This window comes from Mesorhizobium sp. M0136 (genome assembly GCF_040322515.1).
Taxonomy (GTDB): domain Bacteria; phylum Pseudomonadota; class Alphaproteobacteria; order Rhizobiales; family Rhizobiaceae; genus Mesorhizobium.
On the sequence record NZ_JAMYTP010000003.1, the window covers coordinates 167,352 to 282,694 of the forward strand.

At 63.3% G+C, this 115,343-nt stretch carries 100 protein-coding genes, 2 pseudogenes and 1 riboswitch (2 of these 103 cut by a window edge); of the genes and pseudogenes, 42 read left to right on the plus strand and 60 right to left on the minus strand.

Features of this window, described 5'->3' with window-relative positions:
• The 5 genes in view from NKJ35_RS04590 to NKJ35_RS04610 are tightly spaced (each overlapping or abutting the next) and all read right to left on the minus strand, a layout consistent with a single transcriptional unit that may run on beyond the window.
• Positions 1-1,141 carry the 5' portion of an NAD(P)/FAD-dependent oxidoreductase gene (locus NKJ35_RS04590; protein WP_352645296.1) on the minus strand. Its footprint begins 152 nt before the window's first position, so only the first 1,141 of its 1,293 coding nucleotides appear in the window; it begins with the start codon at positions 1,139-1,141; the stop codon falls past the left edge of the window.
• Positions 1,138-2,121: a branched-chain amino acid ABC transporter permease gene (locus tag NKJ35_RS04595; protein WP_352645504.1), complete on the minus strand. Its 984-nt coding sequence runs from the start codon at positions 2,119-2,121 to the stop codon at positions 1,138-1,140. The genes NKJ35_RS04590 and NKJ35_RS04595 overlap by 4 nt, the downstream gene beginning before the upstream one ends.
• Positions 2,118-3,026, minus strand: a complete 909-nt coding sequence (locus tag NKJ35_RS04600) for a branched-chain amino acid ABC transporter permease (RefSeq protein WP_352645298.1) — start codon at positions 3,024-3,026, stop codon at positions 2,118-2,120. Before NKJ35_RS04600 ends, NKJ35_RS04595 begins: the two co-directional genes overlap by 4 nt.
• Entirely contained in the window at positions 3,023-3,772 is a 750-nt protein-coding gene (locus tag NKJ35_RS04605) for a branched-chain amino acid ABC transporter ATP-binding protein (protein WP_352645300.1), read from the minus strand. The genes NKJ35_RS04600 and NKJ35_RS04605 overlap by 4 nt, the downstream gene beginning before the upstream one ends.
• Positions 3,769-4,566 (minus strand): ABC transporter ATP-binding protein, encoded by a 798-nt coding sequence (locus NKJ35_RS04610; RefSeq protein WP_254818756.1) that lies wholly within the window; start codon positions 4,564-4,566, stop codon positions 3,769-3,771. Before NKJ35_RS04610 ends, NKJ35_RS04605 begins: the two co-directional genes overlap by 4 nt.
• Before the next feature lie 125 nt (positions 4,567-4,691).
• Between NKJ35_RS04610 and NKJ35_RS04615 the strand changes: the two genes are divergently transcribed.
• The 6 genes from NKJ35_RS04615 to NKJ35_RS04640 are packed head-to-tail and all read left to right on the plus strand — an operon-like array spanning position 4,692 to position 9,077.
• Positions 4,692-5,435 (plus strand): GntR family transcriptional regulator, encoded by a 744-nt coding sequence (locus tag NKJ35_RS04615; protein WP_352645302.1) that lies wholly within the window; start codon positions 4,692-4,694, stop codon positions 5,433-5,435.
• Positions 5,432-5,920, plus strand: a complete 489-nt coding sequence (locus tag NKJ35_RS04620; RefSeq protein ID WP_254818754.1) for a DUF3830 family protein — start codon at positions 5,432-5,434, stop codon at positions 5,918-5,920. Before NKJ35_RS04615 ends, NKJ35_RS04620 begins: the two co-directional genes overlap by 4 nt.
• Positions 5,921-6,280, plus strand: a complete 360-nt coding sequence (locus NKJ35_RS04625; protein WP_352645303.1) for a TIGR04076 family protein — start codon at positions 5,921-5,923, stop codon at positions 6,278-6,280.
• On the plus strand, positions 6,277-7,332 hold the full coding sequence (locus tag NKJ35_RS04630; protein ID WP_352645304.1) for an aldo/keto reductase: 1,056 nt from the start codon (positions 6,277-6,279) through the stop codon (positions 7,330-7,332). The genes NKJ35_RS04625 and NKJ35_RS04630 overlap by 4 nt, the downstream gene beginning before the upstream one ends.
• Before the next feature lie 8 nt (positions 7,333-7,340).
• Positions 7,341-7,769, plus strand: coding sequence for a DUF4440 domain-containing protein (locus tag NKJ35_RS04635; protein WP_352645305.1), 429 nt, complete (start codon positions 7,341-7,343; stop codon positions 7,767-7,769).
• 48 nt (positions 7,770-7,817) lie between these two features.
• Positions 7,818-9,077 carry an ABC transporter substrate-binding protein gene (locus NKJ35_RS04640; RefSeq protein WP_352645307.1) on the plus strand — a complete coding sequence of 420 codons (1,260 nt, stop codon included), beginning with the start codon at positions 7,818-7,820 and terminating at the stop codon, positions 9,075-9,077.
• A 75-nt stretch (positions 9,078-9,152) separates the two neighbouring features.
• Here NKJ35_RS04640 and NKJ35_RS04645 read toward each other — a convergent pair whose 3' ends face one another.
• The 3 genes from NKJ35_RS04645 to NKJ35_RS04655 form a co-directional block, all read right to left on the minus strand.
• Positions 9,153-10,070 (minus strand): sigma-70 family RNA polymerase sigma factor, encoded by a 918-nt coding sequence (locus NKJ35_RS04645; protein ID WP_352645308.1) that lies wholly within the window; start codon positions 10,068-10,070, stop codon positions 9,153-9,155.
• Positions 10,071-10,092: 22 nt separating this feature from the next.
• A complete protein-coding gene (locus NKJ35_RS04650; RefSeq protein WP_352645309.1) occupies positions 10,093-10,632 on the minus strand; it encodes a dihydrofolate reductase family protein in 540 nt (179 codons plus the stop codon).
• Positions 10,633-10,771: 139 nt separating this feature from the next.
• On the minus strand, positions 10,772-11,311 hold the full coding sequence (locus NKJ35_RS04655) for an Lrp/AsnC family transcriptional regulator (protein ID WP_352452390.1): 540 nt from the start codon (positions 11,309-11,311) through the stop codon (positions 10,772-10,774).
• Positions 11,312-11,359: 48 nt separating this feature from the next.
• On the opposite strand from NKJ35_RS04655, the gene NKJ35_RS04660 reads away from it, so the two are divergent.
• Together NKJ35_RS04660 and NKJ35_RS04665 are read left to right on the plus strand one after the other, a co-directional pair.
• Positions 11,360-12,535 carry an MFS transporter gene (locus NKJ35_RS04660; RefSeq protein ID WP_352645311.1) on the plus strand — a complete coding sequence of 392 codons (1,176 nt, stop codon included), beginning with the start codon at positions 11,360-11,362 and terminating at the stop codon, positions 12,533-12,535.
• Between the two features lie 49 nt (positions 12,536-12,584).
• Positions 12,585-13,016, plus strand: coding sequence for a GNAT family N-acetyltransferase (locus NKJ35_RS04665; protein WP_254818745.1), 432 nt, complete (start codon positions 12,585-12,587; stop codon positions 13,014-13,016).
• On the opposite strand, the gene NKJ35_RS04670 is transcribed toward NKJ35_RS04665, so the two are convergent.
• From NKJ35_RS04670 to murA, 9 genes are all read right to left on the minus strand, one after another.
• Entirely contained in the window at positions 13,013-14,143 is a 1,131-nt protein-coding gene (locus tag NKJ35_RS04670) for an anhydro-N-acetylmuramic acid kinase (RefSeq protein ID WP_352645313.1), read from the minus strand. The two genes, NKJ35_RS04665 and NKJ35_RS04670, sit on opposite strands and share 4 nt — an antisense overlap.
• 6 nt (positions 14,144-14,149) lie before the next feature.
• A complete protein-coding gene (locus tag NKJ35_RS04675) occupies positions 14,150-15,151 on the minus strand; it encodes a serine hydrolase domain-containing protein (protein WP_352645315.1) in 1,002 nt (333 codons plus the stop codon).
• A 70-nt stretch (positions 15,152-15,221) separates the two neighbouring features.
• Positions 15,222-16,970: an ABC transporter ATP-binding protein gene (locus NKJ35_RS04680; RefSeq protein ID WP_352645316.1), complete on the minus strand. Its 1,749-nt coding sequence runs from the start codon at positions 16,968-16,970 to the stop codon at positions 15,222-15,224.
• Positions 16,967-17,806 (minus strand): ABC transporter permease, encoded by an 840-nt coding sequence (locus NKJ35_RS04685; protein ID WP_352645317.1) that lies wholly within the window; start codon positions 17,804-17,806, stop codon positions 16,967-16,969. The genes NKJ35_RS04680 and NKJ35_RS04685 overlap by 4 nt, the downstream gene beginning before the upstream one ends.
• Positions 17,806-18,765, minus strand: coding sequence for an ABC transporter permease (locus tag NKJ35_RS04690; protein WP_352645318.1), 960 nt, complete (start codon positions 18,763-18,765; stop codon positions 17,806-17,808). The genes NKJ35_RS04685 and NKJ35_RS04690 overlap by 1 nt, the downstream gene beginning before the upstream one ends.
• 34 nt (positions 18,766-18,799) lie before the next feature.
• The gene (locus tag NKJ35_RS04695) at positions 18,800-20,320 is read right to left on the minus strand and encodes an ABC transporter substrate-binding protein (RefSeq protein ID WP_352645319.1); all 1,521 of its coding nucleotides are present in this window, start codon (positions 20,318-20,320) and stop codon (positions 18,800-18,802) included.
• 98 nt (positions 20,321-20,418) lie between these two features.
• Entirely contained in the window at positions 20,419-21,324 is a 906-nt protein-coding gene (gene murQ, locus NKJ35_RS04700; RefSeq protein ID WP_502904608.1) for an N-acetylmuramic acid 6-phosphate etherase, read from the minus strand.
• A 169-nt stretch (positions 21,325-21,493) separates the two neighbouring features.
• Positions 21,494-22,384: a glucosamine kinase nucleotide-binding domain-containing protein gene (locus tag NKJ35_RS04705; protein ID WP_352645322.1), complete on the minus strand. Its 891-nt coding sequence runs from the start codon at positions 22,382-22,384 to the stop codon at positions 21,494-21,496.
• Positions 22,381-23,637 carry a UDP-N-acetylglucosamine 1-carboxyvinyltransferase gene (murA, locus tag NKJ35_RS04710; RefSeq protein WP_352645323.1) on the minus strand — a complete coding sequence of 419 codons (1,257 nt, stop codon included), beginning with the start codon at positions 23,635-23,637 and terminating at the stop codon, positions 22,381-22,383. The genes NKJ35_RS04705 and murA overlap by 4 nt, the downstream gene beginning before the upstream one ends.
• 186 nt (positions 23,638-23,823) lie before the next feature.
• Between murA and NKJ35_RS04715 the strand changes: the two genes are divergently transcribed.
• The 3 genes and pseudogenes from NKJ35_RS04715 to NKJ35_RS04725 all read left to right on the plus strand — a co-directional run bounded on the left by NKJ35_RS04715 (position 23,824) and on the right by NKJ35_RS04725 (position 26,909).
• Positions 23,824-24,672 (plus strand): MurR/RpiR family transcriptional regulator, encoded by an 849-nt coding sequence (locus NKJ35_RS04715; RefSeq protein ID WP_352645325.1) that lies wholly within the window; start codon positions 23,824-23,826, stop codon positions 24,670-24,672.
• 186 nt (positions 24,673-24,858) lie between these two features.
• Positions 24,859-25,967, plus strand: a pseudogene (locus NKJ35_RS04720) (carbohydrate kinase).
• A gap of 12 nt (positions 25,968-25,979) precedes the next feature.
• A complete protein-coding gene (locus tag NKJ35_RS04725; RefSeq protein WP_352645326.1) occupies positions 25,980-26,909 on the plus strand; it encodes a pseudouridine-5'-phosphate glycosidase in 930 nt (309 codons plus the stop codon).
• A 35-nt stretch (positions 26,910-26,944) separates the two neighbouring features.
• On the opposite strand, the gene NKJ35_RS04730 is transcribed toward NKJ35_RS04725, so the two are convergent.
• The 12 genes from NKJ35_RS04730 to NKJ35_RS04785 form a co-directional block, all read right to left on the minus strand.
• Entirely contained in the window at positions 26,945-28,336 is a 1,392-nt protein-coding gene (locus tag NKJ35_RS04730; RefSeq protein ID WP_352645327.1) for an FAD-binding oxidoreductase, read from the minus strand.
• 252 nt (positions 28,337-28,588) lie between these two features.
• Positions 28,589-29,827, minus strand: coding sequence for a VWA domain-containing protein (locus NKJ35_RS04735; protein WP_352645328.1), 1,239 nt, complete (start codon positions 29,825-29,827; stop codon positions 28,589-28,591).
• Between the two features lie 2 nt (positions 29,828-29,829).
• Positions 29,830-32,079 (minus strand): DUF5682 family protein, encoded by a 2,250-nt coding sequence (locus NKJ35_RS04740; protein ID WP_352645330.1) that lies wholly within the window; start codon positions 32,077-32,079, stop codon positions 29,830-29,832.
• A 4-nt stretch (positions 32,080-32,083) separates the two neighbouring features.
• The gene (locus tag NKJ35_RS04745) at positions 32,084-33,163 is read right to left on the minus strand and encodes an ATP-binding protein (protein WP_352645331.1); all 1,080 of its coding nucleotides are present in this window, start codon (positions 33,161-33,163) and stop codon (positions 32,084-32,086) included.
• A gap of 18 nt (positions 33,164-33,181) precedes the next feature.
• Positions 33,182-34,624, minus strand: coding sequence for a DUF5691 domain-containing protein (locus NKJ35_RS04750; protein WP_352645333.1), 1,443 nt, complete (start codon positions 34,622-34,624; stop codon positions 33,182-33,184).
• On the minus strand, positions 34,621-36,024 hold the full coding sequence (locus NKJ35_RS04755) for an SWIM zinc finger family protein (RefSeq protein ID WP_352645334.1): 1,404 nt from the start codon (positions 36,022-36,024) through the stop codon (positions 34,621-34,623). The genes NKJ35_RS04750 and NKJ35_RS04755 overlap by 4 nt, the downstream gene beginning before the upstream one ends.
• 191 nt (positions 36,025-36,215) lie before the next feature.
• Entirely contained in the window at positions 36,216-37,496 is a 1,281-nt protein-coding gene (locus NKJ35_RS04760) for an amylo-alpha-1,6-glucosidase (protein ID WP_352645335.1), read from the minus strand.
• Positions 37,497-37,530: 34 nt separating this feature from the next.
• The gene (locus tag NKJ35_RS04765; protein WP_352645336.1) at positions 37,531-38,571 is read right to left on the minus strand and encodes an ABC transporter ATP-binding protein; all 1,041 of its coding nucleotides are present in this window, start codon (positions 38,569-38,571) and stop codon (positions 37,531-37,533) included.
• Positions 38,572-38,592: 21 nt separating this feature from the next.
• A complete protein-coding gene (locus tag NKJ35_RS04770) occupies positions 38,593-39,435 on the minus strand; it encodes a carbohydrate ABC transporter permease (protein WP_352645338.1) in 843 nt (280 codons plus the stop codon).
• Positions 39,432-40,277, minus strand: a complete 846-nt coding sequence (locus tag NKJ35_RS04775; RefSeq protein ID WP_352645339.1) for a carbohydrate ABC transporter permease — start codon at positions 40,275-40,277, stop codon at positions 39,432-39,434. Before NKJ35_RS04775 ends, NKJ35_RS04770 begins: the two co-directional genes overlap by 4 nt.
• 76 nt (positions 40,278-40,353) lie before the next feature.
• Positions 40,354-41,628 (minus strand): ABC transporter substrate-binding protein, encoded by a 1,275-nt coding sequence (locus tag NKJ35_RS04780; protein WP_352645340.1) that lies wholly within the window; start codon positions 41,626-41,628, stop codon positions 40,354-40,356.
• Between the two features lie 30 nt (positions 41,629-41,658).
• Complete coding sequence (locus NKJ35_RS04785; RefSeq protein ID WP_352645342.1) at positions 41,659-42,702, minus strand: LacI family DNA-binding transcriptional regulator; 1,044 nt, start codon at positions 42,700-42,702, stop codon at positions 41,659-41,661.
• A gap of 226 nt (positions 42,703-42,928) precedes the next feature.
• On the opposite strand from NKJ35_RS04785, the gene NKJ35_RS04790 reads away from it, so the two are divergent.
• The 10 genes from NKJ35_RS04790 (at position 42,929) to NKJ35_RS04835 (ending at position 54,663) form a co-directional block, all read left to right on the plus strand.
• Positions 42,929-43,903 (plus strand): sugar-binding transcriptional regulator, encoded by a 975-nt coding sequence (locus NKJ35_RS04790; RefSeq protein WP_352645343.1) that lies wholly within the window; start codon positions 42,929-42,931, stop codon positions 43,901-43,903.
• Between the two features lie 44 nt (positions 43,904-43,947).
• Positions 43,948-45,393 (plus strand): ABC transporter substrate-binding protein, encoded by a 1,446-nt coding sequence (locus tag NKJ35_RS04795; RefSeq protein ID WP_352645344.1) that lies wholly within the window; start codon positions 43,948-43,950, stop codon positions 45,391-45,393.
• Between the two features lie 150 nt (positions 45,394-45,543).
• On the plus strand, positions 45,544-46,467 hold the full coding sequence (locus NKJ35_RS04800) for a carbohydrate ABC transporter permease (RefSeq protein ID WP_254818724.1): 924 nt from the start codon (positions 45,544-45,546) through the stop codon (positions 46,465-46,467).
• 9 nt (positions 46,468-46,476) lie between these two features.
• On the plus strand, positions 46,477-47,334 hold the full coding sequence (locus tag NKJ35_RS04805) for a carbohydrate ABC transporter permease (RefSeq protein WP_023676025.1): 858 nt from the start codon (positions 46,477-46,479) through the stop codon (positions 47,332-47,334).
• Positions 47,335-47,338: 4 nt separating this feature from the next.
• Positions 47,339-48,457, plus strand: coding sequence for an ABC transporter ATP-binding protein (locus tag NKJ35_RS04810; protein ID WP_352645345.1), 1,119 nt, complete (start codon positions 47,339-47,341; stop codon positions 48,455-48,457).
• Positions 48,454-49,578 (plus strand): ABC transporter ATP-binding protein, encoded by a 1,125-nt coding sequence (locus NKJ35_RS04815; protein ID WP_352645347.1) that lies wholly within the window; start codon positions 48,454-48,456, stop codon positions 49,576-49,578. The genes NKJ35_RS04810 and NKJ35_RS04815 overlap by 4 nt, the downstream gene beginning before the upstream one ends.
• Positions 49,578-51,140: an FGGY-family carbohydrate kinase gene (locus tag NKJ35_RS04820; RefSeq protein WP_352645348.1), complete on the plus strand. Its 1,563-nt coding sequence runs from the start codon at positions 49,578-49,580 to the stop codon at positions 51,138-51,140. Before NKJ35_RS04815 ends, NKJ35_RS04820 begins: the two co-directional genes overlap by 1 nt.
• Positions 51,141-51,147: 7 nt before the next feature.
• Positions 51,148-52,188 carry a 2-hydroxyacid dehydrogenase gene (locus NKJ35_RS04825; protein WP_352645349.1) on the plus strand — a complete coding sequence of 347 codons (1,041 nt, stop codon included), beginning with the start codon at positions 51,148-51,150 and terminating at the stop codon, positions 52,186-52,188.
• Between the two features lie 19 nt (positions 52,189-52,207).
• On the plus strand, positions 52,208-53,725 hold the full coding sequence (locus tag NKJ35_RS04830; protein WP_352645350.1) for a glycerol-3-phosphate dehydrogenase: 1,518 nt from the start codon (positions 52,208-52,210) through the stop codon (positions 53,723-53,725).
• Positions 53,725-54,663 (plus strand): sugar phosphate isomerase/epimerase family protein, encoded by a 939-nt coding sequence (locus NKJ35_RS04835; protein ID WP_352645506.1) that lies wholly within the window; start codon positions 53,725-53,727, stop codon positions 54,661-54,663. Before NKJ35_RS04830 ends, NKJ35_RS04835 begins: the two co-directional genes overlap by 1 nt.
• Before the next feature lie 42 nt (positions 54,664-54,705).
• On the opposite strand, the gene fba is transcribed toward NKJ35_RS04835, so the two are convergent.
• Positions 54,706-55,770: a class II fructose-bisphosphate aldolase gene (fba, locus tag NKJ35_RS04840; protein WP_352476544.1), complete on the minus strand. Its 1,065-nt coding sequence runs from the start codon at positions 55,768-55,770 to the stop codon at positions 54,706-54,708.
• Positions 55,771-56,025: 255 nt separating this feature from the next.
• On the opposite strand from fba, the gene NKJ35_RS04845 reads away from it, so the two are divergent.
• Genes NKJ35_RS04845 through derI form a run of 3 tightly spaced genes read left to right on the plus strand, consistent with a single transcriptional unit; the run spans position 56,026 to position 58,029 of the window.
• Positions 56,026-56,790: a DeoR/GlpR family DNA-binding transcription regulator gene (locus tag NKJ35_RS04845; protein WP_352505332.1), complete on the plus strand. Its 765-nt coding sequence runs from the start codon at positions 56,026-56,028 to the stop codon at positions 56,788-56,790.
• 10 nt (positions 56,791-56,800) lie between these two features.
• Positions 56,801-57,559 (plus strand): triose-phosphate isomerase, encoded by a 759-nt coding sequence (locus tag NKJ35_RS04850; protein ID WP_352645352.1) that lies wholly within the window; start codon positions 56,801-56,803, stop codon positions 57,557-57,559.
• A gap of 26 nt (positions 57,560-57,585) precedes the next feature.
• The gene (derI, locus tag NKJ35_RS04855) at positions 57,586-58,029 is read left to right on the plus strand and encodes a D-erythrulose-4-phosphate isomerase (protein ID WP_352505330.1); all 444 of its coding nucleotides are present in this window, start codon (positions 57,586-57,588) and stop codon (positions 58,027-58,029) included.
• On the opposite strand, the gene dhaL is transcribed toward derI, so the two are convergent.
• From dhaL to mtnK, 9 genes and pseudogenes are all read right to left on the minus strand, one after another.
• Positions 58,026-58,661 (minus strand): dihydroxyacetone kinase subunit DhaL, encoded by a 636-nt coding sequence (gene dhaL, locus NKJ35_RS04860; RefSeq protein WP_352645353.1) that lies wholly within the window; start codon positions 58,659-58,661, stop codon positions 58,026-58,028. The two genes, derI and dhaL, sit on opposite strands and share 4 nt — an antisense overlap.
• A 9-nt stretch (positions 58,662-58,670) precedes the next feature.
• A complete protein-coding gene (locus NKJ35_RS04865; RefSeq protein ID WP_352645355.1) occupies positions 58,671-59,678 on the minus strand; it encodes a dihydroxyacetone kinase subunit DhaK in 1,008 nt (335 codons plus the stop codon).
• A gap of 68 nt (positions 59,679-59,746) precedes the next feature.
• Complete coding sequence (locus NKJ35_RS04870) at positions 59,747-60,220, minus strand: 6,7-dimethyl-8-ribityllumazine synthase (protein ID WP_352645356.1); 474 nt, start codon at positions 60,218-60,220, stop codon at positions 59,747-59,749.
• A gap of 76 nt (positions 60,221-60,296) precedes the next feature.
• A riboswitch (FMN riboswitch) is annotated at positions 60,297-60,444 on the minus strand.
• 91 nt (positions 60,445-60,535) lie between these two features.
• Positions 60,536-62,822 (minus strand): annotated as a pseudogene (locus NKJ35_RS04875) (xanthine dehydrogenase family protein molybdopterin-binding subunit).
• Positions 62,823-62,831: 9 nt separating this feature from the next.
• A complete protein-coding gene (locus NKJ35_RS04880) occupies positions 62,832-63,818 on the minus strand; it encodes an FAD binding domain-containing protein (RefSeq protein WP_352645357.1) in 987 nt (328 codons plus the stop codon).
• 3 nt (positions 63,819-63,821) lie between these two features.
• Complete coding sequence (locus NKJ35_RS04885) at positions 63,822-64,481, minus strand: 2Fe-2S iron-sulfur cluster-binding protein (protein WP_352645359.1); 660 nt, start codon at positions 64,479-64,481, stop codon at positions 63,822-63,824.
• A gap of 129 nt (positions 64,482-64,610) precedes the next feature.
• A complete protein-coding gene (locus NKJ35_RS04890) occupies positions 64,611-65,495 on the minus strand; it encodes a helix-turn-helix domain-containing protein (protein WP_352645508.1) in 885 nt (294 codons plus the stop codon).
• A 180-nt stretch (positions 65,496-65,675) separates the two neighbouring features.
• Complete coding sequence (gene mtnA, locus NKJ35_RS04895) at positions 65,676-66,770, minus strand: S-methyl-5-thioribose-1-phosphate isomerase (RefSeq protein ID WP_352645361.1); 1,095 nt, start codon at positions 66,768-66,770, stop codon at positions 65,676-65,678.
• Positions 66,767-68,038, minus strand: a complete 1,272-nt coding sequence (gene mtnK, locus NKJ35_RS04900) for an S-methyl-5-thioribose kinase (RefSeq protein WP_352645362.1) — start codon at positions 68,036-68,038, stop codon at positions 66,767-66,769. The genes mtnA and mtnK overlap by 4 nt, the downstream gene beginning before the upstream one ends.
• A 135-nt stretch (positions 68,039-68,173) precedes the next feature.
• Between mtnK and NKJ35_RS04905 the strand changes: the two genes are divergently transcribed.
• The 3 genes from NKJ35_RS04905 to NKJ35_RS04915 all read left to right on the plus strand — a co-directional run bounded on the left by NKJ35_RS04905 (position 68,174) and on the right by NKJ35_RS04915 (position 71,865).
• On the plus strand, positions 68,174-69,685 hold the full coding sequence (locus NKJ35_RS04905) for a sugar ABC transporter ATP-binding protein (RefSeq protein WP_352645363.1): 1,512 nt from the start codon (positions 68,174-68,176) through the stop codon (positions 69,683-69,685).
• Positions 69,686-69,768: 83 nt separating this feature from the next.
• Positions 69,769-70,764 carry an ABC transporter permease gene (locus tag NKJ35_RS04910; RefSeq protein ID WP_352645364.1) on the plus strand — a complete coding sequence of 332 codons (996 nt, stop codon included), beginning with the start codon at positions 69,769-69,771 and terminating at the stop codon, positions 70,762-70,764.
• 45 nt (positions 70,765-70,809) lie between these two features.
• The gene (locus NKJ35_RS04915; RefSeq protein WP_352645365.1) at positions 70,810-71,865 is read left to right on the plus strand and encodes a substrate-binding domain-containing protein; all 1,056 of its coding nucleotides are present in this window, start codon (positions 70,810-70,812) and stop codon (positions 71,863-71,865) included.
• 71 nt (positions 71,866-71,936) lie between these two features.
• Here the strand turns inward: NKJ35_RS04915 and NKJ35_RS04920 are convergent, their stop codons facing one another.
• Both NKJ35_RS04920 and NKJ35_RS04925 read right to left on the minus strand, forming a co-directional pair.
• Positions 71,937-73,991 (minus strand): bifunctional aldolase/short-chain dehydrogenase, encoded by a 2,055-nt coding sequence (locus NKJ35_RS04920; protein ID WP_352645366.1) that lies wholly within the window; start codon positions 73,989-73,991, stop codon positions 71,937-71,939.
• 84 nt (positions 73,992-74,075) lie between these two features.
• A complete protein-coding gene (locus NKJ35_RS04925; protein ID WP_254818705.1) occupies positions 74,076-75,041 on the minus strand; it encodes a sugar-binding transcriptional regulator in 966 nt (321 codons plus the stop codon).
• 185 nt (positions 75,042-75,226) lie between these two features.
• On the opposite strand from NKJ35_RS04925, the gene NKJ35_RS04930 reads away from it, so the two are divergent.
• The 5 genes from NKJ35_RS04930 (at position 75,227) to NKJ35_RS04950 (ending at position 83,834) form a co-directional block, all read left to right on the plus strand.
• Positions 75,227-76,867: an acyl-CoA synthetase gene (locus NKJ35_RS04930; RefSeq protein WP_352645367.1), complete on the plus strand. Its 1,641-nt coding sequence runs from the start codon at positions 75,227-75,229 to the stop codon at positions 76,865-76,867.
• A 238-nt stretch (positions 76,868-77,105) separates the two neighbouring features.
• The gene (locus NKJ35_RS04935; RefSeq protein WP_352645368.1) at positions 77,106-77,714 is read left to right on the plus strand and encodes a TetR/AcrR family transcriptional regulator; all 609 of its coding nucleotides are present in this window, start codon (positions 77,106-77,108) and stop codon (positions 77,712-77,714) included.
• A 62-nt stretch (positions 77,715-77,776) separates the two neighbouring features.
• Positions 77,777-78,928: an efflux RND transporter periplasmic adaptor subunit gene (locus NKJ35_RS04940; protein ID WP_352645370.1), complete on the plus strand. Its 1,152-nt coding sequence runs from the start codon at positions 77,777-77,779 to the stop codon at positions 78,926-78,928.
• A 208-nt stretch (positions 78,929-79,136) separates the two neighbouring features.
• Positions 79,137-82,271 carry an efflux RND transporter permease subunit gene (locus tag NKJ35_RS04945; protein ID WP_352645372.1) on the plus strand — a complete coding sequence of 1,045 codons (3,135 nt, stop codon included), beginning with the start codon at positions 79,137-79,139 and terminating at the stop codon, positions 82,269-82,271.
• 69 nt (positions 82,272-82,340) lie between these two features.
• Positions 82,341-83,834 (plus strand): aldehyde dehydrogenase family protein, encoded by a 1,494-nt coding sequence (locus tag NKJ35_RS04950; protein WP_352645373.1) that lies wholly within the window; start codon positions 82,341-82,343, stop codon positions 83,832-83,834.
• Between the two features lie 209 nt (positions 83,835-84,043).
• On the opposite strand, the gene NKJ35_RS04955 is transcribed toward NKJ35_RS04950, so the two are convergent.
• From NKJ35_RS04955 to NKJ35_RS05030, 16 genes are all read right to left on the minus strand, one after another.
• On the minus strand, positions 84,044-85,753 hold the full coding sequence (locus tag NKJ35_RS04955; protein WP_352645374.1) for a trimethylamine N-oxide permease: 1,710 nt from the start codon (positions 85,751-85,753) through the stop codon (positions 84,044-84,046).
• A gap of 277 nt (positions 85,754-86,030) precedes the next feature.
• The gene (locus NKJ35_RS04960; protein ID WP_352645376.1) at positions 86,031-88,400 is read right to left on the minus strand and encodes a trimethylamine N-oxide demethylase; all 2,370 of its coding nucleotides are present in this window, start codon (positions 88,398-88,400) and stop codon (positions 86,031-86,033) included.
• Positions 88,401-88,668: 268 nt separating this feature from the next.
• Positions 88,669-89,298, minus strand: a complete 630-nt coding sequence (locus NKJ35_RS04965) for a sarcosine oxidase subunit gamma (protein WP_352645378.1) — start codon at positions 89,296-89,298, stop codon at positions 88,669-88,671.
• Entirely contained in the window at positions 89,291-92,272 is a 2,982-nt protein-coding gene (locus NKJ35_RS04970; RefSeq protein WP_352645379.1) for a sarcosine oxidase subunit alpha, read from the minus strand. Before NKJ35_RS04970 ends, NKJ35_RS04965 begins: the two co-directional genes overlap by 8 nt.
• Before the next feature lie 52 nt (positions 92,273-92,324).
• The gene (locus NKJ35_RS04975; protein WP_352645381.1) at positions 92,325-92,600 is read right to left on the minus strand and encodes a sarcosine oxidase subunit delta; all 276 of its coding nucleotides are present in this window, start codon (positions 92,598-92,600) and stop codon (positions 92,325-92,327) included.
• A 17-nt stretch (positions 92,601-92,617) separates the two neighbouring features.
• Positions 92,618-93,871 carry a sarcosine oxidase subunit beta family protein gene (locus NKJ35_RS04980; protein WP_352645382.1) on the minus strand — a complete coding sequence of 418 codons (1,254 nt, stop codon included), beginning with the start codon at positions 93,869-93,871 and terminating at the stop codon, positions 92,618-92,620.
• A gap of 35 nt (positions 93,872-93,906) precedes the next feature.
• Complete coding sequence (glnT, locus tag NKJ35_RS04985; protein ID WP_352645384.1) at positions 93,907-95,214, minus strand: type III glutamate--ammonia ligase; 1,308 nt, start codon at positions 95,212-95,214, stop codon at positions 93,907-93,909.
• 33 nt (positions 95,215-95,247) lie between these two features.
• Positions 95,248-96,576: an FMN-binding glutamate synthase family protein gene (locus NKJ35_RS04990; protein WP_254818691.1), complete on the minus strand. Its 1,329-nt coding sequence runs from the start codon at positions 96,574-96,576 to the stop codon at positions 95,248-95,250.
• 6 nt (positions 96,577-96,582) lie between these two features.
• Positions 96,583-97,317, minus strand: coding sequence for a GltB/FmdC/FwdC-like GXGXG domain-containing protein (locus NKJ35_RS04995; protein WP_352645385.1), 735 nt, complete (start codon positions 97,315-97,317; stop codon positions 96,583-96,585).
• A 4-nt stretch (positions 97,318-97,321) separates the two neighbouring features.
• The gene (locus NKJ35_RS05000) at positions 97,322-98,215 is read right to left on the minus strand and encodes a class II glutamine amidotransferase (protein WP_352645386.1); all 894 of its coding nucleotides are present in this window, start codon (positions 98,213-98,215) and stop codon (positions 97,322-97,324) included.
• Positions 98,216-98,298: 83 nt separating this feature from the next.
• Positions 98,299-98,631: a hypothetical protein gene (locus NKJ35_RS05005; protein ID WP_254818688.1), complete on the minus strand. Its 333-nt coding sequence runs from the start codon at positions 98,629-98,631 to the stop codon at positions 98,299-98,301.
• Positions 98,628-99,308 carry a hypothetical protein gene (locus tag NKJ35_RS05010; protein ID WP_352645388.1) on the minus strand — a complete coding sequence of 227 codons (681 nt, stop codon included), beginning with the start codon at positions 99,306-99,308 and terminating at the stop codon, positions 98,628-98,630. Before NKJ35_RS05010 ends, NKJ35_RS05005 begins: the two co-directional genes overlap by 4 nt.
• Positions 99,309-99,353: 45 nt before the next feature.
• Positions 99,354-100,754, minus strand: coding sequence for an APC family permease (locus NKJ35_RS05015; protein ID WP_352645390.1), 1,401 nt, complete (start codon positions 100,752-100,754; stop codon positions 99,354-99,356).
• Positions 100,755-100,769: 15 nt separating this feature from the next.
• Positions 100,770-100,931, minus strand: coding sequence for a hypothetical protein (locus NKJ35_RS05020; RefSeq protein ID WP_023673991.1), 162 nt, complete (start codon positions 100,929-100,931; stop codon positions 100,770-100,772).
• Positions 100,932-100,947: 16 nt separating this feature from the next.
• A complete protein-coding gene (locus NKJ35_RS05025; RefSeq protein WP_023673992.1) occupies positions 100,948-101,325 on the minus strand; it encodes a hypothetical protein in 378 nt (125 codons plus the stop codon).
• Positions 101,326-101,336: 11 nt separating this feature from the next.
• On the minus strand, positions 101,337-101,624 hold the full coding sequence (locus NKJ35_RS05030) for a hypothetical protein (protein WP_023716771.1): 288 nt from the start codon (positions 101,622-101,624) through the stop codon (positions 101,337-101,339).
• 254 nt (positions 101,625-101,878) lie between these two features.
• On the opposite strand from NKJ35_RS05030, the gene NKJ35_RS05035 reads away from it, so the two are divergent.
• Genes NKJ35_RS05035 through NKJ35_RS05050 form a run of 4 tightly spaced genes read left to right on the plus strand, consistent with a single transcriptional unit; the run spans position 101,879 to position 105,635 of the window.
• Positions 101,879-103,012 carry an aminomethyl transferase family protein gene (locus NKJ35_RS05035; RefSeq protein WP_352645391.1) on the plus strand — a complete coding sequence of 378 codons (1,134 nt, stop codon included), beginning with the start codon at positions 101,879-101,881 and terminating at the stop codon, positions 103,010-103,012.
• 14 nt (positions 103,013-103,026) lie between these two features.
• The gene (locus NKJ35_RS05040; RefSeq protein ID WP_352505300.1) at positions 103,027-103,623 is read left to right on the plus strand and encodes a dimethylamine monooxygenase subunit DmmA family protein; all 597 of its coding nucleotides are present in this window, start codon (positions 103,027-103,029) and stop codon (positions 103,621-103,623) included.
• Positions 103,620-104,585: a PDR/VanB family oxidoreductase gene (locus tag NKJ35_RS05045; RefSeq protein ID WP_352505299.1), complete on the plus strand. Its 966-nt coding sequence runs from the start codon at positions 103,620-103,622 to the stop codon at positions 104,583-104,585. Before NKJ35_RS05040 ends, NKJ35_RS05045 begins: the two co-directional genes overlap by 4 nt.
• Positions 104,586-104,594: 9 nt before the next feature.
• Positions 104,595-105,635 carry a heme-dependent oxidative N-demethylase family protein gene (locus NKJ35_RS05050; RefSeq protein ID WP_254818682.1) on the plus strand — a complete coding sequence of 347 codons (1,041 nt, stop codon included), beginning with the start codon at positions 104,595-104,597 and terminating at the stop codon, positions 105,633-105,635.
• Positions 105,636-105,686: 51 nt separating this feature from the next.
• Here NKJ35_RS05050 and NKJ35_RS05055 read toward each other — a convergent pair whose 3' ends face one another.
• Complete coding sequence (locus tag NKJ35_RS05055; RefSeq protein ID WP_352645392.1) at positions 105,687-106,400, minus strand: helix-turn-helix domain-containing protein; 714 nt, start codon at positions 106,398-106,400, stop codon at positions 105,687-105,689.
• 250 nt (positions 106,401-106,650) lie between these two features.
• Here NKJ35_RS05055 and NKJ35_RS05060 point away from each other — a divergent pair, with 250 nt between their 5' ends.
• Positions 106,651-108,009 (plus strand): trimethylamine monooxygenase, encoded by a 1,359-nt coding sequence (locus NKJ35_RS05060; RefSeq protein WP_352645394.1) that lies wholly within the window; start codon positions 106,651-106,653, stop codon positions 108,007-108,009.
• A 180-nt stretch (positions 108,010-108,189) separates the two neighbouring features.
• Here NKJ35_RS05060 and NKJ35_RS05065 read toward each other — a convergent pair whose 3' ends face one another.
• Positions 108,190-109,269, minus strand: coding sequence for a hypothetical protein (locus NKJ35_RS05065; protein ID WP_352645395.1), 1,080 nt, complete (start codon positions 109,267-109,269; stop codon positions 108,190-108,192).
• Positions 109,270-109,561: 292 nt separating this feature from the next.
• Positions 109,562-110,905, minus strand: coding sequence for an aminotransferase-like domain-containing protein (locus tag NKJ35_RS05070; protein ID WP_352645397.1), 1,344 nt, complete (start codon positions 110,903-110,905; stop codon positions 109,562-109,564).
• Positions 110,906-111,008: 103 nt separating this feature from the next.
• On the opposite strand from NKJ35_RS05070, the gene NKJ35_RS05075 reads away from it, so the two are divergent.
• From NKJ35_RS05075 to NKJ35_RS05095, 5 genes are all read left to right on the plus strand, one after another.
• The gene (locus NKJ35_RS05075) at positions 111,009-111,977 is read left to right on the plus strand and encodes a substrate-binding domain-containing protein (RefSeq protein WP_352645399.1); all 969 of its coding nucleotides are present in this window, start codon (positions 111,009-111,011) and stop codon (positions 111,975-111,977) included.
• Positions 111,978-112,047: 70 nt separating this feature from the next.
• Positions 112,048-112,878, plus strand: coding sequence for an ABC transporter substrate-binding protein (locus tag NKJ35_RS05080; RefSeq protein WP_502904612.1), 831 nt, complete (start codon positions 112,048-112,050; stop codon positions 112,876-112,878).
• A gap of 8 nt (positions 112,879-112,886) precedes the next feature.
• Positions 112,887-113,807, plus strand: a complete 921-nt coding sequence (locus NKJ35_RS05085; protein ID WP_352645401.1) for an amino acid ABC transporter permease — start codon at positions 112,887-112,889, stop codon at positions 113,805-113,807.
• Positions 113,794-114,567 (plus strand): amino acid ABC transporter ATP-binding protein, encoded by a 774-nt coding sequence (locus NKJ35_RS05090; RefSeq protein WP_352645403.1) that lies wholly within the window; start codon positions 113,794-113,796, stop codon positions 114,565-114,567. The genes NKJ35_RS05085 and NKJ35_RS05090 overlap by 14 nt, the downstream gene beginning before the upstream one ends.
• A 42-nt stretch (positions 114,568-114,609) precedes the next feature.
• Positions 114,610-115,343, plus strand: partial view of a M20 aminoacylase family protein gene (locus tag NKJ35_RS05095; RefSeq protein ID WP_352645404.1) — the 5' portion only. 448 nt of this gene lie beyond the right edge of the window; only the first 734 of its 1,182 coding nucleotides appear in the window; the start codon lies at positions 114,610-114,612; its stop codon lies beyond the right edge, outside the window.

The following is a 115,343-nucleotide window of genomic DNA, read 5'->3' on the forward strand; positions in this document are numbered from 1 at the left end:
TGCCCATGCTCGTCGTCATGGCGATGCCGCGTCCGTTGCAGGCAAAGCCCGCGATCAGGCCGGGGCCGAGATCGACGAGGCGCGGCAGGAAGTCGGGCTCGACGGCAGCCATCCCCGACCAGCTATATTCAAGCGGCGGGATCTCCGGGAGGTCGAGGTGTTTTGCCAGGCGCCGCCAGATCGCCCGCGGCACCCGCGTGTCAGCACCGGGGCCAAAAACATGCATGCCGCCGGTGATCAGCCTGTTTTCGCCGTCGAAGCGGAAGGTGAAGAGATTGCGTCTTGTGTCGCCGACGCCTTGCCCGCCAGGAAGCAGGCGAGTGCGTATTTCGCACGGCAGCGGCGCTGTCGCGATCTGGAAGATTTTCAACGGGAAATAGGTTCGCCGCAGCGCGCCATCCAGCGGCCCGCCATAGGCGTTGGTGGCGACCAGCACCTTTCCTGCGCGTACCGAGCCGGAGGCCGTCTTCAAAGCCCAACCATCGCCTATGTGATCGATCGACGCGACACGCGTATGTTCGAAAATGCGCGCGCCGGCCTTTTCCGCCGCATCGGCGAGGCCGCGCGCATATTCGACCGGACTGAGGACGCCACCCGACCGATCCATCCAGCCGCCGAGATAGCCGCGAACGCCGGTCAGCTCCTCGACCGCCGGTCTATCCAGCGCAACAGTCGGTCTTCCGCGCCGTGCCCATTGTTCGACACGCGATCTGGTCTTTTGCAAAGCGGTCGGTGAATGGGCTGGTTGTATCCAGCCGCTCTGGACGGCATCGCATTCTATGCCGTGCCGCTTGATCAGGTCGAAGACGAGGTCGGCGCTGCCGGCGGCGAACCCGACAAGGTGTTCGCCGCGTTCGGGTCCGAGCTGGGCAATGATATCGTCGGGGTCTCTTTTCGCGAAATTCGGCACGACGAAACCGGCGTTCCTGCCGGTCGCCCCCCAGGCGATGATTTCGGCTTCGAGGACGGCGACCGAGATGCCTTTTTCGGCGGTGTGCAGCGCGGTTGAAAGACCCGAAAATCCGCCGCCTACAATCGCCAGATCGACCTCGAGTGCACCTTCGAGCGAAGGCCGGTCGCGGCGGTTACGGCCGACGCCGTGCCATAGCGAAAGGCCGCGTGGCACGGCAACGTTGCTCATGACCTTGCAGCGCTCTCGTCCGGAGCCGCTTTCGCGCCCTTGCCGAACCTTGCGCGCCGCGGCCTGTCGCCGAACAGGCCGTTCGGCCTGACCAGCAGGATGACGCACAGCATCACGCCGATGGCGACGATCTGCAGGGAGGCGGCACGAGCCTGCTGCTCCGGCGAGAACAACACGCTGGTCAAGGCTCCCGATCCGGCCCATATCGCCCAGACCAGGATGCTGCCGATGACGGCGCCGATGTTGCTGCCGGCGCCACCGACGATCAGCATCACCCAGACCTGGAAAGTCAGCGCCGGCATATAATTGTCCGGAGCGATGAAGCCGGTGAAATGGGCTTGCAGCGCACCGGCCAGCGCCATGATGGCGCCGCCGACGCCAAAGGCCTGGACGCGGTAGAACCGCGCGCTTTTACCCAGAGATATCGCGGCCCGCTCATCCTCGCGAAGCGCCTTCAACACGCGCCCCCACGGGCTACGCGACAGATGCTCCAGCGCGAGATAGACGATCAGCGTCACCACCGAGACGATCGCAAGGTTCGAAAGGTTGAACAGCAACGGCGTTTCGGCAAGACCGCCGAGCGGACGCGGAATGAAGCCGATGCCGAATGGGCCGCCGGTCAGCTTCTGGGCATTGAGCGCTACCAGTTGCACGACGACGGCGACGCCGAAAGTAGTGATCGCCAGATAGTCCGATCTCAGGCGCAGCGTGGCGATGCCGGTGATGGCGGCCGCGACGCCGCCCACCAGCATGGCGCCGAGCCAGCCGACAAGGATCGGCAGATCGAAGCCGCCGAGCCGCGCGGCATCGTCGGGCGTGGTCAGCAGTGCCGAGGTGTAGGCGCCGATTGCAACGAAGCCGGCGACCCCGACATTGAAAAGCCCGGTCAGCCCCCATTGCAAATTGAGCCCGAGCGTGACGAGCGAAAAAATCAGCGCGGTGGTCAGGAAGAAAGCGCCGTAGCCGAGCAGATCCATCAGCGTTCCCTCACTCCGAAAAGGCCGATGGGGCGCACGAACAGCACCGTCATCAGGATGACGAAGGAGACGGCCGCCCGCCATTCGGCGCCGATCAATTGCACGGCACCCGCTTCGGCCATGCCGATGATCAAACCGCCGAGGACGGCGCCGGGCACGCTGCCGATGCCGCCGAGGATGGCGGCCGCGAACATCGGCAGCAGCATCTCGAAACCCATGAATGGGCGGATCTGGATGAGAATGCCGATCATGACGCCGGCGACGCAGGCCAGCGCCGCGCCGATGATCCAGGTGACGCGCACCACCTTGGCGACGTCAATGCCAACGATGCGCGCCAGTGCCGCGTTCTGGCTCAATGCCTGCATCGAACGGCCGGTCTGGGTGCGGGTCATCAGGAGGTGCACACCGAGCACGAGCACGGCCGTCAGCAGCAGCAGCGCGATCTGGTCGGGGGTGATGCGAATGCCGAAGCCGACGGGCATGGCGATCTGAATGGCCCGGCTGAAATAGGTCGGCCGCGAGGTGAAGATGAATTCGAGCAGGCTTCTCAGCGCCATGGAGGCGCCGAAGCTCGCCATCACCACGATGATCGCCTGACCCTTGGCCCGCAGCCGCGCGAACAGCACCATGTCGAGCGCCAGCGCCAGCAGGCCGGTGGCCACCATGCCGATGATGAGCGCGGCGATCAGCGGCCAACCGAAGGAGAGGGGCGCGATCGGTGCGATCTTGCCGAACATCGCGCCGATGGCGCCAACCACGGCCAGCGTCGCATAGGCGCCCCAGGCCATGAAGTCGCCATGGGCGAAGTTCGAGAAGCGCAAGATCGAATAGGTGAGTGTCACACCGATGGCGCCGAGGCCGATCATCGACCCTGCCAGCAGTCCGTCGACGACAAATTGCAGGTTCATGCCGCGCCTCCTTTCCTAAAGTCGGGGCGGCGCTGGCCAAGGTAGAGTTCGGCGACGACCGGATCGTTCCAGAGCTCGGCGGCGATGCCCTGGTGCCGCTCCTTGCCCTCGACCAGCACGTAGGCGCGGTCGCCAATGGCAAGCGCTGCCTTCGCGTTCTGCTCGACCAGCAGGATGGTGACGCCGGATTTGCGGATGCCGGCCAGCATCTCGAACACCATCGATACGAATTTCGGCGACAGGCCGGCCGACGGCTCGTCGAGCACCAGCACCTTGGGATGGACGATCAATGCCCGCGCGGCGGCCAGCATCTGCCGCTGTCCGCCTGAGAGATTGCCCGCGGCCGTTCTGCGCTGACGGGCGAGATCGGGAAAGACCGCATACATTTCCTCGATGCGGGCGGGGACCTCGCGCGGCCTCAGAATGCCGCAGGCGACCCTGAGATTGTCCTCGACCGACATCAGCGGGAAGATGTTCTCTGTCTGCGGCACGAAGGCAAGGCCAAGGCGGACCATGGTGTGGGCGGGCGACGCCGTGATATCCTTGCCGTCCAGCAGCACCGTGCCGCCGGTGATCGGGACAAGGCCGGCGATGGCCTTGATAAGGCTCGACTTGCCGGCGCCGTTGGGGCCGAGGACGACGACGATCTCGCCCTTGTCGACGGTGATCGAGGCGCCGCGCACGATCGGCACGCCGGGCTCATAGCCGGCTTCGAGCTCGCGGACATCGAGTACCCTTTGGCTCATGCCGTGCCTCCGAGGTAGGCCTCGATGACGCGTGGGTCACGCGCCACCTCGTCCGGAGTGCCTTCGCGCAGAAGCTGGCCGCTCGCCATGACCAGCACGCGGTGGCAGAGTCGCGTCACCATGTCGATATTGTGCTCGATCAGCAGGAAGGTGATGCCGCGCGCATTGATGTCGCGGATGCGGTCGATGATGATCTCGAGCAGGGTTGCGTTGACCCCGGCCGCCGGCTCGTCGAGCAGGATGATCGCCGGGTCGGCCATCATCACGCGGGCCAGCTCGAGCAGCTTGCGCTGGCCGCCTGAGAGCACGCGCGCCGGCTCGTGCGCAAGGTGAGCGATCGTGACGAGCTCGAGCAGTTCGACGGCTCTTATCTCGGCAGCCCTTTCTTCGGCAGCGACCCGCCGGGGCGTCAGGAAATTGGCGAGCAGTTTTTCTCCGGCCTGCCCTTGCGCGGCCAGCATGACGTTTTCGATCAGCGTCAGGTTAGGCAAGGGCCGGGGGATCTGGAACGTGCGGCCGAGGCCGCGGCGGATGCGGCGATGGGCAGCTTCCCCCGACACCGATACGCCGTTGAGGAGGATTTCGCCGCTGGTCGGCAGAATGCTGCCGGCGAGCAGGTCGAACATCGTGGTTTTGCCTGCGCCGTTCGGGCCGATAAGGCCAAGTATTTCGCCCGGCCGGACGTCGAACGAGACATTGTTGACCGCAACGAGCCCGCCGAAGCGTCTGAGGACGTTCCTGGCCGTGAGGACCGGCGTGCGGATCTCCTCCTGCCGTTCCGTCGTGTCGCTCATCAATCCCTCTGGCCGAAAGCGATCTTCGTCGCCTATGATTTGATTTGTGATCACACTTGCTTTGATCACGCTATTCGGCTTTAATTTCTTCCGCAAGCCGAAAACGGCCAAGACCGGAATTGCCAATGCAGAAGGCCGCCGTCGAAAAGAACAAGAACAATGAGGTGATCGCAGCCCAGCTTACACCGGTCGGCCGCGAGACCGTGCAGGATCGCGTCTATTCGGAGCTTCGCCGCGCCTTGATCGGCGGCCTTTTCGAGCCGAGCCAGGTTCTGACCATCCGCGGCCTCGCCGACGCGCTGGTCACCAGCACCATGCCGGTGCGCGAGGCGCTCGGACGGCTGATCACCGAGAAGGCGCTGGAGGCGCTTCCCAACCGTTCGGTACGTGTGCCGCCGATCACGCTGGAGCGTATCGACGATCTCTTGCGGGCTCGGTCGCTCATAGAGGGCGAAGCGATAGCACTTGCCGCCACGCGCATGAACCCGCGCCAGATTGCTTCGGTCGAAGCCATGCTAGGCGAGTGGGACGAGATGCGGGCACTGAAGCACAAGAAGGATATCGATCGCGAGGCGACGCTCAACCAGAGCTTCCATTTCGAGATCTACCGTTGCTGCGGTTCCGCCGTGCTGATCCCGATGATCGAGAGCCTTTGGCTGCAATCCGGACCCTGTATCCGCGTCGCCATCTACGCCTTTTCCGACGCCGGCGAGGTCGACACCGCCCACTATCACCGCAGCATCGTCGCCGCGCTTGCCAAGCAGGATGCGCAAGCGGCGCGTGAGGCGCTGGTGGCCGACATCAGCCGGCCCTTCGCCTTTCTGCGCGACAAGCTCCAATCCAAAAGCAAGGAAGGATTGAGGGCATGACGGCGCTTGGCATCAGCATCACCGAGCCGCGCTCACAGCTTTCCGTGACCGCACTGCTGTTGCCTGAAAAGGCGCCCGACAACGCCGCCTTCCTGCTGGCCTATCTCGAGCAACCGCGCGTCGTTGCCGGCATCCATGCGATGTGGACGGGGCCTGAGATTTCCTGCCCGGTTCCATCAGTCGATCTTGAGGGCCAAACCTATGCCAGGCCCTTGCCGGCGGAGAATGCAACGCTGACGCCGCAGCCGGGCGACATCGTGTTGTCCTACGTGCCGCCGCGCATGTGGGGCGGCAATCCGAATGCTATTTTCGATATCGGCCTGTTCTACGGAGCGGGCGCACGCCTGCTGTTCCCGATCGGCTGGCTTGCCGGAAGCGTCGTCGCGCAGGTGGTGCCTGAGCAGCGCGATGAATTCGCAGCCGCTTGTGGCGTGATCCGCCGCAACGGCGCCTGCGACATCACCTTTACCCGGGTGGAGATCTGAATGGCCGGACAAGACGACAGTTTCGAACTCTTCGACCTTCGCGTCGAGGCGGTTATCCCCGAGGGCAAGCCGATCTATTGCGGCGCCAAGGCCGGCGACTATTTCGAGTTGAAGGGCGAGATGCTGTCGATGCCGGCGGGCCAGGGTTTTTCGATCTATTCGATATCAGCCGTTCTGCCGCTGCTCGCGGCAAAACAGCGCCCGACCCACAGGAATGACTGGATGACATCGGACGCCGAGATCGCTTGTCCAGATCCCAATTGCGCCAGCCGGCTGCGGATCATCAGGACCGGCAAGCGGCGGTTCAGCCATGCCGAGACCACGGCGGTTCCGCTGCCGAAGGAGAGTGACCAGAGATGACCGCCAAGGCACTCGAACTCAGCCCCGGCTACACGATCTCGCGCGTCATTCGCGGCGGCTGGCAGCTTGCCGGCGGGCACGGCGCGGTCGATCGCCAACAGGCGGTGAGCGACCTGATCGCCACGTTCGACGCCGGCATCTGGACCTATGATTGCGCCGATATCTATACCGGTGTCGAGGAACTGATTGGTGCGGCGCGCCTGCGCCTTGCCAATGAGCGTGGCCTCGACGCTGCCGCCAAGATGAAGGTGCACACCAAGCTGGTGCCTGACCTCGAACGGCTCTCCACGATCGGCCGCGACTACATCAGCAGCATCGTCGACCAGTCGCTGCGGCGGTTGAAGACTGAGCGCCTCGATCTTGTGCAGTTCCATTGGTGGGACTATTCGGTGCCCCGCTATGTCGATGCGATGGGCTGGCTCGATGAGATCCGCAGGGAAGGCAAGGTGCGCAATATCGGCATCACGAACTTCGACACGCTGCGGCTGGCCGAGATCCTGGCCGCGGGTGTGCCGCTGGTCAGCCAGCAATTGCAATACTCGGTGCTCGACCAGCGGCCGGCCAACAGCCTTGCAGCACTCGCCAGCCGGCATGGCGTCAGTTTCCTCTGCTACGGTTCGGTGGCGGGCGGCTTCCTTAGCGAAAAATGGCTTGGCGTTACCGAGCCGCAGACGCCGCTCGAAAACCGGTCGCTGGTCAAATACAAGCTGATCATCGATGATTTCGGCGGCTGGGAGCTTTTCCAGGAGTTGCTTCGCACACTGAAGGCCATCGCTAACCACCGCGGTTTCGACATCGCCACCATCGCCAGCGCCTGGGTGCTGGAGCAGCCGCAAGTGGCGGCCGTCATCGTCGGCGCCCGCAACCAGGCGCACGCCCTTGCCAATGCCAGAATCATGGACGTCGCGCTCGATGCAGACGAACGGGCGAGGATCGCTGCCGTAATCGCGCAAAGCCGGGGGCCGCTGGGCGACGTCTACACATTGGAACGCGACCGTCACGGCCGCCACGGCTCGATCATGCATTACAATTTGAATGCAGGCAGGAAATGAACGCGGCCATGGACGAAAACCCCTCCTTGCTTTCCCGCGCCAGCGCCGAGGTGGTCGATCTCCACCGCTTCTTCGTCGACTGGTTCAATGCGGCGAGTGCGGACAACGCAGATTTCAGGCGCTTCGAAAGCGTTATGGGCAAAGGCTTCCAGATGGTTGCGCCGGACGGTCAGGTCCTCGATCGCGATGCTGTGCTTGACCATGTCAGCGCAAGCCGCGCCAGCTGTGACGGCGGTTTCACCATCTCGATCGAGGATATCCGGGCCGGCTGGCAGGCCGGCGACACGATCGTCCTCTGCTATGTCGAGGCACAGCAACGCGCCGGCAAGCACAGCCGCCGTCGCTCGAGTGCCGTTTTCACCACCAGTTCATCGGCGCCTAACGGCGTCGAATGGCGACATCTGCATGAAACCTGGCTGCAGGTGCCGGAAGGCTGAACAGGCTCAAGACGTGAATGAGAGTCGTGTAACGAAAGGGGAACAACAATGACAAAGACCATACTTCAGATCACCACCGCGCTCGCCTTGCTGACAGCGGCCGGCGCAGCACAAGCCGCCGACTGCAAGATCACCGTCGGCCTCGTCATGGAACTGACCGGCCCGGCCGGCGAATATGGCCAGGCAGGCGCCAAGTCGGTCGAAATGGCATTCCGCGACATCAACGATGCCGGCGGCGTGCGCGGCTGCGATCTCGCGACCGACACCCGCGACAGCCAGAGCCAGGGCAACATTGCGGTCGACGCCGCAACCCAGCTCGTGCAGGTCAAGAAAGTGCCGGTGATCATAGGCGGCATCATCTCCTCGGTGTCGATCCCGATCCTGACCTCGGTTACCGCGCCGGCCAAGATCGTCCAGGTGTCGCCGGCTTCGTCGTCGCCGACGCTGACGGCGCTCGGGCGCGACGGCAAGACCAATGGCATCTTCTTCCGCACCATCACCTCGGACGCTCTGCAGGGCGTCGCCGCCGCCAAATATGCCATCGACAAGGGCTTCAAGAAGCTGTCGGTCATCCACGTCAACAACGACTTCGGCGTCAACATGGTGGCGGAATTCTCGCGTGCCTATAAGGCGCTCGGCGGCACCATCGTCTCCGACACGCCCTACAATGAAAAGCAGTCGAGCTATGCCTCTGAAGTGACCGCGGCCATGGCCGGCGAGCCGGACGGGCTTTACCTCGTCAGCACGCCTGTCGATGGCGCAACCATCGCCCGTACCTGGATTTCGCAGGGCGGCGTCCAGAAATTCCTGCTCAATGACGGCATGAACAGCCCGGACTTCATCGAATCCGTTGGCGCAGATTACCTGAAGGATGCGTACGGCACTTCATCCGGCACCAGCCCGACCGCATCGACCGAGTATTTCACCAAGAACTACAAGGAATTTTCGGGCATCGAACCGTCCAATCCCGCAGCCGACCGGTCCTATGATGCCGGCGCCATTGTCGGCTTGGCTATCGCCATTGCCGGCTCCGAGGATCCGGCCAAGATCAAGGACGCGATGTACAAGGCGGTCGATCCGGCCGGCACACCGATCTATGCCGGCAAGGACGAGTTCGCCAAGGCGCTCGGCCTGATCAAGGAGGGCAAGCCGATCCGCTACGAAGGCGTCATCGGCCCTGTAGCCTTCGACAAGTATGGCGACATCACCGGCCCGTTCCGGCTCTGGAAGATCGTCGACGGCAAGGTGACGACCGACGGCGAAATGACGACGGATGACGTCAACGCCTTGCAGGCGAAGCTTCAGTAAGCCCCCTATGTCTTGTCCGGCATCGATCCCATTTCATTCAGCTTGATGCCGGACGCTTGCATGTCCTGTTGCTGGTTATGCCGGCCTGGAAACGACCACCGCACCAGCCGTCGGCATGATCCAGGGGCAGGCATAATAATCGGTGATGCCATTTATGGTCCCGCCAGCGGCTTCGATCCGAACCGGATGGGCCGGCTTCCAACCGTCTTCGCCATGGTGGAGCACGAGCAGCATCGCCTCGCCATCGATCATGCCAATCGCCATTTTCCAGGCCGTCGAGGCTCTTTCATATTCAACGAAGTAAGGTGAATCCGACAGCCTGCCCCTGAAGCAATCCGCGACCTGCAATTGTGCGTCGGCGCTGCTCAGCGCCCGTACCCCGTCCCAGTCGCGGCGGTTGAACAGTTCGACATAGCGGCTGAGCAATTCCAGAAGTTCCGGATCGCGCTGGGGCTCCGAACGGAGGATTGGCTCGCCTGACAAGGCGGCCAATTTGGAGCGGCCACGGCTCAACGCGGCCTTGACGCCACCCACGGTCGAGCCGACGAGATCGGCGATCTCTTCCAGCGAATAGTCGAAGACATCCTTGAGCAGGACGCAGGCGCGTTCCTTGGGCGGCAGGTGGATAACCAGCCGTTCGATCGCGCGATCCGCGCCCTTGCCCGCCGGCTCGACCGGCAGGATGATCTCGTCTTCGACGAAATTGGCCTCCGCATGCAGACGCACCTGCCGGCTTCGCAAGAAATCGATGCAGCGATTATATGCAATGCGAAACAGCCAGGGGCGAAGAGCACTCGCATCGTCCAGCTTCTCGATCTTCCGATAGGCCTCGAACAGCGCCTCTTGCATCACGTCTTCGGCGTCGAGCGTCGAACCGGTCATGCGTGCACAGTAGCGGTGCAGCCGTCCACGCAAATGCGCGACTGTCTCCAGGAAGCCGGCGTAGCGGACGTCGAAAAGCCCGGTCGGGTCAAGTCTTGGCTGCATCTTCATTGGCATTCGATTCGGCGGCGGATCACATCGGGACATAGGTCAGCGTGATCACACCGTTCTTGAAACGGTGCGTATCTATAAGCTCCAGCTTGACCAGGGACGGGTCGACATCCTGGAAAGCGCGTTTGCCATGCCCGACGCGGGTCGGCACGATCGAGAGTTGATACTCGTCGACAAGCCTGTTGGCGAGCAGCGTCTGGTCGAGATTGCTCACTCCATACTTCAGTATGTTGCCGCCGGTTTGCTGCTTGATCCTGGCGATTTCGGCAGCGACGTCGCCTTGGATCAGCGATGCGTTCCAGCTCACTGCCTGGAGGCTGCGCGAAGCGACGAGCTTGTTCAGCCCGTTCATGCGGTCCATGTACTTGCTGCCTTTGACATGCGGCCAACGCGCCGAAAACATTTCATAGGTGATGCGGCCGAGCAGGAAAAAATCCGCCTCGCCGGCCTTTTCATATGAGTGCTCCTTCATCTCCTCGTCGAAGAAGGGCGAGGCCCATTCCATTGGTGCTTCGATGACGCCGTCCAGCGAAATAAAGCTGCCTACGATTAATTTCCTCATCGCGTGCCTCCGGTTGCGCAACAGGCATCCCGTCGGATCCAAGAACCGGCGCAAACGAACCGGCCCGACGGATGACCACAGGATGCAGTGCCTAAGACGTTTCCGGTTCGACTTTGGATACGCGTGAGGATCGTATGAGCTAATAAAGCGGCTTGGCCATGTGCCGGGGGGTCGGCCATTCCGTCGTTATCCCCGGCTGCACCGGCCGCTCGAGATAGGTCGACAGGACCACATAGCTTCGGGTCGAGGTGACGCCAGGCGTTTCGTAGAGGCGCGACAACAGGCCTTCGAGTGCCCGCGTGTCCTCGGTGCGGACCTTGATCAGCATGCATGTGTCGCCGGCCACCGAATGAATCTCCTCGACTTCGGGATGTTCGGAAATAGCCATCAGCTCCGGCGTCTTTCCCCACCCCTTGGTGTCGATATGGACGAAGGCAAGCAGCGGCTTGTGCACCGCCTTGGGATCGATGATGACCGCGGTGTTGCGGATGGCGCCGCTGCGCCGGAGGCGCTTGACGCGTTCATGGGCTGCCGGCGGTGAAAGGCCGACCCGGTCGCCGAGCTCGGCATAGCTGATCGTGGCGTCGTCGACCAGAACGCCTAATATTTTTCGGTCGGTTGCATCGATATCGCGGGCGGCAGGCCTGTTCTGCGGAATGCCATCTGTTTCTTCATCCATAATGAAATTCCCTATTGATGCAGAATTTAATACGGCCATTATCGCCCTATGTCGAATAGTGATCAAGTCGCAACATTTACGGTAAGGCCGCCTATCCCGGCGCTCGCTTACCTCCTCACCGGATGCATTGCCGTGATCGGCTCGAACTCGCTGGTGCTCGGTCCGATCGCACCGGCGGTGGCCGCGTCCTTCGGCACAAGCGTGCCGGCGGTTATGATCGCGTCCGCCGCGTTCGGGCTCGGTACGTCGGCGAGCGCCTTGTTCCTGGCGCGCTATATCGACCGGCTTGGTGCCCGCCGCATGCTGCAAGGAGCGTTGCTGCTGCTGGCGATAGCGCTCGTCGCCAGCGCTGCTGCGCCGACGGTGACGGCGCTGGTCGCGGCCCAGCTTCTCGCCGGCATCGCTGCAGGTGTCGCCATGCCGGCAATCTACGCCAGCTCCGCCGCGATTGCACCGCCCGGCCGCGAAAGCGGCACCATAGGCGTCGTGCTGACCGGCTGGACGCTGAGCATGATCGCCGGGGTTTCGCTGTCGGCCGTACTTGCCGACCTGGTGCATTGGCGCGCCGTTTTCGCGGCGGTCGCGGTGCTCGCAGCACTCGCATTGGCAAGCCTGACGCTGACGTCGCTGAGCGATGTCAGGAAGAGCGGCCCGGCGCCGACGCCGCTGGGCGCCTTGAGCGTCCCCGGCATAGTGCCGCTTCTGGTTGCCTGCGCCGCATTCATGACCGCGTTCTACGGTGTCTATGGCTATCTTGGCGATCACCTTCACAATGGCTTGGGACGGCCGGTCAGCGCCAACGGGCTGGCCGCGCTCGCTTATGGCGCCGGATTTGGTGCGGCGGCACTTCTTGACGGCGTTATCGACCGCCTGGGCGCGCGGCGTATCATGCCATTTGCCTACCTGCTCGTCGCGGCCGTCTATGTCGCGATTGCCGCAGCGAGCAGTAGTTTCCATCTGACTATAGCGATGATAGCCGTCTGGGGCCTTGCCAATCATTTCGGGCTGAACGTCCTGGTGATGCGCCTGTCCGCGCTTGATCCTGCGCGGCGCGGCACGATCATGGGCTTGAACAGCGCGGTGACCTACCTCGCCGTGTTCGTCGGCACCACGGCGTTCGGACCGCTTTATTCCACATTCGGTTTTGCGGCGTCGGCGGTGGTTGCAGCCCTGCTCATGCTGATCGCTGCTGTGGCAGCGGCGTGGCGTTCGCCGAAGCTGTAGCGCAGCAAGGCTTGCGTCTCGGCCCCGTCCATCGATAGATGCTTGGTGGATGGACAATACAACGCTTGAGACAACCGCCGATCCCTTGCCGCACGAGCTAGCTTTTCTCGGAGAGCGGCTTGCTGCGTTCAACGACAGTGATGTCGGCGCCTCCCGCAGGAAGGCATTGGCCGTGTTCGTGCGCGATGAGCACGGCGTTATTGTCGCCGGCATCTCGGGATACACCGCCTGGGGCTGGCTCTATGTGCAATGGCTCTGGGTCGATGAAAAACTGCGCGGCCACGGCATGGCCGGCAGGATGCTCGAGGCGGCCGAGAGGGAGGCGATCGCGCGCGACTGTCACGGCGCCTGGATCGACACGTTCAATCCCAAGGCGGCCAAGGCCTATGAGCGCCACGGCTACCGGCCGTTCGGTGCGCTCGCCGACTTTCCCATTGGCCGCAGCCGCATCTTCTTACAGAAGAACCTGAAGCACGACTAGCCGGCGAGCCGCCCTCCGCGCATCGCCTGCGGCACGCCGGTCGTGCTGGGGAAGCTGATCGGCAAGCCCCTAAGCACACGCACTGCCAGGAAGGCAAAACACTCCGCCTCCACCGCATCGCCCTTCCAGCCCATCGCCTCAGCCGGCACGGCCTCGACACCGGCGCGGCTGGCAAGCATGGCCATGATCGTTGGATTGTGGCGCCCGCCGCCGCTGACCACCAGCCGCTTCGGCCGGCGCGGCAGAAGATCGAGCCCTTTGCCGACCGCGGCCGCGGTGAAGGCCGTCAGCAGTGCTGCGCCATCCTCGGCATTCATCCCGTCCGCCATCGAGGCGTCGAAATCGAAACGGTCCAGCGATTTCGGGTAAGGCTTGGTCAAATACGGGTGCTGCAGGAGCTTGGCCAGCCGTGACTCGTCGACCGTCCCGGCCCGGGCCAGCGCGCCGTCGCGGTCCATTTCGCCAAGACCCTTCGATTTGATGAAGTCGTTCAGCGGTGCGTTGGCGGGCCCGGTGTCGAAGGCAACAATATTGTCCATGCCGTCCCACCAGGTGATGTTGGCGACGCCGCCGAGATTAAGCACCGCCGTGTCGCCGCTGGCGTCTGCCTCGCGCAGTAGCGCGGCGTGATAGGCGGCCGAGAGCGGCGCACCCTGGCCGCCGGCGCGCATGTCGGCCGAGCGGAAGTCATAGGCGACTTTGGTGCCCAGGATGGCATGCATCAGCTCGCCGTCGCCGAGCTGGCGGGTCCGGCCCAGTCGGCCCACTTGCGGGGCACGGTGCAGCACGGTCTGGCCATGGAAGCCGACGACGCCGATATCGGCCATGGTCAGGCCGTGACTTTCGACAAGATCCCTCACCGCGGCGGATTGGGCGCGCGTCAGTGCCTCCTCTGCCTCACGAAAAATCGCCGGTTCCGGTCCGGTGAAATTCCAGATCCTGGCCTGGCGCAACGTCTCCTCCAACAGGCTGCGGATCGATCTGGGGTAGGGTGCCAGCGTGTAGGTGCCGAAATCCGCGATCCGTTCGCCGTCGGTCTTGATCAGCGCGACGTCGATATTACCGTCCAGCACGGTGCCGGTCATCAGGCCGACAGCCCACATTGGTGCGCCATTTTTCGCAATCATGACTTGTCAGGCTCCGTTGACGAGATCGCCGATCGATTGCCTTAGCGCTGCGATCCCGCTGTTGAAATGACGTGTCGGATGGATCCGGTTGGTGAGCAAGGTCCATGCTCTGCCTTTGTCGAAGTCGACCCAAAGCCCGGTGCCGGTGAAGCCGGTATGGCCAATTGTGCCGGGGCTGCACAGCCGGCCGCCGGACCAGCCTTCGTAAGGCCGCTCCCAGCCATGGGTGCGGGTTGCCGACAAGGGCGTGCGCATCAGCGCTATTGAACGCTCGGATGCGCCACTCCCGCCCAGCAGCCCTAGCGCAAAATCGAGGATCGCGGCCGCCGTTCCGAACAGCCCGGCGTGACCGGCCCCTTGCAATGCCGAGCAATTGTCGTCGTGGACCTCGCCGCAGAGAACACGATGGCGCCATGTGCAGTCTTCTGTGGCCGCCGCGCGATCCGGTTCGGTGGAGAACGCGAAGCCCGGACCGGGATCCATGTCGCGAATGGTCTTGCCGGACAGGCGCTCCAGGACGAAGCCGAGCAGAATGAAATTGATATCGGAATAGACCGGCTCCCCGACCTGCCACTCGCGCTGCAGGACAAAGGCGCGCAACAGCTCGGGATCGCGGCCATAGGTGTAGATTGGAGCAACGGCCGGAAACGGCGTCTGATGACCGAGACACTGGCGAAACGTCACCTTCCGTTCCCAGGCTTTTTCGTCATATTGGCGAAGGTCGGGCAGGACCGAAATCAGCGGCGCGTCGAGGTCGATGACGCCTTCTTCCGCCAGTGCAAGGATACGCGGCGTGGTGAAGATGACTTTGGTCAGCGACGCCAGATCGAACCATGTTTCGATATGCATCGGCCGTATCTTCGGCACGACTTGGGCTGAGCCGACTGCCCGGACGATGCGTTGACCGTCCCGGTCGACCATGCCGAGCACGCCGCCGGGAATGCGCGACGCAGCCACGGCCGTTTCGAGCGGGGCGAATGCACGGTCGAAGAGATCATGCTCGATCAAATGCGGCCTCCGTCTGAAAAGCAGCGAGGGGGCTGTTCGTCTGACTCTGCATGCTTTCGAGCGACAATCATCACGCTTCCACCCGTGCCCTATGATCCGGCCCGAATTGCTGCCAATTGGCCGGGCCCGGTTCAAATCCCAGCGGACGCACGAGCGAGGGAACCTGGCGCGTGTCCAGCTCGAAACGTTCATGCCGCCGGTCTATGGTGGGAACGGCCGCGATAAGTTGTTTGGTATAAGAGTGCTTCGGCTCCGAGAGCACCGATCTGGCATCGCCGATCTCGACGATCTGGCCGGCATAGATGACCGCAATGCGATGGGCGATCCGCTCGACGACAGCCATGTCATGCGAGATGAACAGGTAGGCCAGCCCGAATTCACGCTGCAGCTCGACCAAAAGCTCCAGCACCCTGGCCTGCACCGACACATCGAGCGCCGAAACCGCTTCGTCGAGGACGACAACCGAAGGATTGAGCATCAGCGCGCGAGCGATGCACAGGCGTTGCCGCTGGCCGCCGGAGAATTCATGCGGATAGCGCTGCAGGCTGTTTTCCGGAAGGCCGACGCGTTTCAGCAGCGCGGCCATTTTCGCCCGCGTTTCAGCAGTTATCCGTCCGCCGCTAGCGATCATCGGCTCTGTGAGGATGCTTTCGATGGTGAGTCTGGGATTGAGCGAGCCATAGGGATTCTGGAACACCATCTGCACCGGAAGGGCGCTCTGCCCGGCGACGGCCTTGCGCGTGCTGGCCGAGATTGTGCCGCGCGTCGGGCGCACCAGCCCCAGAATCGCGCGGGCGGTGGTGGACTTTCCGGAACCGCTCTCGCCGACGACCGCCAATGTCTCGCCCGGCATTAGCTCGAAATCCACCCCGTCCACTGCGTGCACGGCACCGCTGGCGCGGCTGAAAAACCCAGCCTTGACCGGAAACCGCACCACGAGGCCAGTGACCTTCAGCGCCGGCTCGGCAGCTTTTTGCGTTTCGCGTTGCACGTCCTTGCGTGCGGCACTGCCGCCGGCGAAATGCGGCACCGCATGAAGCAGATGCCGCGTATAGGGATGCTGCGGATTGTCCAATATCTGGTTCAGCGCGCCCTGCTCGACAGCTTCTCCGCTTTGCATCACCATGACCTTGTCAGCGATGCCTGCAACCAGACCGATGTCGTGGGTGATGAAGATCATCGACATCCCGGTTTCCTGCTTCAATTCGGCGAGCAGCGCCATGATCTGCGCCTGCACCGTAACATCCAGCGCCGTCGTTGGTTCGTCGGCAATGAGCAGGCGCGGGTTGCAAGCGAGCGCCATGGCGATCATCACCCGCTGCAACATGCCGCCCGAAAGCTGGTTGGGCGTGTATTTCAGTCGCCGTGCAGCGTCGGGAATACGCACGCGGTCGAGCGCGTCCTTGGCCGCCGCCGTCGCTTGCCGGCCGGTCAGGCCGCGATGCAGGCGAAACGATTCCTCGATCTGCCTGCCGATGGTCAGCACCGGATTGAGCGAGCTCATCGGCTCCTGGAAGATCATGCCGATTTCACCGCCGCGGATCTTCGTCAGTTGCGGCTCGGTCGCGGCGGTCAGGTCGAAGATGCTGTTGTCGGCCCGCCTCAGCTTGATCGAGCCCGCGGTGATGCGACCGCCGCCATAATCGACAAGCCGATTGATCGACAGCGCCGTGACCGATTTGCCCGAGCCGCTTTCGCCGACGATGGCCAATGTTTCGCCGTCGGCGAGATCGAAGCTGACGCCGCGCACGACCTCATTGGCTTTCGGGTTGCGGCCGAAGCCGACGCGCAATCCGCTGACGGACAGCAGCGGGATCATGCGATTGATCTCCGCATCTTCGGGTCGAGGACATCACGCAACGCATCGCCGAGCAGGTTGAAACCGAGGATGCTGATCATGATTGCCACGCCCGGGAAGATCATCAGCCAGGGAGCTGTCTCCATCAGATTGCGGCTGTCGCTCAGCATCAGGCCGAGCGACGCGGCGGGCGGCTGCGTGCCAAGCCCGAGGAAGCTTAAGCCGGCTTCGGTCAGCAGTGCCCAGGCCAGCGCCAGCGTCACCTGAACCGTCAGTGGCGCCACCAGATTGAGCAGCAGATGCCGTGTTACGATATAGCCCGCACTGCTGCCGAACGTGCGGGCCGCGTCGACGAACTCGCGCGCCTTGAGCGACAGAGCCGGACCTCGCACGACGCGCGTGAAGATCGGCGTGTAGACGATGGCGATGGCAATGACGCTGGTCGAGCTTCCCGGTCCAGCAACCGCGACGATCAGCAGCGCCAGCAGGATCGCCGGGAACGCCAGCACAACGTCCATGATGCGCATCACCAAGCCGTCCCAGCGGCGCCCGAACCAGGCTGCCGCCAGCCCGAGCACGGTGCCGGCCAGTGTCGCGAAGGCGACCGAAAAGAAGGCCACGATGAAGGACTGGCCGATCCCGGTCATCAGCCGACTTGCGACATCGCGGCCGAACAGGTCCGTGCCCATACAGTAGGTGCCGTCAGGCGCATGCAGTCGCTCGACCCGGTGCTGCGTCAGCGGATTGTGCGGCGTCAGCCCCAGCATGCCAAGCACGGCAAGCAGCAGATAAAGCGCAACGATGGCACCGCCAATGCGGCCGCTGGGATGCGCAAATATAGCCCGCAATGTCGCCATCAGTGCTCGCTTAGCCGGATACGCGGGTCGAGCGCGACATAGGCGAGGTCGACGAGGAGATTGACGATCATGAAGTTAAAGGCGATGAACAGCACGCTTCCCTGCACCAGCGCGTAGTCGCGCTGCAGGATGGCATCCAGCACCATACGGCCGAGACCGGGCAGCGCAAATATCTGCTCGACGATGACTGCCCCGCCCAGCAGATAGCCGAACTCTATGCCGCTCAGCGTCACGACCGGGATGAGCGCGTTGGGCAAAGCATGCCGCCAGATGACGCCGCGCGCCGAAACGCCTTTGCTGCGCGCCGTCCTGACATAGTCGTCGCTGAGCACATCGAGCATCGCCGAACGCGATATGCGGGTCACCGAAGCCGCGAAGGCAAATCCAAGCGTGACCGCAGGCAGCAACAGTTGGCCGAGATTGCGCAGCGGATCCTGCCACAGCGGCGAAAACTCGCCCATCGCCGGCAAAACGCCGAACCCCGCCGACAGTGTGTAGATGATCAGCAGGGCAAGGACAAAGTTCGGCGTCGACTGCCCGATCATTGCGACAACGCGCACGCCGAGGTCGGACAGCTTTTCATTATGGGTGGCGGCAAAAATCCCGGCCGGCATGCCGACAACCAGGGCGATGACCATCGAAAGCAGGGCGAGCTCCAACGTTAGCGGGAAACGCTCGAGGATGACGTGGAGCACCGGCCTGCCATAGGTGGACGAAATGCCGAGATTACCTTGGAAAAGACCAAGCAGCCAGCGCCAGTACTGGATGAACCAGGGCTGGTCGATGCCGAAATAAGCTGCAAGCGCATCGCGCTGCTGCGGCGTCAGCAGGCCGGCTTCGGTCCCCAGCATTGCCGTGATCGAATCGCCCGGAACCATCCTGATCGCCAGGAACACGACGATGGACACGCCAAGCAGGACGAGAGGGAAGGTTGCCAGTCGCCGCATCAGATAGTTCACGCGAAGAATACCCTCTCGTCCGGCACCAAAGCAGCTACTGGATCGTCACTTTGGCGAGGCTGAACAGCGAACCTGTCGGCACCGGTTCGAATCCTGCGATATTTTTCTGCTGTGCCGTGTAGCTGTAGGACGTGTAGAGCCAGATCCAGGGCGACATCTCAGTGATGTGCTTCTCGAAGTCGGCGAAGATCGCTTTGCGCGCTGCCGGGTCGGTCTCGCTGCGGCCCTTCTGCATTAGACTGTCCAGCGTATCGTCGATATAGTTCGCGACCTTCTGCAGATTGCCCGTCTTGGTCCAGTAACGGTTGTACATAGTGTAGGGATCGGCCCTGCCGCCGTTCAGGGCGATGGCCATGTCGAAATCGCCCTTCAGCCAGGCATCGACATAGACGTTGAGCTCCATCATTTTGATGTCGAGCTTGACGCCGATTTCTGCGAGTTGCGACTGGATGACCTGGGCTTCCGCCGCTGCCGTCGGCGGCTCGCCGGTGGCGCCGATCACGGTCGCCGAAAAGCCGTCGGCGTAGCCCGCTTCGGCCATCAGCTGCTTGGCTTTCTCGACGTCGCGCTTATAGCAGAACAACTGGCTCGGATCGGTCGCCAAGGCCGGGATAGTCAGCGGGCCGGTGACTTTGCCTTCACCGAGCGAGGCGGTGTCCAGCACTTCCTGCCGGTCGATGGCGCAGGAAATCGCCTGACGCACCTTGAGTTCGGTCATCGGCTTGCGGGAAGGATTGAGCTGCAGCACGTGATAGGCAAGCACCGGCACACGGTTCAACTGCAGGCTGGCTTCCTTGGGCACAAGGGTGGCGACAAGCGGATCGTTGAGCAGGGCAAAATCGATCTGCTTGCTGCGCATCGCCGCCAGGATCGCCGTCTCGTCCGGCAGCACGCTGATCTCGATGCCGTCGACGCCGGTCGTGCCGCCCGCCCAATCCTTGTTGGCGACAAGCACTTCCTTGGAATTCGGATCCCACTTTTCCAACTTGAACGGACCCGAGCCGATCGTCGTCGTGCCGATCGAGCCGGCCGTGATTTCGCTTGCCGGGACGATCGCGGCGTTGACGTCGCTCATCGCCGTCAGGATCGGCACATCCGGCTGCGAGAGGTGGAACACGACGGTGGCTGGATCGGGTGTGTCGATGCTGGCGATCGAGAGAAAGTTGGCACGCGCGGCCGCGCCGGTCTTCTCGTCGAGTATGCGCTCGAACGATGCCTTGACATCGGCCGAGGTCACGGCGGCGCCGTTCTGGAATTTTGCTTTCGGATTGAGTTTGAAACTCAGCTCCTTGCCGTCCGGCGAGAACTGCCATGAATCGGCAATCGCGGGCGTGATTTGCAGGTTTGCGTCGAGCCGCACCAGTGGCTCATAGATCAGTTCCAGCAGCCGCAGTGAGGAGAATGCCGTCTGCTTGTGCGGATCAAGACCGGTGGCGTCCTGCGACCACGCCATATGCAGCGTCGCCGCACTCGCCTGCGCCGGTAGCGCGGCGATGCCAACCATTGCCGCGAGTGCCATGCCGGAAAGCAGTTTCTTGCCAATGTGCCGTACCATTGTCGTCTCCATTATTGTTAAACCTGATGCCTTGCAGTTCCCCGGACCGCTTCAAAGGGACACACGTCCCGGAACATCGGCCCAGTATCCATGCGGTCTTACACCGTCTTTTCGCCTATCGCCTTGCGCAGGAAACCTCCCGCGTTGGCAAGCGCCTTACGTGCTTCCTCGACGCCCATGCCGGTGATCGTCACCAGGATTGCCAGTTTTACATCATTGCCGGTCTGGTCGAGTGCCTGTCGTGCCTGCTGTGCGGCGCAGCCGGTCGTCTGCATCACGATCCTGACCGCCCTGGCGACAAGCTTCTTGTTGCTTGGATTGAGGTCAACCATCAGGTTCTGATAGCTCTTGCCGATGCGGATCATGCTGGCGGTAGACAGCATGTTGAGCACCAGCTTTTGCGCGGTTCCCGATTTCAGTCGGGTCGAGCCGGTGAGAACCTCCGGGCCGACCACCGGAGAGATGGCAATGTCGGCTATGCCGGCAATGGTCGATCGCGGATTGCAGGACAGCGCCACAGTGGTCGCTCCCACCTGCTTGGCATAGGTCAGGCCGCCGATGACGTAGGGCGTGCGCCCGCTGACAGCGATGCCGACCACCACATCGTCGGCGGTCAGCTTGATGTCCTGCAATGCCTTTACACCCTGTTTCGGGTCATCCTCGGCGCCTTCCGCGGAGCGCACCAGCGCGTCGTCGCCGCCGGCGATCAGGCCCACCACCATGTCCTCGGGTACGCCGAAGGTCGGTGGACATTCCGAGGCGTCGAGGACGCCGAGCCGGCCGCTGGTGCCAGCGCCCAGATAGACAAGGCGCGCACCCTTCTGGAACGCGCTGACGATCCGGTCCACGGCAGCAGCAATCTCAGGAATGACCTTCTCGACGGCGGCCGCAACGCCTTTATCTTCGTCATTGATCTTGCGCAGCACCTCGATGGTCGGCAACAGGTCGATGTCGATGGTTCTCGGGTTGCGGTCCTCGGAAACCAGCCGCTCCAACTCCGACATCAACCCGTGTTCGACCACTTGCTTACTTTCAATCTGCCGTGAGCGGGAACGCGATGCCGTGCCGGGCAGGCGACCGGCTGTCTTGTTTCTGCTTAGTTAACTTTTTAGAATTCGGTATTCCCGGTGTCAACGGATTGTAGGAATAAAATATTCCTCTTTGAGTAGCGCGTTACTCGCCGCAAAGCGACTTTCTGGCCAGGATTATGGCTCCCGAAACCGCATCGCCGTCGGCCGGCTTCAGCCGTCGGCGGACGTCGGGAGCGAGCCATGGCTCAAGCGGGCTGGACAACCCTCCGAGCAACGTAACCCGCGGCGCGCCTTTTTCGAACAGCACCCGCACGAAGGTCTCGATCTGCTCGGCAGCGCCTTGCACGATCCGCCGACCGGCCGGATCGCCCTGGTCGGCATGGCGGATCACCATCGGCGCCATGGCGGCATAGTCCGTCGCACTGGCGCGGTCCATCCAGGCCACCGCCTCGAACGGGTCGTCCTTGAAGCGCTGCATCACCTCGGCCAGCAGCGCGGTCCGCTCGTGCCGGCCGTCATGGGCGCGCAAGGCGAACTGTACCGCTTTCAACCCTAGATCGGCGCCGCTTCCCTCGTCGGAAATCGGAAAACCGTAGCCGCCGACACGCAGGTCGCGCCCTTCGACAAAGCCGAGCCCGATCGAACCGGTCCCGGCTATGACGATGGCGCCGTCCTGGCCCGAATGCGCGCCCAGGCAAGCCGCGACGCCGTCGCTGACGAAGTCGAGACTTGCAAAGGGATGGGAGATCGCACGAAACGCCTCAAGCGACCCCTTGCGGCCGATGCCGGCAAGACCGACGCCGGCACGGATCCTGGCGATTTTCGTCGCCGTGAACCCTGCCTCTTTGATCGCAGCATCAAAGGCTTTGGCAACGGAGGCCCAGGCCGCCTCTATACCGATCCGCGTTGTCGCCGGACCTGAGAGACCTTGCCCGAGCACGGTTCCCGCCTCGTCTTCGATACGCGCCCGACAGCCGGTTCCGCCGCCATCGACGCCCAGGAAATAATGCGAAGACGCCGCGCCGGCACTCATCCACTTATCCGCTCGATCTGGGCGCCGCAAAGCCGGAGCTTGCGGTCCAGCTGCTCATAGCCGCGATCGAGATGATAGACGCGGTTGATCGTCGTCTCGCCCTGGGACACCAGCGCTGCCAACACCAGCGAGACGGAGGCGCGCAGGTCGGTGGCCATCACTTGCGCGCCCTTCAGCTTCTCGCCTCCGCGCACCAGCGCCATGGTGCCTTGCAGCTTGATGTTGGCACCGAGCCGCATCAGTTCAGGCACATGCATGAAGCGGTTCTCGAAGATCGTCTCACGCAACAGCGAAGCGCCCTCGGCACAGCACATCAACGCCATGAACTGCGCTTGGAGATCGGTCGGAAAGCCCGGATAGGGCTCCGTCGTCACATCGACGGCTTTGAGCGGCCCGTCTCTCGATACGATCAGCCCGCGGTCGCCCGGCCAGATTTTCACACCGGCTGTTTCGAGCAGCTGGACGACGGATGCCATGTGCTCGAGCCGCGCGTGGGTCAGCTCGAGCTGACCGCCGGTGATAGCCGCCGCGACGGCATAGGTGCCGGCCTCTATCCGGTCCGGGATGATGTCGTGCGTGGCGACGCGCCAGCCTGTGCCGCCCTCTATCAGGATACGGTGCGTGCCGGCGCCCTCGATCCGCGCGCCCATGGCGTTCAAGCAGGCGGCAAGGTCGGCCACCTCCGGTTCGCGCGCCGCATTGAGGATCTCGGTTTCGCCCTTTGCAGTCGTCGCTGCCATCATCGCCGTTTCGGTCGCGCCGACCGATGGTGAGCTCAAAACGATACGCGCGCCTTTCAGTCCGCCCGGCGCGGACGCGACGATCAGCCCGTTTTCGATCGCAATGTCGGCGCCAAGTGCGGCAAGTGCGGCGACATGCATGTCGACCGGCCGTGCGCCGATCGCGCAGCCGCCGGGTAGCGAAACCCTGGCGTGGCCGAAGCGGGCAAGCAGCGGGCCGAGCACCAGCACTGTCGCGCGCATACGCCTGACGGTATCGTAGGTTGTCTCCTTGGAGACGGCAGCACTGGTATCGATTGTGGCGGCATGCGCCGATCTGGTGACTTCGGCCCCATGAAGGCCGACGACGCCAAGCATGTTGTCGACGTCGGTCACCGCAGGCAGGTTGGTCAGTTGCAGCGGATAAGGGCTGAGCAACGCCGCCGCTATTTGCGGCAAGGCCGCGTTCTTGGCGCCGGAGATCGTCACCGCGCCCTCAAGCCTGTGCCCGCCGGCGATCCGCAATTTGTCCATGGCTCTGACCTAATCCCGAGCTGTCGGTGTGTCTACGATCTTTCATGGCCGAATCGTCGACATGCCCGAAGGCTGGGCCACAACCGCACCAGTCGAGATTTGATGGTTCATTCTTCGCTGTCAATCAGAGACGGAATAATTTATTCCATGGCTTGGCATTGTCCGTGACTGGCAACAGGTGAACGCATGTCCATCCTGAAGAAAATCGAGGCCAAGCTCGAAATCATGGCGCCCGGCGACCGCGAGATCGGTCGGTATATCGTCGATAATCCCGACCAGATGCTGCGCCTGTCGACGGCGGCGCTTGCCGCCGAGATCGGCCGCAGCCAGTCGAGCGTCGTCAAGTTCAGCCAGAAGCTCGGCTATTCCAGCTATCAGGAGCTCAAGCTCGCCGTCAGCGAGGCCAAGTCGCAGGAATGGCACGTGCCGGCCGGCATGATCCACGGTTCGATCGAGGTCGGCGACAGCTATCTGGTCATCCTGCGCAAGCTGATCGGCAGCAAGCTTTTGTCGATGCAACAGACGGTCGCGGCCAACACCGAGCAGGAAATCGGCAGGGCCCTCGAGGCGCTGAACGGTGCGCGCCGCATTCATTTGGCAGGCGTCGGCGCATCCTCGCTGGTGGCGCGCGATTTCTCATACAAGCTGATGAAGCTCGGCCGCAACGTGTTGCACGACAGCGACAGCCACGTGCAAATGGCCAATGTCTCGACGCTTGGACGAGGTGACGTGCTGTTCGCGCTCTCCTATTCCGGGGCGAGCATCGAAACCTTGCGGATAGCCGAACTTGCCCGCAATCGCGGCACCACCGTGATCGCCGTCACCGGGCTTCGCGACAATCCGCTGAGCCGGGTTGCCGATATTCGCCTCCACACGATCGCCGATGAAGAGCGCGCGCGCTCGTCATCGATAACCGCGCGTGATGCGCAACTGACGCTAACCGACCTGCTGTTCATCCTGCTTGTGCAGAAGCAGCCTGACGCCAACGAATACGTCCACAACAGCGAATTGGCCGTCTCGGTGCTGAAGGCTTAGCTGTCTTCGGCGTTAAGGCCTCTGTTCCTCCCTGATGCTGCACGTCGACAAGAGCAGGTTTCGTCCTTTGAAGAGCCGCGGGAGCGCCGATTTGGTCAAACGCCGCCATGGCAACCGATGTTGACAAGATCATCTGTTGTTTCATACATCGAGTTCAGCCTCGAATTTGGCGGGCCAGGTGAGACGATGGACGACCTTGGAGCACAAGAACAAGCGGTTCTCGACCTCATTGCGGCGAATCCGTTTGCCGGCCAGCAGGATATTGCAACCGCGCTCGGCATTGCCCGCTCGACGGTCGCCGCCCACGTCGTGCAACTCATCAACAAGGGCTACATTCTCGGCCGCGGCTATGTCTTGCCGGCGTCCAAACGTATGGTCTGCATCGGCGGCGCGGTGCTCGACCGCAAATACCACGCCAAGAAGGATCTGATCTTCGAGACATCGAACCCGGTCGACGGCTATCGCAGCTTCGGCGGGGTTGCCCGCAACGTCGCCGAAAACCTTGCCCGCCTCGGTGTCGACATAAGCTTCGTCTCGATCGTCGGCGAGGATGAAACCGGCCGCGCGCTGGTGCGGCATTGCGTGATTTCGGCGCCGATGTCAGCCAGGTCATCACCACCACGGAGCGGCCGACGGCCGAATACGCGGCCATCCTCGACCGCAACAACGATCTCGTGCTCGGCATCGCCGACATGGAGATCTTCGATCTGTTTTTGCCGTCCTATCTCGACCGTTTCTGGCCGCATCTGGCTTCGGCGACATGGGTGTTCATCGACTGCAACCTGCCGGCCGCGACCATCGCAGCGCTGATCTCGCGCAAGCACGGTGCGCGCTTCAAGCTCGCAGTCGACACGGTATCGGCGCCGAAATCAGCGCGCCTGCCGAAGGACCTGACCGGCATCGATCTTCTGTTCACCAATCATGACGAGGCCAATACGATGCTCGGCATGACGGATGCCGACAGGCGGCTGACGCCGGAGGAAGCAGCAGCAGCGCTGCGCGCGGCCGGCGCTGGCGAAGTGATCGTGACTGTGGGTGCGCATGGATTTGCCGTTGCGACCGAGAGCGGTGTGACGGCCATGCGCTCCGTCCCAGCGCAGGCCGTCGACATCACCGGCGCCGGTGACGCGATGATCGCCGGCACCCTGTACAAGGTGCTTTCGGGTGAGCCGGTCGCTCATGCCGTGCGCACCGGCGCGCTGCTTGCCACACTGACCACCGAGAGCGAATCCAGCGTCCACCCCGATCTGTCGCCGCGCTTCCTTGCCGCCGGCATGTACCGCATTCCTGCCTGAAAGCGAGATGATATGAAACCTTCCCTTGTCCATTTGAACGATGAAGTCGCTGCTGCGCTTGATAAAGGCCGCGCGGTGGTGGCATTGGAATCGACGATTATCACCCACGGCATGCCATATCCGGCCAATCTGGAAACTGCCCGTGGTGTCGAGACCGTGGTGCGTGAAGACGGCGCCGTGCCCGCCACGATCGCAGTGGTCGCCGGCAAGATCAAGGTTGGCCTCGACGACCGGGAACTGGAAGAGCTGGCAGCGGCAAAGGGCGTGGTCAAGGCTTCCGGGCGCGATCTCGCCGCAATCATGGTGCGCGGCGGCTCGGCCGGAACCACCGTCTCGGCGACGATGCGGATTGCCGCTTTAGCCGGGATCGGTATTTTTGCGACCGGCGGCGTCGGTGGCGTGCATCGCGGCGCCGAAGCCACTTTCGATATCTCCGCTGACCTGACCGAACTCGGCCAGACCGGCACGACCGTCGTCTGCGCCGGGGTTAAGTCGATACTCGATATTGCGAAGACGCTGGAATATCTGGAAACTCAGCGCGTGCCGGTCATTGCCTATGGGAGCGATGATTTTCCGGCTTTCTACACCCGCTCCAGCGGGCTCAAGGCCGACCATCGCCTCGATACCCCCGACGAGGTCGCGCGAGCCATGCTGCTGCATGACGAGATGCAATCCGGCACCGGCATTCTCGTCGCCAACCCGATTCCCGAAGCGGACGCGCTCGATCCGGCGTTCATCGACGGCACGATCGCAGCGGCCGTTGCTGAGGCCGAGAAGCGCGGCATCGGGCGCAAGGAACTGACGCCGTTTCTGCTCGCCCGCATCAACGAGCTTTCACAAGGCCGCAGCCTGAAGGCCAACATCGCGCTTGTCCGCAACAACGCCGCGCTCGCTGCCCGTATCGCAGTTGCGCATGCGGAATTGAAGGGCGCGACCAGATAGAGACAGCGTCCGGCCAGCGCTACGTGTCTTCGATTTCAGCCCGGCGCGAGGTTGAAGATGCGCCCGGCATTGAGGATATTGTTCGGGTCGAAGGCTGCTTTCAGGCGGCGCATGGCCGCGATCTCGGCGTCGCTGCGCACCAGATGCAGCCATTCCTTCTTGTCGAGGCCGATGCCATGCTCGGCCGAAACGCCGCCGCCAGCCGCGGCCACACCTCGGTAGATGATCCCGTATGCGGCCGCCGGATCCACGGTGCGGACCTGGTAATGCAGGTTGCCGTCGCCGAGATGGCCGAAGACGTAGATGTCGGCGCTCGGGTCGACGGCTTTGATAGCGGCTTCCGTCTCGCGCAGGAAAGTCGCCATTTTCGCCAGCGGGATGCTGACATCGACGCTAATCAGGCCTGCTATCGAAAACAGAAAACGGTTGGCCTCCTCGCGCACCGCCCAAAGCGCCCGGAATTCGCGCGGCGATTGCGAGGCGACGACGTTGTCGATCAGGCCATCTTCAACCGCCTGCATCAGCACCGCGGCGAAGCGGTCGCCGTCGCGGTCCGGCTCGCTGCCCTGTATCTCGGCCAGCACATAGACGGGTGAGCCGACCGGCAGCGGCGCCGGCGCCTCCATGCCGGCGATCATGGCGCCATAGAGGGGTGCGAGATTCACCTCATAGGCCGAGAGCAACGGCCCAAGCTTCTGCCGGAGCTGCGCAAGCAGCGCAATCGCCGCATCGAGCGATGGAACTGCGCAGAAGGCATTGACCTCGGTGGCAGGTTTGGGATGCAGCCGCAGGCAGGCGCGCGTGACCACGCCGAGCGTGCCTTCGCTGCCGATGAAGAGCTGGTTGAGGTCATAGCCGGAATTGTCCTTTGGCAAGCCCTTGAGCGACGTGAGCACACTGCCGTCGGCAAGCACCGCCTCCAGCCCAAGCACCTGCGCCCGGTACATGCCGTAGCGCAGCACGCGGATGCCGCCGGCATTGGTGGCGACATTGCCGCCGACGGTGGCCGTGCCGCGCGCGCCGATGTCGACGCCGAAAAGCAAGCCGGCCGCATCGGCCGCGTCCTGCACCATTTGCAGCGGCGCGCCGGCCTCGGCGACGATCGGCGCCGCCTCGCGGTCGGGCGCCGCGACCGCCGTCATGCGCTCCAGCGACAGCACCGCCTCGCCGGGCTGAATGCGCGCCGCGCCCGCAAGACCGGTGCGGCCACCCTGGACGACGAGCCTCTGCCCGGCCTCGTTGCACAGGCGCAGAATGTCCGACACCTCGCCGGTCATGCGTGGACGCAAGACGATTGCTGGCGGCGCGCCGTCCTTGCCGTCGGGATCTTCCCGGTAGCGTGGTCCGGCCTCCTCAGCTGAGACAATCGCTGACCTGTCAAGCCGCTTTTCCAGCCGCGACAGAAGCTCGGCAATTTTCTGCGACATGTGGCTCAAGGACATGAACGGCCCGGGCGCGTCGACGCGGCCGGGAGAGGGAAGGGCGAGGGCTGTGAAAGCGGCCGTGGCTGATTTCTACTGTTCAGCAAATGTGGGGAAAACCGCCGAGAATACAGCCGGTTGCCTTCGCCATGCGTCGCTCCTGTAACCGGTCGACCATAGGCGCGGCCGGCTGTTTGTCAAACCTTTGACCGCAAGCGCTTGCCTGCGGCGGCCCAGTATTCTGGACGAGGCAAACGCTCACTCATGCATCCCAGGCGCCTCAGCCTCGGCGCGAATGAGCTTGATGTCGGCTCCCGCCGCCCAGGCGCCGATATCCTCCCGCCGCAGTGCCGCCGCCATCATGTCCGGAAACAGATCCGGCGTGCAGGCGAAGACCGGAATGCCAAGTGCCGCGACCGAACCTGCCATCGCTGGATTATAGCCGGGCCGTCCCTGATCGGTCAGCGCCAGAAGCACGACGACATTGACGCCGGATCGAACCAGCGCCGCCAGCCGCCGCAGCAGTTCCTGGCCATTGCCGCCTTCAAAGAGGTCGGTGATCAGCACCAGATGCGACTTGGTGGGCCGCTCGATACGGTCGGCGCAATAGGCGATTGCCTGGTTGATGTCGGTGCCGCCGCCGAGTTGCACGCCGAACAGCACTTCAACAGGATCGCTGAGTTCTTCGGTCAGGTCGACGATTGCGGTATCGAAACAGACGAGCTTGGTGCGCACAACCGGCAGCGAGGCCATGACCGCTGCGAAGATCGAGGCATAGATCACCGAACTTGCCATCGAGCCGGACTGGTCGACGCACAGAACCACCTCGTCGAGATCGACCAGCCGTCGCTGCTTGCGTATGAAACCAACCAGCTTCTCCGGCACGATAGTCTTGTGTTCGGGTTGGTAGTGGCGAAGGTTCGCCGAGATGGTGCGCTGCCAGTCAATATCGCGCGAACGCGGGCGGTTGGTGCGCCTCGACCGGTCGAGCGCGCCTCGGATTGCCTCGACTGTCTTCTGCTCCAGCCTCTGCATCAGCTTGGCCACGATATCGGCGATGATCGCGCGGGCGATGTCCTTGGTCTTGGCAGGCATCACCGAGCGGAGCGAAACCAGGTCGGCGACCAGATTGACGTCCGCCTCGATCGCCTTCAGGAACTCCGGCTCCATCAGCATCTGCTTCAGGTTCAGCCGTTCGAAGGCATCTTTCTGGACGATCTGGACGACCTGCGCGGGAAAGAAAGAGCGGATGTCACCCATCCATTGCGCAACGCGCGGCGCCGAACGGCCTAGCCCGCCGCGCCGTTTGCGCGGGTCGGCAGCGGCATTGGCGCCGTCGCCGTATAACGCGTCAAGAGCCGCCGAAAGCCGTTTGTCGTCGCTGGAAAGTGCCGCAGATGTCTCATCGTCGGCGCCGATCGTCAGACGCCAGCGGCGCTCTCTTCCGCCATCGGGCGATGGTGCGCCGGTTTGGGTCGCCTCTGCCTCGTCGTCCATCGTTATGTCCCGCTCTTGAGCAAAGGTCCAAGCCGCTCCAGGTGCCGACGCCAGGCCTCGCCGCCATCGGGCGCCGGTATCAGGCCGGCCGGCAGCCGAGCGGCGCGGCCGAGCACCGCTTCAATCAACCGCCGGCGCTCCATGCTGTCCATATTGGAGAAGACGCGGCGCAGCAGCGGTAGATGCGCGATGAAAGCGTCCTCGTCGAGGGACTTCAGCCACGCATCAACCGCGCCGCGCAGACCTTCGTCATAGATCAGCCGCTGACCGGCAGTGCTGAAGAAGCCTTCGAAGAACCCGGCCGCTTCAATGACAGGAGTCCCCGGTGACAAGCGTCGCTCGAGCAGTCCGGCAGCGTCCTCGGCGGAAAGCCGGCCAGCTTCGTAGAGCAGGTGCGCGGCGCATCCTGCCGGCAGCGCCGTCGACCGCGATCCCTCCACCACGGCAGCCAGTCCGTTACGCCATCCGTCCAGTACGTCTTGCCCGGGCTCGACCAGTCTGATCGCCTCATCGGCCTTGCGCATCGCACCGACCAGCGTCGCGGCGGCTTGCTCATCCAGATCGCGTACAGCATAGGGAAGCGCGATCGCACCTTCGACGATCAGCCGCTCCATGAGACCGGACAGCCGGTTCGTCTCCGTTTTGCGGGCCTCGCCGTAACGGATGATGTCGGCGAGGGGCGGCACAGACGCCAGGATCTCCAGGCATTCGCTGCTGCGCGCCGCTCGCGCCTCGAACGCCGCAAGGCCGGCAGTCGATGCTTCCGACAGGCTTGCCGTGATCGCGTTCTGCACCAATGCCGCAAGCGTATCGAGCGTCGCCGCCGTTTCGATCATCTGGATCAGGCGGGCATTGGCAGCCTTTTCGATGGTCGGCCCGTAGATCAGGTTCTCGACCAGACGAACGGCATATTCCGGTTCCCACGCCAGGGTCCACCGCTCGCGGAAGGTGCCACGGCTGCGACCGGCATCGGTCAGTCTGCCCCAATGCACACCAAGCACGCTCAGCCGATGCAGCAATGTCGAGCGAAACAGCCCGCTTTCGCTGCGCAGGTCGACGGACAGTTCGCGCTCCAGCGCCTCGGGCTTCAGCCGCGCCGCCTTCTGGTTGCGCTGCAGATCCTCGATCAATGGCGCCAGCGGCGTGTCGGGCGGAATTTCACCGACGTCCGCACCCAGAAGCAACTCGGCCTCGACCAGCCCCCACAGCAACGCTTCGCCATTGAACAGGGCCGCGATCGCGGCGTCGCGCAATTCCTCGAACCCGGGCTTCGGCCGTTCGCGAATGGCGGCGAGCGCGCGGGCGAGCCGCTCCGCTTCGATCAGCGAAGCGGTCGAGACCAGATGGCCCTTCGCCCGCAGCAGCGCCGCGATCATGGCAAGCCACAGGGTTGCCGCATCGCGCCGACCGCGCGTGCGCCAAAGATGCTTGCACCAGCCGGGCGCGACGACGCCCGCGCCATAGCCGTATCCCAGCGCCAGGCGCGGTCCGGTCCACGGTGCCCATGTCATTGTGCTCTTGCGCCGGGCAATTCCCTTGATCGGGACCTGATCGTTTTTCTGAGTGTGGGTGGCCTGCAGCGCCGGCACATGCCATGCTCCGCAGACGACGGCGATCGGCCCCTCGAACTGCTTACGCGCCTTGGCGATTTCGAGCCGCATATGCGCCTCGCGCTTGGCTTCGAACTGCGCGATCGGACCCTCACCATTCCGCAGTGTCGTCATCGCATTGGCGATGGCCGCAAATATCGGGCCGGGTTCCGGGTTCTGTTCAATGATGTCCGACCACCAGCTTTCGCCGTCCTCATAACCGGCGGCGTGCGCCAGCATGGCAATCGGATCACGCGGAAGCGCAGCCGCGTCACCATCCTCGGGGGCTTGGGTAGCTTCGGTCGCATCGGTGTCCTCCGCGCCACCGATCGCAGCAGTGGTGAACCGTGCCGACGATGGCAGGTCGATAAACTGCAACGTCGCCTTATTGCCCACAGCCCAAAGCGCCGCCTGGTATTCGGGCGAGAACTCGGCAAAAGGCCAGAAGCTTGTCGAAGCCGGATCGTCTTCCGGATAGCAAAGGAGCGCCACCGGCGGCTGCATTTCGGGGCGGGCCAGCATGGGCAGAAGCTCAGAGGCGTCGATCGGCCCCTCGATCAGCACGGCGACCGGGTTCAAATCCTGCAGTGCCTGCAGCAGGCTGTCGGCGGAACCCGGCCCGTGATGGCGTATCCCGAAATAGGCAATGTCGTCGTGGCTCATGGCGTCAGATCGCTGCGTTCAGCGCCGCGTAATAGCCCGCATAGTCGGGGCGCTTCTTGAGCACCGTTTCCAGATATTCCTCGAGCACCACCTTATCCTGCACCGGATCCTTCACGATCGCGCCGACAAGGCTGGCGGCGAGACCTTCGGCGCCGAGCTTGCCACTGTCGAACCACGCCGCCTGGCTGAGCCCGCCAACCATCGTGGCGATCGCTTCTGCGGTCGACAGCGAGCCGGAAGGAGTCTTCAGCGTCACCTTGCCGTCGGCAGTCGCGCCGGAGCGCAATTCGCGAAAGATGGTCAGCACACGGGCGATCTCCTCGCCGACATTTTTTGGCACCGGCAGGTCGAGTCCGCCAGCCATCTCATCGACCCGTTTGGAGACGATCGCCACCTCTTCGGCCATGTCTTCGGGCAATGGCAGCACCACGACATTGAAGCGACGCTTGAGCGCCGAGGAGAGCTCGTTGACACCTTTGTCGCGGTTGTTTGCCGTGGCGATAATGTTGAAGCCGCGCTGGGCGTAGATCGAGGTGTTCAATTCCGGGATCGGCATCATCTTTTCGGAAAGCACGGTGATCAGCGTGTCCTGCACGTCCGAGCCCATGCGGGTCAGTTCCTCCAGCCGGCAGAGCTTGCCGTTCTGCATGGCTCGGTAGAGCGGCGTCGGCACCAACGCTTCCTGGCTCGGGCCTTTTGCCAGCAGCTGCGCATAGTTCCAGCCATAGCGGATCTGGTTCTCGTCGGTGCCGGCCGTGCACTGCACGATCAGCGTCGAGTCGCCCATGATGGCGGCGGCAAGATGTTCAGATACCCAGGACTTGGCGGTTCCGGGAACGCCGAGCAGCAAGAGTGCACGGTCGGTGGCGAGCGTCGCTACCGCGGTTTCCATCAACCGGCGGCGACCGACATATTTCGGGGTTATCAGTGTGCCGTCGCTAGCCTTGCCGCCGAGCAGATAGGTCAGCACAGCCTGTGGCGACAGGCTCCAGCCGGCAGGTTTTTGCCTGTCGTCACCGCGCGCCAGCGCCTGCAATTCAGAGGCATAGGCCTGCTCGACCGGGAGACGGATGGCAGCGTTCATATGAATTCTCCGGATTGATCATGTGTCGGTTCGAGACTGATGTTCGGCCAGCGCCGCGTTGAGACGCAGGAAACTGAGTGATGGGGCGGCGGGCGGCATACCGGCAGCGACGACCTCGTCGATCAATTTGGCCGCTGTGGTCGCTGTGGCAAGGTAGCCGATCGTTTCCAGTATATCGTCAGCGCCCCGCCGCACGGCTTCGTCGTTTCCCGCAACGGCGGAACGCAAAGCGGGAAGAGCTGACCCGTTCGAAAGATCGTCCCATTCCAGCCAGCCAGCATCAATGCCTTCCGCCAGATTGATCGCGCTGAGGTAATTTGCTTGCTTGAGGATCAGCCGGACGAGAGCCCGTTTCCTGCGGCTGTCCAGACGCGGCACAAGGTGCAACACGAACAGCGCCGGTTTGCCGCCTTCGGTGACAAGCATGTCCGCCATATGCGTCACCGCCGCGTCGCTCCCAGAAGCGGCGACCATTCGGGCGATCAGGATATCGGCGTTGTTGTCGGCGCCGAACTGCCAGGCTCCGATGAATTCGGGTTCCGTGATGCCGAACCGTCTGGCGAGGTCGACCAGATTGCAGGTCTCGAACAATTCGGCGCGGCGCTTTTCCTGCGCCGGGGATTTGAGTTTCGCCGGCGTGTAGGTGGTCCGGCGGCGGATGAAGCCGGATTTGCCTTCGCCGATGAAGACGGCGAGTTCGACTGCTGGATCCTCCGCCCCGCCTTCGCTTGAATGGCCGTGCTCGCCCAACCTTGCCAGCAACCGGCCAGCCAGGTCCTGCACCTTGCCGGAACGGTCGGTGGCAAGGCTTTTCAGGAACGGCGCGTCCTCGGCATAGAGGCCGAAGCGCATAAGTTCGATGAGCGCAAGCCTGACCTCCGCAGGTTCGCCCGAGGCCTTGGCCTCGATCAGCATTCGCGCCGCGGCCGGTTCGCGCCGGCGCATATCGGCCAGCGCGATGCGGCGCGCGGCGGGATAGAACTCATCCCAATTTTCCGCCGTGAGTTTCTCTTGCGGGGTGTGTCTTTCTCCATCCACGCTGGCTTGCCAGTCGATCCATGGAGCGTAGACATCCGGGCTGTTCTGATCCGACGAGGGCATCCAGTCCATTGGGTGGAGCACGAAGCCGCGGCTGGCGACAAGCGTCACCACGCGCGTCTTGCGCCTTGCGTCGGCGGCTTGTTTCAGGGCGGCGCGCAAAAGCGGCCGCAACCGCTCCGGCAGCATTGGCAAGGCAAGCCCGGGCAGCGGCGGCCGCCGCTTGAGCGTCTTCGGCGCCGCCGGCCGCAAGGCGACGTCGAGCGCTTGCGCTGCAATTGCCAGGAGCCGGCGCTCCTGCTCGTCGGGACTTGCGCCGCCTGCGATTGCCTTCCAGGCGGCCGGAGCCAGATCGAAGGTGGCTCCGCCGGTGATCCAGCAATCGCGCATGGTCGCCAGGCCTGTTTGCTCGCCCTCATTCACGACAGGTCAAGCCTCCCGAACCCGCTTTGAGCCGCCAGAAGGTCAAGCCGAGCGCCGTCCCAGAGCGCTGCCGTGGCGGCAAGGTCGAGGCCGAGCAATGTCTGATTGACGGCGCCACTGATCGGCAAGGCGAGCCCTTGCGGATCATCGGCGGCCTGCCACCAGGCTGCGCCCCGATCGTCGACCAGGATCGCACCGGGCGGCAGCATGAGAGGGCTATCTGTGAGCCAGGGAGCGGCATCCTGATGGCACACATGCGCAGCCAGCGGATCCTTGGCGACGCCCAGGGTAAAATCGGGCCACGGGCCCGATGCGACGTCGCCCATGCGTTCTGCCACCAGCGCCCGGAGTGGCCGGCGTGATGGATAAAAGACCAACCGGGCATTGAAGCGATCGCCTGGCGAGAAGGCGTTGGATCGGCGTCCGGCCGAGGCGGGAAAATAATCGAGCAGCAGGGCAAATTGTGGTGTGGAGCTTTTCAGATCGAGCAGCCATGTCGAATGGCTGACCAAACCATCCCGCCGGGTCTCGATCTTCTCGCCGACAACCTCCCAGAGACTTTCGACTTGCATTGCATCGGGATTGGCCAGCACCTGTTCGCGGGTTTCGGATGTCGATACAAGCCTCTTCAGCTCGGGATCGTCGGGCGCCGACCGCCAGGCCTTGGCCAGCAGCACGAGCTTGCCGAGTTCGCGGATCGCCGCATCCGGTCGTTCTTCGCTGCGCAGCGCCATCAGCCGCGACGGAATCTCGTCGATACGGCCGGCGAGCGCCGCTGCCTTCATATCGACCAGCCGCGCAGCAATCCGCCGGCAACGGTCGCTGCTGGCGTCGAGAAACCCGGAAAGACCGAGCCGCAACTGGTCGGCAATCCACTGGTCGAGTTCATCGAGCGCCGCCGACACTGCTTCTCGTGTGCTTTCCGCCCGCTTGCGCTGCGCCGCCTCGCGACGCTCGACCGTTGCGTTATCTTCAACGGCGGCGCTCTCGTCCGCCCGTGCGGCTTCGCCAATGCTCTTGGCTTCCGCGCCCGGTGCCGGTTGCTGCACCGGCTGTGACGCCGTCTTCCTGCGTCGGCCAAGCCAGTCATTCACCCATTCCGGCGTCGTATCGGCAGCGGCAAAACTGGCTGGCGCGGTGGCGGCAATCCACATCAGGGCCAGCGTGTGCTTGCATGGGAATTTGCGCGAAGGGCAGGTGCATTGGTAGCCGTGATCACCCGTGTCGACCACCACTCGATAAGGATTGGAGCCGGAGCCCTGGCATTCGCCCCAGATGAGCGCCTGCTGCTCATGCTTTTCGAGCCGCGGCCAGTTCGTTCGTTTGGTGAGCTTGGAGGCGGCGCTCAGCGACGCCTGATCGGGAGCAAGCGCCTCAATGGTCTTCAGATCGAATTCCAAGCCGCGCTTCTCCCGCCCCGACGCAGTATAGATAGCGGTTTGTGACGACTTATTATAGCTCTGGCATGGTGAAGATTGGGCATGCCTTGGCCCTGTTTGATGGGCCAGGACATGCCTCAGACGCAAATGGGGTCGACTGTTATTCGGCAGACAGAACGGGCTTTGGTAGCCGGCGGCCTAGGCGGAAGCGTTCAGGCTCTGCCCTTCAGGAACTCGATCACCATCGCCGCGGTCCAGGTGAAGCGATTGCCGCCGAGCGGCTCGCCGCTGAAGGGACCGTAATATTCGGCAAAACCGCTCTCGGCGATCAGGTCGAGACTGGATTGCGTGATCCGTTGTGCGATTTGGCTGTGGCCGGCGGCGGCAAGGCCGTCGGCGATCATGTAATTGACCACCAGCCAGACCGGGCCGCGCCAGTAGCGCTTTGGGTCGAAGCGTCCATCGCCAGGATCGTGCGAGGGGACGATGTAACGCGCTTTGCCGGCGATGCGCTCGATCGTTGCAGCGATGGCCGCTGCCCGGCTTTCCGGAATGGCCGAAAACACCGGCAGAATGCCGCCGACCGACGCGCTGTCCACGAGCTTTCCGGCCACTCGGTCGAAACAAATGTACTGGCCATGTGTGTCGCTCCACAGCCGTTCCATCGTTGAAAGCCCCTTTTCGGCACGGGCGCGGTTGGCTTCTGCGATTTCGGTTTCGCCAAGTGCCTCGGCGAGATCGGCAAGGTCGGCGGCGGAACGGATCAGGATGGCGTTGAAGCCGGGATCGACGACCTGGAAGGGCGAGGCATCGTGCAGCCGGGTGTTGTCCCAACCAAGTTCGCGGAAATGCTGCAGCAGCCAGATATAGCGATCGTACTGGGCCCTGGTCGGTCGATGCGCAGGGTCGGCGTGCAGGATGTCGCGGCGGGTGTAGGGCTCGACGCCTTCGGTCGGCACGCGCTCGAACGCCTCGTCCCAGTCGATCGAGTTGTCGCGGCCGGACTCCCATGGGTGAATTATGGCGACCAGCCCTTCGCCGTTCGGGTCGCGATTTTCGTAGAACCAGCGGTGCCAGGCGTCGATCTTCGGCAGCAGCGCGCGGGCGCGCTCGGCCGCCAGTTTCTTGTCCTTGGCCTGATCGAACAGGCGGCGCACGGCAAAGCCGGCGACTGCCGGCTGGGTGATGCCCGAGGTGGCGGTCGGGCGGTCCGTTCGCCAGACCTCCGGCCCGGGGAAATAGCCGTCGCTCCAGACGTGGAAGACGATGTGCGGCACCATGCCGTCCGGCCACTGGTGAGCGAACAGCGTGTCGATCTCGGTCCAGGCTCGGGCCTCGTCATAGTGGGCAAGACCGAGGGCGGTCAGGCAGGAATCCCAATTCCACTGGAACGGGTAGAGGCCCTTGGTCGGTATGGTATAGGTGCCTTGGTCATTTTCCCTGAGCACCTCGACGGCGCGGGCGATGGTTTCGTCGACAGCAAGAGATATCATCGGGGCGTTCGTACTTTCAGGATCGAAGGGAGGATCAAAGGGCGTTCGTGGTTTCGGGATCGAACCAGCGGATGCGATCGGGTTTGGGCGAAAGCCGCAAGTGATCGCCGACGGCGACCGTGGCATTCGATTCGAGGATGGCGCGAAACAGGCCGCCCTCGACGTCGCAGGTGGCCAGCGTGTGCGGTCCGAGCGGCTCGACGACGCGCACGGTGGCGTTAATACCTTCGTTGCCGGCGTCCACATCCTCGGGGCGAATGGCGAACTCTATCGTCTGCTTGTCCGATTTGGGGCCGGGCAGCGTCAGGCCGGCGACGGTCCAACTGCCGTTCGCCGTCTTCGTCGCCGGGATGAAATTCATCGGCGGGTTGCCGATGAAGGAGCCGACGAAGCGGGCCGCCGGATTGCGGTAGACCTCTACCGGCGAGGCGGCCTGGACGATACGGCCCTGATGCATGACGGCGATGCGGTCGGCGAGGCTCATCGCCTCGACCTGGTCGTGGGTAACGTAGATGGTGGTGGTCTTGGACGCCGCCAGCACGCCCTTGAGCTCGGCGCGCATTTCGAGCCTGAGCAGCGCGTCGAGGTTCGACAGCGGCTCGTCCATCAGGATCACATCGGGCTCCATGGCGAGCGCGCGGGCGACGGCCACACGCTGGCGCTGGCCGCCGGAAAGCTGGCCCGAATAGCGCTTCAAAAGCTGCTCGATATGCATGAGCTCCGCGGTGCGGTTGACGCGCCCGTCGACCTCCTGCTGCGGCAGCTTCTTCATGCGCAGGCCGAAGGCGATGTTCTCGAATACCGTCAGGTGCGGAAAGACCGCGTAATTCTGGAACACCATGGCGATGCCGCGGTCGCGCGGCGGCAGATGGTCGACGCGACGGCCGCCGATCCAGACCTCGCCCTGGCTTGGCGTTTCCAGCCCGGCGACGATCCTCAGCAGCGTGGTCTTGCCGCAGCCCGAGGCGCCAAGCAGCACCATGAATTCCTGGTCGGTGATGGTCAGGTCGATCGAATGCAGCGCGGTGAAGCCGCCGAAACGTTTTGCCACCTGCTTGATGACGATCTCAGCCATCGGCGTTCTCTTTTGTGCGCGTCATCGATTGGCGATCCCCCACATGGCGAACAAATATTTGCGGACGGCGAAGATGAAGATCAGCGCCGGAATGACCAGTGCCGCGCCACCGGCAAATTTGAGGTAGAGCGGCGACTCGCCGAGGCTCTGCAGCAGGAAGGCGGTCAGCGTCCGGTTCTCTATGGTGAGCACTGCGGCGGCAAACACCTCGTTCCAGGAGATGGTGAAGGCAAACACCGCCGACGCCGCGATGCCCGGCAGCGCCAGCGGCAGAATGACTTTTCGGAATGCCTGCAATCTCGTGCAGCCCAGCGTCCAGGCAGCTTCCTCCAGCTCGACTGGGATGCCGGAGAACAGCGAGAAGGTGATCAGCACGGCAAACGGCAGCGCCAGCGTGGTGTGGACCAGCGCCAGCCCGATCGCGGTATCGTCGAGGCCGGTGCGGATGAACATCACCGCCAGCGGCAGCGCCAGCAGCGGCAGCGGGAAGGCGCGGGTCATCAGCACGAGGAAACGGAACGTTTCCTTGCCTGGAAAATCGAAGCGCGACAGCGCGTAGCCCGCGGGTGCGCCGAAGCCGATCGAGAGCAGCATCGTCAGCGTGGCGACGAGAACGGAGTTCCACAGCGCCTTGGCAACACCAGCGAAATTGATGAAGAAAGAAAGGCTGCCGAAATCGAATGACGGGAAGAAGCGCTTGGGAAAGGCGGTCACCTCTTCCGGCGACGACAGCGCGTTGACGATCAACAGATAGATCGGCAGCAGCACCCAGACGCAAAGCAGGATGACGGTGGCGACCAGCAACCAGTTGCCGGCTTTGCGGGCCTCAGGCGCCGCGATCGGGAGCTCCGCGACCGTGCTCATATCCGCGCTTCCTTCGGCACACGCAGCACCCGCAGGAAGAACAGCGTGAAACCGATCGAGATGGCGAGGATGAACAGCGCCATGGCGGCGGCGACATTGCGGTCCTGCAGCGTGAACTGCCAATTGTAGGTCTCGCCCATCAGCACCGGCAGATTGGTGCCGCCGAGTGCTGCAACCACGGCGAAGACTTCAAAGGCAAGGATGACGCGCAGGATGATCGCCGTCTGCAGGCTTGGGCGCAGCAGAGGCAGCGTGATCTTGATGAAGCGCTTCCACGGGCTAGCGCCAAAAACCTCCGCCGCCTCGTAGTATTCCCGGGGGATCAGCCCCATGCCGGCGACCAGAATGACCATCATGATGGCGGTCGCGCGCCAGATCTCGGCCAGCGCCACGGCGATGAAGATCGTCAGCTTGCTCTGGTAGCCGAGGAACATAACCGGCCTGTCGATGACGCCGAGATTGGAGAGCAAGGTGTTCAGGAAGCCGGACTGGTCGAAGATGGCGAGCCAGATCAGTCCGGCGGCGAGATCGGAAATGCCGAGCGGAATAGCGAAGATGTAAAGCGCAGCGCTGCGTCCGGTTTCAAGCCGCGACACCATCGTTGCCATCAGCAGCGCCATCACCAGTTGGATCGGCACGACGATGGCGCTCAGCAGCAGCGTGTTGCGGACAGTGACCGGAAACTTCCAGCTGCCCGCCATGGTGCGGAAATTGTCGAGCGTAAAGCCGCCGTCGCGGGTGAACGCCTCGAAGGCGACCAGCGCGAACGGGTAGAGGAAGAAGACGCAGAGGAACAGCGTCGCCGGCATCAGCAGCAGATAGGGAAGGGCCTTGCCGTGCATGGAGCGCTCTCTATTCGACGCTTGAAAACGGGTGGGCGCCCGGCGCGCTGGAAATCCGGACGCCCAGGGAGGATTCTTAGTCAACCGGGCAGGCGCCTTGCGATGGCTTGTCGGGCGCCCAGCACGGCGCCTTCGCCTGTTCGATGATCGCCTTCAGCGCCGTCGCCTGTTCGTCGAGCACGCCGTGCACATCCTCGCCGCCGAGCACGATGCGCTCGAAGCTGTCGGTGTAGATCTGATTGAACTTGCCGCCGAGGCCGCCAAGTCCCATCGGCAGCAGCGCCGGCAACGCATCGGGAGCTCCGGTCATGGTGGCGATCACTGGGCTGAAGGCCTTCACCGAGGCCGGCATGTCGTCGGGCAGCTTGACGTCGACGATGGGGAAGAAGTTTGTCGCCCTCAGCGTCGCGATCTGGGTTTCCGGTTTCAGCATATAGGCGACCAGCGCCTTGGCCTTGTCCATGTCAGGCGAGGTCTTCGGGATAGCGACACCGGCCACCACCGGCATGTAGCCGCGGCCTGCCGGGCCAGCCGGCGCCGGAAAGGCGACGAAGTCATTGGGTTTCTGGTTAAAGGCGTCGGCGAGGCGCGCCACGTGATCGAATGCCACCCAGACTTCGCCGGTCAGCAGCGGCTCCTGCATGAAGGCATAGTTGGTCGAATTCGGGTTGGTGTACTGCCACAACTCCTTGAATTTGTTCCACGCCGTCTCGGCCTCCGCCGAGCGGAACTTGGTCACCATCGAACCGGTATAGGACGGAAGGAGAAAACCCTCTAAGAAACGATGCTTCAGCCCTTTCGGGCCGGCCGGAAAACCGAACTTGGGCGAACCGGTCTTTTCAGCGATGTTTTTCGTCCACTCGATCAGTTGGTCATAAGTGATGGTGTTGAGATCGGTGCCGGCCGGCAGATATTGCAGCGCCTGTTTGTTTGCCGCCATCAGAAAGGTGGCCTGCATCCATGGCAGGTATTTCTGCTCGCCGGTGCCGAGCATGCCGAGCTTCTTGTAGGTGTCGTTGACCTTGACGCCACCGAGATCGACGCCAGAGAGATCGACAAGGTTCGCGCCGACGGTGGAGAAGTCTCCGTGCAGGCCGCCGAGCACACCTATGGTGCCGGAGCCGGCCTGCAGTTCGGCCTGAAGGCGGGTGAGCCAGGGCCCGTCCTCGGCGACCTGATAGTCGACCTGGCCGTCAAACCCCTTCAGCACTTCGCTGCGCATCTTCTGTGTCTCTTCCACTGGTCGCGCCTGTGTCGACCAGAACAACACCTGCTGGGCTTGTGCTGCGCCAGCAGCAAGCGACAACGCCAGCACCGCACCTGCCAATGTCCTCAACGCATTCATCGTCATCTTCCTCCCTGGTTGTGCGCCGCTAAGGCGTCAGTTCCGTCCTGTAGGTGCCGGGCCATGGCTTGCCCGCGAGACAAGTGTCGGCCGCACCAGCCGCGTCAGCGGCGTGGTCGGCCTGTCGCCGATGACGGTCAGCAGCATCTCGCCGATCTCGCGCGCGCACTGGCGGATCGAGGCGTCGAAAGTGGTCAGCCCCGGCGGCGCATAGGCGGAGGCGGCTATGTTGTCGAAGCCGATCACCGAAAGGTCGCGAGGAATGGCAAGTCCGGCGCGCCCCGCCTCTTCTATGACCGTCAGCGCCAGCTCGTCGAACAGCGCGACAATGGCCGTCGGCCGCTCGGCAGCGTGCAGCAGCCGGTTGATCGCCTGGATGCGGGCACCGCGATCGAAACGCGGCGCCGTCGCCACATCGAGCCTGACCGACGGATCGCCCCGGCGGGCGATCGCGGCGGCGAGCCCATCCTGCCTAAGATGGCGAAACGTCATCGGCTCGGAAATCGTCACCAGGCCGAAATGCCGGTGTCCGAGGTCGTAGAGCATGTCGAAGGCTTCGCCGAAAGCATGTGCGCCATCGGTATCGAGCCAATGGTAGGCAAAGTCGCCGTCGAGCAGCCTGCCATGCGCGACGAAAGGGAAATTGCGTTGGCGCAAATAGGCAAGCCGCTCGTCGACCTCGGCGATACGGGTGACGACGACCCCGTCGGCGCGGCCCGATTCGACGACATGGCGAAGCACGGAAAGTTCCGACTGGCCCTGCGCCGCTGCGGCCAGGATCAGGTCGGAGCCGTGCGAAACCAGCCCTTCGCCGAGCCCTGTGACGAATTCGCCGAGGAAGGAATCGACCAGATTGGGGCCGCGGATCGGCAGCACCATGCCGACAAAGCCGCTGCGGCCGGAGACCAGCGTGCGGGCTGCGGTATTCGGCACATAGCCGGCCAGGCGCGCGGCCTCGGTGACACGTTGGCGCGTTTTCAAGGCGATCTGCTCGTGGCCGGCAAGGGCCCGCGAAACGGTGGTGATTGACAGGCCGAGCTGCGCAGCAAGTTCCTTGAGGGTGGTAACGCGGGCCGGCATCGTTCCTCCCGAACGAAGTTTGAAACGTTTGTAATCACTTCAAGCGAAATTGCAAACGTTTTAAATGGCGCGCGGTTGGTGTGATTTCTTGCCCGTTGGGTAGCGCGGCCCTATCGACCCCGGCCCGCAAGCTCCTGGTCGGCGATTTAAACGCAGCGGTTGCTTGACTCGGGCGACGCCTTGTGAAAAATTTTGCAGCAACTGATAAAAATATCAAAGGGCGGAAATGGTTGGTTTTGGCAACGGCCTGCTGCGCGACGATGAGACAGGTATGGCAGCCCGTGCCGCCTGGCTTCACTATGCCGGCGGCCTGACCCAGTCGGAGGTCGCCAAGCGGCTCGGCCTGACCAGCCTCAAGGCGCATCGCCTGATCACCAAGGCCAATCAGGAAGGCCTGGTCAAAGTCTATATCGACGGCGAAGTCTCCGAATGCGTGGAGCTTGAGGACGAGTTGTCCGGCCGCTACGGCCTCGACTATTGCGAGGTAGTTCCGGACTTCGATGCCGAAGACCTGCCGCTCAAGGCGCTCGGCATCGCCGGCGCGCAGTTTCTCAAGCGCGAGATCGAACGCGGCGAAGAGGCGCTGATCGGCGTCGGCCACGGCCGCACGCTTGCCGCCTGCGTGGAGTATCTGCCGCGCATATCGGCCGGCCGGATCCGTTTCGTCTCGCTGCTTGGCGGCCTGACGCGCAAGTTCTCGGCCAATCCGCATGACGTCATCCACCGCGTCGCCGAACGGACCGGTGCGGAGGCCTATGTGATGCCCGTACCGATGTTCGCCAACACGGTCGAGGATCGAACCGTGTTGCTCGGGCAGAAGGGCGTCAGCGATGTCTTCGACCTCGCCAAGTCCGCCGACTTGCTTATCGCCGGCATCGGCACCGCCGAGCGTGAGGCCTCGCTTGTCGCCACCGGTATGATCGAAAAGGGCGAAATGGAGGAGATCCGCCGCAATGGCGGCGTCGGCGAACTGCTCGGGCATTTCTTCGACAACGCCGGAAAGGCCGTTGCGACGACGCTTTCCGACCGGGCGCTGGCGCTGGCGCGCGAAGACATCAGCAACCGCAGGATTGTCGCCGTCGCCGGCGGCAAGGTGAAGGTTCGCGCCATCAAGTCAGTGCTGGAGGGCCGCTATCTCAAAGGCTTGATAACCGACGAGCGGACGGCGCGATCGCTCGTGGAACAGACGCTGGTCGGGTAGCCGGCAACCATTTCGTTGAAACTACCCTGTGGAGGAGAAGAGAAATGCATGAGAAAGAGAAAGACCTCATCGACGCGTTCCTGCGTGGACAAGTCGACCGCCGTGGGCTGATCAAGGGCCTCGGTGCAATGGGCCTTGCCGCCAGCACCGCCGGCACACTGCTCAATTTCGGGCAGACCCGCGCCCTGGCGGCTGATTTCGACTGGCAGGCGCATAAGGGCAAGACCATCAAGCTGTTGCTCAACAAGCATCCTTACGCCGATGCGATGATCGCCAACCTCGACAATTTCAAGCAGTTGACCGGCATGAATGTCGTCTATGACGTGTTCCCCGAAGACGTCTATTTCGACAAGGTTACCGCCGCGCTGTCGGCCAGCTCGCCCGAATACGATGCCTTCATGACCGGCGCCTACATGACCTGGACCTATGGCCCGGCCGGCTGGATCACCGACCTCAACGAATGGATCAAGGATTCGGCCAAGACCAACCCGAAATATGCCTGGGACGACTTCCTGCCCGGCGTCAGGAAGTCCTGCGCCTGGAACGGCCAGCCTGGCGGAGTGCTCGGTTCCGACGACGCCAAGCAGTGGTGCATTCCGTGGGGTTTCGAACAGAACAACATCACCTACAACAAGGGCATGTTCGACAAGGTCGGCGTCAGCGTTCCCGGCAATATGGATGAGATGGTCGCTACGGCGGCGAAGCTCACCAAGGACGTCGGCGGTGGCGTTTACGGCATCGGCGTGCGCGGCTCGCGCTCCTGGGCGACGATCCACCCGGGCTTCCTGTCGGCCTACGCCAATTTCGACCAGAAGGACCTGAACGTCTCGGCTGACGGCAAGCTGTCGGCCGCGATGAGCACCGCCGAATCCAAGGCTTTCCACAAACAGTGGGTCCAGATGATTCAGGAGAGCGGCCCGAAGGACTGGTCGACCTACACCTGGTACCAGGTCGGCACCGATCTCGGTGCAGGCGCCTCGGCGATGATCTACGATGCCGACATTCTCGGCTACTTCATGAATGGCGGCGATAACAAGATGGCCGGCAAGCTCGCCTTCGCGGCGTTCAAGGCCAATCCCGCCGCCAAGGCACCGACGCCCAATATCTGGATCTGGTCGCTGTCGATGTCCAACTTCTCCAAAGACAAGGACGCCACCTGGTACTTCATGCAATGGGCATCCGGACCCGAGCATGCACTGTTCGGTGCGACCAAGATGGACTTCGTCAATCCGGTCCGCCAGTCGGTCTGGAACGACCAGATGTTCCGGGACAAGTTGAACAAGAGCTATCCCGGTTATGTCGAGATGTTCGACGTCTCGGCGCCGGGCGCCAGCATCAAGTTCACTCCGCAGCCGCTGTTCTTCGATCTCACCACCGAATGGGCGGCGACGCTGCAGAAGATGGTGGCCAAGGAAGTGCCGGTCGACGAGGGCCTCGACAAGCTGGCCGAGAGCATCAACGGCCAGCTCAAGGAAGCCGGGCTCGGCTAAGGCGCGGCAAAGGCTGGCCCGTCGCGGGCCAGCCTTTGAGATGTGATCGTTTGCGACGCGGTCCCGAAAGGTGCCGCCTGCTCGCCCGACCGGCCGCCTTGCTCCCTTGGGCGGCCGGGACGGCGAAGCAACAGGATGACGGAGCAGCAGATGACTGCGGCGACAATACAAAGAAACAGGCCGTCGGGCTTCAGGATCAGCAAGCGTGTGCTGCCTTACCTCCTCAGCCTGCCGGCCCTGCTGGTCTGCATCGGAATCCTGATCCCGTTCCTGACCTCGGTGGTCTATTCGTTCCAGCGCTACCGGTTGAGCCAACCCTGGGCGCGGCAGTTCAACTGGGGCGACAACTATATCTCCTTCTTCACCGACCCGAAGTTCTGGAATACGCTGGAGATTTCGCTGCTCTACGCCGGCATCACCGTCGTGCTCGAGCTGCTTCTCGGTCTCGGCATCGCCATGCTGCTGCAGAAGCGCTCGACGCTAAACAACTTCATCTCGATCATGCTGTTGATGCCGCTGATGACGGCGCCGGCGCTCGCCGCGCTGATGTGGAAGCTGATGACCAATCCCGGCTTCGGTGTGCTCAGCTATCTCGCCAGCCTGATCGGGCTGCAGGATTTCCGCTGGGCCTCGTCTCCGTCGACGGCATTGCTCACCGTCGTCCTTGTCGACATCTGGGTCTACACGCCTTTCATCATGATCCTGCTGCTTGCCGGACTGCGCAGCCTGCCGACGCAGCCCTTCGAGGCGGCAGCACTCGACGGCGTGCCGCGCAGCTTCGTCTTCTTCCGAATCACCCTGCCGATGCTGACCCCCTATATCCTGACAGCGACGCTGTTCCGCCTGCTCGATTCAATCCAGCAGTTCGACATCATCTACGCCATGACCCAAGGCGGGCCGGGCGATACGCTGACCGTCTTCCAGGTGGAGGCCTATCTCAACTTCTTCCAGTCGACCAATGTCGGCCGCTCGGCAGCACTGATGATCATCCTGTGGGCGATCACCTATTTCCTCTCGAACATTTTCATCAAGAACTGGCTGCGGCTGCGCGAACGCGCCCGCGGCCATGCATAGGAGGCTGGCATGGAACACACCTCCCTTCTCGAACGCATCCTGCGTGGCATAGCCCTGGCGCTGGTCGTGATCTTCTTCATGTTCCCGATCGTCTGGATCCTGATGATGTCGTTCCAGACCAATGAGACAATCCTGCGGATCCCGCCGCAGCTTGTCTTCGAGCCGACGCTCGCCAACTACACCGCCTTGATCACAGGCAAGCTGATGACGGCAGCCGGCACGCTCGACATCGCCTTCATGCGCAATCTCTGGAATTCCGTCTTCCTGTCGGTCACCTCGGTTGCCGTCGCGCTGCTGCTCGGCGTTCCCGCAGCCTATGCCTTTGCACGGCACAAATTCCGCGGCTCGGAGGACATCGCCTTCACGCTGCTGTCGTTCCGGTTCGCGCCGGCGCTGCTGGTGCTTTTGCCGCTCACCCTTTATTTCCAGAAGCTCGGGCTGGCCAACACCTATATCGGGCTGATCTGGGTCTACCAGCTGATCTGTCTGCCGCTGATCCTGTGGATCGTGCGCGGCTATTTCGAGGATATTCCGGCCGACATCGAATACGCCTACCGCATTGCCGGCCATTCCTGGTTTGCCACCTTCCGCAAGATCGCGTTGCCGCTCGCCGGGCCGGGCATTGCCGCTGCCGGCCTGCTCGCCTTCATCTTCGCCTGGAACAATTTCGTCTTTGCGCTGGTGCTCGCTTCGGCCGACAAGCAGCCGGTGACGGTCGGCGCGCTGGCCTTCATCACCTCCTCCGGCATCCAGTACGGCCAGATCTCAGCTGCGATCGTGCTGTCGATCACGCCGACGCTGGCGCTCGCGCTTTATGCGCAGCGCTATCTCGTCGAAGGCCTGTCGCTTGGCGCGGTGAAAGGATAGTCCGATGGCAAGCCTCGAACTGCGAAACATCGTCAAGCGCTACAAAAGCCAGACCGTTCTCGACAATCTGTCGCTGACCGTCGCCGACGGCGAAACGCTGGTCCTGTTCGGGCCGTCCGGCGCCGGCAAGACGGTGCTATTGCGGCTGGTCGCCGGCGTCATCGACCCCGACGAGGGAAAGATCCTCATCGGCGGCGAGGACATGACCGACGTCGACGCCGAGTTCCGCGGCGTCGGCATGGCATTCCAGAACTTCGCGCTGTTCCCGCACATGACGGCTTTCGACAACATCGCCACGCCGCTGCAGGCGAAGCATTCGTCGCAGGGCGCGATCAAGACCGGCGTCGAGAGCGTCGGCAAGCTGTTGAAGATCGGCCATGTGCTCAACCACAAACCGCGGGCGCTGTCCAACGGCCAGAAGCAGCGCACCGCGCTTGCCCGCGCCCTGGTCGGCTCGCCGCCGCTTCTGCTGCTCGATGATCCCTTGCGCAACGTCGATGCCAAATTGCGCTTCGAAATGCGGCTCGAACTGCCAAGGCTGCTCGCCGATCGTGGCGCAACCGTTGTCTACGTCACCCAGGACTACAAGGAAGCGATGGCGCTTGGCGATCGCATCGCAGTGATGTCGCAAGGCGTCGTGAAACAGCTCGGCACGCCCGAACAGATCTATCGCGAGCCGGCCAACGTCGAGATCGCCCGACTGTTCGGCGACCCGACCATCAACCTGCTCGACGTCAAGCCGTCCCGGGATGCCAAGGGCGTCTATGTCGGCCTGTCCAATGTCCAGGTCCATCTGGCCGGCGCGCATGAGGCGGCGGTCGGCCGTGACTGCGTGATAGGCTTGCGGCCGGAGGCGCTGGCCTTTGTTGACGAAGGCACGTCCGGCGCCATCCCGGTGACGGTCGAGGCCGAGACGCCGCTCAACGAGAAGATCGTCACACTGGTGCGCACCGTGCGCGGCCGTGAAATCCTGGTCTCGCGTCCGTCCGGGATACCGGGTCAATCCGAGGGCAGGGCGCATATCGCTGTCGACAGCAAAAGCGCCGTGCTGTTCGATCGTGCAAGCGGCGAGCGCATCGGCTCGAAAAATGTCGTCAATTTGCGCAGTGGAGAAGCGGCATGAGCCCGAGCGCAATCACCATTTTGGGCGTCGACAAGTTCTACGGTCCGATCGACCGCGGCGTGCACGCCGTCAAGAACCTGACGATGGAAATCGCCAAGGGCGAGATCGTGGCACTGCTCGGCTCATCCGGCTGCGGCAAGACCTCGACATTGCGCATGATCGCAGGCTTCGAAGAGGTCTCGCGCGGCACAATCTCGGTTGCCGGCCGCAAGGTGCACACGTTGCCGCCGGTCAAGCGCAACGTCGCGATGGCCTTCGAGGGCTATTCGCTTTACCCGCCGCTGACCGTGCGCGAGAACATGGCCTTCGCCCTCAAGGCTGCCAGGCTGGCTAAGAGCGCGGTCGATGCAAAGGTTGCTCATATCGCCAAGCTGCTTGAGATCGAGGACATTCTCGAGCGCTATCCGAGCTCGATCTCCGGCGGCCAGCAGCAGCGCGCCAGCCTCGGCCGGGCGCTGATCCGCGAAGCCAACCTGCACCTGCTGGACGAGCCGATGGGCCAACTCGAGCCGCAGCTTCGCGCTGTGCTGCGCGGCCGCATCAAGCACTTCATCAAGGAGCGCGGCCTGACCGCGATCCTGGTCACCCACGACCAGACGGAGGCCAATGCGCTGGCCGACCGTATTGCCGTTATGGAAGGCGGCGTGCTGCAGCAGTTCGATACGCCTGACAGGATCAAGGAGCGGCCGGCAAACCTGTTCACCGGCACCTTCGTTGGCGAGCCGCCAATGAATGTCTTCGAAGCCTATGTCGGCACGACTGACGGCAAGATCAGTCTCAAGCTGCCCGACGGGCTTTCGCTGGACTACGACAAGGATGCCTTCAGCGGCCCGGTTCGCGACGAATTGCTCAACCGGCAGCGCGTCGTCATCGGCGTCAGGCCTTATGCTGTCCGCCGCTCCAAGGACGGCGTGCCGGCCACGGTTTCGGCCAATCAATGGCTCGGCGATCAGACCCATATCGCCGCCGATTTCGCCGGCGGTTCGCTGGTTCTGGTCGAGCATGACCGGACCCGCCTGGAGCTCGGGGCGCCGATCAAGGTCAGCATCGATCCAAAGAACCTGCACGTCTTCGATCAGGCGAGCGGTGACGCCATTTCGCACGGCACGGAGCTTGCCTGATGCGGGATGTGCTGATCGGCGTCGACGCCGGCACGTCTGTCATCAAATCCGTCGCCTTCGACACGGCGGGCAGGCAGATCGCGGCCGCCGCACTGCCCAACAAGTACGAGACACTGCCGGGCGGCGGCGCCGAGCAGGACCTGACACGCACCTGGGCCGATACCGCGACGACCTTGCGCGAGCTTGCCAACAAGGTGCCGGATCTCGCCAGCCGGACCATTGCCATCGCCGTGACCGGGCAGGGCGACGGCACCTGGCTGATCGACAAGGATGGTGAGCCGGTGGCCAAGGGCTGGCTGTGGCTCGACGCGCGCGCTGCCGCGGTCGTCGAGGAGATACGCGCGCGGCCCGAGGACCGGCTGCGCTTCGAAAAGACCGGCAGCGGGCTCGCTGCCTGCCAGCAAGGATCGCAGTTCGTCTTCATGAAGCGCCACATACCCGCGATGCTTGCCAATGCAGCGACGGCCTTCCACTGCAAGGACTGGCTCTATTTCAAGTTGACCGGCCACCGCGCCACCGACCCGTCCGAGGGCACCTTTACCTTCGGCGATTTCCGCACGCGCGGCTATTCAGATGATGTACTCGAGGTACTCGGCGTCACCGATCTCCGGCATCTACTGCCGCCCATCGTCGATGGCACCAGGCAAAGCACCTCGCTGTCGGCGGCAGCCGCCAAAGCGACCGGTCTGCTCGCCGGCACACCGGTCGTTCTGGCCTATGTCGATGTCGCCTGCACGGCGCTTGGCGCCGGCCTGTTCGATCGCGAGCGCAAGCCGGGATGCTCGATCATTGGCTCCACCGGAATGCATATGCGGCTTGCCGAAACGCCGGAGGAGGTTCTGCTCAACGAGGCTGCAACCGGCTACACGATGACGATGCCGGCGCCGGGCGTCTTTGCGCAGATGCAGTCGAACATGGCGGCAACACTCAATATCGACTGGGTCCTTGGCCTCGCCTCCGGCATTCTCGCCTCGCAAGGTATCACACGGACCAATGGCGAGATGATCGCGCTGGTCGAGCAGTGGATATCGTCGTCCGAGCCAGGCTCGTTGCTCTACCAGCCTTATGTCTCGGAGGCTGGCGAGCGCGGCCCGTTCGTCGATGCCAATGCCCGGGCCGGCTTCATCGGCATTTCGTCCAGGCACGGCTATGCCGACATGGTTCGTGCGGTGTTCGAGGGGCTGGCTTTCGCGGCACGTGATTGCTACGCCGCCATGGGGCCGCTGCCCAAGGAAATCCGCCTGACCGGCGGAGCGGCCAGGAGCCCGGCGCTGCGCAATATCCTGGGTGCTGCGATCGGCGCCGACATTCGCACCAGCGAGCGCGAGGAGGCCGGTGCGGCGGGCGCCGCAATGATTGCTGCGGTCTGCGTCGGCCAGTACGCATCCATGGACGATTGCGTCAGTGAATGGGTCACACCGTTGCTCCGTGCGGCCGAGCCCAGCGACCGAAAGCTTGCCGCTGCCTATGAGGCGATGGCTCCGTCCTACACATTGGCGCACGAGGCGCTGCGGCCGGTCTGGCGTTCGCTGGCCGCGTCCAGGCAAACCGACGTGAATTGAGAAGAGCATGCCCAAGAAAATTGCGATCATCGGCGACCGCTTCATGCTTCCGGACGTGTTTCGCGAGAAAATCGAGGCGGCCTGCGGCGACAATCTAGACATCCGCACCGTTGAGACCGCTTGGCCCGACGAGCCGATGCAATTCGGCAATGCGGCGCTCGGCCTCGACAAGGTCAAGGAGTATTTCGGCGATCCGGACGAGGTGGTCGATTTTATCGGCGATGCCGAAATTTTTGTTACCCAGCTTGCGCCGCTCTCCGAAGCTATGATGCAGCGCCTGCCCACACTCAAGCTGGTTGCGGTGTCGCGCGGCGGGCCGATCAACATCGACATGGCTGCCGCCAAGGCCCATGGCATCACGGTGGTCAATGTGCCCGGCCGCAACGCCAGCGCGGTGGCCGAGTTCACCATCGGTGCCATTCTCGCCGAAACGCGGCTGATCCGTGTCGGCCACGAAGCCTTGCGCAAGGGCGAGTGGCGCGGCGATCTCTACCGCGCCGACCGCACCGGCCGCGAGCTCAACGAAATGACCGTTGGCGTCATCGGCTATGGCAATATCGGCACCAGGCTGGTTCGGCTGCTGCGTGCTTTCGGCTGTCGCATCCTGGTCTCCGATCCCTATGTGCAGTTGAGCGTCGAGGACCGCAATGCCGGCGTCGATCTGGTAGCGCTGGACGATCTGCTGTCGCGCTCCGATGTGGTCACGCTGCATTCCCGGGTCACCGAAGAGACGCGCGGCCTCATCGGCAAGGACGCTATTGCCCGGATGAAGCCAGGCGTAATCTTCGTCAATACCGCGCGAGGACCGCTGGTCGACTACGATGCACTCTACGAGGCGCTCGTCTCGGGACAGATCGGCAGTGCCATGTTGGAGACGTTCGCCGTCGAGCCGGTGCCTGCCGACTGGCCCTTGCTGCAGCTGCCGAACGTGACAGTGACGCCGCATATCGCCGGCGCGTCGGTGCGCACGGTGACTTATGCGGCCGAGCAGGCGGCCGAGGAAGTGCGCCGCTTCATCGCCGGTCTGCCTCCGGTCAATCCATGCTGACGACAGGGCATCGAGCGAGATGAACGGTGAAACCGAAATCGTCGACCTCTTCGTCATCGGCGGTGGCGTCAATGGCGCCGGAATCGCGCGCGATGCGGCGGGCCGTGGCCTGTCGGTCATTCTTTGCGAAAAAGGCGATCTCGCCGAGGGCACCAGTTCGCGATCGGGAAAGCTCGTTCATGGCGGTTTGCGCTATCTCGAATATTACGAGTTCCGTCTGGTGCGGGAGGCGCTGATCGAGCGCGAGGTGCTGCTCGAATCCGCGCCGCACATCATCTGGCCTATGCGCTTCGTGCTGCCGCACAGCCCCGATGACCGGCCGGCCTGGCTGGTCCGGCTCGGCCTGTTCCTCTACGATCATCTTGGCGGCCGCAAGCGGCTGCCGGCCACCCGCACGCTCGACCTGCGCACCGCACCCGAAGGCGCGCCGATCAAGGACGCCTTCAAGCGCGGCTTCGAATATTCCGACTGCTGGGTCGACGACGCCCGCCTGGTCGTCATCAACGCGCTCGACGCCGCGGAGCGTGGGGCTAGGATATTCACCCGAACCGCCTGCATTGCCGCCCGTCGCGAAAGCGGCCTGTGGTCGGTGGAGATGCGCGACGGTCGAACCGGCGTCAGGACCACAGTCCGGGCACGGGCGCTGATCAACGCCGGCGGTCCCTGGGTCAACGACATCGTCAACCGCGTGGCCGGCCAGAACTCCAAGCGGAACGTGCGCCTGGTCAAGGGCAGCCACATTGTCGTGCCAAAATTCTGGGAAGGGCGACAGGCCTATCTCGTCCAAAACAGGGACAAGCGCGTGATCTTCATCAATCCCTACCAGAACGATCTGGCGCTGATCGGCACCACCGACATCCCCTATGACGGGCGGCCGGAAGACGTGACCGCGGATGCCGGCGAGATCGATTATCTGATCAAGGTGGTCAACCGCTACTTCAAGCGCCAGCTTGCGCGCGGCGACGTCGTTCATTCGTTTTCCGGCGTCAGGCCGCTCTATGACGACAATGCCGACAATCCGAGTGCGGTGACCCGCGATTATATTTTCGAACTCGACGCTTCGGCAGGGCAGGCGCCGCTGCTTTCCGTCTTCGGCGGCAAGATCACCACCTTCCGCAAATTGGCCGAGCACGCGCTGGACCGCATCGCCCCGTTCTTTCCGAAGATGGGCAAGCCGTGGACCTCGAAAGGGCATCTGCCGGGCGGCGATATCGCCAATGCCGATTTCGAGCAGTTCCTCGGTGACCTCGGCCACGAATATCCTTGGATGCCCGCCTCCCTGGTCAAGCACTATGGCCGGCTCTATGGCACAAGGACGCGTGATCTGGTCGGCGCGGCCGGTTCGCTCGCCGAACTGGGCCGGCGCTTCGGCAAGGATTTTTTCGAGCGCGAAGCCAACTACCTGCTCGAGCACGAATGGGCCGAGACCGCGGCCGATATTCTCGAACGACGCACCAAGCACGGCCTGCATCTGTCCAGCGCGGAGAGAGAAGCGTTCGAGGACTGGTGTTCGAATCGGCTGGCGAAGGCCGGCTGATGGCCTTTACGCTGTCCCTCAACACCAATCCGCTGGTCAACCGTTTTGCCGAGCCGGACGACCTGATCGATACGATCGCCTACGACATCGGCATCCGCGACGTGCAGCTCACGCATGAATTCATCAATCCCGGCTGGCCGGCGGCAACGATCGCCAAATTCACCCGCCTGTTCCGCTCCGCTCTCAATCGCACCGGGGTGCGCGTGACCTCGGCGATGACCGGCCCTTACGGGCGGCTCAATCATTTCGGCCATCCCGATGCCGACGTGCGGCGCTACTACGTCGACTGGTTCAAGACCTTTGCCGAAATTTCGGCCGAGCTCGGCGCCGGCGGCATGGGTACGCAGTTCGCGATCTTCACCCACCGGGATTACGACGATCCTGAACGTCGCGCGCGGCTTTTCGACATCGCGCTGGCGTGCTGGCGCGAGGTTGCCGAGCATGCCCGGGCCGCCGGCTTGATCTACCTGTTCTGGGAGCCGATGTCGGTCGGCCGCGAGTTCGGCCATACGATCGAGAGCTGCCGGACGCTGCAGCGCGAGATCGATGCGGCAGGGATGGCGATCCCGCTCAAGATGATGGTCGACATCGACCATGGCGACGTGACGTCGAGCAATCCGGACGACATCGACCCTTATGCCTGGGCCGAAGCCTTTCCAAAGCAATCACCGATCATCCACGTCAAGCAGTCGTCGATGAACAAGGGTGGCCATTGGCCGTTCATTGCCGCCCACAACAAGGACGGCCGCATCACACCGGAAAAGCTGCTGGAGACGATTCGCCGTGGCGGCGGCGTCGACAACGAGATCTGCCTCGAATTGTCGTTCCGCGAGCGCGAGCCCGTCGACCACAAGGTCATCGCCATGATCCGCGAGTCGGTCGACTACTGGGCACCATTTATCGAGACCGGCAGGGCCGATCTCTTGCCACGAGCATGATGGGATGAGCAGGAGCGATGCGGCTCCTGCTCATCCAGAACGTCAGCCGAATTTCGGATCGAGGCTTCCCGACTTGTAGCGCTTGGCCATTTCCGACAGCGGCAGCGGCTTGATCTTCGGTGCGTTGCCAGCGGTACCGAACTGCTCGAAACGCTCCTTGCACAGCTTTCGCATGGCGGCCATTGCCGGCGTCAGATATTTGCGCGGGTCGAATTCGCTCGGGTTCTCGGTCAGCACCTTGCGGATCGCGCCGGTCAGCGCCATGCGGTTGTCGGTATCGATGTTGATTTTGCGCACCCCGTGCTTGATGCCGCGCTGGATCTCCTCGACCGGCACCCCCCATGTCGGCTTCATCTGGCCGCCATATTTGTTGATGATCTCCTGCAGCTCTTCCGGCACCGAGGACGAGCCGTGCATGACGAGATGCATGCTCGGCAGGCGGCGGTGAATTTCCTCGATGACGTTCATGGCGAGCACAGCGCCGTCGGGCTTGCGGCTGAACTTGTAGGCGCCGTGGCTGGTGCCCATGGCGACGGCGAGCGCATCGACACGGGTGTCGCGCACGAACTGTTCGGCCTGCACGGGATCGGTCAGCAGCTGGTCGTGGCTGATGACGCCCTCGACGCCATGGCCGTCCTCCTGCTCGCCGCCACCCATCTCCAGCGATCCGAGAACGCCGATCTCGCCTTCCACCGAGACGCCGCCCCAATGCGCCATGTCGACGACGCGGCGGGTGATGCCGGAATTATAGGCGTAGTCGGCCGGCGTCTTGCCGTCTTCCTTCAGCGATCCGTCCATCATCACCGACGTGAAGCCGTGCTGGATCGCGGTGACGCAAGTGGCTTCGTTGTTGCCATGGTCGAGATGCATGCAGACCGGGATATCGGGATGGATTTCGACCAGCGCGTCGATCAGCTTGGCCAGCACCACGTCGTTGGCGTAGGCTCGCGCGCCGCGGCTCGCCTGCAGGATAACCGGCGATTTGGTCTCCTCGGCTGCCTCCATGATGGCGAGGCCCTGTTCCATATTGTTCATGTTGAAGGCAGGCACGCCATAGCCGTATTCGGCGGCATGATCGAGCAATTGTCTCAGTGTGATGCGAGCCACTCAGTAGTCTCCCGTATCCGGTTTCTAGCCAGTGTTTGCGGGCTGTTCGGTTGTCGTCGAGCCCCTGATGCTTCTGGCCGGATTTCCGCGGCACCGCAACCGCTGGTCGCTCGGCCGGCAGCAATTCTTGTTACAGCACGCGACCAGAAGCGTCATGATATCCCATAGAGATGTAACATTATCACAAAAAAGTTGGTGGCTTGTGCGACGTTTGCCGTTATATCTCGGAACCGGGGTGTACGAGGAACCGCGGAAATGAAGAGCGACGGCCGTCGGCAAGGCATCATGGATTTTCTGATGGACATCGGCACCGCCAGTGTCGACGATCTTGCCTCACGCTTCGGCGTGTCGAAGATGACCGTCCACCGCGACCTCGACGAGCTCGAGGAAAGCGGCTTTCTGCGCAAGGTGCGCGGCGGCGCCTCGATCCAGCCGAGCAGCCTTTTCGAGAGCGATTTCCGTTACCGCCAGAGATTGGCTGGCGACGAGAAAAAGCGCATCGCCGTCGCCGCCGTGAGGATGATCGAACCGGGCCAGACGGTGATTATCGACGACGGCTCGACTGCGGGCGGCGTTGCTCGGCACCTTGCCGATCTGCGTCCGCTGACGGTGATCTCGAACAACCTGGCTGTCATCCAGGATTTGGCGGGCGTTGCGGGCATCAACCTGATTGCGCTTGGCGGCCAATACAGCAAGAAGTTCCACGGCTTCTTCGGCCTGCTCGCCGAAGACACGCTGAAATCTTTACGCGCAGATGTCGCCTTCCTGTCTTCATCGGCCATCCATGGTGCCTCTGCCTTTCACCAAGATCAGGAAGTGGTCCAGACCAAACGGCTGATGATGGCCGCAGCAGCGCGCAAATATCTGCTGGCCGATCACGGCAAGTTTGGCCGCACCGCCTTGCACTTCCTGACCGATCTCAAGGCCTTCGACATGGTCTTCACCGGCCGCGAGCCGCAGCCGCAGATGCGCGCCGCACTGGATGGCGCTGGCGTTTCGCTGACGGTGATCGCAGAGTAGGAGGGCGCGTATGGTTTATTGGGTCGGCACCAGCTGGAAAATGAACAAGACGCTCGCCGAGGCGATGGCTTTCGCCGAGGCGCTGGCGGAGTTCGTCCCCGGTTTCGACGAGCGCATTCAGCCTTTCGTCATCCCGCCATTCACGGCGGTCCGCGAGGTCAAGAAAGCGCTGTCGCCGACACGCACCAAGGTCGGCGCGCAGAACATGCATTGGGCCGACGCCGGTGCCTGGACCGGCGAGATCTCGCCGGTAATGCTGAAAGACTGCGAACTTGATATGGTAGAGTTGGGCCACAGCGAACGGCGCGAGCATTTCGGCGAGACCGACAAGGCTGTCGGGCTGAAGACTGCAGCGGCGGTGAAGCACGGTCTCGTGCCACTCATCTGCGTAGGCGAGACCTTGGCTCAACGCAACAGCGGGCAGGCCGCTGCGGTGCTGGCCCTGCAGGTGCACGGCGCACTGCAGTTTCTCGAAGGGGCGGCGAAGGCGGCGACGATCCTGTTTGCCTATGAGCCGGTCTGGGCGATCGGCGACAAGGGCGTGCCGGCCAGTTCTGATTATGCCGACAGGCAGCAGGCGCTGATCAAGAAAATCGCCCGCGACCTGCTGCCGGTGGTGCCGCCGGTGCTTTATGGCGGCAGCGTCAATCCGCAAAATGCCGCCGAACTGGTCGGCCAGCCCAATATAGACGGCTTGTTTATCGGCCGTTCCGCCTGGCAGGCGGAAGGCTATATCGACATCCTCAAACGCGCCTCGGCGGCGATCTGAAGCATCGAACTGGAAGGAAACCGAACATGAAAATAGCCATTGGAGCCGACAGCGCCGGCAAGCCGCTGCTCGACGTCATTGCCGCTCACCTCGCTACCAAGCCCGGCCTCACGGTCAACGACCTCAGCCAGGCGGGCTACTATGCCGACCTGTCGCAGAAGCTCGCCCAGACCATCCTGGACGGCGAGAACGATCGCGGCATCCTGTTTTGCGGCACCGGCATCGGCGTATCCATATCCGCCAACAAGGTCCCCGGCATTCGCGCCGCACTCACCCACGACACCTATTCGGCAGAGCGCGCCGCGAAATCCAACAACGCCCAGATCATCACCATGGGCGCGCGCGTCATCGGCCCGGAACTGGCCAAGTCGATCGTCGACGCCTGGCTCGCATCGGAATTCGATGAGAAGGGACCATCGGCCGGCAATGTCCAGGCCATCGACAGGCTCGACGCGGCGAAGCGGGGCTAAGCCAGACTGTTCCGCATCGCCCTGACGATCGTCACGGCCGACGCGGCGCCAGGATCGACGTGGCCGAGCGAGCGCTCGCCGAGACGCGAAGAGCGGCCCTTGGTGGCGATCATGTCCTTGGTCGCCTCGGCGCCGCTTTCGGCCGCGGCAAGTGCCGCATCCAGGCTCTCGGACAGGCTCTTGCCGGCTTGCTTCGCGGCACCCGCTGCCTGCGCTGCCGGCAGCCAGGCGTCGACCATGGTTTTTTCGCCGAGCTCGGCCTTGCCGCGATCCTGGATGCCTTGTGCCATCGCCCGGAACATGGCGATGACGTCAGCGTCCTCCAGAATTGCCTTGCCTTTGACGGCGGCGGCACCGCGCATGAAGGCGGTCGCATAGAGCGGGCCCGACGAGGCGCCGACTGCGTTGAGAAACGACTTTGCCGCGGTGTTGAGCAATGCCGTCGGCTCGGTCGACGCATCGATCTGGTCCAGCGTGTCGCGCACAGCGCCGAAGCCTAGTGCCATGGCGATGCCATGGTCGGCGTCGCCGATGACGCCGTCGAGCCGGCAGAGCCTGTCCTTGTCGGCGTCGATCGCCGCGGCGATCGCATCGAACATTCTTTTCAATTTGGCCGTATCGGTGGATGTCATGATGCTCTCTCAGCCGGCGCGGAACATGGCGCAGTCGCAGGGATGGTCGAGCATCTCCTGCAATTCGCCGTCGAGATGCATCAGCGTCACCGAGGCGCCGGCCATTTCGAGCGAGGTGCAATAATTGCCGACCCAGGTCGCGTGGACGGAAACGCCGATGTCATCGAGCCTCTGCTTGATCCGCCGGTTCATGATGTAGAGCTCCATCAGCGGCGTTGAGCCGAGCGAATTGACGAGCACGGCGACCTTATCGCCGCGCGCCGGCGCCATCTCGTCGAGGATCTTGTCCAGCATCTCGTCGGTGATCTCGTCGGCGGTTTTCAATTTTCCACGCGCGATGCCCGGTTCGCCATGAATGCCCATGCCGATCTCCATCTCGTCCGGCCCGATCTCGAAATTGGGCCGGCGGGTCTGCGGCAGCGAGCAGGGCGACAGTGCCACGCCCATGGTAAAGGTGTGATCGTTGGCCTTCCTGGCAATGCGTTCGCATTCATCGAATGACAGCATCCGGTCGCAGGCTGCACCAGCGGCCTTGAAGATGAAGAAATTGCCGGCGACGCCGCGCCGCTTCTGCCTCTGGTCGCGTGGCGCCGAGGCGACGTCGTCGGTGGTCAGCACGGTGCGCACTTCGATGTCGTCCATCGCCGCCATCTCTGCGGCCATGTCGAAGTTCATCACGTCGCCAGCATAGTTGCCGTACATGAACAGCACGCCGGCGCCGCCGCTGGCCGCCTTGGCGCATTCGAGGATCGGGTCCGGCGGCGGCGAGGCGAAGACATTGCCGATTGCGGCGGCGTCGGCCAGCCCCTTGCCGACGAAGCCGAGGAAGGTCGGCTCGTGGCCCGAGCCGCCACCGATGACGAGACCGACCTTGTCGGGACGTGGGCCGTCGCGGGCGATGATGGAGCGCGGACTTCCCTCCGCACTTCTGAGATGGCGCGGATGCGCAGCCAGGATGCCCTCCAGCATCTCGTCGACGGAGCGGTTACCGTCATTGATGATCTTCTTGGTCTGCACCAGCATCCTCCCTGGTTTTCGTGAGATACTACAGCGCCTTACCGGGATTTCCACCCGCGACGGAGATTTCATGCCGCGATGCGTTCGCGTGCCGCCAGCAGTTGCACGCAGGCACTGGCCGCCTCTTTGCCCTTGACCTTGAAATGCTCGAAGAAGAAGCGGTGATGGTCCGCGCTGTCATGGTAGTTGTGCGGCGTCAGCACCGCCGAAAGCACGGGCACGCCAGTCGACAATTGCACGTTCATCATGCCGTCGATGACAGCGCCCGCCACGAATTCATGGCGGTAGATGCCGCCATTGACGACAAACGCCGCGCCGAGGATCGCCGCATAGCGACCGGTCTGGGCCAAGGTCTTTGCATGCAGGGGAATCTCATAGGCACCCGGCACGTCGAAGACATCGACGGCAAAGCGTTTCTCCCCGAGAACCGCCAGTTCCGCCTCGAACGCTGCAACGCAGTGGTCGACGATGTCGGCGTGCCAGCGCGCCCGAATGACGGCAACGCGGATCGTTTCATAGTTTTTCCGGGAATGCTGATTCATGGGTCCATCCTTCCGTTTCGAACCAGAATCAGGACGCACGATACGGAATCCGAACCGCGAAAGCGGACCGTCTTCCATTCGTTCTCTTCCATCCGGACTTTGACCGTCGGCTCCGGAATCACACCGGATCTGCTGACCCTTCCGATCATCTGGAAGGCGCTCGCGGGCTTGGGCCGAAACCCTTCACCGCCGGTGGGGACTTTCACCCCGCCCTGAGAACATTGACCGCGTTTGTATGGAAGGGCTGGATGACGCTGTCAACCACCGGCGTCGCGGTCACCCTTGAGGGCGAGGAGGCGCTGACAATTTGCAGAGTCAAATGGCGATCACAGGCAAGGCAGGCAGCACCTTGTCCAAGGTGATGGGAAATTCACGCACTCGCACGCCGGTCGCGTTGTAAATGGCGTTGGCGACAGCTGCCCCGGCACCGCACACGCCGAGCTCGCCGAGACCCTTTGCGCCAAGCGGGTTGGCCTTGTCGTCATCTTCCTCGAGGAAGGCGACCTCCATATCGGGGACATCGCCATTGACCGGCACATGATACTCGGCAAGATCGTGATTGACGAAGTGGCCGTAGCGCGGATCGAGCACCGTCTGCTCCATCAGCGCTGCACCGATCCCCCAGGTCATGCCGCCGATGATTTGCGAGCGCGCGGTCTTGGCGTTGAGGATACGGCCCGCGCCGATCACAGTCAGCATCCGGCGCATGCGGATTTCACCGGTATCGCAATCGACAGCGACCTCTGCGAAATGCGCGCCATAGGAATGCTGAATAGGTCTTGTATGACTGGGTAGTGGCGCCCGCGGCTACGGAGCCTTCGGCTTCGAGCCCGTCGAGAGAGATCCCTCGGATAAGATCGGCCAGGCTCGCCGATCGCTGGCCGACCCTGACCTCGCCGTCGGCAAAGCTTGCCTCGGTGGCGTTCGCGCCGCGCAACGGCGAGGCTTCGTTCGACTGCGCCGCCTCCAGGATGCGTTCCTTCAGAGCGTTGCAGGCGTTGTGCAGCGCCGAACCCGCGCTTGCTGCGCCCCAGGACCCGCCGGAGCCGGCGGTACGCGGGAAGCGGCTGTCGCCAAGCTCCACTTTGATGGACGAGATCGGCAGGCCGAGGCTCTCCGCCACGATCTGGGTCAGGATCGTATAGGTGCCGGTCCCAATATCGGTCATGTCGAGCCGCGCCGTCACCCGACCGTCCCGGTCGATCGCAACCCGCGCCGTCGCCGCGCCGATGTAGTTCGGACGGATCGCCGCCGCCATGCCGTAGCCGATGAGCTTGCGGCCCTCTCGGGTGCGGCCAGGTGTCGGGTTTCTCCGCTCCCAACCGAAACGCCGGGCGCCTTCGTCCATGCAGGCGACGAGATTGCGGGTAGAGAACGGCACGCCGCGCTCGGGATCCTGTGCCGGCTCGTTTCGGACCCTGAGTTCGATCGGATCCAGGCCGACCCGCTCGGCGAGTTCATCCATTGCACATTCGAAGGCCAGCATGCCGGGCGCTTCGCCGGGCGAGCGCATCCATTCGCCGCGGTTGATGTCCAGCGGAACCAGGCGATGGCGGGTGAGACGGTTCGGCGCCGCATAGAGCGAGCGGGCAAACACTGCCGTTTGCTCGCAGTACTCCTCGAAGCTGGACGTTGCCGACCAGACCTCGTGCGCGATCCCGGTGAGCCGCCCATCGGTGTCCGCGCCGAGACGCACCTGTTGGATCATCTCTGCGCGGTGTCCGGCATTGGCGAACATCTGTTGTCGCGTCAGCGCGATCTTCACGGGACGCTGCAGGACCTGCGCTGCAAGCGCGGCCAGGATCGTATCGGCATGGGCAATCAGCTTGGAGCCGAAGCCTCCGCCGATGAACGGGCTGATGATGCGCACACGCTCGGGCGGGATGCGAAGCGTGCTGGCGACCCCGGCCCGGAAGTTCGCGAGGGTCTGCGCCGATGTATCGATCGTCAGCTCGTTGCCTGACCAGGCGGCGAGCGTCGCATGCGGCTCCATTGGATTGTGATGTTCGAAAGGCGTCCGGTACGTGGCATCGATCTTGACCGGGGCCGCAGCAAAGGCGCTCTCGAAGTCGCCGATCACGCTGTCGGTCTCGAAGCCGGCATTTGTCCGCTTTGGTGCATAGGCGTCGGCCTGATGGCCCGTTAGATCGTAGAGGCCCGGCTCCTTCTCGTAGCGTATTCTGATGAGGCCCGCAGCAGCGCGTGCAGCCTCGAACGTCTCCGCAACGACCAGCGCGACGGGCTCGTCGTAATACCGCACCCGATCGCTGTTGAGCGCGGGCCGGGCGCGGGTGAAGACCTCCGGCACCGTCGGCGTGACCGATGGGCCGAAATCCGGCTGGGCCGGCGCATTCCGGTGCGTCATGACGAGCAGCACTGCCGGCGCCCGTTCGGCTTCGGTCGTGTCGATCTCGGCGATGCGGCCCTTGGCGACGGAGGCGCCGAGAATGTAGCCATAGGCTGTACCATCCAGCGCATTCTCGTAAGCGTATGTGGCGCCGCCCGTCACTTTGAGCGGACCGTCAATGCGGTCGATCGGCCGCCCGATTAAGCCATTGCGCGTTTCGGAAGGATGGTTCTCGCTGGTCTTCGTCTCTGTCATCGCATCACCTCATGCACTCTCGGCGGCAGCAGCGAGCGTGTGCCGCATCGTCCGTTTCGCCAGCGGGACCTTGAAATCATTGGCGCCATGCCCGACGGCTCCGGCGAGCGCGGCTTCGGCCGCGTCGGTAAAGGCACCGTCGGACGCCGCCGCGCCTGCCAGCGCGCGCTCCGCCTCCGTCGCGCGCCAGGGTTTCGCTGCCACGCCGCCCATGGCGATCCGAGCGCTTCGGATACGGTCGCCGCTTTTCTCGACGATTGCTGCCACCGACACCAGCGCGAAGGCGTAGGAGGCACGGTCGCGCACCTTGCGGTAAAGCTGCCGGCCGGGTGGTGGCGGCGGCAGGGTAACCGCAACGACCATTTCGCCGTGGCCGAGCACGGTCTCCACATGGGGCGTCGCCTCGGGCAATCGATGGAAATCGCCGATCGTGATCGTGCGGGTCTCACCGCCGGGCGAGACGGTCTCGATCCAGGCGTCGAGCCCGGACATGGCGACTGCCATGTCAGAAGAATGTACCGCGATGCAGGCTTCGCTCGCGCCGAGTACGGCGTGCATGCGGTTGAAGCCCTGAAGCGCCGCGCAGCCCGAACCCGGCTGGCGCTTGTTGCAGGGCATGTTGCGGTCATAGAAGTAGGGGCAGCGCGTACGCTGCAGGAGATTGCCGCTGGTCGAGGCCTTGTTGCGTATCTGTCCAGACGCTCCCGCCAGCAGCGCTTGCGTGAGCATCGGGTAGCGCGACCTTACCCGTGGGTCGGCGGCGAGATCGCTATTGCGGACCTGGGCGCCGACACGAAGCCCGCCTTCCGCCGTCTCCTCGATCCGATCAAGAGGCAGCCGGCTGATGTCGACGAGATGCGCTGGGCGCTCGATCTCGAGCTTCATCAGGTCGAGCAGGTTGGTGCCGCCGCTGATGAACTTGGCGTCCGGCCGGGCCGCAACCGCGGCGGCCGCCTGCTCGGCACTCGTCGCACGTTCATAAGTGAAGGACTGCATTGCTCATGCCTCCTCTGCCGCGTCGCGGATTGCAGCGACAATGTTCGGATAGGCGGCGCAACGGCAGATGTTGCCGCTCATCCGCTCGCGGATCTCGACATCGGTGAGAGCGACGGAAGCCGCCGCCACGTCGGCGCTCGCATGGCTTGGCCAGCCGGCCCGCGCCTCGCCCAGCATGCCGACCGCCGAGCAGATCTGGCCTGGCGTACAGTAGCCGCACTGGAAACCGTCGCGGGCGATGAAGGCGGCCTGGACCGGATGCAGCCGGTCACCCTCGGCAAGGCCCTCGATCGTGGTGATCTCGTCGCCTTCATGCATTGCGGCAAGCGTCAGGCAGGCATTGATCCGGCGCCCATCGACGAGCACCGTGCATGCGCCGCACTGGCCGTGGTCGCAGCCCTTCTTCGAGCCGGTGAGGCCGAGATGGTTGCGCAGGGCGTCGAGCAGCGTCGTCCGCGGGTCTAGCTCGATGGCAAGATCCTTCGCGTTTATCCGCAACGACATCGTCATCGTCGGTACCGGCGAGGACGATGCAGCCGCCGTGACGGTCTCGGCCGGCTCGGCGTCAACCGGTATTCCGGCCGCCAGGAGCACCCCGGTCGCAACACCACCTTCCAATACCATCCGACGCGTCGGCCCGCTCCTGTTGTCCGTTTTGGCCATGCATGATCTCCCAGTCGCAATGAAGCGCAGACGGCAACTTGACCCGAGCAACCCTCGGGTTCTGTCACCCAACGACACTGGAGGTGGGAGTGCGCGCGGCGCCTTTCTTTCAAGAAACCGGCGGCACTATCAGGATTCTGGAGAAGAATTCATCCGATAGGCACGAGGCGTCGTGCCCCTGAGACGTCGGAAGGTCGTGGTGAAGTGGCTCTGGCTTGAAAAGCCGAGCCGAAAGGCAATGATACCGATCGACAAACCCGTTTCGCGCAGCAACACCTCCGCTCGCCGCACCCGTTCCTCGATCACATAGGCATAGGGTGCAAGGCCGGTCGTCGCCTTGAAGCGACGCGCAAAGCTGTCGACGGCCATGCCCGCGACGGCTGCCAGCTCGCTTAGCGAAATGTCGGAATTCATATGCGCATCGATGTAATCCCGAACGCGACCAAGTGCTCGGCGGCTGAGACAGCCGTGACGTACAAACCGCTGTTGCTCCCGGCTCAGGTTGGCCACGCGGAGGCTGACCAGGGCGACCAGATGCTCGACATAGGCAGTGTCTGGCTTGTGGCCGAGTGCCATCTCGTCGCGAAGCGAACTCAGGAGCGTGGCGACGACCGCGTCTTTCTTGTTTACCAGTATAGGCAGGTTCCTCAGGCGTTCGCATCCGGGAAGCCTGATATCGGGATCGATCCACAGGGCTGAATAGGAGAGGTTTACATCGCGATAGAAGCCCTGTCGCTCCGCGCCTGCCGGGACGAAGGTGAGGGCTCCGGGACGGTCCATTCCATCGTAAAGGGATCGTGCCTCGTGCCGGATGGATGTATGGGACGTGCCGCCTTCTTCGGTCAGCACGATCAGATGATGAGGGGCTGTCCAGCGGAGCTCCGCCTCCCGGCACGCCCACCGCCGGTTGTCGAACACGATCGAGGAGCTGACCCATGACGCGGTTTGCAGGGGCTCCGACTTCTCGTCCTGGCTCCGAACCCGTCCGTCACCAAGCAATGGTCTGAATGACATCGCGGTACCCCGCTTGTTCACTCGCCGGGCCGTGGTCAACCCCGGCTTCGAGCGTTGGGCGCCGCCCCGCCGCTACGCATACGGCCGTCCATGTGGGACAGGCAACGGGCGTTTTTAACCGTGCCGTGGTCAAGAAATCGTGAGATGAGGCAATCCAGAGCGCCCTCCCGGAAAAGCCGATCATCCGCGCTCAGGAAACATCGTCTTCAGGCCTTCGCGCGAGGCCGTAGCGACACCGCGTTCGGTGATCAAACCGGTGACCAGCCGCGCCGGCGTCACGTCGAAGGCCGGATTGGCCGCCGGCGTGGCTTCCGGCGACACGCGGACCTGGGCTATCTCGCCGGACGCGGTCTTGCCCCAGACCAGCGAGACCTCGTCGGGCGAGCGCTGTTCGATCGGGATTTCGGCCAGCCCGTCGCCCACGGTCCAGTCGATCGTCGGCGACGGCAGCGCGACATAGAACGGCACGTCGTTGTCGGCGGCGGCCAGTGCCTTGAGATAGGTACCGATCTTGTTGCACACATCGCCGTCGGCGGTGGTCCTGTCGGTGCCGACGACGACCATGTCGATCTGGCCACGCTGCATCAGATGGCCGCCGGCGTTGTCGACAATGAGCGTATGCGGCACGCCGTGGCCGGCCATCTCCCAGGCGGTCAATTGGGCACCCTGGTTGCGGGGTCGCGTTTCGTCGACATAGACATGGACTGGAATGCCGGCTTCCGTCGCCAGATAGATCGGCGCGGTGGCGGTGCCGTAGTCGACGGTGGCCAGCCAGCCGGCGTTGCAGTGGGTCAGGATATTGACCGGTTCGCCCTGCTGCTTGCGCGCCGCGATCGTCTTGATGATTTCGAGCCCATGGGCGCCGATGGCGCGGTTGAGGCCGACATCCTCGTCGGCGATCTCGCCGGCACGCCGATACGCAGCCGCGGCACGTTCTGCCAGGGGAAGCGTCAGCAGGAAGCGCTGCATTTCGTTCAGCGCCCAGCGCAAATTGATCGCCGTCGGGCGCGTTTCGTGCAAGGTTGCCCAGACGGCGTCGAGTGCCGCATCCGACGGGTCGTCGGCCATCTGCATGGCGACGCCATAGGCAGCGGTGACGCCGATCAGCGGCGCCCCGCGCACCCACATGTCGCGGATTGCCGTGGCGATGCCGGCGACGGTATCGATCTTTTCGATGCGGAAATCATGCGGCAGCCAGCGCTGGTCGATGATCTCCACCGAACGCCCGTCGTCACTCGGCCAGATGGTGCGGTAGTGGCGGTCGCCGACGTTCAAATCCTGCTCTCCCGTTCGATCAGCGCGGCCAACCGGTTGACCTCGTCGATGCTGTGGATCTGGCGCCGGTTGACGGCGAGGTGACGGCCGAATTTCAGCGCCTTTGCCTCACATCTGGCGCGCAGATCAGGATCGGCAATGGTCTCGAAATCGGCATTATGGGCAAGGCCGAGAATGCGCCGGTGAACCTCGACGCCGGCAAAGCCGAGCAGATCGGTCCAGATCGACTGCAGCATGTGGTCTAGCGCCTGCTCGGCGCCAAGCCTGTCGCCCTGATCCTCGAACAGACTCTTGTGGTAGAGCATGCCGGTACGCTCGGTTCGCCACAGATGCGAGAACTCGACGCGGAATACCGACCATGTCTCGACCGTAACGCCGAGCAGATAGTCGCGCATGGCATCGCGGCTTCCGCCCTGTTCATGGCCGCGCTGCGAGAAGAACGCCATCCAGAAATTGGCGAGCAGCATGCCGACGTCGAAGGCGATCGGGCCGTAGAAGGCGAATTCGGGATCGATCATCCGCGTTTCGGTGTCGGTGACCATGATCGAGCCGGAATGCAGGTCGCCATGCAGCAGCGTCTCGGCATTGGCAGCGAAGATGTGCTTCATGCGCTGCGCCTCGACCTTGAGGTCGCGGTCGGCGCGCAGCTCGGCGACAATGCCGTCGAGCTGCGGGCTGGTGTGCCGGTTCATCTTGGCATCGAAATACGGATCCGAGAAAACCAGGTTCTCGGTGATGTCGCAGAGTTCGACATTGTCGGCGAACAGCGCCAGATCGGCCTTGCGATCCTTGGTCGCCATATGCAGGTCGGAGCCGCGAAACAACGTGCGGGCCATGAACAAGCCGATGTCTTTCGCGATGTTCGGCAATTGCCGGCCTTCGATCAGTGCCCGCCGCAGGATGATGTGCGGCGACAGGTACTCCATGATGATCAGCGCCTGGCCTTCATCGAAGTGGTAGATCTCAGGCACCGAACCCGGCGCCCGTGCCTGTTGCCGCGTCAGCGCATGGTATTCGAAAAAGGAGCGTTTTAACGGCAGCGGCCAGCTGTCGCCGACCAGCCGGACGTAGGGCAGGGCCTGCTTGACGACGGCCGCACCCTCAGCACCTTCGACGATGAACACAAGGTTCAGATTGCCGTCGCCGACTTCACGAACCTTCCACTGGCTCGTATCCTTGCCGATCTGCGAACACAGGGCCTCGTTGGCACCGAGACGGCCCGCCAGTGTCTCGACCGACAGTGCTTCGAACGGCGATTTCCCAGTCATCCTCACCTCCCGCTTATGTGCTCCGATGATAGCGGAGCCATGGCGGCCGGGCCAAGCTAGGAAGCCTTCTGGCAATTGTCAATCGTGTTGACAATTGCCGATATAGCCCATAGCGTCACGGTCAGGGAGGAACGAATGGGCAATGATGCCGTGTTCCGCGTCGACGGCCTGAGGAAATCCTTTGGCCATATCGAGGTGCTTGGCGGCGTCTCGCTCGAATTGCATGCCGGCGAAGTGACCGTGCTGATGGGCGCCAACGGCGCCGGCAAATCCACCCTCGTCAAGATCATCAGCGGCGTTTACGACCATGGCGGCGGCTCGATGTCGCTTGCCGGGCATGAGTTCGACCCGAAAACGCCGGCGGAGGCGATCCGCGCCGGCGTCGTTACTGTCCACCAGAACATCAATGACGGCGTCGTCGCCGACCTCGACGTCGCAACCAACCTTACCCTCGACAGGCTGAGCGGCAGCGGCGTGCCGACGCTGTTCAATCCGGGCCGAGTGCGTCGCGAGGCAAAGGCGGTGGCCGACCGTATGGGACTGGCCATCGACCTCAAGGCCCGGATCAGCGATCTCTCTCTGGCCGATCGCCAGATGGTGGCGATCGCCCGCGCCATGGCGCACCGGCCGAAAGTGCTGATCCTCGACGAGCCGACCTCCTCGCTGTCCAGCGCCGAAGCCGACCGGCTGTTCGCATTGCTCGACCGGCTCCGCCAGCAAGGCGTGGCGATCCTCTACATCTCGCACCGTATGTCGGATATCAGACGGCTTGCCGATCGCATCATTTCAATGCGCGATGGGGTTATCTCAGGTATCTTCGACAAGAAGCCGCTGGATTACGAAGGTGCGGTCAACGCCATGCTCGGCCGTAAGATCCAGCTCGAGCGGATCGTCGCCAGGAATTCGGCCAAAGCAATTTTCACTGCCGATGCGTTGCGGATTGCTGAAGGCGCCAGGCCGATTTGGCTGACCCTCGGCGACGGCGAGGTCGTCGCCATCACCGGCCTCGTCGGTGTCGGCAAGACCGCACTCGCCGAGACGCTGTTCGGTTTGCGCAAGCCGCTGTCCGGGACCATGGTGCTGAACGGGAAACCCTATGCGCCGGCGTCGACCGGCGAAGCGATTGCCGCCGGCGTGTTTCTCGTCGCCAAGGACCGGGGCGAAAACGGCATCGTCGGCGACTTCAACATCCAGGAAAACATCAGCCTGCCGTTCCACAGTCGCATGTCGCGTCTCGGTGTTCTCAAACGCGGTATCGAACGCGCTGTTGCCCGCCAGCAGATCCAGGAGTTGGGCATCGTCTGCCGCTCCGAGAGGGACGAGATGGCGTCGCTTTCCGGTGGCAATCAGCAGAAGGTGATGGTCGCCCGCTGGATGTCGCAGGCGGCAAGGCTTTTCATCCTCGACGAGCCGTTTCAAGGTGTGGACATCTCGGCCAGACGCGATATCGCCGCAAAGCTGCGGGCGAGCGCCCACGGCCGCGCGACGCTGCTGTTCGTCACCGAACTCGACGAAGCCCTGGAGACAGCCGATCGCATCCTGGTGATGTCGGAGCAGACGATCGTCGGCGAGCACCGCAATACCGATGTCGATCTCGAGCGGCTATTGGCCGAAGTGGCGGGCGGGCCGTTGCACAGCGCAGCCTGACAGCGGGAAGACGATGAGAATTGGAATGGAGAGGGTATGAATTCGGGTCGGATAAAGACGGTGCCAGCGTGCGGGAGCGCTGAATGATCCTGCGCGACCATGCTATTCGCTACGGCTTCATCGTTCTGTTGTTCGGGCTGATCGCCTATTTCGCCGTCGCCGCCGATGGTTTCGTCTCGCCGCAAAGCGCCGTCTTCATCTTCCAGTCGGTCGCCATCACCGGCGTTCTGGCGCTCGGCGTCACCGCTACGCTGGTCGTCGGCGGCTTCGACCTGTCGATCGGCTCGGTCGCCACCAGCGCCATGATGGCGGCTGCCTACGTCATGGTGGTGCTGGAACAGAACGCCGTCGTGGCGGTCGTCGTCTGCCTTGTGATCGGCGCCGTCGTCGGCCTCATCAATGGCTGGCTGATCGTCTATATGCGGGTGCCGGACCTTTTGGCGACGCTCGGCATGATGTTCCTGCTTGTCGGCCTGCAGCGCATACCTACCGAGGGCCGTTCGATCGCCACCGGCATGACCATGCCCGACGGCTCGGTCGCCAACGGCAGCTTCGGCGCCGCGTTCCTGGCGCTTGGCCGCCATCGCTTCGACTTCTTCATCCCGAACCTCATCCCGGTGTCGGTCGTCGTCCTGCTCGTGCTGGCCGTACTGATCTGGTTCTTTCTAGAATACACGCGTTTCGGGCGCATGATGTATGCGGTCGGCAGCAACGAACGCGCTGCCGAACTCGCCGGCGCGCCTGTCAAGGCATACAAAATCTGGGCCTACGTTATTTCTGGGGTTTTTGCCTCGACCGGCGGCATTTTGCTCGCCGCCCGGCTTGGACGTGGCGACATCGCCTCGGGTAATAATCTGTTGCTCGACGCGGTGGCTGCGGCACTCATCGGTTACGCGGTTCTCGGCGCCGCCAAGCCGAACGCCTTCGGCACGGCTGTCGGCGCGGTGTTTGTCGGCGTGCTGCTGCAGGGCCTGACGATGATGAACGCGCCTTACTACACGCAGGATTTCGTCAAGGGCGTGGTTCTCGTGGTCGCCCTTGTCTTCACCTTCGCCCTGTCCGGTAGGGGCAGGAGATAGGTTTCGACCGGTTACATTTTGGGTTCAACAAGTGGAGGAAGCGACGTGAACATCACAAGAAGACTTTTGGGGAAGGCAGCGCTCGGGCTTGCCGGCGCAACATTGCTGATGCAGTTGCCAGCGATGGCGCAGGATCGGCCGGCGCCGTTCGACAAGCCGGGCGGCGTCAAGATAGCGCTGGTGCGCTATCTCTCGACCGGCGACTTCTTCCAGGCGTATTTGTCCGGCGTCGAGGCGCAGGCCAAGGCACTCGGCGTCGACCTGCGCGTGCTCGACAGCCGCCAGGACGCGGCGCTTCAGGCGGACATGGTCGACCAGGCCATCGCGCTCGGCGTCCAGGGCATCATCATCCAGCACGGACTGACGGAATCGATGAAGGACGCCGCCCAGCGCGCGGTCGATGCCGGCATCAAGGTCGTCGCCTTCGACGTCAATGTCGAAAACCCCAAGATCCCGCAGATCGAGCAATCCGACCGCGACCTCGCGCGCCTCGCACTCGAACAGGCGGTCAAGGACAATGGCGAGAGCTGGAAGGCCGGTTATGTCTATGTCGCCGGCATCGCGCCGCTCGACCGGCGCAACGAGACCTGGCTCGAATTCAAGAAGAAATATTCGGGCATCGACGAAGTCGCCATGTTCGGCACGCTCGACAATCCGATCGCCAATTCGGTCGCCAACCAGGCTCGCTCGGTGTTGTCGGCTCATCCCGACATCAAGGTGATGTTCGCGCCCTATGACGAATTCGCCAAAGGCGTGAAGATCGCCGTCGACGAGGCCGGGTTGAACAAGGACATCAAGATCTATTCGGCCGACATCTCTACGTCGGACATCGCCGCGATGCGCGAGCCCGACAGCGCCTGGGCGGCAACCGCCGCCACCAACCCGGCCGTCGTCGGCCAGGTCTCGGTGCGTGCGCTGGCGCAGCTGTTGGCCGGTGAAGATCCCGGCCACAACGTCATCGTGCCGCCGACGCTGATCACTCAGAAGGATCTGATCGACAAGGACATCAAGAACATGGAGGACCTCTCGGCCAAGCTGCCGCAGTTCGCCCATGCCGATGTCGCCATGCCGGCCTGGATGCCGAACCCGAACGCGAAGTAGTCTTTCGCTATCGGCAAAGGAAAAGAGCGGCTCGCGGGCCGCTCTTTTTTTTGTTGGCCCGGTGTTTAGATCTACCTCAACGCCGCCGCGATGTTGCCGCCGTCAACCGTCGTCACATCGGCGGTTGTCCGCTCGGCCAGCGCTTGATGCAGAAAGGCCTGGGCGACGTCTTCGGCCGTCACTTCCTGCCCGAGCAGGTTGCCGGACATGTACTCCTTCTCCGACACGCCGCGTGCGCCCGAGCGGCTGGCGATCATGGCATCGGTCAACAGCCCCGAACGGATGCGGTCGGCGTTGACGGCATTGGAGCGGATGCCATGCGCGCCGTAGTCGAGGGCATATTGCCTGGACAAAAACAGCGTTGCCGCCTTGGGAACGCCATAAGCGCCGAACTTCGGCCCCGGATTGACCGCCTGCTTGGAGGTGTTGAACAACAGCACGCCGCCGGTACCCTGTTCCAGCATGATGCGTACGGCATTTTGCGCCGCCGACTGGTGTGCGAAGAAATTGAGTTCGAAACTCTTGCGCAAGGTGGCGTCGTCGAGCTCGCCTATCCGGCCCTCCCAGGCAGCGCCGGCATTCGAGACGAGAATGTCGAGGCCGCCGTAGACGTCGACCGCTTTGTCGAACGCAGCGCGCATCTGCGTCGGATCGGTGATGTCGGCGCCAATGCCGATCGAACCGTTGCCGGCCTTTTTTGCCGCCTCGGCAGCCCTTGACCCATCGAGATCGACGACGACGGCATGGGCACCGTTGTCGGCGAACAGCTTTGCCGTGGCAGCACCGATCGCCCCGGCGCCGCCGGTGACCAGCACAACCTGGCCAGTCAGCGGCTTCGGCTTGTTGGAGGCGAGCTTGGCCTGTTCCAGCGACCAGTATTCGAGCGGGAACAGGTCGGCTTTGGACAGTGGACGGAAGTCGCCGACCGCTTCCGCTCCGCGCACCGCCTCGATCCACATTTCGCCGACGTCGGAGGCGATCTTCGCCTCCTTGAGCGTGCGGCCGTGGCCGAACATGCCGAGGCCGGGCACCAGCGTCAGCCGCGGCATCGGATCGAGCATGGTGCGCTTCACGTCGTCGAGCGCGTCATTGGTGTCGAAATAGGCGCGATAGTCCTTGGCGAATTTCTCGACATGCTGGCGGATGACGGATTTGTAGTCGCCTACCTTGTCAGCGTCGGGCGCCGGCAGTGCCATCGGTCCGGTCTTGATGCGGATCGACAGGTCGGGTGTCGACACGCCGCGCCCGGCATAGTCGCCAATTTTTGCCGAATTGATGAAATCCACGATCGCATCCGAGGTGCGGAAATCGCTGATCATGCGGTCGAAGCGGCCTTCACCGCGCGCCACCGCCACCGCGCCGCGCAGCATCGGAGCAATCTCCGCGGGCTTGGCCAGCCCGGCTGGCAGTGCCAGCTTTTCGGTGCGCGGCTTGCCGTTCCCGGCGATGAAATCCTCGGCGACGTTCACGTAATGGATCATCCGGTCATAGGCCTGTTTGGCATCGTCGCCGAAGGTGAAAATCCCATGCTTGTCGAGGATCAGGCCTTCGACCATCGGATCGGCGTCGAAAACATCGGCGGCCGCCTTCGCCAAATCGAAGCCCGGCATGATGTAAGGCACAAAGCCCATCTTTTCGCCGAACACCTTGCGGCTCAGCGCCTCGCTGTCCTCCTGGTCGACGATGGCGAGGATTGCGGTCGAATGCGTGTGGTCGACGAATTTGTGCGGCAGAAAGGCGTGCAGCAGCGTCTCGACCGATGGATTTGGCGAGGACGGATCGATGAGGTTCGCCCGCTGCAGCGCGACCATGTCCTCGTCGGAGAGCTTCTTCAGCGACCGCGCCTTCAACAGCGCGCCGAGCTTGACCGCCGGCAGCCCCTGCGGCTCGATGACGCCCATGTCCCAGCCGCTGCCCTTGACGCAGAGCACGTCCCACTCGTCACCGACAAGATCGGTGGCCTTGGTCTTGCACGAGGTGTTGCCGCCGCCATGTAGGACGAGCCGCGGCTCGCCGCCCAGCAGCCTGGTCGTGTAGACGCGCAACGCCAGGTCGCGGGCCACACCCTTCTTTGCATAGTCGGCGACCAGCTTCTCCGCTTCGCCGTCATTCCATAGGTTCTTCATGTCAGCTTCGTCCGATTTCTCTTTGTTGTGAACAGGAATGCCGCGACGCTTTGATGACAATGCACCGGCGGCTGGAATCAACTATCAGGCGACCTTTTCTGCTGCCGCTCCGGCATGGTCGAGCAGCCGTCGTGCCATGCGCGCGCCGACGACGAGATGAGTGCAGAGCCCGCCGGCGATCGCCGCGACGAGCGGTTCGAACTTGCTCTCCTCCTGCACCACCACAAGGCGCTTTTCGATCTGGCGCAGCGATGACAGCTCCGCCGAAATCAGCCGGCGGTTGTAGCTGCAGTCGAGCGCCTGGCCCTGGGCGTCGATGATTTGCCCGGCAATGACGCCGGCCGCACCCGCCTTGCGCAATGCAGCCATTTCGCTTGGCGTCAGCGCGCCGCATTTGACCAGATGGCTGTCGGTATCCACTGAGCCGACCGAGTATAGCGCCAGGTTGCAGTCACCGATGCCCGACAATTGCTCGCGGATCACCGGCTCGGCGCGCAGGCCGCGTGCCAGTTCTTCCGTCGTCAGCACCAGCGGCGCGTAAAAATTCAGTCCCTTTGCGTTGAGCCGGCGGGCGATCTCCATGGTGCATTGGTCTGGCCGGTACGAATAGGGGGCGCCGAGATTGCCGCAGAGCTGCACCACGGTGACGTCCTGCAGATCGGCATAGGACATGATGTCGGCGATGGTGTAGATGGTCCGCCCCCAGGCGACGCCGATGCGGTCGCCCTTCCTGACCAGCTCGAGGAAGACGCTTGCCGCAAGTACCGCGATGTCGGTGGACGGGTCGGCGACATAGCCGTTTTCCGGCGCGATCCAGACGGCGTCGAGCTTCAGCGCGTCTTCCAGCTCCCGCGCCAGCACGTCGTCGGTGAAAAGCTGGGTCGAGGTCGAGATGTTGACGATGCCGGTCTCGCGCGCCTTGCGCAGATACATGGCCACCGAGGCACGCGAAATCTTGAGCTGGCTGGCCACCTGGTCCTGGCGCAAGCCGTGTGCGTAGTAAAGCCAGGCGGCCTTGTGGATAAGCTGTTCTGCCGGTCGGATCGCCATGCCATCTCCTCGCTGACATTATTCATGGCTCTCGACAAAAGTCAAATTGGAGGAAGGAATAGATGCGCTTTCGCTCGCCGAATCTAGACCGTTCTTATGCCAAACGCGGTCTATGATGGCATCGTTGGTGGTGACGGGCCGGAAGCCGGTAGCTAAAGTTATCGACGAAGATTGCGGAGGACGGGATGGGCAATCCCTACGAACAGGACCTCGATCGAAATCCGGCCAACCATCAGCCGTTGACGCCGCTCACCTATTTCGAGCGGGCGGCAAAAACCTTTCCCGACCAGGTCGCCATCATTCATGGCCGCCGGCGCACGACTTATCGCGATTTCTGGAAACGCTCGCTGAGGCTTGCCTCGGCCCTTTCTAAGCGCGGCATCGGCAAGGGCGACACCGTCACTGTCATGCTGTCCAACACACCGCCGATGCTGGAAGCGCATTTCGGCGTGCCGATGACCAAGGCGGTGCTGCACTCGCTCAACACCCGCCTCGACGCCGCCGTCATTGCCTTCCAGCTCGATCACGCCGAAAGCAAGGTGCTGATCGTCGACCGCGAATTCGCCGGCGTGGTCCGGCAAGCGCTGACGCTGGCCAAGGTCAGGCCGCTGCTGATCGATTACGACGATCCCGACTATGCCGCCGATGCGCCCTATCCCAAGGGGGAACGGATCGGCACGCTGGACTATGAGGCGTTTGTCGCCGACGGCGACGAGGATTTCGCCTGGTCGATGCCGGACGACGAATGGGATGCCATTTCGCTCAACTACACCTCCGGCACGACAGGCAATCCGAAGGGCGTCGTCTGTCACCATCGCGGCGCGGCACTGATGGCCTATGCCAACACCATCCATGCCGGCATGGGCAAGCACCCGGTCTATCTGTGGACGCTGCCGATGTTCCATTGCAACGGCTGGTGCTTTCCCTGGACGCTTGCCGTCCAGGCTGGCACCCATGTCTGCCTGCGCTGGGTGCGGCCGAAGCCGATCTACGACGCCATCGCCGATCACGGCGTCACCCATTTGTGTGGCGCGCCGGTGGTGATGTCGGTGCTGATCAACGCCAGGGACGAGGACAAGCGGCAGTTTCCGCAGACCGTCACCTTCAACACCGCCGCGGCGCCGCCGCCTGAGGCGGTGCTGTCGGGCATGGCCGATGCGGGCTTTGCCGTCACCCATCTCTACGGCCTGACCGAGACCTACGGCCCGGCCGTCGTCAACGAATGGCATGGCGAGTGGGACCGGCTGGAGAAGGGGGCGAGGGCGGCGAAGAAGGCCAGGCAGGGCGTACGCTACGCCGCGCTCGAAGGCCTGACGGTGATGGACCCGCAGACCATGCAAGAAACGCCGGCCGACGGCGAGACGATCGGCGAGGTGATGTTCCGCGGCAATATCGTCATGAAGGGCTATCTCAGGAACCGCAAGGCGAGCGACGAGGCTTTTGCCGGCGGCTGGTTCCATTCGGGCGACCTCGGCGTCATGCATCCGGACGGCTACATCCAGCTCAAGGATCGTTCCAAGGACATCATCATCTCCGGCGGCGAGAACATCTCCTCGATCGAGGTCGAGGAGGCGCTCTACAAGCATCCCGCCGTGGCTTCCTGCGGCGTTGTCGCCCGATCCGACGATAAATGGGGCGAGGTGCCCGTCGCCTATGTCGAGCTGAAGCCGGGCAAGGCGGCGACCGAGGCCGAAATCATCGAGCACTGCCGCGCGCTGCTCGCCCGCTTCAAGGTGCCGAAAGCGGTGATCTTCGCCGAAATCCCGAAGACTTCGACGGGCAAGATCCAGAAGTTCCGGCTGCGGGAGATGGCGAAGCAGCCTTAGCGCCTGATCCGAAACGGAACCGATTTCGGAAAGCATCTTTCCAAAAATCCTTCGCACAAAAAGACGCGCGCTGTCGCAGGCGCGCCCGGCGCCAATCCCATGCGCTTCATGGGCCAACTCCGTCCAGAGATGTCACCCTCTGTCGTCAGCGGCCAAAATCGTGCCTTGACAGGTGACGGTTTTCAATTTACGAGTGACGAAATTCTAAATTCGTCAGTCGTAAATTTTGGCAAACGAGATGCTTGAAACCCTAGACACCGCCGCCGATTCCGCCCGCCAGGAAAATGTCACGCGCATCCTGGATTGCGCGGAGCGATTGTTCCGCCACTACGGCTACGGCAAGACCAACGTCGCCGACATAGCGCGCGAACTTGGCATGTCGACTGCCAACATCTATCGCTTCTTCGCCTCCAAGGTCGAAATCCACCAGGCGGTTTGCGGCCGTATGCTCGAGACCTGCTACCGGTTGACCTACGAGGCCTGCCATGGCCCCGGCACCGCCAGCGAAAAGCTCCGCCGCTACGTGCGTACGCACTATCAGTGGACGCTCGAGACCATGATCGACCAGGAGAAGGTGCACGAGATGGTCATCGTCGCCATCGAGCGCGACTGGCACGTCATCGAAAAGCACATCGACAGCATCCATGAACTGGTCGCGGAAGTGATCCGCGAGGGCATCGCTACCGGCGAGTTCGTCGATCAGGATCCGGTGATCGCTTCCCGGTGTTTCGGCGCTGCCATTATCAGCCTCTGTCATCCGCAGATGGTGGCCCAGTGCCTCGCCAAGAAGAACCGGGCAACGCCGGACGAGCTTGCCGACTTTGCCATCAGAGCCTTGAAGAAATGACCGTTGCCGCCCGTCGGGCGGCGATGCCGAGAATTCATCTCCACAGTTCGGGAGTACGAAAAGTGTCTTTGTCCAAGTCCATCACCAACGGGCGACCGGTCGCCGGCCTGGCATTGATTGTCGTTGCCGCCCTCGGCCTCGCCGGCTGCTCGCAGGAGAAAGCCGAGGTCACCGAGATCATCCGCCCGGTCAAGGTGGTCGAGATCGCCAAGGCGAGTGATACCCGTCAGCTTTCCTATTCCGGATCGGTGCGTGCCCGCACCGAGATGAATCTCGGCTTTCGCATCAACGGCAAGATCACCGAGCGCCTTGTCGACATCGGTGACCGCGTCAAGCCGGGCGACGTTCTCGCCCGCATCGATCCCACCGACTACGAGCTTTCGGTGAGAAGCGCTCAGGCTAGCCTCGATGCTGCCGACCGTCAGGTCGAGACAGTCGAGCTTACGCGCAAGCGCGCCGAACAGCTCTACGCCAAGAATTTCGCGCCGAAGTCGCAGCTCGAGCAGGCGACGCTCGCCTATAATCAGGCGGTCGCCACGCGAGACTCCGCCCGCTCGCAGCTTGCCCAGGCGCAGAACCAGGTCCGCTATACCGATCTCAAGGCGGACAAGAAGGGCATCGTCACCGCCGTTGCCGCCGATGTCGGCCAGGTGGTCGGCTCCGGCACGCCGGTGGTGACCGTTGCCATCGACGGCGAGAAGGAAGTCCTGATCGCTGTTCCCGAAACCGATATCGCCGAATTCAAGCCGGGCAAGACTGTCAAGGCTGGCTTCTGGTCCGACGAGGCGCTGACGCTCGACGGCAAGGTCCGCGAAGTCGCCGGCAGCGCCGATCCGCAGTCGCGCACCTTTGCCGTTCGCGTCAGCCTGCCCAACGATCCTCGCGTGCTGCTAGGCATGACCGCCTCCATCGAAGCCGCAGCGGACAACCGGCAGCAGCTGGTGTCGATCCCGCTGGCCGCGTTGGCGCAAAAGGACAGCCAATCGATCGTCTGGACCGTCGACCGCAATGGCGGGACCGTCCATGCGCATCCGGTCAAGGTCGCCGCCTTCACCCCCGACGGCGTCAGCGTCGCCGATGGGCTGAAGCCGGGCGACGTGGTCGTCGCCGCCGGCACGCAGTTCATGACCGAGAATCTGAAAGTCAAGCTGACCGGTGATGCAGCGCAACAGTCGGCATCGGCCGATGACGACGCTGCAAGGCGCTTGCGCTGACGGCCAGGCAATTCACGGTTTCCGGGCGGCAGGCGCCCCCGATTTTCGAGTTCTCAGGTCGATGTAACCCCCACGTCGATCCTCGTGTCCCACCGCGATGTAGATCTCTCAACTCGGAAAGCCACGCCGCCCGGAAGCCCACATCGGAAGTTCCTTGGGCATGCGAAAGCGCGTGCTCTGTTGATCAAATTGAAACGGACTGACGCCGATGACCATCGACACCAATGAAAAGCGGTCTTTCAATCTTTCGCGCTGGGCAATCGGCCATCCGAGCATTGCCCGCTTCCTGTTCGGGCTGATCATCGTCGCCGGTGCGCTCGGCCTGATGCGCATGGGCCAGAAGGAAGACCCCGATTTCACCTTCCGCGTCATGGTTGTCCAGGCGATCTGGCCAGGCTCCTCGATCAAGGAGATGGAGGACCAGGTCGTCAACAAGATCGAGCGCAAGCTGCAGGAAACCCCGCACCTCGATTTTGTCCGCTCCTATACCCGCGCCGGCAGCGCCATCATCACCTTGCAGGTCAAGGGCGACACCAATCCGGCGCAGGTCGCCGATGCTTTCTATCAGGTGCGCAAGAAGGTCGGCGATATCGCCAATGAGCTGCCGCAGGGGCTGCTCGGGCCTTACTTCAATGACGAATTCGGCGACACGTTCATCACCCTGCATTCGATCAGCGGCGACGGCTACAGCTATCCCGAGCTGAAGAAATTCGCCATCCAGGCGCGTGACATGTTGCTGACGACGCCCGGTGTCGAGAAGGCCGTGATCATCGGCGACCAGCCGGAAAAACTCTACATCGACGTTTCATCCAAGGCGCTCGCCGAACGCGGCCTGACGTTGACCGACCTGCAGAATGCGATCCGAGGCCAGAACAATGTCGATCCGGCAGGTTCTGTCGACACCGGCCAGCGTTCGGTGCGCATTTCGGTCGAGGGCGATGTCACCAGGGCGGCCGACATCCGCGAGCTTCGCCTGCGCGCCGGCAACCAGGTGACCCGCCTCGGCGACATCGCCACCGTGACCTCCGGCCTCGAGGATCCGTACCAGCGCAAATATCGTTTCAACGGTCACGACAGCGTCCAGCTCGGCGTCGTCATGGCCAAGGGCTTCAACGTCACCGACGTCGGCAAGGACGTCGAAGCGACCTACAAGCGCTTCGAAGAGGCGCTGCCCTATGGCGTTTCGGTCGATCAGATTTCCGACCAGCCGCATGTCGTGAAGGAGGCGGTGAGCGAGTTCATGGAAGCGCTCGGCGAAGCGCTGCTGATCGTGCTTTTCGTATCGTTCCTGTCGATCGGCTGGCGCTCGGGCCTGGTGATCGCGATCGTCATTCCGCTGGTGCTGGCGGCCACGTTTGCCATCATGTACGAGCTCGGCATCGACCTGCAGCGCATTTCGCTCGGCGCGCTGATCATCGCCCTTGGGCTGTTGGTCGACGACGCAATGATCGTCGTCGAAATGATGGAGCGAAAGCTCGAGGAAGGCTTGGTCAAGGTCGAGGCGGCGAGCTTCGCCTACTCCTCGACCGCTTTCCCGATGCTGACCGGCACGCTGATCACGACGGCCGGCTTCATTCCCGTCGGGTTCGCGGCCTCGACCGCCGGCGAATATGTGCGCACCCTTTTTTACGTCGTCGGCATCGCGCTGGTCGTGTCCTGGTTTGCGGCGGTCTATTTCACGCCGTGGCTCGGCCACATGATCCTGAAGCAGCGCAAGCACGCCGGCAACCATCACGATGTCTTCGACACGCGCTTCTACCGCCGTCTTCGCTCGACCGTGGCATGGGCGGTGCGCCACCGCATCATCGTCCTGGTGATGACGCTGATGACGTTTGCCACCAGCCTGTGGGCGTTCCAGTCCATTCCGCAGAATTTCTTCCCGCAATCGTCGCGTCCGGAAATCCTCGTCGATCTCTGGCTGCCGGAAGGCACCAGCATCAAGGAAGTCGAGACCCAGGCCAAGGCGCTCGAAGCCAGGATGATGGACGACAAGGACAAGCGCTTCATAGCCACCTATATCGGCGAAGGCGCGCCGCGCTTCTTCCTGCCGCTCGACCAGCAGCTTCGCAACCCGAACTTCGCCCAGCTTCTGGTGATGGCCAATGACGAACCGGCCCGCGAGCGGCTGATCGTCAAGCTGCGCACCATCCTGGCCGAAGATTTCCCATCGATCCGCGCCAAGGTCGATCGCCTGTTCCTCGGTCCGCCGACCGGCTGGCCGGTGCAGATGCGTGTCATGGGTCCGGATCGCCAGGAGGTGCGCCGCATCGCCGACGAGGTGAAGGCGAAGTTCCAGGCAAATCCGCTGCTCGGCGCCATCCACGACGACTGGCTGGAGCCGGTGCCGGCGATGAAGCTGGTGATCGACCAGGATCGTGCCCGTGCGCTCGGCGTCACCTCGCAGCGCATCCGCCAGATGCTGCAGGCGACCATGTCGGGAGCGCCGCTCGATGATTTCCGTGACGGCGAGGAGACGGTTTCAATCGTCGCCCGTGAGCCGGAGGCAAGCCGTCACCTGCTGTCGGCGGTCGACTCCGTCTATATCCCGACGGATTTCGGTGGCTCCGTGCCGCTGTCGCAGGTCGCCAAGGTGGTCCCGGTGCTGGAGCAAGGCGTCGAATGGCGGCGCGACCGCTTGCCGACCATCAGCGTACGCGCCACGCTTCCGGATGGCGTGCAGCCGAACGATGTCGCCATGAAAATGTACAGCGAAATGCAGGGCCTGCGCGCCAGCCTCGCCCCCGGCTACAAGATCGAGATCCAGGGCGGCGCCGAGGATGCGGCCGAAAGCCAGGCCTCGATCGCGGCGAAAGCACCGATCATGCTGGCCGTCATCGTCGTGCTGCTGATGATCCAGCTGCAGCATTTCGGCAAGGCGATGCTGGTGCTGGCGACCGGTCCGCTCGGCATCATCGGCGCGGCCGCGGCACTTTTGATCAGCGGCGCGCCGTTCGGCTTCGTCGCCATCCTCGGTGTCATCGCCCTGCTCGGCATCATCATGCGCAACTCGATCATCCTGGTCGATCAGATCGACCAGGACATTGCCGCCGGCGTGGAGCGTTCCGAGGCCATCATCGGCTCGGCGGTGCGCCGGTTCCGGCCGATCGTGCTGACCGCGCTGACGGCGGTGCTGGCGCTGATCCCGATCTCGCGCGGCGTCTTCTGGGGGCCGCTCGCCTACGCCATGATGGGCGGCATTCTCGTCGCCACGGTGCTGACCATCCTTGTCCTGCCGGCAGCCTATGCGCTGTTCTTCGGCAGGGAGCCCAAGAAGGTGGTGGAGCAGCCGGCCGAGACGGAAGAAAAGAACGAAAGGCCGCAACTGGCCCTGGCGGCCGAATAGAGCTGTTGGCAAATGTGACCTCCGGCGGTTTAATCCGCCCACCGGGCGTAGGCGCCGGAGGAGGATGTTATGACCATGGCTCAGACAACGGCGGCGCTGCGGCTGCCGATCGACGGGCGCCATCGCCGGATGTTCATCGGCGGTGGCTGGGTTGATGCCCGCTCCGGTCGGACCATGGAGAGCCGCAACCCCGCCACCGGCGCGGTCATCGCCACAGTACCGCGCGCCGACCGCCAGGACATCGACTTGGCGGTGACTGCTGCGCGCAAGGCGTTCGAGGGGCCGTGGAGCCGGTTCAAGCCTTATGAGCGGCAGGTGCTGCTGCTGAGGATCGCCGATCTCTTCGAAAAGAACTGGGAAGAGATCAGCCGCTCCGACACCACCGACATGGGCATGCCGATCATACGCACCCGCGCCAACCGCAACCGCGTCATCGGCATGCTGCGCTACTATGCCGGCATGGCGACGGCGCTGCACGGCGAGACCATCGACAACTCGCTGCCCGGCGAAATCGTCTCTTTCACCCGCAAGGAGCCGGTCGGCGTCGTCGGCGCCATCATTCCCTGGAACGCGCCAACGGCGGCGTCGATCTGGAAGATCGGCCCGGCGCTGGCGACCGGCTGCACCATCGTGCTGAAACCATCGGAAGAGGCGCCGCTGACGCCGCTTTTGATCGCCGACATCATGAACGAAGCCGGCGTCCCGGAAGGCGTCGTCAACATCGTCACCGGCACCGGCGCCGAGGCAGGCGCGGCACTCGCCGAGCACATGGGCGTCGACAAGATCGTCTTCACCGGCTCGACGGCAACCGGCCAGTCGATCGTGCGGGCCTCGGCCGGCAACCTCAAGCGCGTCTCCCTGGAGCTCGGCGGCAAGTCGCCGGTCATCGTCTGCGCCGATGCCGATCTCGACAAGGCGGTACCGGTGGCGGCGATGTCGGTGTTCGCCAATTCCGGCCAGATCTGCATTGCCGGCTCGCGCCTTTTCGTCGAACGCGCCGTCCATGACGAGTTCGTCGAGCGGCTGGCGGCATATGCCAAGGGTCTCAGGGTCGGCGACGGCATCGACCCGGCGACCGAGATCGGCCCGCTCGTCTCCGAAAAGCAGTTGCAACGGGTCACCGGTTACCTCGAGGCCGGCACTGCGGAAGGGGCGAAACTCGTCACCGGAGGCACCCGGCTTGTGGAAGGCGCGCTTGCCGCCGGCAATTTCGTCGCGCCGACTGTCTTTGCCGGAGTCTCGGACGACATGAAGATCGCCCGCGAGGAGATCTTCGGGCCGGTGATTTCAGCCTTGCCCTTCGATTCGCTGGACGAGGCGGTCGAGCGGGCCAACAACACGCCCTACGGCCTGGCTGCAGGGGTCTTCACCCAAAATCTCGCTACCGCCCACCAGCTGTCACGCAAGATCCGCGCCGGCTCGGTCTGGGTCAACACCTATCACGCCATCGATCCGGCCGTGCCCTTCGGCGGCTACAAAATGAGCGGCTACGGCCGCGAGGGCGGCGCCGAACACCTCGACGAATACCTCAACACCAAGGGCGTGTTCATCAAGATCGATTGAGCCTGGCGCCAACAGGGTCAGAAACGAAAAACCCGCCTCGGGAGGCGGGTCTTTGGAGCCAATTGGCACCATACCCAATTTAGTAGCATAGCTGCCGGCACAAAGCAAGAACAAAATAGGGCTATGCCTCAAATAATCGACGTGCCGGGCGTCTCGATGTTCCGGCAGGGGATCGGGCGCATCGCGCACCCGATCCCTCAAGGCAAGCCTCAGATGACGAACAGCCAGTTGGCGAGCAGCATCACCGCGACGCCGGCGATCAGCGTCAGATAGGGCAGCATGCCTGCCTTTCGCACCGTAAGGTCGGACGAGCTCATGCCGAGATCGGCCAGCATGTGGTCGGGGAATTTGCCCTTGTCCTGGATGTAATGCCGGAAGCAGAACACCGGGATGATCAAGGCTGCCGTGATCAGCCCTGCCCACAATGCCATCGGGTTCCAGACCTTGGCTCCGGCGCCCATGAAGACCGCGTTGACGTAGGCGAAGACCGCGCCGAGGCCGAGCAGCCAGCTCGGCGCCTTCCAGGGCCGCGCGATGTGGCCATTGTCGATGCGGTGGATCCAGCCGGCATTGAGGTTGAGGAAGTTGAAGATGATATAGCCGCAATTCGACACCGCGAGGATGAAGAAAAAGCTTGTCGCGTCGGCCGAGGCGATGGCCAGCACGATCAGGTTGAAGACCAGGTCGGTCCACATCGCCCGCGTCGGTGCGCCATGCTCGTTGACATGGCTGAGGTAGCGCGGCAGCCAGCCGTCGACCGAACCTTGGTAGAGCGTGCGCGAAGAGCCGGCCATCGCCGTCATGATGCAGAGCACCAGCGCCAGGATCATCAGCATGACCAGCAGGCTGTGGATCAGCTGTCCGCCGCCGACCATGCCGGCCAGCGCATCGGCAACGCCGGAGCCGTCGACGATCGGCGTCGCCAGCATGCCGTTCAAGCCGAGCACGCCCTGAAAGGTGAATGGCACCAGGATGAACAGCAGCATGCACAACAGGCCGGAGTAGAAGATCGCCTTGAAGGTATCGGTGCCGGGGTTCTTGAATTCGGAGGTGTAGCAGACGGCGGTCTCGAAACCGTAGGTCGACCATGCCGCGATGAACATGCCGCCGAGCACCAGCGTCCAGCCGGCGATGTTCCATGCGCCGGGCTCCGGCGCATAGGCTGCCGCGAGCGGCACCAGCGGCGAGAAATTTGCCCAATCGATCTGGCCGGTGACGATTGGCACCACGCCGACGATCAGCATCGGGATGATGACCAGCAGGCCGATATATTTCTGCACGTTGGCCGTGCCCAGGATGCCGCGGTGCTGGATCGAGAAGATGATCAGCATCAGCACCGCGCCGATGAAAAAGGTGGCGTTGAAGGTAAAGGAAACCGGGCCAAGCGTGTGACCGTAGAGCGTCCAGTTACGGATCGCCGGCGTCGCCGCCGCGGTGACCGCGGTGATGGCGTCAGCGGCGCTGGTTCCGGCATGGGCCGCAATATAGGCGGCGACTTCCGGCGAAGTGTCGGTGAACAGCGGCACCGGCGCCAGTGCGTTGAGGATGTAGGCTGCGGCGATCGAGCAGCCGAGCGACAGCACCGGCGACCAGGCGAACCAGTTGCACCACACCGAAAGCGGCGCAATGAATTTCGAATAGCGCAGCCATGCGGTGGCGCCATAGATCGAGGCGCCGCCGGATTTATTCGGGAACAGCCCGGCGATTTCCGCATAGGTGAAGGACTGCAGGAAGCCCATGACCATGGATACGGTCCAGATCAGGAAGGCCAGCGTTCCGGTAGTGCCGGCGATGCCGCCGATCGAAAACAGGACAAGGGCCGGAACGCCGCTTGCGACCCAGAAGGCGCCGCGCCAATCGATGTTCCGGTGCAGCTGCCCTTCGGCAGGCGGCACCAAGGTGGTGACTATCGTGCTCATTTACGTGGATTCCCCATTTTTGATGTTCCCATCGGCAACAGCCGCAGTCTCGCGAGGCGTCATCGACGCTCACGTTGAACGGCCCCAGGCGTTTTCCGCTCAGTAGTATTTTTTTCTTAGCAGTGAAGATTGACCCAACGCGCTTTCACGTCAAGCGCTTTGTGACGCTGTGCACATTGCGTTTGTGAACAGTCGAGCTTCGTTGGCGCTGCCAACGGGTGCGGTCTTCCTTCTCCCACGACAGCAACGGAGAAGGGAAGAACCAGGGCAGCGTCGATCAGGAGCGCGGCCTGGTCTTTTGCGGGTCGTAATGGGCAAAGGCGACAACGCGCGCCGGCAGCCGCTTGCTGTGGCCGTCGAGCTTGCCGATCTCGACCTCGGTGCCGACCGCCGAATGCGCGACGTCGAGCCTGGCCAGCGCGATGGTCTTGTTTAGCAGCGGCGAGCGCATGCCGGAGGTGACCACGCCGATCTGGGCGCGGCCGACATGTACGCAATCGCCGTGGCCGACGGCGACATTGGCGTCGATGTCGAGGCCGACCAGCTTCCTCTGCGGATTTTCCTTGCGCCGGATCAGCGCCTCGCGGCCGATGAAATCGTCGCTCTTGGTCTTCAGCGGTACGGTGAAGCCGATGCCGGCCTCGAACGGATCTGTTTGGTCGGAAAATTCGTAACCGGCAAAGATCAGCCCGGCCTCGATGCGCACCATATCGAGCGCCTGCAGCCCCATCGGCTTCAGGCCGTGCGGCTGGCCGGCCTGCCAGATCGCCTCGAACACCTTTTCGGCGTCGCGCGGGTGGCACCAGATCTCGTAGCCGAGCTCGCCAGTGTAGCCGGTGCGCGAGACAATGACGGGAATGCCATTGCCGCCGCCGATGCGGGCGACCGCGAAACGGAACCATTCAAGCTCGTCGATCGACGGCTGCAGCGGCGAGGTCCAGACGATCTGCCGCAGGATGTCGCGGCTTTTCGGTCCCTGCACGGCGACATTGTGCATCTGGTCGGTCGACGAGCGCACCAGCACGGTGAGGCCGAGTTTTTGCGCCGTTTCCCGCAGCCATTCGCCGGATAGATCGTCGCCGCCAACCCAGCGGAAATTATCCTTGCCGAGCCGAAGCAGCGTGCCGTCGTCGATCATGCCGCCATGCTCGTAGCACATGGCGGAGTAGACCACCTGACCGACGCCGAGCTTCTTGATGTCGCGAGTCAGCGTATATTGCAGCAGCGCTTCGGAGTCCGGCCCGGTGACCTCGAACTTGCGCAGCGGCGACAGGTCCATGATCACGGCGTCCTGCCGGCAGGCCCAGTATTCATCGATCGGCCCTTGCCTGGCGAAGGAATTGGCCAGCCAATAGCCCTTGTACTCGACGAAGTTGCGGGTGTGGTTGGCAAAGCTCGAATGAAAGGCGGTCTCGCGGGTCATTTTCGGTTCCGAATCGGGCGTCATGCGTCTGGCGATCGCTCGCGAGAATTTGTGCTGGCCGGAATAGGTTCGCACATGGATGTCGGTCAGGTTCCAGCCATTGGCCGGCGTGGTGTCGTCGGGGCAGGCGGACGAGACGCAGACGATGTCGGTCAAGGCGCGCAGCAGCACATAGTCGCCCGGCCGCGACCACGGCTCGTCCGAAACCACGACGCCATGCGCGTCGATCGCCGTGTTGAAGAAGAAGTTGATCGCCATCCAGCCGGCGCGGGGCGTGACGCCCTTGTCGGCCAGCGCGCGGTTGAAATTCTCCGAGCAGTTGGGATGGCCGGGATAGCCGATGTCGTCGTAATATTTGGCGGCGCAGGCGAGCGCGAACGCGTCGTGCCGGCCGCAAGTGTCCTGCACCACCTCGACCAGCGGCTCCATGTCCTGGTCGTAGTATTTCGAATGCAGGCCGGGCATCGGATAGCTCGAACCCATCAGCGTGCGCGTCGTCGTCACGTCGAGCGGATGATCCCGGCCCTTGTCCAGCTTGCGCGCCGAAAAGCACTGGAAATCCGTGCATTGGCGCCCGTCGACATCAATGATCTGCAGATAGTCGCCCGCCTTGACGAAGTAGGCCTCCGCCGTCGCCGAATGGACGCGCAGGTCGAGCACGGGATCGGCCAGCGCGTCGGCGAGCCTGGATTTCTCCGCCGGGCGGATGGTGGCGCGCCGGACGACGACGCTAAGCGGCGTCGCGGTCTCGTGGCCGTCGACCAGCATCGGCCCGCCGGGCGCGGCAATCAGCATTGAACCGTCGCGGGCGACGGCAAAAGCCTGTTCGGTCCCGGCAGGGGTGACGCCGCCGAAAACGCGAACCGCCTTTGCCTGATCGAGCTGCACCTCGCGCCGCTCGAGGCCTCGGCGCAAGGAAGCGAGGCTATCGTCGCCCTCGGCCAGCATCGTCTTGATGCCGGCGGCATTGCTGTTCGACTTCTCTCCGAGAATGCCGGGATCGGTCGCCCCGCTGCTGTCCCATGCCAGCAGCTCGCAAGCCTGCCCGCCCTCGACATTGCGCACGCTGATCGTATCGCCGGCCTCGACCTCGATCAGCACCGCGCCGTTGCCCTGGACGGTGTAGCGCTCCATCCCGGCCGGCAGCGCGATCTGGCCTGGCCGCAGGATCAGGCTCGGCCGCGGCGGTCCGGCGACGACGGCGGGGTAGGGCGACTGGCTCATCTCAACCCTGGTTTCGAGAAACAAGTTTGCCTGTGCGTGAAATTATTTTAGCGGGAAGAATAGGATAGAAGAGCCGGAGTTGGCAAGTGAAGGTGGCACAAGCTCCCCCTTCTCCCCTTGTGGAGAAGGTGTCGCCGAAGGCGACGGATGAGGGGTGTTCCAGGGAACGCCAGCATCTCACTCTGCTGGAACACCCCTCATCCGTCTCGGCGCTGCGCGCCGATCCACCTTCTCCCACAACAAGGGGAGAAGGGAAGACGCGCCAAGGCTACCCCAATTCCTCGGAATGCCCGATATCGACGCCATACTCCGCGGCCGCATCGAGCATCGTATGCCACAGGCTTTCGGCAAACGTCGCAAATACCAGAAGATTGAACACCGCCTGCCCATCCGGCCGGTCATTGCCACGCCAGAGATTGATGCTGGTGTGATCGACCGCGGTCGCCGCCGCGGTGCCGGCCGGGAACGCCGCCGGGTGCAGGTCTAGCGACAACAATTTCGCCAACATCGAGCGCGCCTTGGCTCCCGAGACGCTGATCAAGGCGCGCGCATGCGACTGATCGGAAAGCGAGGCGGACTGCGAGAACGCCTGGCTCAGCTTCTCCATCGCGTGAATGCCGCCCTTCGACAAGACGAGGAACTGATCCGGTCCCGACCAGATCAGCGTGGCGTCGGGAACTCGGACCGCTTTGGGCGCATTCGGAGCGGCAACGCCGAAGCGGGTTTCGGCAGCCTTCGCCAGTTCTGCCGCTTTGCCGCGCCGCGCCATCACCTGGATCAGGTCGAAATTGCGGATCTCGGTGAGCGATACGCCGGCCGCCGTGCCGCGCGCGCCGTAGCCGCCGACCACAAGCGCTTTCTCCAGCGGACTGCGGGCAATCCAGGAAAACTCAGCCACGCTGGCGCCCTCCATCCGGATCGTAGAAGACAGGACTGCAGAGCTCGACATCGTAATCTTCGCCGCGCAGCGGATCGTGCGCATGGACGATCTCGCCGATGCGCTCGCGGCCGCGCTCGACCAGCCCAAGCCCGATCCACTGGTCGAGCATCGGCGAAAAGCAGACCGAGGTGACATAGCCCTGGTCATTGTCGGGATCGGGCGTCTCGCCCTTCGGGATAATATGCGCGCCGGAACGCAGGCGGCGCGTCTTGTCGACCGGCTTGATGCCGACGACGACCTGGCGGTTCGGCGCGACCAGCGCCTCGCGCCCGGCCATGACGCGGCCGATGAAGTCTTTCTTGGTCGACATCATCTTGCCGAGGCCGAGGTCGGCGGCGGTCGTCGTGCCGTTCAACTCCGGTCCGGCGACATGGCCCTTTTCGATGCGCATGACGCCGAGCGCCTCGGTGCCGTAGGGCGTAACCCCGAATGGCTTGCCGGCCAGCATCAAATTGCGCACCAGCGCGTCGCCATAGCGCGCGGGAACCGAAATCTCGAACGCCATTTCGCCGGAGAAGGAGATGCGGAACAGCCGCGCTCTGATGCCACCGTGCAACGCAACTTCCCGCGCCCCCATGAACGGGAAACCTTCGTTCGACAAATCCTCGGATTCATCAAGGACCTGTTTCAGCAACTCCCGCGCGCTCGGCCCGGCGATCGAGAATTGCGCCCACTGGTCGGAAACCGAGGTCAACTGCACCTCGAATTCCGGGAACAGCACCTGCCGGCAGAATTCGAGATGCTGCATCACCAGCCCGGCCTTGGCGGTGGTGGTGGTCAGGAAATAATGGTCCTCGGCGAGCCGCGACGTCGTGCCGTCGTCATAGACGATGCCGTCCTCGCGCAGCATCAGCCCGTAGCGGGCTTTTCCGACGGCAAGATTGGAGAAAGTGTTGATGTAGACGCGGTCGAGGAAGGCGCCGGCATCCGGGCCGTGCACGTCGATCTTGCCGAGCGTCGAGACATCGCAGAAGCCGACGCCGGAGCGCACCGCCTTGACCTCGCGCGTCACCGATTCCAGCCAGTCCTTTTCGCCGGCGCGCGGATACCATTGCGCCCGCTTCCACAGGCCGGTGTCGACGAACACCGCGCCCTGTTCGGCTGCCCAGTGATGCGACGGCGTCAGTCGTGTCGCGTGAAAATTCTCGTCGCGGTGATGGCCGGCAAAGGCGCCGATGGCGACCGGCACATAGGGCGGGCGGTAGATCGTCGTGCCGGTTTCGGGAATGGACTTGCCTGACAACGCAGCCATGATGGCGAGGCCGGCGACATTCGAGGTCTTGCCCTGGTCGGTGGCCATGCCGAGCGTCGTGTAGCGCTTGAGATGCTCGACCGATTCAAAACCTTCGCGCTGCGCCAGTTCGATGTCGGACGCGGTGACATCGTGCTGGTAGTCGACAAAGGCCTTGCCCTTGCCGGCGACGTGCCAGAGCGGGGTCAGCGAAAAGGCTTCTTCGTCGGCGACCGGCGGCGTGCCGGCATTGCCGCCGCGGCCGGCGCTTTGTGCTGCTGCGGATCCGGCGGCAAAGCCCTGGCGCAGGCAGTCGCCTAGGCCGAAGGCGCCGTTGGCGGCGCCGGCGGCCACCATGCCGGGCGGCGCGCCGTCCGGCACGAAGGCTGCGATATCGTCCTGCCATTTCGGCCGGCCGCGATGATAGGAGGTCAGCCCGACCGCCGGATTCCAGCCGCCCGAGACGGCTAGCCCGTCGGCCTCGACCTCGGCGCGCGCCCCACCGGTGAGCGATACCGCGATTTTCCGGACCCCGTCCTTGCCGCCCTCGACCCCACTGACGAAACCGTTGAGCACGGCAAAGCCGCCTTTGGCGGCAAGCGCGCGACGTTCGGCGGATACGTCCGGGCGTGCATCGACGACCGCTGCGATCTGCAATCCGGCGCCAAGCGCGGTCTCGACCGTACGCCAGCCATCCTCATTGTTGGTGAACAGCGCGATCCTCTTTGCAGGGGTAACCGCGTAGCGCGCGACATAGGTCCGCATCGCCGAAGCCATCATCACGCCGGGCGTGTCGTTGCCGGCAAAGACAATCGGCCGCTCGATGGCGCCGGCGGCGACGACGCAGCGCTTGGCCACGATCCGCCACAGCCGCTGGCGCACCTGGTGCTCGGGCGGCGAGGGCAGGTGGTCGTTGACCCGCTCGATGGCGCCATATGTGCCGCCATCATAGACGCCGAACAATGTCGTGCGGGTCATGATGCGGACATCGGGCAGTGCGGCGAGTTCGGCCAGCGTGCGCGTAATCCATTCGGCCGCCGGCGTGCCGTCGATCGTGCCGCCGTCGGCAAGCAGGCGGCCGCCAAGCGCGAAATCTTCCTCGCACAGGATGACGCGGGCGCCGCCGCGCCCGGCCGCCAGTGCCGCAGCCAGCCCGGCCGGGCCGGACCCGGCGATCAGCACGTCGCAATGCGCCCACGCCTTGTCGTAATGGTCGGGATCGGCGACGCCTGCAGCGCGACCGAGGCCGGCGGCGCGGCGGATCGCCGGCTCGTAGACCGCTTCCCAGAATTTCGCCGGCCACATGAAGGTCTTGTAGTAAAAGCCGGCGACGAAGATCGGCGCAAACAGCTGGTTGACCGCCATCAAATCATGGCGCAGCGACGGCCAGCGGTTCTGGCTGGCCGCTTCCAGACCGTCATAAAGCTCGGCCGTGGTCGCCCTAGTGTTGGGCTCGCGTCGCGCTCCGCTGCGCAGTTCGACCAGCGCGTTGGGCTCCTCCGAACCAGCGGTCAGGATGCCGCGCGGCCGATGGTATTTGAACGAGCGGCCGACCAGCTTGACGCCATTGGCGATCAGCGCCGAGGCCAGCGTGTCGCCTTGGAAGCCGGCAAAGCTCTTGCCGTCGAAGCGGAAGCCCAGTGGCGCGGCGCGATCGATGAGACCGCCTGATACGAGACGATAGGGCTGGCTGGAGGTCACGATCGCCCGCCTTCCGTCGCTGTGGCCTGATGAGCGCTGACCCGGACAGAATTCATTTGGCGGGCTGCCTTGCACCAACGCCCGTCGCCGGCTCGACGGAGGAAATCTCATGCGTCAGCGTGTTGCGGGCGACCTTCAGCCAGGCCCGGCAGCCGCCGCCATGGTACCAGTATTCGCTCATCGGCCCGGCGATGTTGTCACGCAGGTAGACATAGTCGAAGACCTCGTCTTCGCTGGCGCCGGCCGCAGGACGCGTCGGCTTGGCGTCGCCCAGATAGGTGAACTCGCCGAGTTCGCGTTCGCCGCAGAAGGGACAGACAATGCGCATGCTTCTTCAGCCAGCCTTCAATGCAGGTTCGGTTGGGCGCCCTGGCCCTTTTCGTCGATCATGGCACCTCGCCGAAAGCGGTCGAGGCGGAAGCGGGCAGCCTCCTTGTGCGGCTCGTCGCGCGCCAGCAGATGGGCAAAAACCAGGCCGGAGCCGGGCGTCGCCTTGAATCCGCCATAGCACCAGCCGGCGTTGAGATAGAGCCCGTCGACCGGTGTCTTGTCGATGATCGGCGAGCCATCCATCGACATGTCCATGATGCCGCCCCACTGACGCAGAAGCCGTATCCGGCCGATCATCGGCATCAGCGCCATGCCGCCTTCGCAGACATCTTCCATGACAGGCAGATTGCCGCGCTGGGCGTAGGAATTGTAGCCGTCTATATCGCCGCCGAAGACCAGCCCGCCCTTGTCGGACTGGCTGACGTAGAAATGGCCGGCGCCGAAGGTCATGACATTGGGGATCAGCGGCTTGATCGCCTCGGAGACGAAGGCCTGCAGCACATGGCTTTCGATCGGCAGCCGCATGCCGGCCATCGCCGCGACGCGCGACGAGGAGCCGGCGACCGCCATGCCGACCTTGGCGGCACCGATCCTGCCGCGCGATGTCTCGACGCCGGTCACCTTGCCGCTGCCGTCGCGAACAAAGCCGGTCACCTCGCAATTCTGGATGATGTCGACGCCGAGCGCGCTCGCCGCATGCGCATAGCCCCAGACCACGGCGTCGTGCCGTGCCGTGCCGCCGCGTCCCTGCAAAAGCCCGCCCTGCACCGGAAAGCGCGCATTGTCGAAGTTCAGGAACGGCATCATCTTCCTGACTGCGGCGAGGTCGAGCAGTTCGGCATCGATGCCGTTGATGCGCATGGTGTTGCCGCGCCGCGCATAAGCGTCGCGCTGCGCGTCGGAATGGTAGAGGTTGATGACGCCGCGCTGGCTGACCATGGTGTTGTAGTTGAGGTCCTGCTCCATGCGCTCCCAGAGCTTCATCGAAAGCTCGTAGAACCCTGTATTGCCTGGCAGCCCGTAATTGGAACGGATGATGGTGGTGTTGCGGCCGGCATTGCCGGAGCCGATCCAGCCTTTTTCCAGCACGGCGACATTTCTGATGCCGTACTCGCTGGCGAGGAACCACGCCGTCGCCAGGCCATGGCCGCCGCCGCCGATGATCACCACGTCGTAGTGGCTCTTCGGGGTGGCGTCGCGCCAGGTGCGCTGCCAGTTCTTATGGCCGGAAAATGCCGCCCGGGCGAGGGAGAAGATCGAGTATTTCATGAACCTGTTTCGCGCCGGGCGTGCAACAATCCGGATCAGATGTCGAGCGTGTGGTCGCGCTCCCACTGGGTGAAGTGGGAAGCATAGGAATTCCATTCCTGCTGCTTGAGCTTTAGATAGGCCGACGAGAATTCCTCACCCAGCGCCGCCTTGAGCGATTTGTCGTTGTCAAACTCGCGCAACGCGTCGAGCAGGTTGAGCGGCAGCTTCGGCGCGCCCTCGACCGTATGGCCGAACTGGTACATGTCGATATCGTAGCGCCGGCCGGGATCGGCCTTCGAGCGGACACCGTCAAGGCCGGCGGCGATGATGACGGCCTGCAGCAGATAGGGGTTTGCCGCGCCGTCGGGCAGGCGCAGCTCGAACCGGCCGGGACCAGGCACGCGCACCATGTGGGTGCGGTTGTTGCCGGTCCAGGTCACGGTGTTCGGCGCCCAGGTGGCGCCGGAGATGGTGCGCGGTGCGTTGATGCGCTTGTAGGAATTGACCGTCGGGTTGGTGATCGCGGCAAGGGCGGAAGCATGTTTCATGATGCCGCCGAGGAAGTTCCGGCCCTTTGCCGACAGGCCGAGCTCCATCGCATTGTCGGCAAAGACATTGGTCTTGCCGTCCCTGTCCCACACCGAGATATGCGCATGGCAGCCATTGCCGGTCAGACCCTGGAAGGGTTTAGGCATGAAGGTTGCGCGCAGGCCGTGCTTTTCGGCGACCGATTTCACCATGAATTTGAAGAAGGAATGCTTGTCGGCGGTCGCCAGCGCATCGTCGAAGGCCCAGTTCATCTCAAACTGGCCGTTGGCGTCCTCGTGGTCGTTCTGGTAGGCGCCCCAGCCGAGCGCCAGCATGTGGTCGCAGATCTCGGCGATCACGTCGTAGCGGCGCATCACCGCCTGCTGGTCGTAGCAGGGCTTCGACGCCGTATCGTATTCGTCGGAAATCGTCTTGCCATCCGGCGAGATCAGGAAGAATTCGGCCTCGACGCCGGTCTTGATGTGCATGCCGTCGCCAGCGGCCTCGGCGATCAACCGCTTCAGCGTGTTGCGCGGCGCCTGCTCGACCGATTTGTCGTCCATGATGCAGTTGGCGGCGACCCAGGCGACCTCCGGCTTCCAAGGCAACTGGATCACCGAGGCCGGATCCGGCACCGCCAGCATGTCGGGATGCGCCGGCGTCAGGTCGAGCCAGGTGGCAAAGCCGGCAAAGCCGGCACCGTCCCGCTGCATGTCGGCGATCGCCTGCGCCGGCACCAGCTTGGCGCGTTGCCCACCGAACAGGTCGGTGTAGGAAATCATGAAATATTTGACGCCGTTTTCCTTGGCGAAGGCGGCGAGATCGTTCCCCATTATAGTTCCTCGCTTACTGGCATTTGGTTTGTTTTAGAAGCCGTTCTTGCCCGGTATCCAGTTGGTGCCGGCCAGCGGCACGCCGGCCATGGCTGCGGCTTCGATCGTCAAGGCCACAAGATCCTCGGGCTCGAGATTGTGCAGGCTATTCTTGCCGCAGGCGCGGGCGATTGTCTGAGCCTCAAGTGTCATCACCTTAAGATAATTCGCCAGCCGTCGTCCGGCCGCAATCGGATCGACCCGTTTCATTAGCTCGGGATCCTGCGTGGTGATGCCGGCCGGGTCGCGTCCCTCATGCCAGTCGTCATAGGCACCGGCGGTGGTGCCGAGCTCGTTGTATTCCGCTTCCCAGCGCGGATCATTGTCGCCGAGCGCGACAAGCGCTGCCGTGCCGATCGACACCGCGTCGACGCCGAGCGCCAGCGCCTTGGCGACGTCGGCGCCGTTGCGTATGCCGCCCGAGACGATCAGCTGCACCTTGCGGTGCATGCCGAGGTCCTGCAGCGCCTGCACCGCCGGCCTGATGCAGGCAAGCGTCGGCTGGCCGACGTTCTCGATGAACACTTCCTGGGTTGCCGCGGTGCCGCCCTGCATGCCGTCGACGACGACGACATCGGCGCCGGCCTTTACCGCAAGGGCTGTATCGTAATAGGGCCGGGCGCCGCCGACCTTGACGTAGATCGGCTTTTCCCAGTCGGTGATTTCGCGCAGTTCCAGGATCTTGATCTCGAGATCGTCCGGCCCGGTCCAGTCGGGGTGGCGCGAGGCCGAGCGCTGGTCGATGCCTTTCGGCAGCGTGCGCATTTCGGCGACGCGGTCGGAGATCTTCTGGCCGAGCAGCATGCCGCCGCCGCCTGGCTTGGCGCCCTGGCCGACGACAACCTCGATCGCATCGGCGCGGCGCAGATCGCGCGGGTTCATGCCATAGCGCGACGGCAGATACTGGTAGACCAGCGTCTTCGAATGGCCGCGCTCTTCCTCGGTCATGCCGCCGTCGCCGGTGGTCGTCGAGGTGCCGGACAGCGTCGCGCCACGGCCGAGCGCTTCCTTCGCCGGGCCGGACAGCGAGCCGAAGCTCATGCCGGCAATAGTGATCGGGATTTTCAATTCGATCGGTTTTTTCGCGTAGCGCGAGCCGAGCACGACGCTGGTGTCGCAGCGCTCGCGATAGCCTTCGAGCGGATAGCGCGAGATCGAAGCACCGAGGAACAGAAGGTCGTCGAAATGCGGCAGCTTGCGCTTGGCGCCGGCGCCGCGGATGTCATAGATGCCGGTCGCCGCGGCGCGGCGGATCTCGGAAAGCGTGTAGTCGTCGAAGGTCGCGGATTTGCGCGGCGTCGTCGGCGGGTTGCGATAGGTCATTGAGCCTCAATACGCGTCGGCGTTGTCGATATTGAAATTGTAGAGGGTACGAGCCGAGCCATAACGCTTGAACTCCGCCGCCTTGACGCCGGTCACGCCGGCGCGGTCGAGCAGGTTTTGCAGCAATTCGAGATGTTCGGCCCGCATTTCCTTGGCGATGCAGTCGGCGCCGAGGCTTTCGACCTTGCCGCGCACGAAAAGCCGCGCCTCGTAGATGGAATCGCCGAGCGCATCGCCGGCATCGCCCAGCACCACCAGATTGCCGGACTGCGCCATGAAGGCCGACATGTGGCCGATATTGCCATGGACGACGATGTCGATGCCTTTCATCGAAATGCCGCAACGCGATGACGCGTTGCCTTCGATGACGAGCAGCCCGCCGCGGCCGGTGGCGCCGGCATACTGGCTGGCATCGCCTTTGACGACGATCTGGCCGGACATCATGTTTTCGCCGACGCCGGGCCCGGCCGAGCCATGCACGGTGATGGTGCCGCCGTCGTTCATGCCGCCGCAATAATAGCCGACGCTGCCGCGCACATCGATGGCGACCGGCTGGTCGACGCCGACGGCGACCGAATGGCTGCCTCGCGGGTGGAGCACCTCCCAGGCGGTCTCGTTCGAACCGGGCGCCAGATCGTGCAGCGCCTGGTTGAGCTCGCGCAGCGACATTTCGGCCAGGTCGAAGACCCGCGATGCCTGGCCCGGCTCACGCGCCGCCTTGGAGAGGTTGATTGCCGGCATCAGCTCAATGCTCCCAGAAATAGACAGTTGCGGGCTCGGGTTCCCAGACTTTCGCATTGTCTATGCCGGGCAGTTTGGTGAGCGCACGATATTCCGAGCCGAAGGCGACATACTGGTCGGTTTCGGCCATCACGGCGGGTTTGCAGGCGATGGGGTCGCGCACCACGCCGAAGCCGTTCTTGGTGCCGACGACGAAGGTGAAAAAGCCGTCGAGATCGCTCAGCGTGCCTTCCAGCGCCTCGCCGAGGTTCTTGCCGTGCGCCATCTGCGAGGAGAGATAGGCCGCAGCGACCTCGGTGTCGTTCTCGGTCTCGAATGTCATGCCTTTACGGATCAGCTCGCGGCGGACATTGTTGTGGTTGGACAGCGAGCCATTATGCACCAGGCACTGGTCGGCGCCGGTCGAGAACGGATGCGCGCCCATCGTCGTCACCGCCGATTCGGTCGCCATGCGGGTATGGCCGATGCCGTGCGTGCCGGTCATCTCGCGGACGCCGAAACGGTCGACGACTGCTTCCGGCAAGCCGACTTCCTTGTAGATCTCGACGACGTCGCCGGCGCCCATGATGCGGATGTCGGGGCGCAGCGTCTGGATCGCCTCGCGCGCTTCGTCGATCTTGGCAGGCATCGTCCGGACCACGGCATGCGTCGACTTCGCAGCAATGCTCACCGGCGCGCCGATTGCCTTGGCGAGTTCGGCGTCGAGGCCGCGGAAATCGCGCTCCGGCTTGGCCGACTGGATGGTGATCTTGGCTTCACCGGAGGGCGCGCCATAGATGGCGATGCCGGCGCTGTCGGGACCGCGATCGCTGAGCGAGATCAGCATCTCCGACAGCATCGCGCCAAGCTGGGGCTCGAGCGACTTGTCCTTCAAAAACAGTCCGACGATTCCGCACATGTCAGGCTCCGCGAGTTTGTTCCTCCGAGATGTATCGAATGAGTCCCGGGAATTCAATTGGTATGAAAAAAATTTTCCTGTCGTTATATATCGGTTGAGGCGCCGTCGGCCGCACTATCGCTACGCTGGCCGCCATTGTGAACCCATTTGGCATAGCGGATGCGGGCGATCTTGTAGGCATCCAGGATCGACAGGGCATAGATCAGGACGCCGCCGGCATGGCGGCCGATGAAGCTGGCATCGGGCGGCGCGATCTTGGCGGTGACCCAGGCCAGAACCACCATGAAGAACAGGAATTGCAGGCCGCGCACCGGCACGCCGAGCACGACATGCCCGCTCGCCGGCAAGACGATCGCAGCGCCGAGAACCAGATAGGGGCTCGGTGGTGCGGGGGAGGTGCTGATCTGGCTGGTCATGCCGCCTGCCGTTCGCTTTGATTGATGGCATCGCGCAGCGCCGAAGCCGACGACAGCAGCCGCTCGATCAGCCCCGGATCGAGCCTGACCGTGCCGAATTCGGCTTGCCGGAATACGCCGTAGCGCGCCCGCTCGGCCTCGGCCAGCAGCCAGACGATGCGCACGCCGTTCGGTGTGATCAGCAGTTCCTTGGCGCGCTCCTCGGCAAAGACGTGGAGGTGATCGGCGATGATGGCTTCGGGGAAGCGCACGCCCTTGCGGTCGCTCCGCAGCACCGCCTCGGCTGGAAATCCGGCGGCCTTCGGCAGTGTATGGACGAGATGATCGAAATTGGAAAAAGTCGTCGGCGATCCCGGCCGCATCATCATGTCGAAAGTGCCTGGTATCACGACCTTTTCGGTGATCGAAACGCTCAGCCAGCGCGCCGGCAGCTTCCTTATCGCCAGCGTGTCGACGATGGTCCGAACCTGCACCCGCCGGCCGTTCCACGAGCCGGCGAAGGTGACGACTCCGGCGGCGCCGTCCGAGACGTTGGCAGCGTCGGGGATGACGGCGCGGACGCCGGCTTCGTCGGCAGCAAGCGCAGTCGAAGCCTTGGCGCGGTTGGCGCGCGCAAGCCAGGCTATGTGGAGGACGAGAGCCAGGGCAACCGCCCCGGTGAGCAATGCTGAGATCACCTAGCGTACCTCGTCACGCAAATGCCCGCCCAGAACGGCGCGCCGTCAGTACCCCTGCGGCTTCGGCCACGGCATGGTGAACTGGGCACCACGGCGCACGAATTTGTAGCGGTAGAAGTGGAACCACAGCGAGATCAGGAAGTAGAAGGCGACCATGGCGATCAGCTGCGAACCAAAGCCGAGGAAGATCGCAAAGAAGGTGACCACGCAAAGGCAGAACAAGACGATCGCCGGCAGCGGATGGAAGGGATGGGTGTAGCCGCGGCGGATCGAGCCGAGTGGCCACTTTTTCCTGAACATGATGATGTTGATGCTCATGAAGGTGTATTGCAGCACGCCCGACAGGATCGAGAAGGTGATCGCCTGGTTGAGGTCGGCGATGAAGGCGAAGGCGAGCGCGATCGGCAGCAGGAACAGGATCGAGCGGTAGGGTGTGCGGTATTTCGGATGCACCGCCGAGAACCAGGTCGGCAGATAGCGGTCGCGGCCGAGCGAAAACCAGGCGCGCGCGGCGTCGTTGATGCAGCCATTGGCGGAAGCAAGTGCAGCAAGCAGCGTCGCGATGAACAACAGGTTCTCGAGCAGCGCACTGCCGGTCAGTTTGCCTGCGTCCCACAGCGGATAATAGGTGATGCCGAGATATTCCCAGGGCATCAGCGAGGCGCAGACATACCAGGTCATCGCGGCCGCGATCAGAAGCGTGATCATCCCGGCCATCGTGCCGTAAGGCAGCGAGCGCGCCGGCGAGCGAACTTCCTCGGCGGCCTGCGTGGTGCCCTCGATGCCGAGATAGTACCAGATGCCGAACTGGAAGGCGGCGATGACGCCGATCCAGCCATAGGGCAGGGCGTTGCCGGGGGTGACCAACTCGTTCAGCTTCAGCACGGCGCCTTGCGTCCACGGACTGACCGAGAAGAACAGGATGACAATCGAGACATAGGCTATCGCGGTGATGACGAAATTGACGTTGAGCGTCATCAGCACGCCGCGATAGTTCAGCCATGCCAGCACGACGATTGTCGCGGCGATGAAGGAATTGTGGTTGAGGCTCTCGACGCCGGCCTTGGCGACAATGGTGTCGCCGAGCAGGATAGCGTCCGACACTTCGAGCATGGTATAGGCAAAGACCAGGAAAAGCGCGACGTTGAAGGCCATCAGCGGCCCGACAATGTGCTTGGCCTGGGCATATTGGCCGCCGGCGGCGGCAACCGTCGAGGTGACTTCGGAATCGATCATCGCGACCGACGTGTAGAGCAGTCCGACGATCCAGCAGACGATCAGCGCCGCCAGCGCGCCGCCTTTGTCCGCCGCGAAATTCCAGCCGGTGAACTCGCCGACCAGAACGATGCCGACACCGAGCGCCCAGACATGGGCGGGGCCGAGCACCCTGAGCAGTGAAACCCTGTCGCCTTGCACTTGCACCGCTGGTTCAGCCGCGATCGTCATCGTTCAATCCCCCACTCAGATCCGGTGTTTTTCGGACACGGCTTCAAGTTCGCCTTCCCTGGACGAGGTCAGCATCTCTTCGGAATAGGTCGTATCGATCTTGAACCAGTCGTAGAGCATCCACAGCGCGAGCACGATCGAGATGCCCCAGCATGCGTAAGAGAGTGCCACCCACATGACGATGCTTCCCTATCTATTTGTCGCCGAATTTTTCGTCGATGACGTCGCGGTATTCGCGGTCCGATGCGCGGAACAGAAAGATGAAATAGCCGATCAGCACCGCGGCCATGATGATCAGCGTCGGCCAGTCGATGATGTAGTGGAAGCGGTTCTGGATGATGTCGTGCGCGGTTTCCGGCGTGTAGCCGAGCTTTTCCCAGATCGAGGCCATGGTCGGGTTCTGGCCGAGCGCTTCCCACGTCTTGGCGTCGAGCGCGTCGATGGATTTTGCCGCCCCTGCCAGGCCTAGTTTCAGCGGCAGCCACAGCGCGACGAAAATCGCGACCACGACGACGGCGATATCGAAAACCTGTCCGGCCTTGCTCTGTTCGGGCGGTGTATAGCGGGCCATGCGTCTCCCCCTCAGGACTTGCGGTTGCGGTAGGCGTCGGCATTCTTGATGTCGAGGCCGTAAATGAAGTCCTTGTCTTCCTTGTAGTGGTTGACCATCGCCAGGATCGCGGCCGTGTTGAAGATCAGCACGGCGGCCGCGGCGACCGCGACCACGAGCTTGATGCCGGCATCGGGGATGTATGGCCATGTCATGAACAGGACGAAAAGGATCGTCGCCCATAGGCAGACGATCAGGAGCACCGATCCACGAAGGTCGGAACGGTACAGGGCTTCAATGCGCTGCTGCATGTCGGACATCGGTTCCCCTCCATCGCTCTCTTTCAAGAGAGTGAAATTTTTTTCATAAATTCAAGGCGAATTCCGCAATTGTCAAGACGATTTTACGCAACGTTAACCGTTTGTTTGATCCGTCGAATTTTGCCTGACAATGAAATTATTTGCTTGCGGGTATTGCAGGCTCCCGGCGTTTGCGATCAATATTCGGGCAACGCTCCCGCCGCTGTGCAGGGAGAAGGGGAAAGCAAACGTTTTTCGAAACGGAGGACAAGCGGATGACGGCATCCTGGAGATTTTCGGCGCTTGCGGACCGCCATCGCGCGCTCGGCTCGAAGCTCGAGGACTGGAGCGGCATGGGCACCGCCTGGACCTACGACAAGGACGCCGACGAAGAGTATATCGCCATCCGCACCAAGGCCGGCCTGATGGACGTGTCCGGCTTGAAGAAGATCCACATCACCGGGCCGCACGCCTCTCACCTGATCGACCTGGCGACGACGCGCGACGTCGAAAAGATCTATCCCGGCAAGTCGGCCTATGCCTGCATGCTCAACGAGGCCGGCAAGTTCACCGACGACTGCATCCTCTACCGCACCGGCCCGAATTCCTGGATGGTCGTGCATGGCTCGGGCACCGGCCATGAAGAGCTGCAGCGCGCTTCCGTCGGTCGCGACGTGTCGCTGCGCTTCGACGACAATCTGCACGACCTTTCGCTGCAGGGGCCGCTAGCCGTGGATTATCTGGCAAAGCATGTGCCCGGCATTCGCGACCTCAACTATTTCCACCACATGCAGACGCAGTTGTTCGGCTTTCCGGTGATGATCTCGCGCACCGGCTACACCGGCGAGCGCGGCTACGAGATCTTCTGCCGTGGCCAGGACGCCGGAACGATCTGGGACAGGATCCTCGACGAGGGCAGGAGCGCCGGCATCATCCCGTGCCGCTTCACCACGCTCGACATGCTGCGCGTCGAGAGCTACCTGTTGTTTTACCCCTACGACAATTCGCAGAAATATCCCTTCGAGAATGAGGGGCCCGGCGACACGCTGTGGGAGCTTGGTCTCGACTTCACCGTCAGCCCGGGCAAGACGGGCTTTCGCGGTGCCGAGGAGCATTACCGCCTGAAGGGGAAGGAGCGCTTCAAGATCTTCGGCGTGCTGCTCGAAGGCAGGGAGCCGGCCGACGAGGGCGCACCGGTCTATCGCGACGGCAAGAAGGTCGGCGTGGTGACCTGCGCCATGTATTCGCCGCTGGTCAGGAAATCGATGGGCATTGCCCGGCTCGACGTCGACTGCGCGGTCCAGGGCACCAGGCTCGAGATCCGCAACAAGAGCGGCGCCATCAGCGCAACCGCCGAGCCGCTTCCGTTCGACGATCCGAAGAAGACCAAGCGCACGGCGAAAGGCTGAGGCATACTGCGGGTATGGCAGCGAAAAGCATCATCAGCCGCCCGGTCTATGGGACCCTGTCTCCACAGCCCGGCAAGCACCATCTTTTCGTAGCGGACGCAGAGGGAGCGCTGGCGATTACCGATCTGGCTGCCAAGGCACCGGCGGATTTCTTCGGCGGCGCCCACATCATCTTCATTCCCGGCCGCGACGGTAAATACGCCGAGGCGGTCGAAGCACTGAAGCCGGCGCAGCTCTACCTCGGCCATTCCTTCGCCAGTGCCCTGCCGCGGCTGAAGCAGACGCTGGCCAACGCCCATATGGGCCTCAGGCTCTACCTTGCCGGCACCGAAGGGCTGATCGGCCAGGCCATGCAGGCGGCGCTCGAAGCCGGCATCGACCACACCTCGATCCAGACCGAGCATCGCGGCTCGCTGGCGCGCCGCGTGCAGTGCGTCCATTGCAAGGGCATCACCGAGAACGTCACGACGCAGCCGGCAACCTGTTCGCATTGCGGCCTGCTGCTTCTGGTGCGCGACCACTATTCGCGGCGCCTCGCCGCCTTCCAGGGCGTCTGCATCAACGCCGAGGACCGCAGCGAAATTCCTCCGATCGAGGAGGTCTTTCGATGAGCACCGGCACCACCAAACTCGATGTTGTCGTCAGCGATGTCGTCCCGGTCAACGAGTTGGTGACGCGCTTTCATTTCCGCAGGCGCGACGGCCAGCTTTTGCCGACCTTTTCCGGCGGCGCCCATGTCGTCGTCGAGATGCGCGATGGCGAACGCACCAGGCTCAATCCCTATTCGCTGATGGGCTCGCCGCTCGACACCCGCGAATACACCATCTCGGTGCGCCGCGACGACGCCGGCCGCGGCGGCTCGCTGTTCATGCACAGGCAGGTCAGGCCGGGCACGGAGATGGTGGTCAGCTACCCCGTCAATCTGTTCTCGCTCGATCTTCGGGCCAGGAAGCATCTGATGCTGGCCGGTGGCATCGGCATCACCCCGTTCATGGCGCAGACCGCGCAGCTGGCGGCGCAAGGCGGCAATTTCGAATTGCATTACACCTGCCGCACCGCCTCGCTCGGCACCTATGCCGACCTGCTGAGAGAGCGCTACGATCGCCGGGTCAGGCTCTATCACGACGACCGCGACGAGCGCGTCGATCTCGACCGGCTGTTGTCGTCGCAGCCGCTCGGCACGCATCTCTATGTCTGCGGGCCGTCCGGCATGATCGGCTGGGTGCGCGAACGCGCCGCTGCCCTCGGCTGGCCGCCAGAGACCGTGCATTTCGAGCATTTCGCCGCACCCCAGCCCGGCGCGCCCTTCGACGTGACGCTGGCGCTCAGCGGCAAGACGATCCGCGTCGACGAGCAGCAGAGCCTGCTCGAGGCGATCGAGGCGGCCGGCGTAGATCCGCCCTATCTGTGCCGCGGCGGCGTCTGCGGCCAATGCGAGACCAATGTGATTTCGCATGACGGCAAATTCATCCACAACGATCACTGGCTCAGCGAGGAAGACCACCGGTCGGGCTGCAAGATCATGCCTTGCGTGTCGCGCTTCGAGGGCAGGTCGCTGGTGCTGGAAAGATAGGAGGCGAGCTTGGGCATCACCTTTCGTAAGGAAACGTTCCGCGACGACTTCACCTTCAGGAACAGCCCCGAGCACATCAGGCGGTTCCCGTTCCCGTTCCATGAAGACAGCTACATGTATGCGGTCAACATCGAGCCGCATGTCGTCGGGCCGAAAGGCAGCGTGCTGGAGAATTTGATCGACGTCGACGAGCACTATGTCGCCGAGATGCAGGACCGCGCTTTGGTGCTGGCCGAGGATCCGCTGCGCTGCCAGTCGCTGCCGCACATGACGCTGGCCGGCTGGGACCTGCTCGAACTCCTGATGGAGCAGCAGGCGCTGGGCTATCCCGAGCATTTCACGCTGATCCGCGACGGCGATCGCTGGCGCTGGATCAACCGGCCGCTCGGCATCGACGACAGCTTCACCTTCGGCGACGTCTCGACGCTGCCCTATGGGCCGATGGAATACATCACCCGCCAGAGCCAGGGCGATTTCTGCATTCTCGACCAGCGCGACGGCAATCTGTGGATGGATGCCGGCATGGTCACCACCCAGGCCGACTGGTCGCTCGATTTCGACATCGGCATGAACTTCTTCGAATGGCACGCGCCGGTGCCGCTGGCGCATGAGAAGGGGATCTTCGTCCGGGCGCTGAAATTCCTCACCAACATCCAGCAGGGTAAGCCGGCGCGCCGGCTGAACTGGACGATGACCATCAATCCGCGCCTCGACACCAGCCCGGAAAATTACCACAAATGGGGTCCGGACCGCGCCACGGTGACGCCGGAAAACGTTGGCGAAAAAGTGCATCTGCGCGTCGAACTGCAGAGTTTCTGGCGGCTGCCACGCTCGAATGCGATCGTCTTCCCGATCCGCTGTTACCTCATCAAGATGGACGAACTGGTGACGCAGCCGAAATGGGCACGCCGCCTGCACCGCGTCATCCGCGACCTGCCAGACGAACTCGCCAATTACAAGGGCCTGACGCGTTATCGGCCGACCTTGGTCGAATGGCTGTCAAAGCTCGACGACGGCAGCCCGACATCGCCGGGCTTCGGGCCGGATTAAAGCTGCCCGCGAAGCTGCTAATCTCCCCCACGAGGGGGGAGATTGGCCAACTCACCCCGCGCTCTGCGGATAGCAGATGATCGACAGATAGCGCATCGGCAGAACGCTCAGCACTTCCGGTCCGTGCGGCGCATCGGCGTCGAAGAACAGGCTGTCGCCGGGCTTCATCGGGTAGAGATTGCTGCCGTGCCGGTAAACCACTTCGCCTTCGAGCATATAGAGGAATTCCATGCCTTCGTGCTGGAAGGTCGGGAACACGTCGGAATCCTCGGTCAGCGTGATCAGATAGGGTTCGACGACGACGCCGCTGGTGTTGGAGCCGATATGGCCGAGCAAATTGTACTGGTGGCCGGCGCGCGTGCCGCGGCGTTCGACGTCGAGGCCTTCGCCGGCCTTGACGAAGACGGCACTGCGCTCCTCCTCGAAACGGCGGAAGAAGGCGGTGACGGGAACGCCGAGCGCCCGCGACAGCGCCTGCAACGTGGTCAGCGATGGCGAGGTGATGCCGTTCTCGATCTTCGACAGCATGCCGAGCGAAATGTCGGTGGCGGCCGCCAGATCGGCGACGGTGATGCCGAGCTTTTTGCGGAATGCCCGCACCTCGCGGCCGATCGCGACCTCAAGCACTTTTTCGCGGGTGTCGCGAATGGCGTGCGGGTTCTGGGTGAGCGGCACGCGTATCTTGCGCGGCTCGATCGCGGCGGGTTTGGCTTTGCCCGCCGCGGCGCCGGCATCTTGCTTCAGATTGGACGCTCTTTTCGCCATTTCGCCACCCCGGACCTTGCCGATTCATTTCACTCACGGTGAACATATTCGGTGCCGATACAGAAGCGCAACTCTCACGGCAAGCCGAATTGCGCAATGACCGGATTTCGCCCGAGCTTCCACGTCGTTTAGAAATCCAGCTCGGCGAAGCGCGGTTTCGCGACAAGCCCTGTTGACAGCATCGAAGGGGCAATTACTGTCCTGTCAGTGAAATTTGTTTCGTTAGAGAAATGAGATCGGGAGGCCCGCAATGAAAGATCGTGTTGCCGTCATCGGAGCCGGGCCGTCCGGCATGGCCCAGCTCCGGGCCTTCAAGTCGGCCGCCGACAAGGGCGCCGATATTCCCGAGATCGTCTGCTTCGAAAAGCAGTCCGACTGGGGCGGCCTGTGGAATTACACCTGGCGCACCGGCCTCGACGAGCACGGCGACCCGGTGCATGGCTCGATGTACCGTTACCTCTGGTCGAACGGCCCGAAGGAATGCCTCGAATTCGCCGACTACACGTTCGAGGAGCATTTCGGCCGGCCGATCGGCTCCTACCCGCCGCGTGCCGTGCTGTGGGACTATATCAAGGGCCGCGTCGAAAAATCCGGCGTGCGCCAATGGGTGCGCTTCAACAGCCCGGTGCGCATGGTCACCTTCTCCGACACGACGAAAAAATTCACCGTCACCGCGCACGACCGCACCAACGACGTCACCTATTCGGAAGAGTTCGACAATGTCGTCGTCGCCTCGGGGCATTTTTCCGTGCCCAACGTGCCCTATTTCGAGGGCTTCTCGACCTTCAACGGCCGTATTCTGCACAGCCACGATTTCCGCGACGCGATGGAATTCAAGGGCAAGGATATCTTGATCATCGGCCGCTCCTATTCGGCCGAGGACATCGGCTCGCAATGCTACAAATACGGCGCCAAATCGATAACCTCGAGCTACCGCTCGAAGCCGATGGGCTTCAAATGGCCGGAGAACTGGAAGGAAGTGCCGCTGCTGCAGAAGGTCGTCGGCAAGACCGCGCATTTCAAGGATGGCAGCACCAAAGACGTCGACGCCATCATCCTGTGCACCGGCTACCTCCATTCGTTCCCGTTCCTCACCGAGGATTTGAAGCTGAAGACCGCCAACCGCATGTGGCCGGACGGGCTCTACGAGGGCGTCGTCTGGGAGAAGAACCCCAAGCTTTTCTATATCGGCATGCAGGACCAGTTCTACACCTTCAACATGTTTGACGCGCAGGCCTGGTTCGCCCGCGACGTCATCATGGGCCGCATCAGGCTGCCCTCGGCCGAAGCGATGGCGGAGCACGGCCGGAAATGGCGGGCACGCGAGGAGACGCTGGAAGACGCCGAGCAGATGATCTGGTTCCAGGGCGACTACACCAAGGAGTTGATGGAGCAGACCGACTATCCGGGCTTCGACGTCGAGGCCGTCAATCGGACCTTCATGGAATGGGAGCACCACAAGGCGGAAGACATTATGGGCTTCCGCGACCATGCCTACCGCTCGCTGATGACCGGCACGATGGCGCCTTTGCACCATACGCCGTGGCTGCAGGCGATGGACGATTCGATGGAGAGCTATCTCGAGGTGAAGGGCGTGGCGGCGGAGTAGGGGCTCGCCCGGAACCTAGGCCGCGTAGGCGAACGTGGAAAGTAGTTTTGGTGCCTTAACCTTCATTCGGAAAAGATCCTCTCAAACGAGGAAGGAAGATAAAGCCTGCTGCTGGGGTCAATCCGATTACAGGATGGAGCATTCATGACATTTGATTCTGCGTCGAGGCCTGCTGCACTATTATTTGAAGAACGAATCCATTAAATCGAAATCTAATTGTACGACCTTGTCCACGGGATGGAGATACTTCCTCATGTCATCGAATACAGTATCGATGGCAGCCAATTGTTTATCCGTATAAATTAGTGCAAATATGTCGTGTTTCTTGAAGAATGAGCGGTGTTTCTCCATCTCCTTTTCGAAGTTATCCTTGGCCATCTCGTTGATCTTTTCTTGAGTAAGGCCTTTGAGTTTGGAAAGATAACCGTGTGTCGACCACGGAGAAAGTTCGTAGCCAACCTTATCCATCGTGTAAGGATCAATAATGGTGAAGTCGAGCCGGTACTTATGCTTAGGCAAGCGGCCATCATAGCGATATTCAGGGATGAGGAGCGGAACTCGCTCCGGCTCAGGGGCGGAGTTCACGTAGGCGACATACCGTTTTGCAATTTCCTTCTCGTGCGGCGAAGCCGATGCTCGTACCAGGACATTCTTGAAGAACGTCAGATAGGAACTAGCGTCAGGGAACTCGATCTTGTCGGGGTCGCCGTTAACAACCAATCCAGATTCAAGGATGTGACCTATGGTCCAGTACAGTTTGGGGAAATGTCTTATTTCACTGCGATCATTTTCCCAAGTGCCTTGCGCTTTGTTAAATCTCGGAGTGATAAATAGTCCGTAGTCTGCGTTGTTCTGACCGATCCAAATCTCGGAGTCATCCAGATTCGGTCTAACCCGAACTAGTTCATCATAATGCTTAAGATACGATCGACGTAAAAAGATAACAACGTATTCCTGAGCTGCCTTTGATTTTTTTATTATTTCGAAGTTCCGTCTATGATTATTTGGCAAGAAGCCTTTTGGAGAAAGGGAGGCCTTAAACCCTTTCAGATAAAGGTTTACATAGGCGTCTGCGGAAAGGATAACTTCATGATGAAGATCGATGAAATCGGCCGCCTTCCCACCGATGAGCGCGTTCAGCGAACTTTCCTTTTCAATGCCTGTCTCTTTAAGGACTTTCGGGAGCAGGCCACGAAGCTGGTCCGTCATTTCGGAAATCTTTCGATTTCGTGCGGTCTTGACCGGGTCCCGCGCTGCCATTCAGTCCTCCCAGGAAAGTATTTTTAGTCATTCTGCAGCGGTCTTCTCAAAGACGTCCGAGCATTATCAGATTCGGTGGATCCCAAACATGTGCCGTTCGTGTTCTACGCTGGGCGATTGCAGTCTTAGGACGATCTAAGTCTGCTCTTCGCGCGACGCGGACGTTTAGGCCTAAGCGCGGCGAATGTTGCCGTTTGGCCAGATTGCACTTTGTGAGGTCATAAGGCGCGGTCGAAAGTGGCGCTCTGTGAACTTTCGCAACGCCAATCGGCGGCCTCTGGTTTGCCTTGCCTCAGACAACTTCCCGCGCCGGGTCGGCTGCCAGCGCCAGGGAATTTGCGACGTGCTCGAGCTGCTCCTCGTCCAGAATGCTGGTCGCGACGCGGACGGCGTTCGTTTTTCCGGTCGAAAACTTCGCTCCGGCATGGACCGCGATGCCGTGGGCGGCCAGCGTGACCATCGCGTAAGGTTCCGAAGCAACCGGAATGAGGACGCTGAGACCGTGTCCGGCGTCGATCACGACATTGCGTTTGGCCAGTTCGCAGGCGAGCCGTTCGCGGCGGCGGCGGTAGACCTGCTTCGCCCGCTCCACCAGGGCGGCCGTGGCCGGGTCTTGCAGCAGCCAGGCGGTGGCCGCCTGCAGGATGCGGCTGGTCCATCCCGAGCTGAAGCTGCGGTAGGATTGGATCTGCTCGACGATCGTCGCCGATCCGGACAGGACGGCGAGCCGCAGGTCCGGGCCGTGGGTCTTGGAATAGGACAGGATATGGACGACGCGATCGGGAAAACGCCGACCCAGCGAAATGCGCGGCGCCGAGGCAATATCGCCGACGCCATCGTCTTCGACAATCAGCACATCGGTACCGGCGAGCAGGTCGCCGATGACTTCCAGCCGCGCCGGCGACATGCAGGCGCCGGTCACCGAATGGACGCGCGGCTGGAACAGGAACGCGACCGGCCGCTGCCGCAGTGCGCTGGCGAGCGCGTCGGGCAAGGGGCCGTCACCGTCGCAATCCACCGGGATGATCGGTACGTCGAGATCCTCGAGGATGTCGAGCAGACGAAGCGCCGTCGGGTTCTCGATGGCCACCGGCGCTCCCGGCGGGACCAGCGCATGCAGCAAGGTGTAGATGGCGTTGTAACCGCCATTGGTGGCCAGGAACGCACCGGGATCGTACGGCCATGACGGGCGCACTGCGGCCTCCAGCTCGGGCAGGATACGCACCCGCTCGTAGCTGTTGAGCTTTTCGGCGCGCGCACCATGCGCCAGCGCGATGTCGAGCGGCGGCAAGAGCCTCACATCGGGCTCCGCGATCGCCAGGTTCAGAACATCCTGTCCGTAATTGCCGCCGCTCATGTGGCGCTCGGGGCGGGCGGCAAAGCGGTTGCCCATGATCCAGGTGCCGTTGCGTCCGCGGCCGCCGATGATCTTGTAGCGCCGCAGCTCGCTCCACGCCTGCGAGACCGTCGCCGGGCTGACGCCGAGCACATAGGCCAGATCGCGCACCGGCGGAAGTTTCGCGCCGACGGGCAGCGCGCCGCTTCTGATCAGCGCACTGGACTCGCGCGCGATGCCGCGCATCGTGCGGTCGCCGAGGCGTTCAGCGAACCATCCTGCATCGAAATCCATCGGCATCGGCGACCGTTGAAGCTAATGTTCAATAACATAATAACATTTGATCGGCAGAAAATAAACATTTACCAATCGCCGGTCAAACATAGCTTTGAAGTTCATGCCGATGGCCGTTTCGATCACTATAGCCACCCGCGATTGGGACTATCTCACTCCCTTGGTCCTGGGTGACGTCGCCTCCAGCCGCCTGTCGGTGAAGGTTGATCGTGTCGCCACGCTAATCGCGGATCTCGGCACCGATCCGAACTACGATGCGGCGGAGGTCTCGTTCAGCCGTTATGTGTCGGCCATGGCTTCGGGCGTCGATACGGTGGTTGGACTACCGTGTTTCATCATGCGCGGCTTTCGCCATCGCTGTATCATCACGGTCGAGGACAGTCCGCTGCAGCAGCTTTCCGACCTTGCCGGCAAACGTATCGGCGTCACCGGCTGGCGCGATTCCGGCAACACGTGGACGCGCGGGGCGCTTCGCCGGGAGGGCGTCGGCATCGAGGATGCGTATTGGATTGCCGGCCGGTTGACATCCGAGCACCCGATCGCCGACCGCCTCGACGGATTCGGCAGGCCGGGGCGCATCGAAGCAGCACCGGGCGAACGCCCGATGATGGAGCTGCTCGCTCAAGGCGAGCTCGACGCTGTTTTCACGCCCTTCATGCCGGACGGCTTTTTCGGCCCGGCTTCCGGCTTCCGGCAAGTGCTGCGCGATTTTCGCGCGGCCGAACGCGCCTATTTCGCCGACGTCGGTTATGTGCCGGGCATGCATCTGGTCGCCGTCAAGGCCGCAATGGCCAGGGAACATCCCTGGCTGCCGCAGGAACTCGCTAGGCTGATCGACGAAAGCCAGCGCGTCTGGACGGCAAAGCGCCGAAAATATGCCGACACCTCGCCGTGGGTCCTCGAGGAGCTGCTTCATGCGGGGCGCGACCTGCCTGCCTCCTGGAACGCCAGCGGCCTGCCTGCCAACCGGCGCATGATCGAGGATTTCGTCACCGAGCTCCATGTCCAGGGCATTCTGACGGAACCGATTTCCGCCGAAGCCTTGTTTCCTTTCGAGGCCAGGTCGCGGGCCACCTGACAACGCAACGAAGAACACGAAGGAGAATGCCATGAGGACAATCAGCTTCATATTCGCCTCGCTCGTCACCATGCTGGCGCAGGCCAGCTTTGCCCAGGATATCCAGAAGCAATCGGTGAACGAAGACTTGCGGGCCCGGCTGCCGGAGGAGATCCGCACGGCGGGAAAGATCACGGCCGTCAACAACGGCTCGTTCCCGCCCTATGAGATCGTCACCGGCACGGAACTGTCAGGGGCGACCAAGGACATTTCGGACGCCATCGGCCAGTTGCTCGGCATCGAGGTCGATCATGCCTCCGTCGCCGGCCTGCCGGCTTTGCTGAGCGGCATCAATGCCGGCCGTTATCAGTTCGCGATGGGGCCTGTCGGCGACTATCCCGACCGCCAGAAATCCAACGACTTCGTCGATTGGGTGCGCGAATACGTTGTCTTCGCCGTCGAGAAAGGCAACCCGCAAGGCATCACCTCGCTCGACACCGCGTGCGGCAAGCGCATCGCCGTCATGTCGGGTGGTTCGGCCGAAAAGGTCATCAAGCAGCAGGCGCAGAAATGCACCGAGGGCGGCAAGCCGGCCGTCGAGGTGCAATCCTTCACTGACCAGCCAAGCTCGATACTGGCCGTCCGGTCAAAGCGCTCCGACGCATTCTTCTCCTCGCAGGCGCCGCTGACCTATTTCGTCGAGCAGGCGAAGGGCCAGCTGGAACTCGCCGGGGTCGGCCAGGCCAACGGCTTCAAGGACATCTACCAAGGCGCCGTCGTCAAGAAGGGTTCGCCGCTGGGCGGCGTGCTGCTCGACGCCTTCAAGATCCTGATGAAGAACGGCACCTACGCCGCGGTGATGAAGAAGTGGGGCCTCGAGAAGAACATGATCGACGCGCCCGGCATCAACCAGGGCCAGTAGAGGCTGCCATGACCGACGCGACCGCTGCCTACGCGGCCGGGCTGCCGCGACGTCCCGACGACGCGCTGCGCGACGTCAAACGAGCCCACCGGCCATTCCCGCTCGTCCGGCTGGCGCTCTGGGCATTCACCGTCGCCGTCGCCGCCGGCTTCGCCTATATCGTGGCGGTCAACCCGAATTTCGGCTGGCCGGTGGTCGCCCAGTATTTCTTCGATCCGACGGTCATGCAGGGGCTTTCCGTAACGCTCGGCCTGACGGTCGTGGCGATGATCCTGGGCATAGTGCTCGGCCTGCTGCTCGCCATCGCGCGCATGTCGAACGACAGGCTGGCATCCTTTCTCTCCGGCCTGTTCATCTGGTTCTTCCGCGGAACGCCGCTGCTGGTGCAATTGATCCTGTGGTACAACCTTTCGACGCTGTTTCCGCGCATTTCCATCGGCTTCGCCAGCTGGAACACCAACGACCTGATCACGCCTTTGACGGCCGCCGTTCTTGGTCTGGCGCTGAACGAGGCCGCCTACATGGCCGAGATCATTCGTGGCGGGCTGCTGTCGGTGGACAAGGGACAGGCCGAAACGGCTGAAGCCTTCGGCATGACCCGCGCGCGGGCCTTGCGGCGCATCATCATCCCGCAGGCGATGCGATCGATCGTGCCGCCGACGGGCAATCAGCTGATCAGCATGATCAAGGCGACCTCGCTTGTCAGCGTCATCGCCATGGCCGACCTGCTCTACTCGGTGCAGTCGATCTACAACCGCACCTTCGAAATCATTCCGCTGCTGATGGTTGCAGTGCTGTGGTACCTGCTGATCACCTCGATTCTCAACGTGGCGCAAGGCGCGATCGAACGCCACTACAGCCGCGGCGACCGCGGCGCGCGTGAGAAGACGGCGACCGCCACACTGGAGGCCGCCAATGAGCGCGCATGACACGCCCCTGGTCAGGGCGCGCAACGTTCACAAGGCGTTCGGCCCGCTCGAGGTGCTGAAGGGCATCGACCTGGACGTCGCGCCTGGCGAGGTGGTGGTCATTCTCGGACCGTCCGGCTCCGGCAAATCAACCTTCCTGCGATGCATCAATCATCTGGAGGCGATCGACCAAGGGTCGATCGAGGTGGACGGCGAGCAGATCGGCTACCGGCTGCACAACGGCCGGCTCGACAAACTCTCCGACCGGGCGATCGCGGCGCAGCGGCGCAAGATCGGCATGGTGTTCCAGCAGTTCAACCTCTATCCACACATGACGACCCTGCAGAACGTCATCGAGGCTCCGGTCGGCGTTCACCGGGAGAACCGCAAGGAGGCGATCGGCTACGCCCGCGAACTGCTGACCCGTGTCGGTCTCGCCGACAAGATCGACGCCTATCCGCGCCAGCTTTCAGGCGGCCAGCAACAGCGCGTCGCCATCGCCCGCGCGCTCGCCATCCGCCCGAAATTGATGCTCTTCGACGAGCCGACGTCGGCGCTCGATCCGGAACTGGTCGGCGAGGTCCTCTCCACCATGCGTGATCTTGCCAAGCAGGGCTTGACCATGATCGTCGTCACGCACGAGATCGGCTTTGCCCGCGGGGCGGCGGATCGGGTGGTGTTCATGGACGACGGCAATGTGATCGAGGCCGGGCCTCCGGACGAGGTTCTCGCCAAACCCAGGCACCCGCGCACGCGGGCCTTTTTAAGCCGTTTCATCTGACAGCAAAGCCGGCACGATTACGTGCTCGGCAAAGGACCTTCCATGCCAAAGACCTCCAACCAGTTCGCCGACATTTCCGACTTCGCCGACAAGGCCGCCGAGCTTGCGGCGGTTCGCCAGCACCTGCACGCGCATCCCGAGCTTTCATTCCAGGAGCACGAAACGGCTGCATACGTTGCCGAACGGCTCGAAGGCTGGGGCTACGAGGTGACGCGCAATGTCGGCGGGCTCGGCGTCGTCGGCCGCTTGCGCCAGGGCAGCGGCCGCAGCATCGCCATCCGCGCCGACATGGACGCCTTACCGATTACCGAAGCGACCAATCTCCCTTATGCCAGCCAGGCCAGCGGCAAGATGCACGCCTGCGGCCATGACGGCCACACCACGATGCTGCTCGGCGCCGCCGAATACCTGGCGCGCACGCGGCATTTTAACGGCACGGTGAACCTCATCTTCCAGCCGGCCGAGGAAGCCGGCAAGGGAAGCGGGGCGCAGGCGATGATCGCCGACGGCCTGTTCGAGCGCTTTCCCTGCGATGCGATATTCGGGCTGCATAACCATCCGGGCGCGCCGACGGGTTCGTTCCTGATGCGCGCCGGGCCGCTGATGGCGGCGAGCGATACCGTCACGATCGAGATAACCGGGCGTGGCGGCCACGCCTCGCGTCCGCACCTGACGGTCGACCCGATCGTCGCTGCCGCCAACATCGTCATGACGCTGCAGACGGTGGTGTCGCGCAACGTCAACCCGATCGAGACGGCTGTCGTTACCGTCGGCAC

Coding starts and splice junctions, on each gene's coding strand:
- NKJ35_RS05015 (WP_352645390.1), bottom strand. CDS start 100,754: ATGACGATCGCGGCTGAACCAGCGGTGCAAGTGCAAGGCGACAGGGTT.
- NKJ35_RS04960 (WP_352645376.1), bottom strand. CDS start 88,400: ATGAGCCAGTCGCCCTACCCCGCCGTCGTCGCCGGACCGCCGCGGCCG.
- NKJ35_RS04980 (WP_352645382.1), bottom strand. CDS start 93,871: ATGAAATACTCGATCTTCTCCCTCGCCCGGGCGGCATTTTCCGGCCAT.
- NKJ35_RS05030 (WP_023716771.1), bottom strand. CDS start 101,624: ATGTCCGACATGCAGCAGCGCATTGAAGCCCTGTACCGTTCCGACCTT.
- NKJ35_RS05090 (WP_352645403.1), top strand. CDS start 113,794: ATGAGCGCGCATGACACGCCCCTGGTCAGGGCGCGCAACGTTCACAAG.
- NKJ35_RS04765 (WP_352645336.1), bottom strand. CDS start 38,571: ATGGCTGAGATCGTCATCAAGCAGGTGGCAAAACGTTTCGGCGGCTTC.
- NKJ35_RS04920 (WP_352645366.1), bottom strand. CDS start 73,991: ATGAAGAACCTATGGAATGACGGCGAAGCGGAGAAGCTGGTCGCCGAC.
- NKJ35_RS04870 (WP_352645356.1), bottom strand. CDS start 60,220: ATGAATCAGCATTCCCGGAAAAACTATGAAACGATCCGCGTTGCCGTC.
- NKJ35_RS04775 (WP_352645339.1), bottom strand. CDS start 40,277: ATGCACGGCAAGGCCCTTCCCTATCTGCTGCTGATGCCGGCGACGCTG.
- mtnK (WP_352645362.1), bottom strand. CDS start 68,038: ATGACTGGGAAATCGCCGTTCGAAGCACTGTCGGTCGAGACACTGGCG.
- NKJ35_RS05065 (WP_352645395.1), bottom strand. CDS start 109,269: ATGGCAGCGCGGGACCCGGTCAAGACCGCACGAAATCGAAAGATTTCC.
- NKJ35_RS04600 (WP_352645298.1), bottom strand. CDS start 3,026: ATGAACCTGCAATTTGTCGTCGACGGACTGCTGGCAGGGTCGATGATC.
- NKJ35_RS04950 (WP_352645373.1), top strand. CDS start 82,341: ATGACCATGGCTCAGACAACGGCGGCGCTGCGGCTGCCGATCGACGGG.
- glnT (WP_352645384.1), bottom strand. CDS start 95,214: ATGGGGAACGATCTCGCCGCCTTCGCCAAGGAAAACGGCGTCAAATAT.
- NKJ35_RS05060 (WP_352645394.1), top strand. CDS start 106,651: ATGAAAGATCGTGTTGCCGTCATCGGAGCCGGGCCGTCCGGCATGGCC.
- NKJ35_RS04990 (WP_254818691.1), bottom strand. CDS start 96,576: ATGACCTATCGCAACCCGCCGACGACGCCGCGCAAATCCGCGACCTTC.
- NKJ35_RS04795 (WP_352645344.1), top strand. CDS start 43,948: ATGCATGAGAAAGAGAAAGACCTCATCGACGCGTTCCTGCGTGGACAA.
- NKJ35_RS04630 (WP_352645304.1), top strand. CDS start 6,277: ATGACCGCCAAGGCACTCGAACTCAGCCCCGGCTACACGATCTCGCGC.
- NKJ35_RS04735 (WP_352645328.1), bottom strand. CDS start 29,827: ATGGACGACGAGGCAGAGGCGACCCAAACCGGCGCACCATCGCCCGAT.
- NKJ35_RS05040 (WP_352505300.1), top strand. CDS start 103,027: ATGGCAGCGAAAAGCATCATCAGCCGCCCGGTCTATGGGACCCTGTCT.
- NKJ35_RS04850 (WP_352645352.1), top strand. CDS start 56,801: ATGGTTTATTGGGTCGGCACCAGCTGGAAAATGAACAAGACGCTCGCC.
- NKJ35_RS04930 (WP_352645367.1), top strand. CDS start 75,227: ATGGGCAATCCCTACGAACAGGACCTCGATCGAAATCCGGCCAACCAT.
- dhaL (WP_352645353.1), bottom strand. CDS start 58,661: ATGACATCCACCGATACGGCCAAATTGAAAAGAATGTTCGATGCGATC.
- NKJ35_RS05020 (WP_023673991.1), bottom strand. CDS start 100,931: ATGTGGGTGGCACTCTCTTACGCATGCTGGGGCATCTCGATCGTGCTC.
- NKJ35_RS04945 (WP_352645372.1), top strand. CDS start 79,137: ATGACCATCGACACCAATGAAAAGCGGTCTTTCAATCTTTCGCGCTGG.
- NKJ35_RS04885 (WP_352645359.1), bottom strand. CDS start 64,481: ATGGCCAAAACGGACAACAGGAGCGGGCCGACGCGTCGGATGGTATTG.
- NKJ35_RS04910 (WP_352645364.1), top strand. CDS start 69,769: ATGATCCTGCGCGACCATGCTATTCGCTACGGCTTCATCGTTCTGTTG.
- NKJ35_RS05080 (WP_502904612.1), top strand. CDS start 112,048: ATGCTGGCGCAGGCCAGCTTTGCCCAGGATATCCAGAAGCAATCGGTG.
- NKJ35_RS04650 (WP_352645309.1), bottom strand. CDS start 10,632: ATGAGGAAATTAATCGTAGGCAGCTTTATTTCGCTGGACGGCGTCATC.
- NKJ35_RS04830 (WP_352645350.1), top strand. CDS start 52,208: ATGAACGGTGAAACCGAAATCGTCGACCTCTTCGTCATCGGCGGTGGC.
- NKJ35_RS05045 (WP_352505299.1), top strand. CDS start 103,620: ATGAGCACCGGCACCACCAAACTCGATGTTGTCGTCAGCGATGTCGTC.
- NKJ35_RS04770 (WP_352645338.1), bottom strand. CDS start 39,435: ATGAGCACGGTCGCGGAGCTCCCGATCGCGGCGCCTGAGGCCCGCAAA.
- NKJ35_RS04725 (WP_352645326.1), top strand. CDS start 25,980: ATGAAACCTTCCCTTGTCCATTTGAACGATGAAGTCGCTGCTGCGCTT.
- NKJ35_RS04835 (WP_352645506.1), top strand. CDS start 53,725: ATGGCCTTTACGCTGTCCCTCAACACCAATCCGCTGGTCAACCGTTTT.
- NKJ35_RS04615 (WP_352645302.1), top strand. CDS start 4,692: ATGCAGAAGGCCGCCGTCGAAAAGAACAAGAACAATGAGGTGATCGCA.
- NKJ35_RS05085 (WP_352645401.1), top strand. CDS start 112,887: ATGACCGACGCGACCGCTGCCTACGCGGCCGGGCTGCCGCGACGTCCC.
- NKJ35_RS04925 (WP_254818705.1), bottom strand. CDS start 75,041: ATGGCGATCCGACCGGCAGAACAGCTTATCCACAAGGCCGCCTGGCTT.
- NKJ35_RS04790 (WP_352645343.1), top strand. CDS start 42,929: ATGGTTGGTTTTGGCAACGGCCTGCTGCGCGACGATGAGACAGGTATG.
- NKJ35_RS05070 (WP_352645397.1), bottom strand. CDS start 110,905: ATGCCGATGGATTTCGATGCAGGATGGTTCGCTGAACGCCTCGGCGAC.
- NKJ35_RS04745 (WP_352645331.1), bottom strand. CDS start 33,163: ATGAACGCTGCCATCCGTCTCCCGGTCGAGCAGGCCTATGCCTCTGAA.
- NKJ35_RS04810 (WP_352645345.1), top strand. CDS start 47,339: ATGGCAAGCCTCGAACTGCGAAACATCGTCAAGCGCTACAAAAGCCAG.
- NKJ35_RS04655 (WP_352452390.1), bottom strand. CDS start 11,311: ATGGATGAAGAAACAGATGGCATTCCGCAGAACAGGCCTGCCGCCCGC.
- NKJ35_RS05025 (WP_023673992.1), bottom strand. CDS start 101,325: ATGGCCCGCTATACACCGCCCGAACAGAGCAAGGCCGGACAGGTTTTC.
- NKJ35_RS04660 (WP_352645311.1), top strand. CDS start 11,360: ATGTCGAATAGTGATCAAGTCGCAACATTTACGGTAAGGCCGCCTATC.
- NKJ35_RS04695 (WP_352645319.1), bottom strand. CDS start 20,320: ATGGTACGGCACATTGGCAAGAAACTGCTTTCCGGCATGGCACTCGCG.
- NKJ35_RS04635 (WP_352645305.1), top strand. CDS start 7,341: ATGGACGAAAACCCCTCCTTGCTTTCCCGCGCCAGCGCCGAGGTGGTC.
- NKJ35_RS05000 (WP_352645386.1), bottom strand. CDS start 98,215: ATGTGCGGAATCGTCGGACTGTTTTTGAAGGACAAGTCGCTCGAGCCC.
- NKJ35_RS04800 (WP_254818724.1), top strand. CDS start 45,544: ATGACTGCGGCGACAATACAAAGAAACAGGCCGTCGGGCTTCAGGATC.
- NKJ35_RS04740 (WP_352645330.1), bottom strand. CDS start 32,079: ATGAGCCACGACGACATTGCCTATTTCGGGATACGCCATCACGGGCCG.
- NKJ35_RS05035 (WP_352645391.1), top strand. CDS start 101,879: ATGACGGCATCCTGGAGATTTTCGGCGCTTGCGGACCGCCATCGCGCG.
- NKJ35_RS04715 (WP_352645325.1), top strand. CDS start 23,824: ATGTCCATCCTGAAGAAAATCGAGGCCAAGCTCGAAATCATGGCGCCC.
- NKJ35_RS04685 (WP_352645317.1), bottom strand. CDS start 17,806: ATGGCGACATTGCGGGCTATATTTGCGCATCCCAGCGGCCGCATTGGC.
- NKJ35_RS04705 (WP_352645322.1), bottom strand. CDS start 22,384: ATGAGTGCCGGCGCGGCGTCTTCGCATTATTTCCTGGGCGTCGATGGC.
- NKJ35_RS04785 (WP_352645342.1), bottom strand. CDS start 42,702: ATGCCGGCCCGCGTTACCACCCTCAAGGAACTTGCTGCGCAGCTCGGC.
- NKJ35_RS04670 (WP_352645313.1), bottom strand. CDS start 14,143: ATGATTGCGAAAAATGGCGCACCAATGTGGGCTGTCGGCCTGATGACC.
- murQ (WP_502904608.1), bottom strand. CDS start 21,324: ATGTCGGAGTTGGAGCGGCTGGTTTCCGAGGACCGCAACCCGAGAACC.
- NKJ35_RS04825 (WP_352645349.1), top strand. CDS start 51,148: ATGCCCAAGAAAATTGCGATCATCGGCGACCGCTTCATGCTTCCGGAC.
- NKJ35_RS04620 (WP_254818754.1), top strand. CDS start 5,432: ATGACGGCGCTTGGCATCAGCATCACCGAGCCGCGCTCACAGCTTTCC.
- NKJ35_RS04780 (WP_352645340.1), bottom strand. CDS start 41,628: ATGACGATGAATGCGTTGAGGACATTGGCAGGTGCGGTGCTGGCGTTG.
- NKJ35_RS04995 (WP_352645385.1), bottom strand. CDS start 97,317: ATGCCGGCAATCAACCTCTCCAAGGCGGCGCGTGAGCCGGGCCAGGCA.
- NKJ35_RS04640 (WP_352645307.1), top strand. CDS start 7,818: ATGACAAAGACCATACTTCAGATCACCACCGCGCTCGCCTTGCTGACA.
- NKJ35_RS04760 (WP_352645335.1), bottom strand. CDS start 37,496: ATGATATCTCTTGCTGTCGACGAAACCATCGCCCGCGCCGTCGAGGTG.
- NKJ35_RS04815 (WP_352645347.1), top strand. CDS start 48,454: ATGAGCCCGAGCGCAATCACCATTTTGGGCGTCGACAAGTTCTACGGT.
- NKJ35_RS05075 (WP_352645399.1), top strand. CDS start 111,009: ATGGCCGTTTCGATCACTATAGCCACCCGCGATTGGGACTATCTCACT.
- NKJ35_RS04975 (WP_352645381.1), bottom strand. CDS start 92,600: ATGCGCATTGTCTGTCCCTTCTGCGGCGAACGCGAACTCGGCGAGTTC.
- NKJ35_RS04610 (WP_254818756.1), bottom strand. CDS start 4,566: ATGAGCGACACGACGGAACGGCAGGAGGAGATCCGCACGCCGGTCCTC.
- derI (WP_352505330.1), top strand. CDS start 57,586: ATGAAAATAGCCATTGGAGCCGACAGCGCCGGCAAGCCGCTGCTCGAC.
- NKJ35_RS04605 (WP_352645300.1), bottom strand. CDS start 3,772: ATGAGCCAAAGGGTACTCGATGTCCGCGAGCTCGAAGCCGGCTATGAG.
- NKJ35_RS04820 (WP_352645348.1), top strand. CDS start 49,578: ATGCGGGATGTGCTGATCGGCGTCGACGCCGGCACGTCTGTCATCAAA.
- NKJ35_RS04935 (WP_352645368.1), top strand. CDS start 77,106: ATGCTTGAAACCCTAGACACCGCCGCCGATTCCGCCCGCCAGGAAAAT.
- NKJ35_RS04905 (WP_352645363.1), top strand. CDS start 68,174: ATGGGCAATGATGCCGTGTTCCGCGTCGACGGCCTGAGGAAATCCTTT.
- NKJ35_RS04680 (WP_352645316.1), bottom strand. CDS start 16,970: ATGATCCCGCTGCTGTCCGTCAGCGGATTGCGCGTCGGCTTCGGCCGC.
- NKJ35_RS04955 (WP_352645374.1), bottom strand. CDS start 85,753: ATGAGCACGATAGTCACCACCTTGGTGCCGCCTGCCGAAGGGCAGCTG.
- NKJ35_RS04645 (WP_352645308.1), bottom strand. CDS start 10,070: ATGAAGATGCAGCCAAGACTTGACCCGACCGGGCTTTTCGACGTCCGC.
- NKJ35_RS05005 (WP_254818688.1), bottom strand. CDS start 98,631: ATGACCAGCCAGATCAGCACCTCCCCCGCACCACCGAGCCCCTATCTG.
- NKJ35_RS04880 (WP_352645357.1), bottom strand. CDS start 63,818: ATGCAGTCCTTCACTTATGAACGTGCGACGAGTGCCGAGCAGGCGGCC.
- NKJ35_RS04665 (WP_254818745.1), top strand. CDS start 12,585: ATGGACAATACAACGCTTGAGACAACCGCCGATCCCTTGCCGCACGAG.
- NKJ35_RS04730 (WP_352645327.1), bottom strand. CDS start 28,336: ATGTCGCAGAAAATTGCCGAGCTTCTGTCGCGGCTGGAAAAGCGGCTT.
- NKJ35_RS04805 (WP_023676025.1), top strand. CDS start 46,477: ATGGAACACACCTCCCTTCTCGAACGCATCCTGCGTGGCATAGCCCTG.
- NKJ35_RS04845 (WP_352505332.1), top strand. CDS start 56,026: ATGAAGAGCGACGGCCGTCGGCAAGGCATCATGGATTTTCTGATGGAC.
- NKJ35_RS05055 (WP_352645392.1), bottom strand. CDS start 106,400: ATGGCGAAAAGAGCGTCCAATCTGAAGCAAGATGCCGGCGCCGCGGCG.
- murA (WP_352645323.1), bottom strand. CDS start 23,637: ATGGACAAATTGCGGATCGCCGGCGGGCACAGGCTTGAGGGCGCGGTG.
- NKJ35_RS04890 (WP_352645508.1), bottom strand. CDS start 65,495: ATGTCATTCAGACCATTGCTTGGTGACGGACGGGTTCGGAGCCAGGAC.
- NKJ35_RS04625 (WP_352645303.1), top strand. CDS start 5,921: ATGGCCGGACAAGACGACAGTTTCGAACTCTTCGACCTTCGCGTCGAG.